The sequence below is a fragment of the Gilliamella sp. CG16 genome (assembly GCF_046635785.1).
Classification (GTDB): domain Bacteria; phylum Pseudomonadota; class Gammaproteobacteria; order Enterobacterales; family Orbaceae; genus Gilliamella; species Gilliamella apicola_I.
Window position 1 is genome coordinate 1 of record NZ_JBIDFL010000010.1, and the last position, 80,857, is coordinate 80,857.

Here is an 80,857-nt window from a genome sequence, read left to right on the forward strand (position 1 = left end):
AGAAGTGAAACGCCGTAGTGCCGATGGTAGTGTGGGTATTACCCATGTGAGAGTAGGGTGCCGCCAGACTTTTAAATAAGTGCGAGAGCCCAGCAGAGATGCTGGGCTTTTTTGCTATCTATGATATAAGAAATTAAAATCAACGTAATAGAAGAGCAGAGAGGGATATAGTCTGGAAATGAGCTCATTAATCGCTTTTAATAAACCATTTAATGTGGTGTCTCAATTTTCAGCACATGAAAAGTATCCAACATTGAAAGATTTTATCTCATTACCCAAATTTTATCCTGCTGGACGATTAGATACTGACAGTGAAGGATTACTTTTATTAACAAACGATGGTAAACTACAAGCTAAAATTAGTTCACCAAAATTTAAGCTACCAAAAACGTATTGGGTTCAAGTTGAAGGATCAATTACTCAACAAGCAATAGATAAATTAAAGCGTGGTGTTCAATTAAAAGAATTTTATACTGCACCTGCACTAGCAACTATTTTAGAAGAACCAACATTCCTATGGCAAAGAGTGCCTCCTATTAGAGAACGTAAAACTATTCCGACATCATGGATAAGTATCACTATTACAGAAGGTAAAAATCGACAAGTTCGAAGGATGTGTGCTGCAGTTGGTTTTCCATGTTTACGATTGATTAGAGTCCAAATAGGTCAATATAATTTATTCAGCCATAATTTACCTTTAGGTGAATGGAAAACAATAAACCTAGATAATCTTTATCTATAAAATAAATAGTAGATAATTAAGTACTATTTTGTAGAGAATTTTTGAATAAACTAGATCAATATATTCATCTATTTGTACTGAATAAATTGGGCTTTATACTAAAATAAGATAAAATGATCTTTATCATGATCATAGGATAACTATTTATGGTAGAACAAAAAAAAGAGGGATTTTTTTCTCGTCTAAAGCAAAGTCTCTTTAAAACAAAACAAAATATAGGATCAGGTTTTTTAAATTTATTTAGAGGAAAAAAAATAGACGATGCTTTATTTGAAGAACTTGAAGAACAATTATTAATTGCAGATGTTGGTTTTGAAACTACGCAAAAAATTATTTCAGCTTTAACTCAACAAGCTTCTCGCAAAGCGTTAAAAGATGCTGATGCTTTACATGAACTATTAAAGCAAGAAATGAAATCTGTGTTAAATGGAGTTGATAAACCGCTGGATATTTCAACTCATAAACCATTTGTGATATTAATGGTTGGTGTTAACGGTGTCGGTAAAACAACAACAATAGGTAAATTAGCTCGTCAATTTCAACAACAAGGTAAATCTGTTATGCTTGCCGCAGGTGATACATTTCGTGCTGCAGCGGTTGAACAATTACAAGTATGGGGAGAACGAAATAATATTCCGGTAATTGCACAGCATATTAATGCGGATTCGGCTTCAGTTATTTATGATGCCATTCAAGCTGCCAAAGCTAAAAATATTGATGTTCTAATAGCTGATACTGCAGGTCGTTTACAAAACAAATCACATTTAATGGATGAACTAAAAAAAATTGTTCGAGTGATAAAAAAACATGATGAAACTGCACCACATGAAATCATGTTAACAATTGATGCAGGCACTGGACAAAACGCAATTAGCCAAACTAAATTATTTAATGAAGCAGTTGGATTAACAGGCATGACCTTAACTAAATTAGATGGTACCGCAAAAGGAGGTATTATCTTTAGTATTGCTGATCAGTTTAATATCCCTATCCGTTATATCGGTGTTGGCGAAAAAATAGAAGATTTAAGACCTTTCAACGCTGATGATTTTATTAACGCACTGTTTGATGAAACAGATGAATAGAGAGAGGCTATGATCCAATTTCAACATGTGAGTAAAGTTTATTCGGGCGGAAGACCTGCATTGCAGAATATAAACTTTACATTATCAACAGGTGAAATGGCATTTTTAACAGGTCATTCGGGTGCTGGCAAAAGCACCTTAATGCGTCTTATTTGTGGTTTGGAAAAAGCGAATGATGGTAAAGTAATGCTTAATAACATTGATGTGTCAACGTTACGAAAGCAGGATATGCCTTTTTTACGGCGAAAAATAGGTATGATCTTTCAAGATCACCAATTACTTATGGATCATACTGTTTATGACAATGTTGCTATTCCTTTAATCATTTTAGGTAAACCAGTTGAAGAAATCCGACGACGGGTTTCTGCATCGCTTGATAAAGTTGGATTAATCAATAAAGCTAAGTTCTATCCCATTCAGTTATCTGGTGGAGAACAGCAAAGGGTAGGGATTGCAAGAGCGATTGTTAATCGTCCCAGTGTGTTATTAGCCGATGAGCCTACAGGTAATCTTGATGATAAACTTTCAAAAGATATCTTAAAATTGTTTGAAGAATTTAATCAAGCTGGCGTAACGGTATTAATGGCAACGCATAATATTGGGCTTATTCGTCGAAAACACCACCGAATACTTCATTTAAATCAAGGGCGTTTAGAGGGCTAATATTAATGATAAACGCTAATGTCAGATCAGCCAAAGCAACTTCTAAAAATAAAAGTCACTTTTTAGGTCGTTGGAAAAGACAAATAAGTTATGCATGGCAAAATGTTTTTAATCATTTCAAACAAAATATTTTAACATCACTACTGACAATTTTCGTTATAGCAATTTCAATAAGTTTACCAACAATCGGCTATTTATTATGGAAAAATGCGAATCAAGCTGCACATCGGTGGTCTCCAACGCCAAATTTAACGGCATATATAAGCAAGACATTTAATGCTGAGCAAACTGACGAATTAATTGAAAAAATCAAATCTCTTTCAGAGGTGGAAAAAGTTAATTATCTTTCACGCGATGATGCTAAAGAAGAATTTATTTCATGGTCTGGATTCAGTAGTGCATTAGATTTATTAGAAGAAAATCCACTGCCGGCGGTAGCAATTATTATTCCTAAACCAGAAGCAAAAAAGACAGAAATACTTCATAAATTACAATCAGAAATTTTCAAAATTGATGGTATCGATGATGTCAAACTAGACGATAGCTGGTTTACTCGTTTGACAGCTTTAACTGATATGGTTAAAGCAATAGTTTGGGCTATTGCAATATTTATGATTATTGCAGTATCACTGGTTATTGGAAATAGTATTCGTTTAAGTATTTTTGCCCGAAAACAAACAATTATTGTTATGCAATTAATAGGCGCTACTGAAGGTTTTATTTTACGCCCTTTTCTGTATAGTGGAATGTTTATTGGATTTATAAGTGCTTTATTTTCTGTCGTTTTATCGGAAATATTTATTTTTCAGATAGAATCTATTATATTAAATGTCTCAAATGAATTCGGAACAGTATTTTCACTAGAAGGGTTATTGTGGGATGAAGTCTTGCTAATTGTATTAATTACAATTGTGATAGGATGGTTATCATCACTTATTACAACAAAAAGATATTTAAAAATTAGTTAATTAAGATAGTTCTTCTTAATAGTATTAAGTAGAAAAGGTGATTAATATTTTTATAAATATTTTTTTATTTTAAACCTAATTGTGAACTAAATTACATTTTAACTGTCTAATATTAAAAGTTTAAAACTGTATAAAGTTTTATATTGTTGTAATCAAAAATAAATACAACAAAAAAAGTTTAAATAAAGGGGGGAATTAAATGAGTACTGATTTAAAAATGCAAGTAGGTGCTTTAATCCCACAAGGCAATATTGAATCTTACCTTCGCTTGATTAATACCTATCCTATGCTAACTGCTGAGGAAGAAAAATCTTTAGGCGAAAGACTTTACTATCATGATGATGTTGATGCAGCAAGACAATTAATTTTATCGCATTTACGTTTTGTTGCGCACATCGCCCGTGGTTATTCTGGTTACGGTTTACCACAAGCAGATTTGATACAAGAAGGTAATATTGGTCTAATGAAAGCAGTACGTCGCTTTAATCCTGAAATGGGCGTTCGTTTAGTGTCATTTGCAGTACATTGGATTAAAGCTGAAATTCATGAGTATGTGTTAAAAAACTGGCGTATTGTTAAAGTTGCAACGACTAAAGCACAAAGAAAATTATTCTTTAATTTAAGAAAAAACAAACAACGTTTGGGTTGGTTTAATAGTGCTGAAGTTGATATGGTTGCTGATGAATTAGGTGTTAGCCGTAAAGATGTGCTTGAAATGGAATCGCGTATGTCTGCACAAGATATGTCCTTTGATGTCGATAGCGATGATGATGATAACGCAGTTGTTGCGCCGGCATTATATTTAGAAGATAGTAATTCAGATTTCTCTAAATCAATTGAAAATGATAATTGGGAAAATGATGCAACCGACAAGTTACATGATGCTTTATCACAATTAGATGAACGTAGCCAAGATATCATTAAAGCTCGATGGTTAGATGCTGATGATAGTAAATCAACGTTGCAAGTTTTAGCTGATAAATATAGTGTTTCGGCTGAACGAATCCGCCAACTTGAAAAAAATGCTATGAAAAAACTACGTGTTGCGATAGAAGCATAAGCTTTTTGTTAACTGCTACTTTTATAAGCCTTGCTGGAAAAGCAGTAAGGCTTTTTTTATGAATAAAATCTTTAAATTACAGTTAATAGGGGTTTAAAATACTGTTATCAAAATTCATCCAAAAAACATATAAATATGTTATAAATAAAAAATCATCTTTATTTATGACTACATTGCATAAATATATTTATGTAAATGACTTACTAATTTAGGAATAAGAAATGTTGAAAAAAATTACTAAAAGTATTTTATTAAGCCTTCTGTTTGCAAATCTTGTTGCTTGTAATGAAAAAAATAAACATGGCCTAGGAACTATCAAAATAGATACTGGTGCAGTTGAATGTGATCGCTATATTGCATTGATTTTGGATTTACAAAATACATCACAACTGCCTGCCGAATCTGAAGAGTCAGTTAAAAAAAGTATTGAGGAGTTTAGACAGATGGTTGAAAAAAATCCAGATGCGATTAAAGGTGAATGTAATGCGGCCTATTCTGCGATGCGAGGCGCTATAGAGGAACGCTAATTTCAATGAAACATTAAACAAGGATTCTTTAGCGTATCCATTCAAAAGAATTTTTATGTGCTTATAATGACTGATTTCAAAGCGCACAATAAAAAGTTAATTAGTTTTTGTTGAAAATGCATATTATTCACATCAGTTAAAATCAAGAATTTTTTCGTAGCGATTTTATATTAAAGGCAATCGGTAAGTATTTAGATTGCCATCTGCTATAGGATTAAAAACAACCTTTATTTATTGCGCTTAATGCTGCTTCTTGAGCATGTAACAGAGCTGTATCAAAAAAAGGGATCTTGTGATCTGCTTGAGAAATTAATAAACCAATCTCCGTACAACCAAGTATCACTCCTTGGGCTCCTTTTATAACTAGCTTATCAATGATATTAAGATAGGTTTGTTTCGATGTAGGGTTAATGATACCATGGCAAAGTTCATCATAAATAATTTGATTGATGATCATTCTACCTTGCTCATCGGGAATCAGCACTTTTAAACCTTTATTAATCAGTTTTGATTTATAAAAGTCTTGTTCCATCGTATATTTTGTTCCAAGCAAAGCAACGGTTTGAATATTTTCTTTAATTAAGTGCTGTGCCGTAACATCAGCAATATGAAGAATGGGAATATCAATGGCTGCTTGAATCTGATCTGCGACTTTGTGCATAGTATTGGTACAAATCACGATAAAATCTGCACCAGCTTGCACTAACCTTTTCGCTGCATCAATTAAAATAAGCGCACTTTTATCCCACTCACCATTGGCTTGGCAATGTTCAATTTCTTGAAAATCGACACTATATAAAAGTGTTTTCGCTGAATGTAATCCTCCTAATGATTGTCCTACCTTTTGATTGATAACTTGATAATAAGTCACGGTACTTTCCCAGCTCATCCCGCCGATTAAACCTATTGTTTTCATTTTATTCATCCTTAACGTACTAAATCATAATATAACTTCTTTAAGATATCTTTTAGTTTATTATTAAAAGTTTATGTATCTCTTCTCTCAAAAAATAGTACTAATGTTATAATTTATCTTATTGGAATTTAAGATAAAAAACAATTAATGTCTAAACCGTTATCAAGTTATCATCCCTTACTTTATTGGTTAAGGGTAAATCAGCGTCGTTTGTTTCGTCATTTGTTCTGGTATTGTTCTTCGCGTCAATATAGCTTAGAACTTAGTCATGATTTACGTTTACCATATCGATATAAAAAACATACATCCAAATTAATACGTCGATTGGGTAACAGCGATATTCAGCTTCAATACAATAAAGTCACAAATCTAAAAATTGCAGTGGATTCGTTAAATGGAATCTTAATTAAACCAGGTGAATATTTTTCGTTTTGCCGATTAGTCGGAAAACCAACTAAAAAGCGAGGATTTTTGAATGGAATGGAACTTTCATTTGGTGTAGCTCGTTCCGGTATTGGCGGTGGTATATGTCAGATTAGTAATCTAATTCATTGGTTAGCTCTCCATTCAGAACTCCAAATAGTCGAATGAGCAAATCATAGCTTTGATCCTTTTCCTGATGATGGTCGAGTGTTGCCTTTTGGTTCGGGTGCCGCTATTTTTTATAATTATATTGATCTTATTATTTATAATCCTACCGATAAAACGTTTCAAATTATGCTTCATGTTGGAGAGCACCAACTAGAAGGTGAGCTATTATGTGATGAAGAAAGACAATACAGCTATCATGTTTATGAAAAGCAGCATGCCTTTATTAAAAGGCAAGGTGTTATCTATAGAAAAAATGAAATCTGGAGAGACACCATGACCAAAAACAATGTCGGTGGCGCCCCGGCATGTATTCGTTCAGAAATGATGTATAAAAATAATGTAATTGTAAAATACGAAGTGAATGGAGAATTGATAACAAATGAAGAAAACGAGTAAATGTCTATTTTTAATGCAAATAATGTGTTTAGTTTTATCTTTTTCATGTTTTGCTGATCCCAAAGTGATTCATGTTGTTGTCGCTTTATGTGATAACAAATATCAGCAAATAGCACCGGTTCCTAAAGCGATTGGTAATGGTCAAGATCCAAAAAATAATCTTTATTGGGGGGCGGCCTATGGTTTTAAAACCTATTTTGGTAAACAAAAAGAGTGGCAAGTAGTACAAATCAATAAACCTGATGATGGTAAAATATTAGAAGAGATTGTGTACAAGCATCGAAACAAAGATGTTTATCTGATAGCTCAGGCATATGATGGCAAATACATAGATGATACTATTGATGATTTTATAGAATATTCAGCAGGTAAAAAACAATCATCATTTACGATAGATAACAAGCAAATAACGGCTGGAGGAAAAGCTGATTTAGTCGTTTATATTGGTCATAATGCTTTAATGGAATGGTCTTGGCGTAAATTTTTGCCTGATAGTTGGCGTTGGGAAACACTTCCAAATGACGCACAAGAACAACAAAAATCGAGATATGCGGCCGTTTTTGCTTGTAAAAGTCAAAAATATTTTTCGAAACCGTTATCTGGTTTGGGGATTTCGCCCTTAATTTTAACTATGCATCTTATGGCTCCGGAAGCATATAGTGTGCACGCTATGATCGATGCTTGGTTAAAAGGCGAAAGCAAAGCTAATATTCGATTGAAAGTGGCTACTGCTTATAGCAAGTATCAGAAATTGAACAAACCCGCGTTGAACATGTTTACTACGGAATATAGTCAGTAGTATTTTAGTTAAATCGGCATAATTTTGAATACTGGAGTCTAAAATATGATCAAAACACCTAAAATTGTTATTTTAACTGGTGCGGGTATATCGGCGGAATCTGGGCTATCGACATTCCGTGCGAAAAATGGATTGTGGGAAGGGTATGATGTTAACGATGTTGCAACCTATGAAGGTTATAGTCGAAATCCCATTGCGGTTCATTCCTTCTATAATATGCTACGAAGAAAATTACAAAGTCCTGATGTAAAACCGAATTTAGCTCATTTTGCTTTAGCTGAAATGGAACACAAATTGGGCAGTGAAAATGTATTAGTGGTCACACAAAATGTAGATAATCTACATGAACAGGCAGGTTCTAAAAATATTATTCATATGCATGGTGAACTATTAAAAGTTCGTAATGAGCAAACAGGGCAGATTATTGATTGTCTGGAAGATGTCGATTATCAACAAAATAAATTTATTCGCCCTCATATAGTATGGTTTGGAGAAATCCCATTACAAATGGATAAAATCTACGATGCACTTTCACAGGCTGACTATTTCATTTCTATTGGGACATCTGGTAATGTTTATCCTGCCGCGGGATTTGTAAAAGTTGCTAATCAATCAGGGGCTAAAACTATTGAGCTTAATTTAGAGCCGAGTTTAAGTGAAAGTTTATTTCAAACCAAAATTTACGGCCCAGCAAGTCAAGTTGTGCCTGAATTTATTAAAAAATTTATTGTTTAATTTATGGTTAAAAAATAAATAAAAAAAGCTTTTTAATCTACAATTTGGTTTAAAGAGCTTAGGTGCAAAAATAGGAATAAGTTGTTATTTGGAAAAAATAGATTTTTTATATTAAATTTATCGGTAATATACTACTTTTGTGACTTAATCATATAATTTAAAGCATTAATCAATTCCGATTATTTTGATCTAAGCTTTCTTTTAAGATAATTAACAGAGTTTATTTCATATTCTCAATATATCTAGAAATTTTTTATTAATACCATTTTAGTTTGATATTATTTATTTGAAAAAGTGCTATAGTTTAAAAATTTATGTGGGAAATGTTTTATTGGTTTCTTAACTATTCTCTTTATCAAACTTAGTAATCAGCTTATTAAACACATAATCGATATCAAATTAGATAATGCTGCTAGTGATCTACTTCTTTTAATTTCTCATTACCATGTTGAGCAAAAAGATATTTTCCTTCACTGGTAATTATGGAAGCAATAATATGAATGAATTTATTTGTGTTTAGTGACTTCTTTTGCTCTTAATTTTGCAATTTTTTTTAATTTAGTAATATCGTTATCATTTTTAACAACATGCATTTTACGGTGGCAGTTGGGACATAATGCAACCGTATTTTCTATTGAATCTTCGCCACCTTCAGATAACCAGATTATATGATGACATTCTAGATAGGGAATATTATCCTTTGTCAAAAAAGGTGCTGGATTGTCACAAAGATCACATTTTCCCTTAGCTTTACGTTTTATAAATTCAGCTAACTCAGCACTTCTTATATATTGAGGCGTAACAATATCTCGTTTACCGGGTTTTTTATTTTGCTTAATTATTTTATTGAGTAACTTATCTAGTTTGTATTTGTGAACTTGTTCTTCTTTTACTTTTTTATAATTAGAAAAAATTCTATTTGGTAACTTATTCTCAGTAAGTTTTAGTGGAAAAACCCAAACTTTACGTAATACTTGATTAGCATCGTATTGCTGAGTTTGATAGGGTGAAGCAGCTTTAATTAAACGTCCAGAATAGGTATATTCTTTTTCCTTAAACACTTCAAAATAATGTACACTTATGCCATTAGAATCAATTTCATTAAGTGTTTTATTTTGCATAAAATATAAACTTTGATCACCTGTTTGCCCCATTCCTGTATAATGAAGTACATCATTATTCCAAACATCGGAATAAACTGACTCTACATGATTCGTAATTAGAACAAGAGTATGAGTAGTATTAGATTTTCGCATTCCACCTTGTGGACTACATTTAAAAATATCACATAATTGTTGATTATTTAAAACTTTACCAGGTATTAATTGATTAATTTGATTGTCGATTTTAGCCATCGTCATTAGTTCCTAAACACTTCTTTCAAATGCCATTCAACAAACCGATCATGTAAATGATCTTCCTTCGATCTAGGTTGCTTAATATCTTTTCCGTCAAAATCCCAAAATAGTCTCTCGACAATTTGATTACCGTTAATACCATTCGATATTTTAATTTTTAAACTACTATCAAGCCCAATTACTCCCATATCAAAAGCCGAATGATGTAATGAACAAAGCGCTAAACCATTATTGATAACACAAGGACCGCCATGCTGTTTCCATTTTACATGGGCTGCTTCAAGACCAATGGATACTGAATCATACCTTAAATCAAAACCACAAATTGCACATTGGTAATTGTAAGCTCGTAAGACTAACTGTCTGAACTTTGGATCTCGTTGGCGATTAAAATTGGTTAAACTAAAATCAAGTCGATTGATTAAATTTTCTTGCACACTTTCAGGAAAATGCTGACTTAAAATCTGTTCTGCTATTTGATCGATAGCTGATGGATTTTTTATAAGACATTGATAGGATGGTTCATCAAATCCCCCATAAACTTGTGATGAGGCTTGCTGTTTGCTGGTTGGCTCTTTACTTGGATTATTGATATTTATGCAATTTTCAATATTGGTTAATTGCCAGAATCCATCATTTTTCAATCGCCAAAAAGGCATATTAGGATAGTAATGTGTACGCTGAGGACCAAAACGCATCAAGAGATCAAGCAATGGTTCCTCAATTTCAGTTTTATAATTAAATAAACGTGTATGACTTTGTTTATATTTTGATAAGACATACAGAAGTAATAAAGGTTTATGTGGTGCTCGTTGTTCGCCTTTTTTCCAAATGGTGATATCAATGATTTTTTTCTGTAATTGTTTGCAATCCATTATTTTTGATAAATTAATGTAAAGATAAAGATTGGACATTATTATAAAAATAAAATTATTTTTGTGATCTAGTTCACAAAAATATGAAACATACTGTAAAAAAATTAGTTTATTACAGAACAAATGAGAATATTTACTTCCAAATCGTATTTGATAAAAAGCCATCAATAGCTAGTTTTATGTTTGGATATTGAATTAGATTACAAAGTTTTTTAATTTCCATCTTATTCTTACACCAAACGCCAAAGTTTCAGGATTAAGCTGATAACGATCTGTATCAATTTCAAAATCAACTAATTCTTTGGTATAACTTTCAAGTGCATTTGGTTGCCAACTATTTGCAATGATTTGATCTGATTTACTAAAACATCAAAGTCATATGTATCATCTATACCGTCTCCTTGTGGTAGGGGTAAAACGACAATAGATTTACTTTCATATGTCATTCAAACTTTGCAAATTGCCATATTGCTATTTTGAGAATGGTGTTGCTGATTGAGCAATATATCAATCCTTTTGTCACAATCTGCGTGATTAACCACTGGTAAGCATAATAGTGTTAATAACAACGAATTTTTTAAATCAATCATTTGATTATACCTTTCAAGCTCATTCTATTAGAATTGAGATTTATATATTATTGACATGGCTGCTTTTTATTCAAATGTGAAGGTTGTTTTAATTCTCAGGCCAATAAAATATTGATATTAATTAATATGTTATATAGTTTTTAATTTGGAATAATTTCAGACACAAAAAAATAACTTTCGCCGGTGTTCTTTTTTGGAATTGGTGCTCGGACGTGGAATTGAAGATACTGCTTAAAGACTCGGAGGGGGGAGAAATTTAAGTTATATAAGCATCTAGGATTGTATCCTTAACTGAATACGTATTTTTAGTTAGCACTAATAATGCTAAAGAAAAACTCACTATAGAAAATCATACATTTATTAAAGAAATTTACAGCCAATTATCGTAGTTCAACGGTAATCCATTCAGCAATGCTTTACGTTCTAGCCAATCAGGAAGTAACTTATCCATATGAGCTTTAAAGCGGTCATTATGATTACGCTCAAGTAGGTGTACTAACTCATGAACCAGAATGTATTCTAAACATTCTAGAGGCTTCTTTGCCAGTTCTAAATTCAACCAAATACGTTTAGCTTGTGTATTGCAACTTCCCCATTTGGTTTTCATTTTTTTTACACCCCAAGCAGCGACATCTACACCTATTTTATTTTCCCAAAGAGGTAATAAGTCTGATATTCGCTTTTTAAGAACATTCCGGTAGTAAGTCGTCAAAACTAACATTTTTTGCTCAGCAGTTACCATAGGGTTTACATATAAATGCAATCGTCCTCGATTCAATTTAGCTTCCTGCTTACCGATATGTGCTACTACATTGAGGCGATAGCATCTTCCCCAAAGGTAATGACATTCACCATTGACCATTTCGCGTTCTGATTGCCGAGGTTGTTTTACAAATTTATTCTGTTGTTTTTTAATCCAAGGGATACGCCGTATCACAGCCATCCGCATAGCCACGTCTGTCATATATTCAGGTACAGATGCACGTACTCGTCCATCCGGTGGTAACACACTAATGTGTAAATTTTTGATTGCCTTACGATTCAACTGTATAGTTATCGAACCAATTTCAATTATCGTCATTATTGATACTCTTTCTGCGCTTTTGCAAGTTCCATTAAAGCCTGAATATCCACTTCATAACCAGCTGTTTCTTCTCGAAGAGCATTGGCAATTTCGCGTTCTTTAAAACGATCACCAACCCAATCCGCCTTTTTCGTGTAACGAATTGTACTATCAATTTTTGTTGCAAGCTTCTCATCTTTTCCAAAGTTATCGTAAAAAGCGCGTTTAGGATTAGTATCCATAGATTTCGGATAGTTAAATGCAGTTTGTTCGGGGCGAACGACCTTACGAGATAATTCTTGAATTTTCTCCAGATAATCTTGATATTCAATCGCTTTTTGCCTGCGAAGTTCAATTAGTTCATTTAATAAAACTGACATTTGTTCGTAATATTTAGGATTAACAGGATTTTCATCAACAATAATTTTTCGTACGTTATTCTCAATAGCTTCAGCCATTGCTCTCGGATTGTTACGTAGATTTTCAGGCAGGGTATCAATCGCACCGGCACCTTTTTCGACGATTAACTCAATTAATCCTATTTCTTCAAAGTCCATAAGCGCTTTACTATCATCGGCACGAATATACATATCTAACAGGTGTCGCATTGCGGGCTCAAAACGCTTCATCTCGACCAAATCACCACTAGCCAGCTTAATTTCATCACGAACTTTTTCATAGTGGCAAACTTCTGACTTGATTAAATCAATATCTTGAGCAGAATAGCCCGCATCAGGCATTTCGTTAGCAATATTAGCAAATGCACGTAATAACTTAACTACGGCCTTGTACAAGGTTATACGAAGCGCTTCTTTATCGGTTAATTCATCTTGATTCAAGCCAGACTCACCACAAAAATAATGAATATAATCTTGAGTCTTTCGTGGGACTTTTACCGGTTCACATAATGCTCGAACCATTTCCAGCGCATTATCCAAATCCAGCTTGGCTTGCTCTAAACGGTTTTTTAGTAAACCGGCTACATCTTCCTTGTCATAATCCTCAAACGCACCTTGAGTATAGTCAGAAATTGCTTTACCTAAAGAACGGAACAAATCTTTGTAGTCGATAATATAACCATATTCTTTATCATCACCATCTAAACGATTGACCCGACAAATTGCCTGAAATAGACTGTGATCTTTCATTTGCTTATCAATATACAAATAGGTGGCTGAAGGTGCATCAAAGCCCGTTAGCAATTTATCGACCACAATCAATAGACGCATCTGCCCAGGCTCATCAATGAAACGCTTTTTAACTTCTGTTTCAAACTGTTCAACCATATTAGCAACTTTGTCTTGAGCTAATTCAAAATAGTCTGCTAGCATTTTGCGGTAACAATCATATTTAAAGAGTTTTTCCGTTAACCCTTCTCCTGTCTCTTCACCTTTAATATTCGCTGCAGTTGGTTGAAAACTGGTCACAATAGCGACCTTTCCAGCTAAGTCTGTTTGGCTGAACATTTCATAAGCTTTACAGGCCTGATAAACATCAGAGCACACTAACATAGCATTACCGTGACCATCCATCAAGCGTGGTTTAGTGTCCATATCCAGCAAGATATCATTCATAATCTGTTGCAAGCGTGATTTGCTGGATAACACTTTTTGCATTGTGCCCCATTTTTGTTTAAGCTGCGTTTTTGCTATTCGAGATAAGCCACGCGTTTTCGCCTCAAACCACTCATCGATTTTCTTTTGGGATGTAATGTGTTGGTCTATGTCTCTTGCTTCATAGCGCAAATCCAATACTACGCCATCGGCGACAGCCTCATCAAATTTATAGGTATGAATGTAAGGGCCAAATACCTCAACGGATTTCTTTTTGTCTTTTTTCATCAGCGGCGTGCCCGTGAAACCAACAAACATTGCCTCAGGCAAAATTGATTTCATGGCATCATGTAACTTGTTAGATTGGGTACGATGGCACTCATCGACAAATACAAACAACTCGCCTTTAGCGCTAAAGTTGGATGGCAGTGACTTTTTCAGCTCTTGAATAAATTCATCGGTTGCAGCATCACGTTCAGACTCAGACAGACAACCAAACTTATGCACCAATGTACAGATTAACCAAGGATTCGGTTGATTTAACGTCGCCACTAAATCGGCACCGCTTTTGGTGCGGTAAATGTCTTCCTCAACTCCTATAAATACTTTTTCAATTTGCTCATCCAGTTCAGTACGGTCAGTCACAATCAGCACACGGGCATCTTTGACATTTTCCCGTATCCATTTAGCTAACCACACCATAGTTAGGCTTTTACCTGAACCTTGAGTGTGCCAAATTATGCCACCCTCACGCTTTGCAATGTAATGCTTAGCAGCCTCAATACCAAAAAACTGATTGTGACGACAGGTTTTCTTTATTCCCGCATCAAAAACAATAAAATCATGGATGATTTGTAAAAAACGGACTTTGTTACATATACGGCTTAGGTGAAAATCAAGTTTATGCGTATAAGTGTTTTCAAGTGTTTCTTTCCACTCAAGATAATATTTTTCGGGAGTTTCAATTGTAGCATACCGTAAACCTTGCGTATCATTGCCAGCCATTACTAATTGCATGGTAGTGAAAAAGTTACGAATAAAATCCTTTTTTTGGTTATCCAGATTTTGACGAATCCCTTCAGATACCGATATACACGAGCGCTTAAGCTCTATTACGCCCAGTGCAATACCGTTTACATACAGCACAATGTCAGGTCGTTTCTTATTTTCGCCCTTGATAGAAACTTCTTCGGCTATGGCAAAATCGTTGGCTTCAGGATTATTCCAATCAATCAACCATACTGTTTCATTCTGATGTCCAGTTCCTTCTTTATCTTTAACACCATAGCGCAACAAACGATAAACATCTTTGTTGGCATAATAGAGCTTTTTACCTTCACCCAGCGCTGCTGCCATATCCAACTGGCGAATAGTACGCTTAATTAACGCCTCACTTACACCACGTTTTTTTAACCAATCACTAAGGATCGCAACTTCAATATTCTTATTATTTTCACGATCCTGCCAATTACCTAAATAACGATAACCTAAGTCAGTTTGAAAAAACTGAACAATGCGATTTTGGGTAGCACGTTCACGCTGGCCGACAATACTCATATTCATTTTCCTTCATCTGTTTTTTTAGCTAAAGGCTCAGGAGATAAGAATTTATAGTATCTTCTCGTCATCCAGATTGCTCTGCCTGATATCCTACTTGCCATCAAATTAGGTAAACTCAGTCCTTTCATACAAATTTAAGCTATTTATAAAAATACGCATAATTGCAGCAGAAAAATGTACCGGCTTACCTATTGCCTTTAGTTAAATTTTATTATTCTTTTATTTAGCAAATTCTCGAGCTCCGATTCAAGAATTTAATTATTTATATAACGTTTTTAATTCATACCAATCTTGTTCTTCCTGTTAGTAACTCCTGCATCATCCCCTGTTTGATTTTACGGGTTTTGCTAAGACGTTGCTCCAAGGCTTGAATATCTTCATCAATATCGGAGAGGATTGTGGCGATAGAAGTTTGCTCATCTTTTATAGTTTGCAAAGGCATTAAAGATTGTTTGAACTCAGCCATTCCAACTAAATTTTTCATCGCTCCTCCTTGAGTACCATCTATAATTCGCTCTTGAAATCCATCCCATTTAAAGTAGTGATAGAAGTATTTTGAATCAATATTGTGATTTAAGGTAATCTTTAATAAAGCCTGGTTTATTACACCTTTGGGGTGCTTCTTAGGTATCTGATAAATACGGCCAATAGTTCCTGAACAGCTAACAATAAAATCATTGTGAGAAACTGAAAATCTCTTTAATTCATCAAATTTTTGCTGATTAATGTAATAGTTACCAATGTTAATCGTTTCGTAAATAGCATTTCTTTGTTCGTACACTTTGTAACCGTTTTTCGTGAAATGCTCTTTTTTTATCGCTCCGCCAAATGGTCCACGAACCAGACCGTTTGGTATTGCCATATTTTGCAACGAAACCAATTCCCAATCCTCCGGTATCTCCCCCAATTCACTCTGTTTGATACCTTTTTTCGAACCATCTTCGCGCAAAGCAAATTGTGGTAGACGAGTACGACCAGTAAGGAGTTGTTGCATGGTGGCAACTTTGATAGCCTGTTTTTTGGTGATCAGCTTTTCCAACTCGGTAATCAGCAGATCGACATCAGATAGTGCATTGGCTATGGCAGTTTGTTCTTTCGGTTCAGGATAAACTACAGGTATTTTTCCCAGAGATCCTCGAGAAATTCGTTTGTGTGTTGTTCCTCCTACCTGTTCTAAAACAAATTTAAACCAATCTGATGAAGAAAAATATTGATTGTAGAATTCACGATTTGCTATTTCATTAGAAGGTCGAAATATTGTGACATCTACAGACGTGATTACTTTATCTTCTCCAATATCAGGAAGAACGCAAGCTCGTCCTGCTGGTTCTGCTAAACGACAAATTAACAAATCACCCTTGTATAACTCCTTACACTTGAGTGTTTCAAAGGATTCTTCAAAAATATATTTTTTGGCATCTTTTTCAACATATCGACCAATTCCTATATTTCCTGTCTGTATTAACCTAATGCCTTTGTTTGTAATATGTTTCGCTTCAATCCAGTCTCCATCATCAAACAGACATTTTTGGAAATTTACCAATTCAAATATGGTCTTTACCTCCCAATCCTCCGGAATCACTCCAACTTCAGTCTGCTTATATCCAATTGGAATAAGATTTGGGCTTGCTTCAGCGACTACATTGCTCATAATGTCCACTCCAGTCCCATCGCTTTTAAATGACCAGCCACTTTATCACTCAGACTTGCTACCGATTGCATAATCATTGGTAGTGGCTCACTGTAACGCTCTTCCAACTCTTTAACTCGATTAGCAAGTTGTTGGGTAATCCGTTCGATTTCAGCAATAAGGTTTGATTCGAGAGTCGCTAACCATTTATCGTCAACTATTAGAGATTTGATTTCATCAATACTAAGCTTCGAGTACTGCTTAAATACCGCCAAATCAAGTGCGTCTTGCGCTTCTTTCAGCGCTTTTTTAGCATCAGCCTCACAATCAAACAGTTTTTTAGCGTGTTTAAGTGCAGTTTTTTCATCAGCGTTAGTGGCAACTTTCAAACGCGTAGTGACTGTAGCTTTGGTGACTTTATCTTTGTCATTGACTGCATCATTGAGCAGACCATCGTCACCGCTGTTTTCCTCAAGATATGTTTCTAGCTCTTGACTTGCGCTATCAAGTTTACTTTGTAATACATCGACCTTGGCTTGTTCATCAGCAAAATAGCGCGCTACAATAAGCGTAGGTGGGATTAATTCCGCTTTATATTTGGCTTTACCAATCACTAAATCAGGCGTCTCTTTAAGTTTTTCACCTTTTTCCGCAACCAATTCACACAGAACTTTACCCAAAGACCAACCATCTTGCACTAGCACATAAACATCATCTTGCATGGTATCGGCCCAGTAGTCCATTAAGATCTGGTAGATATCATATTTACTTAGCAACGGTGTTCGCGAATAACTTTGCAGCAGATCTTCGCTGATCTGATGAATAATCTGTTTTGGCTGCTCACCTTGTTTTATCGCTTTTAGGTTTGCACGTTCAGCCCAATTGATAAAGGGTTTAAGAGTTTGTGTTGCAAAGCTTTTGAACTCTGCATGGTTTAGAATGGTATTTTTCACTTCCGAGGCGTTAACCAAAGCTTCGCTATAACCTTGACGCGCTGGTTTGAATAAGGTAGCGCGAATACTCGGGAATATTTGCCAGTAGGGTTCTAAAGCATCGACGTCACGATTGGGAATTCCCCCTTGCAGGTGGGCACTAAGATCATGCAGATCTTCCGGTTCGCTAGAATCAATATAGCGCGGAATATTCAGGTTGTAATCATTGGCTTCTATTTCGCTTAATGGTACTACACGACTAAAACGTGGCTGTTCCAATTGTTTGGTAAACACCTCAACAATTTTGTAAATATCCTGGCTACGTAAGCGATTTTTATTGCCATCTTTGATAAAACCTTTACTAGCATCGATCATAAAAATACTTTCCCTTATCGATGCGTGTTCTTTATCGATCACAATAATACAGGCTGGGATGCCGGTACCATAGAATAGGTTGGCAGGTAAACCAATAATGCCTTTTATATAACCTTGTTTAATCAGGTTTTCACGAATACGTGCTTCGGCGTTGCCACGAAATAATACGCCATGAGGTAGAATAACTGCGCCTTTGCCAGTGCTTTTTAAACTTTTGATAATATGTAACAAAAAGGCATAGTCACCATTTTTTTCGGGTGGCACCCCCCAGCTGAAGCGATCAAATTGATCCTCTTGAGGATTAATACCGTTAGTCCAGTTTTTATTTGAAAATGGTGGGTTAGCAACCGCAAAATCAAAAGTTTTAAGTTTTCCATTTTCTTCTTTCCATTGTGGATCTGTAATGGTATTACCTTTCCAAATTTTGGCGGTGGCATTGTTGTGCAGAATCATGTTCATACGAGCCAATGCACTGGTGGCGTTATCCATTTCTTGACCAAAAATACTCAAACCACGTGGAGCTTCATCACTGGCTTTTAATAAAAGAGAACCGGAACCACAGGTTGGGTCATAAACGGTGGTGTCCTGCCGAGTATTACTATTAATACCGATCACTTTAGCAAGAATGCGCGACACTTCGGATGGCGTATAAAACTGGCCTTTAGATTTACCCGATTCAGTTGCAAAGTGACGCATCAGATATTCATAAGCATCACCCAATAAATCGTCACCATCGGCACGGTTGGAAGAGAGATCAAGTCCTTCAAATAGACCTATCAGTTTAGATAGGCGATCAACCATCTCTTTACCTTTACCGAGTTTATCTTCATCATTAAAATCGGCTACATCAATAACACCTTTGAGATCATTCTCTTCAGCTAACGCACTGATGATTTTATTTATTTTATCACCAATTTCTTTATTGCCTTTAAGCTTAACCATATCATCAAAGCTAGCGCCTTGTGGCACGACAATCAAACCGTAAGGATTGCCTTTATATTTGTCTGATACATACTTCATAAACAATATTGTCAGAACATAATCTTTATACTGACTGGCATCCATTCCACCGCGCAGTTCATCGCAACTAGCCCAAAGGGATGTATATAGTTCAGTTTTTTTGATGGCCATGGGTATTCCTAATTATTACTTCATTTGCGTAATCGGATGTTGTTTTTCCGACACGTTTTAAATATGAACAGATTAAAGATTGGAGACAGGGTTGTAATCATTTAACAAAACTGCCTCCAATTTTTGTTTACCGATAAAAACAATGTATTAAATTAGGCATCAATCCTACCACAAATTATGAGGAAGTGTGATGCTATATGTAATAATATTTTGACTGGAAAAATAGTAAGATATCTTCTCATTTGCGCTAAAAGATATGGAATTTTAACAAATATCACACTTGCTGTTGGTTTTGCTTTTAATAAATTATTCTAAATTAGAGGTTCTTATATAGTTATTAGGATAAGATCTTACTGTTAACTTTTTCTATTGGAATTTATATATTACTGATATGAATAATTTTTATTCTAATGTGAAGGTTATTTTAAATTTCAGGTCAATGAATATGTTGATTCATTGATATTAATAACGATTTTTTACATTTTTTAATTTGCTGGAATTTCAGACACAAAAAAACCAGCTTTCGCTGGTGTTCTTTTAGAATTGGTGCCCGGACGCGGAATCGAACCACGGACACGGGGATTTTCAATCCCCTGCTCTACCGACTGAGCTATCCGGGCAACAATGGAGGTGTATTAAACACGATCTGTGATAATTCGTCAATTCTTTTTGTGATATATTTTTTAAAAAATAGTTTGTTTGGTTGAAAAATAACTTATTGGCTTTATATTATTATTAATATCTAACAATATCACATTATTTTAAGGGAATTGTTACATGCGATATTTCTTGTGTATTCTTTTTTTCATTTATGCTTATTTCGAAATTAGTTTTTTCATAAAGGTTGCTGATTCAATTGGGGTATTCCTTGCGCTAATTTGTATTATTGCTACTTCCTTCATTGGGTTTTCTTTAGTTAAAACACAAGGTTTAAAGAATTTTAGTATTATGCGACAAAAAATGGCTAATCATCAGAGTTTGAAAAACGAAGTAATTAAAAATGTCGCTTTGCTATTTGCTGGTTTTTTCTTGCTGATTCCGGGATTTTTGACTGATTTATTAGGAGTGATTTTATTAATTCCTTACGTACAAAATTATTTAGTGAAATTAATTGTAGAAAAAATGCCTATTCAATCTAGCGTTGATTCATCAAGATCCTTTCATCAATCTGATGAGATTATTGAAGGAGAATTTATTCGGAAAGATGATGAATAAATAATCAATTGGTCATTTTTTTGAAATTCCTCACTTGAAGAATATAAAAAAGACCCCCATGTAAACTTCACTACATTTTAAAATCATAATTTTATGATTTATTTTTAATTATCATCTATTTAAATATTAGTGCTAGGAGATAACTAATGAAAATTCGTCCATTGCATGATCGTGTGATCATTAAACGTAAAGAAGTGGAATCAAAATCAGCTGGCGGTATTGTTTTAACAGGTTCAGCTGCAGGTAAATCAACACGTGGTGAAGTTTTAGCTGTTGGTAATGGTCGCATTTTAGAAAATGGTCAAGTACAACCGCTAGATGTTAAAGTTGGTGATATCGTAATTTTCAATGAAGGATATGGCGTTAAAACAGAAAAAATCGATAATGAAGAAGTGCTTATCCTGTCTGAAAGCGATATTTTAGCTATTGTACAAGCATAACTGGCAACTAATTTAAATTATATACAGAATTTAGGAGAAATACGAAGATGGCCGCTAAAGATGTAAAATTTGGTAATGACGCTCGCGTTAAAATGCTTCAAGGCGTGAATGTATTAGCTGATGCAGTAAAAGTGACTTTGGGCCCTAAAGGGCGTAACGTCGTTTTAGATAAATCATTTGGTGCTCCAACTATCACTAAAGATGGTGTTTCAGTTGCTCGTGAAATCGAATTAGAAGATAAATTCGAAAATATGGGTGCACAAATGGTTAAAGAAGTGGCATCGAAAGCAAATGATGCTGCTGGTGACGGTACAACAACGGCAACTGTGCTTGCTCAAGCTATTGTTAACGAAGGTTTAAAAGCAGTGGCTGCAGGAATGAATCCAATGGATTTAAAACGTGGTATCGATAAAGCAGTCGTTGCAGCCGTTGAAGAACTTAAAAAATTATCAGCTCCATGTGCAGACTCTAAAGCAATTGCACAAGTTGGTACTATTTCTGCTAACTCAGATGAAACTGTGGGTACTTTAATTGCGCAAGCAATGGAAAAAGTAGGTAAAGAAGGTGTTATCACTGTTGAAGACGGCACGGGTTTACAAGACGAACTTGATGTGGTTGAAGGTATGCAGTTTGATCGTGGTTATTTATCACCTTATTTCATCAATAAACCAGAAACAGCAACGGTTGAATTAGATAGTCCATATATCTTATTAGTTGATAAAAAAATCTCTAATATCCGTGAATTATTACCGGTATTAGAAGCGGTTGCAAAAGCGGGTAAATCACTATTAATTATTGCTGAAGATGTTGAAGGTGAAGCATTAGCAACATTAGTTGTGAATACTATGCGTGGTATTGTTAAAGTTGCAGCCGTAAAAGCACCAGGCTTTGGTGACCGTCGTAAAGCAATGTTACAAGATATCGCTATTTTAACAGCTGGTACTGTCATTTCAGAAGAAATCGGTTTAGAGCTTGAAAAAGCAACGTTAGAAGATTTAGGTCAAGCTAAACGTGTTGTTATCAATAAAGACAATACTACTATCATAGATGGTGTGGGTGAAGAGTCTTTAATTAATGCTCGTGTTGAACAAATTCGTAAACAAATTGAAGAATCAACTTCTGATTACGATAAAGAAAAACTTCAAGAACGTGTGGCTAAATTAGCTGGCGGTGTTGCAGTAATTAAAGTTGGTGCAGCAACTGAAGTTGAAATGAAAGAGAAAAAAGCACGTGTAGAAGATGCATTACATGCAACTCGTGCTGCTGTTGAAGAAGGTGTTGTTGCCGGTGGTGGTGTAGCGTTAGTTCGTGCTGCTTCAGCGATTGCTGAGCTAAAAGGTGCGAATGAAGATCAAAACGTAGGTATCAAAGTTGCACTTCGTGCAATGGAAGCACCATTACGTCAAATCGTCACTAACTGTGGTGAAGAAGCATCTGTTGTTGTTAACGCAGTTAAAGGTGGTAAAGGTAACTATGGTTACAATGCTTCAACTGAAGAGTATGGTGATATGATTGCAATGGGTATTTTAGATCCAACTAAAGTAACTCGTAGTGCATTACAATATGCTGCATCTGTTGCTGGTCTTATGATCACAACTGAATGTATGGTTACTGATTTACCTAAAGATGATAAAGCTGATTTAGGTGCTGCTGGTATGGGCGGCATGGGTGGTATGGGCGGAATGATGTAATTCTTTCCTTACACACAAACTAAATATTTGAAAAAACTATCCGTTTACGCGGGTAGTTTTTTTATATTCACAAATCAATTTTTTCCCTTTATCATTTTTTATCAAAAAAACTTTTTTCTTTGACAAGTTTGAATAAATTAACAAATTAAAATTAAATGTATGTTGGAATATGAAAAAGAGTATTGAATTTTGCGAATTTAATTTGAAAGATGCTGATAAAGTGTTATTACGCCAATCGCAATTAACACCAATCCGCCTAAAATCTCGGCTTGTTTTCCGATAAAACAACCAATTTTTTTTCCTAGTAATAAACCTATAGTCACCATGACACAGGTTGCTAATCCAATCATGCTTGCTGCAATATAAATATTAACACTAGCTAATGCTAAACTAATTCCAACAGCAAATGCATCCAAGCTGGTAGAAATAGCGGTAAAAATTAAGATAAGAAAAGATTTTTTGGAAGAAGCTATTTCTTTTTCTGAAAAATCATCATCGCCATCTTTAAAACTATTATAAATCATGCTAATGCCTAAAAATAACATGACAGCAAATACTACCCAGTGATCCCAACGCTCTATATAGTGCAGTGTCAAAATGCCTATGAGCCAACCTAGCAATGGTGTGATTGCTTCAACGACACCAAATAAAATACCAACTTTTAAGGCGCCAATAAAGGGAGTCGATTTAAATGAAATTCCACGACAAACAGCAACCGCAAAAGCATCTGTAGACATTGCCATTGCTAATAAAAATATCGTCAAAAAACTCATGACATATGCTCTTGTTTATAATTATTTGGATAAACGATTATTTAATATAGGGTTGTACTTTATTGTTCAACAATTGATAATAAATAACTCGCTATTCTTTTATCACCTTTATTTTGATAAAGATCAACTGTTTTTAAAACCGTTTCACGACGTTTTGCATCATATTGGAAAAGTTGTTTAAACATTAAGTCAGCTGTTTTTTTATCATCATTTTGGATTGCACAATATCCATATTGTTCATAGGTATCGGCTTTCCAATTATGGCGATCGTATTCAAGGCTTTTTTCAAACTCCTTTTGTGCTTCCTGATAACGTCCAAGACCACATAAAAAAGATCCATAATGTACATGATATAAGCCATTACCTGGTTGCATAAGGGTAATGCGTTTATAAATCATTTCTGCTTCATTGTATTCGCCAACGTGCTGATCAAACATTGCCATAGCTAGCATAATTTGTGGGTTATTGGGTGAATATTGATTTGCTAATTTGAGATTATAGTGTGCAGCTTTAATGTTATCTTCCGATTCATTTGCTTTGCTTAGATATCCTAACCCTAATTGCATTCTTGCAAAAGCTGCCGCTTCGGGATCGAACTCTTCGTTACCATTTATTTGGCAGCCTGATAGTGTTAATAATGCTAAACAGCTTAGTAATATGAGTATTTTTTTCATCAACTATTCCTTTATTAATTTACCTTGATCGTTATGCTGTTTGTTTAATAAGATTTTGCTTTTTATATAAAGTCCGTTTAGTACGATCAACGACGTCACCGGCCAACTGACCGCAAGCCGCATCAATATCATCGCCACGTGTTTTACGAACAATCACTGTAAATCCATATCCCATTAACGTTTTCATAAAACGATCGATACGTGTGTTTGAGCATTTTGAAAAAGGAGCACCAGGGAATGGGTTCCAAGGTATTAAATTGATTTTACTTGGAACGTTTTTTAAGAATTTAGCAAGTTCATGAGCATGTTCAACACTATCATTGATTTGATTAAGTAATACATATTCAATCGTTACTTTTCCATGATTAGCGTTTGATGTCGACAGATAACGTAAAATTGAGTCGCGTAACATTGCCATATTATATTTTTGATTAATTGGCATAATTTCGCTACGTATATTATCATTTGGCGCATGCAATGAAATAGCTAAGGCGACATCAATCATACCTGCTAATTTATCTAAAGCAGGAACAACACCAGAAGTCGATAGGGTTACTCGTCTTTTTGATAAGCCATAACCAAAATCATCTAACATGATTTCCATTGCTGGTACGACATTCGATAAATTGAGTAAAGGCTCTCCCATACCCATCATGACCACATTAGTAATAGGTCTATCTGCTAATTTACCGGTTACACCAATGACTTTCGATGCTCGCCATACTTGACCTATAATTTCAGATACCGTTAAGTTACGATTAAAGCCTTGTTGTGCGGTTGAACAGAATTTGCACGCTAAAGCACAGCCAACTTGTGATGAAACACAGAGGGTTGCACGATCTCTTTCTGGAATATAAACAGATTCAATCATCTGGTTATCACCAACATCTAACGCCCATTTTATTGTACCATCGGATGAGCGCTGTTCCATTGCAATTACTGGTGCTTTAATTTCAGCGATTAATTTTAGATGTTCACGTAACTTTTTGTTGATATCGGTCATCTGATCAAAATCATCTATCCCAAAATGATAGATCCATTTCATGACTTGATCAGCTCTAAATGGTTTTTCGCCCAATGAAATAAAAAACTCTCTCAATTGTTGACGAGTTAAATCAAGTAAATTTATTTTTTCACTTTTAGGATTAGTTGTATTAAGATTGGATGCATCTGCACAATTAACAGACGTATTTGGTGTAGCAGGTGTTAACATATGGCCTCGTTTTTACACATTATGGCTATTTAAAAATTTAAGGAAAGGATTATACTGTTTTTCCCTTTATATGGCTAATAGAATATTAATAATGAAAACAAATTCAGCAAAATATATCCATATTTTCTGTTTAACATTAACCCTATTTTTATATTCAACGTTTACTATGGCACAACCTATACCTTTTAACAAACTAATTGGACAGTTTGATGAAAAGATTGACAATAATTTTGTCGCATTAGATTCTACCATGTTACCTGTCAATAAAAAGGGCATGTATCTTCAAAAGGAACCCACTCAGCAGCTTATAAAAGCTTATCAAGCTTTTAAAAAAGCACATCCTGATATTCCGTTTATTATCGTAAGTGCTACACGTAATTACACCTATCAAAACTCAATTTGGCAGCGTAAATGGGATAAATTGTCCAATCAGTTTAATGATCCAGAACAAATTGCTGAAGAAATACTAAAATATTCATCAATGCCCGGTACATCTCGTCATCATTGGGGAACGGATATCGATATTACCAGTGTTTCATCAGATTATTTCAAAAATGATAGAAAGGGTAGAATTTTATATCAATGGCTTCAGGACAATTTACCTAAGTATGGCTTTTGCCAAGCGTTTAACGAAGGAAGAAATGGAGGCTATCAGCCAGAAGAGTGGCATTGGTCCTATAAGCCTATCGCTAGCCAATATATAGCACAATATAAAACACTATTAGAAAATGAACCAAGCACCATCACACAAGTCTTGAATTTCATCGGTCACGATAAAATTGATTTAGAAAGATTAGTGAAAGAATTTGTCTTAACGGTTAATACTGATTGCTATTAATCCGTAAATGAATATGCATGGTTGATTAATGCTTTCGCCAATAAGGTAAGCGAATTGTCACCGTAAGTCCACCATGATCACGGTTTGTTGCTTGAATAGTGCCATTATGCATGGTGAACGTCTTTCTGGCTATTGCAAGACCAAGACCGTAACCCTTACCTAATTGAGGCGATTGAATGCGAACAAACGGTTCAAAAATACTCGATAGTTTATTTGGATCGACACCAGGACCACGATCTTTAACTTCAATTTGTAGGTATTTACCGACTTCTTTTAAAGATACATTAACTTCTTGTCCCGGCTTTGAAAAACGAATTGCATTACGAATAATATTTTCAACTGCACGGCGAATTTGTTCCGAGTTACCTTTAACAATAGAATGAATAATCGCTGATGAAATGAAGTGAACATTTATCGATTGGTGATTCGCTTCATAATTTGCATCATTAATGACCACACGCAATAAATCTTTTAGATCAAAATATTCATCTGTGCGATTATTCATTTCAGCACGTGAATAATTTAATATTTCACCAATAAGTTGATCTAATCGTTCAGATTCTAATTCTATTCTTGCTAATGCGGTATCAATATTTTGCTTATTTTGTTGAGCTAATCCGATGGCTAATTGTAAGCGAGCAAGTGGCGTTCTAAGCTCATGTGATACATCATGCAAAAGAGCTTGGCGGTCTGAGATTAAAATATTGAGTTGTTCAACCATCATATCAAAATCTTTGCCTAATTCGCTAAGCTCATCATGGCGTGGTTTAAGTTTATTGAATAATCTAACCGAGAGATCACCTTGAGAAACTCTGAAAAAGCCTTGCCTTAATAGTTTCATTGGTCTGGTTAAGTTCCAAGCCAAAAAGAGACTAAAGACTAATCCCACACAAATTCCCATTAACACAATTGGCATTGGCATATTAAACAGGGCTTTTTTGACTTGATCGTCTTTGTCTTTATCTTCCCTAAATGAAACCGCATAAAGTGTTCCATCAGGCGCAACTGCTGTACGTTGATAAATATAATTTGGCGGTTCTAATTCATCCGTAATGATATTGATTTGATCGTTTTGAGGAGAAATCAATTTTATTGATAATAAAACTCGCTCGCGTTCAGGCAGATGAGCAACAAAATTTAACGTTTCATTTTCACCTGCTACATGTAATAATTGAGCGATCATATCGACTTTTGTCGGCATATGATTGAGAAATCGTTGGTTTTTATTTTCTATATAATAAGAAAATGCAATCCAGGTTAACTGAAAAGTAAGATAGAAAATCACCCAAAATATAATGAGTATTTTCCAAAATAATCGACGATTCATCTCAAGCCTATTATCACATTAACGGATTCGGTAACCAACAGCTCGAATAGTTTCAATAGTTACTACATTTTGAGCAACTTGATGAAGTTTTTGGCGAATATTACTGATATGCACATCGACGCTACGATCATAAAGTTCACGAGCTCGACCAAGACCTATTTCAGATAACTCTTCTTTAGTGACCACGCGCTCACTGTGTTTTACCAATAATACTAATAAATTAAACTCGGTTGATGTCAAATCTATCACTTGGCCATTCCAAGTGCATAAACGTTGCGGTAAATCTAATACTAAGCCATTAAAATGGTATTTTTTATCATCGACCAACTCAACAGAACGTTCATCAAAACGACGTAAAACAGCACGCAGTCTTGCTAATAATTCGCGTGGATAACAAGGTTTTGGAATATAATCATCTGCGCCCAATTCTAACCCTAAAACACGATCAATATTATCGCCTTTAGCGGTTAACATAATAACAGGCATATTACATTGCTGACGAATACTTTTAAGAACATCAATTCCATTAATATCGGGTAACATTACATCCAAGATTGCAGCTCGATATTTGCCTGATAAGGCTTCTTCAATACCATCTTTACCTAAATAAACACTTTTGATATTAAAGCCTTCATTAGTCAGATACTCACTTAGCATCTGTGATAATTCAATATCATCATCAATTAATAAAATATTTATCATAATCGCCATTATTATATAATTATAGGTAGTTATATTATTGCAATAATAAAAAAAATGTCAGGTAATTTTACTAAAATATTACATATTTTGAACGATTGCTGTTTATTTAATTTACTACCTAATTGTTTAAAAAATGTTAGTTTAGCTATAGCTTTAATCAAAATTTAAATGAAATTGAATAACACTTTATTTTGATTAATCTAATTTGCTATAAAATTGCACTATTATATAGAGATTGTGTCATATCATCATTCAAATATAGCTTAAGATATAATAAAATATTGATAAATAAATTGTTAAATTTTCAACTAATAACATTAAGATTGATGAATGGAAGAATCTAAACAGCAAACACAATGGCAAGCATTAATTCAATTAATAAAACATGAAGTTTTACCAGCACTTGGTTGCACTGAACCTATTTCTTTGGCATTTGCTTCAGCGGTTGCTTGTCAATATCTTGACAAAAATAACATAAAAAAAATTGAAGCTTATGTTTCGCCAAATTTAATGAAAAACGGAATGGGTGTCACTGTTCCTGGTACCGGTATGGTTGGCTTACCTATTGCCGCTGCGATTGGTGCAATAGGCGGTGATGCAGATGCTGGGCTTGAAGTGTTAAAAAACATCACTTCAACGCAAATTATACAAGCAAAAGAAATGCTCACTAATGGTAAGGTACGTGTTCAAATTGCAGATAATCATAAAGCAATTTATGCAGAGGCTAATGTTTACACTGAAACAGATCATGTCAAAGTCTGTATTGAAAACACGCATACTCATTTGATATTAATTGAAAAAAATGGTGATCTTCTTTACCAAACCGATTCAGTTAATCAAGCGTTATCTCACGATGATCTTATCATAAAGCAAATGACGGTTAGATTAATCTATGAGTTTGCCAGCTATGCTAATTTTGACGATATAAAATTTATTTTAGAGGCAGCAAAATTAAACGATGCTTTATCTGAAGAAGGATTAAAACAGGCTTATGGTTTAAGTATTGCGACCACTTTACGTGAGTATACTAAAAATGGATTAATGGCAGATGATTTATTATCTAAAGTAATTATTCGTACAACTGCAGCATCTGATGCTCGAATGGGCGGTGCAACATTGCCTGCGATGAGCAATTCAGGTTCAGGCAATCAAGGTATTACAGCGACCATGCCAGTTGTTGTGGTGGCTGAACATTTAAAAGTCACGCAAGAGCAATTAGCCAGAGCGCTTATTCTATCGCATACCATTGCAATTTATATACATAGTAAATATCCGCCGTTATCTGCGCTTTGTGCCGCTTCAACCGCTGCTATGGGGGCAGCGGCAGGAATGGCATGGTTACTAGGCAAAGGTGAGTATGAACCGGTAGATATGGCAATTTGTAGTATGATTGGTGATTTATCTGGTATTATTTGTGATGGTGCATCTAATAGTTGTGCTATGAAAGTTTCGACATCCGTATCCTCTGCCTATAAAGCGGTATTAATGGCTTTGAGTCGTATTCGGGTAACGGGTAAGGAAGGGATTGTGTGTGATAGTGTTGAAACATCAATTAATAATTTAGGGGCAATTGTCAGTAACAGCATGAAAGCTACCGACACACAAATTATTCATATTATGTCTCACAAAGCATAAATTTTTCAAATATTTTAGTGAGTTAAACACTGTTGCGGTTTTTATATAACCAATTGGTCAATTTTTTTAAAAATATACTGGACAATATTATTTTTTATGCGTAATATTTCGTCCTACTTCAGCGGTGGCTATAGCTCAGTTGGTAGAGCCCTGGATTGTGATTCCAGTTGTCGTGGGTTCGAGTCCCATTAGCCACCCCATTTATGCCATGCATAAGTAAATCTAACGGCGAGTAGCGCAGCTTGGTAGCGCAACTGGTTTGGGACCAGTGGGTCGGAGGTTCGAATCCTCTCTCGCCGACCAATTTAGATATAAAAACCGACTTATTTAAGTGGGTTTTTTTATTATCTGCGTTTTAGTAAAATAAGGACTAATATGCGGTTTTCGTCCAATAATAGATTAATTACTCGATTCTGTTTTAAACGGTTTAATCCATAATTTTTTATTTTTGAAATCTATTTTAATTAAATGACTTTGTAGTACATCAATACCTAAAAGCCCATCTGATTGGAATTCAGGTGGAAGAGAATCGAGAATAATCGCTTCCACTTTATCCGATGAAACGTAGCTCACACCAAGTTCAACAAATTGATAATCACTATTTTCATCCTTAATTTTAATTGATTGAGGTGAAAGGGATTGAGCTTTAATCATAGATAAGCTTGCTCCGGTATCTAATATCATTTGGTAATTTTTATAATCATCTGACATTTCAATAACTAAACCTTCATCCATTAAACGGAAAGGTAATTCAACCCATGTGTTATCTAAACTTAAATTTATATCGTCTGAAATAATAATTTCACTTTTAGGAAAATTTAAGGTTAAAACATATTGATCAAATAAACCTAATCCAATAGCAGGGAAATCATCACTTTCTTCTTTTTCATTGTTACTTGATATGGCTAAACCCCATGGTTTATATTCAATAACATTAACTTTTTTAAATATTAGCGAATTGATGACTAAATTATTCGCAATAAAAGATCTTGTTATATTTATATTACCTGATAAATCAATACTTTTTTTGTTTTCAGAAAGTTCAATTTTATCAACGATATTATTAATAAAATCTAATGGTAAATATAATCCTTCTTTACCACCTGTGTCTAAGGTAACCTCAATATCTTTACCATCAATGTTTAAGTTCAGATGAGGAATATTAAGCTTTCCATCAAAATTTATTTTCCAAACAAACTCATCACTTTTGGCTAATGCACTAAATAAACATAGAATTAAGAAAATTATTTTTTTAATCATCCTTTTCCCCTTATTAAAGCAATGATAAAACAGATTATCCTATCGGCATATTTTATAATGTTAAAAAATAGTCATTTCTGCACAAAATTCTTCATCATACTTATGTTTATATAATAAATTCATGAACTTTATAACACAATCATTTCTATTTATTATTTAAAGTATCACCTATCTCATCTTAATTATCCGTAGTTTTTCAATTTTAATGATTCAACATATTCGTTAATGCATATTACGAGTTATTATCTTGATTTTATGTCGATAATAAAAAATATTGTGATCATGACAACACTTTTGGTACTTAAAATTGACGGCATGTATTTTTTTAGATAATTTTTAATCAGTAATTGGTTGTTAAAGATATATCTATTGGATAAAAAAGCCCAAATAGGGAGCGTGATCTTTGGAATACCGTGATATTGCAGTCAAGACAGAAGTCGAAGAACAAATTAAAGCAAATCCTAAAATTATCAGTCAAATAAAGACAGAAAGAGGGCTTGCCGAATATTTTAGGGTAAGTCGAACGACAGTTAGAAGAGCATTAAATGATTTAAGGATGGAAGGTAATGTTTTTCAGGAAGATCACCATTTCCCTAATCATACTGTCTTTGAAATGAATATGCTAAAAATGTCTTCGTTTACTGAAGAGTGCCAAAAAGAAGATGATGTTCATATTAAAATTAAAGTACTCTCCAATGATATCATCCCAATGCCTGCCGAATTAAAGACCTTTTTTAAATCAAATCAGCAATTAATCAGAATAGTAAGACAACGTTTATTGAATGAATCTCCGTTATCTTATGAAATCAGTTATCTTTCTTCCCAAAAATTTAAAGATTTAGCCAAACAAGATTTGAATGATGTTTCCCTTTATGAATATTTAAAAACACATTTTCATGTTATACCCAGTCATGGTCGAGAAGAGATCGCATACGAAGTCGCTCTCGACGATAAAGCCAAATATTTAGCAATTACTGAAGGCACACCTATCTATAAAGTATCAAGTTACAGTTATGATCATGACTTTGAACCGTTTGAACACACCGACCAGTACTTAATTGGTAATCGATTTAAATATCACTTATCTGCAAAAAATATCTTTAATTATCAGGAAGAATATAAATGAAGTTATTTGAAAAATTAGCACTCCAATTAATGGAGCAGATAAGTACAGGACAATATAGTGTGGGTGCAGAGTTACCGCCAGAAGGTCAGCTGCAAAAAGATTATGAAGTCAGTCGAACCACAGTCCGTAAAGCGATTGATCGTTTAGTTGAAAAAAATATGGTGGTCAGAAAGAAAGGGGTTGGATTATTTGTCGCTCCTACACTTTCAACTCAAACGATTTTAGAAATGACAGGCATAATTAAACCTCAAGCTTATTCAAATCATAAAAAGCAGATCAAAGAAGCCTATCTCAGGCAAGCAGGTTGTTATTACAGCCAATTATTAAAAATAAAATCAACGGAACTTATCTACTTTATTGGTTTTTTGGAGATAGCAACAAATAGCGTAACGAAAACCATTTTTTTGCTACCGTTAACTAATTTTCCAGACTTTCAGCTTTCCATTATCAAGGTACTATCAGCACTTGAAATCATTAATTCGGGAAAGAAAAAAGTCGATAAATTAGAGCAAGATTTGCAATTGATGGTAGCCAATGCTGAACTTTCCAAACAATTACGTATCAATATTAACGCCCCATTTTTTAAAATAACTAATCACTATTTTGATATTAATAACGAACCGATTGCGCTTGAGTACAAGTTTGCTAGTAATACTAAATATGTGGTCGATTTCACCTAGGAGGTATATCAATGATTAAATTATTACGTGTAGATCACCGTTTATTACATGGCCAGGTAGTTGTTTCATGGTTCGAAAATGTTGGTGCAAATACTATTTTAGTGGCTAATGATGTCGTGGCTAATGACGAATTACGTAAATCTGCTATTCGTTTAGCTAAACCAGAAAACGCAAAATTAGTGATGAAGTCAATTGATGACAGTATTGAGGCGATCAATTCAGGCGTAACAGATAAATATCAAATGTTAATTGTCGTTGAATCCGTTGCAGATGCTGAAAAACTCATTCGAGCCACGCACGGAAAAGTCTGTAGCCTAAATTTAGGTGGTACAAAACCTCGAGAAGGGACAAAAAATTACTCTAAAACAATTAATTTAACTGATACTGAGGCGGATTTATTAACAGGATTACAACAAGACGGCATTGAGATCTATATTCAACAAGTCCCAAGCGAATCAAAGCAAAAATTTGAAAAATAGTTAAGAGGGACAAAAATATGAGTATCGAATTAACAGCTGTTGTTCTAGCTTTGATTGCGATGTTAGCCAATGGTGAATACTTATTAGGTTCATCAATGTTATCCAGACCACTTGTTACTTGTACTTTAGCTGGTTTAGTCATGGGCGACATCACACAAGGTATTGTTATTGGTGCTACATTAGAACTCGCATTTGTCGGTTCGTTTTCTATTGGCGCTTCTATTCCACCCGAAATTATATCAGGCAGTATATTGGGTACCGCTTTCGCCATTGGGGCTGGTAAAAGCACCGAAATTGCTTTGGCGTTAGGTATTCCTATTGCGTCATTAGTTTTATTGGTTAAAAACTTATGTTTTCTTTTTATTCTTCCTTATTTTGTTCATAAAGCAGATAAATACGCCAGTGAAGGCAATGGTAAAGGTATGGATCGAATGAATTTATTAGGTGGATTCTTTTCAATCAATCTGCCAATCGGTTTAGTCGTAGGACTTTCTTATCTATTTGGCAGTTCTGCGGTGAATGGTCTATTGGAAATGATACCTAAATTTATTATTGATGGATTAGGTATTGCAACTGGCTTACTACCGGCATTTGGATTTGCGATGTTAATGAAAATCATGATTAAAAAGAGCAATGTAACATTCTTTATTTTTGGTTTTGCACTTGCCGTTTATATGAAAGTACCCGTCACCGGTGTGGCTATCTTTGGGGGATGTCTTGCGCTCATTTTGACGGGGTATTCGGCATTTAATGGCAAAAAGATGATAACAGAAGAAAGCGGGCAAAAACTCAGCACCAATACAGGCAATACGGTAGCTGCACAGGAGATAGATTATGAAAATGAAGAGTTCTAAACTAATAACCAATAAGGAGTTATCCAGAACGTTTTGGCGTTCATTTACCGCTGAATGGTCATGGAATTATGAACGACAAATGAACTTAGGCTATTCCTATGCGATGCGACCAGCTTTAGATAAGATTTACAGTCATAATAAAATCGAACTCACTGATGCCTATCAACGACATTTAGAATTTTATAACGTCACACCATGGTTAATCACCTTTCCACTAGGTATTTGTATTGCCATGGAAGAACAAAATGCCACCGATAATGATTTTGATAAAAGTGCCATCAACGATGTCAAAATTGCACTAATGGGACCTTTAAGTGGTCTGGGGGATTCGTTCTTTTGGGGAACATTACGCGTTATTGCAACAGGTATTGGTACCTCTTTAGCACTGGAAGGTAATATTCTAGGTCCACTTCTTTTTTTACTTATCTTTAACGTACCTGCCATTTTAGCCCGTTATTTTGGTTTACTTATAGGCTATAACATTGGCGCATCTTTTATTGAAAAGGTTCAAAAGACAGGTTTAATGGATAAGTTATCCTATGGAGCATCAGTGTTAGGGCTATGTGTGGTTGGCGCCATGGTTGCTACTATGGTGACATTAAATATGCCGTTAAAAATTGGGTCTGGCGATGATTCAGCCTCACTACAAGATATCTTCAATGGAATTGTACCGCAAATTTTGCCTTTGATGTTTACGCTATTCATCTTCATGTTAGTCAAAAAAGGGATTAAAGCGCATTGGATACTTCTACTTATTGCCACAATCGGGATTTTAGGGGCATGGAGTGGATTATTGGGATAATTAGGAAATAAAAATGAAAAGTATCGCAGACTATGTCGCCTTAGAGCCAGAATTTTATCAAAGAATATTAGATCATTATCAATCGTTATTTGCTGATCAGATTGATTTAAATACTGAAAAGTCACTTCAATCGATTGTTATTTTTGCTACAGGATCGAGTGCCAACGCCGCTTATGGTGCCAGACCATTGATGAGTAAAATATTAAAAATCCCTGTTTATATTGAAGATCCTTCCATGGCAGCAAACTACTTACACTATAATGACGCTAATACGCTCTATTTTGCCATATCACAAGGTGGGGAAAGCTATTCCACCATTCATTTGGTTGAACAATTTATTAAAAAAAATCTTACTATTTATACCCTTACTAGCAATTCTAACAGTCCGATATATAACATCAGCAATCATGTTTTATCAATGGGGATGCCAGTTGAAGAAATGCCCTATGTGAGTGCTGGCTATAGTGTCATTATTCTTGATTTAATGTTGATTGCCTTAATTATTGGTCAAAAAACAGGGTGTTTGGATAAGCAACAATTTGAAAGTTATCTTAAACAAATACAGGATGTTACGACATCATTGCCACAAGTTATCCTACAATCACAATCATGGGTAAATCATCATCTCAGAAAATTTAATCACGCTAAACGAGTGATTTTTATTGGCTATGGTGCAACTTATGGTGTCGCTCGTGAAGGAGAAACTAAATTCACCGAAACGGTTCGTAACACGGCGTTCGGAAAAGAATTGGAAGAGTACATGCATGGCCCTTATCTCGGCTTACATCCTGATGATTACATCATATTTATTGAACCAAAAGGGTTATTAGAAGCAAGAGCCGTAGCATTAAAAACCTTTTTGAATCGCTATGTAAAACAGGTAATAACCCTATATGCACAGCACTCGCATTCTATTACTGAGCACGATCTAAACTTTGATATCCATTGTGATGAATTATTAACATCATTATTTATGACTATTCCTATTCATCTACTCAGTTACCAGCTATCCCAGTTAAAGGGTCATAATCTAGAAAAATCAACATATCCAGAATTTGATGAAATTACTAAATCCAAAATTAAGAGGGTCACCGTATGAGAAAATTTGACGAACAAAAAGAGCTTAACAGTATGAATGGCGCATTAAAATTACGTCCGTTTATTAATCAGTTTATTGATCAGATTCATGAACGAGGTTATCGTAATATCTGTTGGTTAGGCATTGGTGGCACTTATGCTTCATCAATGCAAGCCGTCGTTCATATGAAAGAAAAATCTGCACTAGAAACTTTTGTGCAACATGCTGCGGAATATTTGGTAACTGGCAATAAGCGAATAACCAAAGATTCTTTAATAATCATCTCCTCAGTGACTGGCTCAACACAAGAAGTCGTTGAGGCTATCGATAAAATTCAAAAAGAAGTCGGCTCAACGGTATTAGCCTTTTTAGATAATGCTGATTCACCATTAGGTAAAATGGTAGATCACGTTATTTCTTATCCGATGAATGAACAGTTAAAATTCTTTATGACCGCAGACAGATTGATGTATTTAGCCTGTGAATTTCCAGACTATGATGAATTTTATCAACAAATGGATCAACATTTTGCCAAAAATATTGTTGCTGTTGCCAAAAAAGCCGATGCCTTTGGGCAAGAAGTTGCGCAAAAACATCACGATGATGCCATGCATTACTTTGTTGGAGCAGGTAATCAATGGGGAGCAACCTATTCACACGCTATGTGTTATTGGGAAGAACAGCATTGGTTACGTTCAAAATCAATCGAATCTGCTGAATTTTTTCATGGAACATTAGAAATTATAGACAGGGATACGGCTGTTACTGTTTACGTTGGTGAAGATAGTCAGCGCTCACTTAGTGAAAGAGTAGCTAGATTTTTACCACAAATTTGCGCTAATTACACCATAATCGATACTAAAGATTATGAATTGCCGGGTATTTCGGAAAAATATCGGGGGCACTTATCTCCATTTGTTTTTCGTGCTATTAATAACCGAATTGATGCTTATGTTGAACACCTCAATCGTCATCCAATGTCAATCCGTCGTTATTATCGTTGCTTAGATTACTAAAAGGAGTCGTGCATGATTGCAGTATTAGTAAGTACTCACGGCACAATGGCTAACAGTTTAATTGAAGCAGCTGAAATGATATGCGGTAAGCAAACTCAATGTGAAGCTGTTTCCTTTTTAATGGGACAATCACTAGATGATTTTCAACAGCAAATTGAACAAAAGTTAGCAATGTTAACTAAATCGGGATCAGCCATTTTATGCTTAGTTGATTTAAAAGGCGGTACGCCTTTTAATACCCTAATTAAACTGATCCCAAATTACCCGATGATGGAAATTATCACTGGCGTTAATATTCCAATGCTATTAACCACATTTATGCTTAGAACGGATAAAAATGATCTAATTGATTTATTGCCAGAAGTCATCGAATCATCAGTACAAGGTATTGAGCGATATAATTTAATTTCAATTAGTAACAATAATATTCAAGATGAGGAATTTTAATTATATGATTAAAAAATAATAATTGAGGCAAATCTATTTTAGTATGCTAAAAATATATTTGCCTTAACTCATTGCTACCTTTTCAAGTTGGTTATAATTAAAATATCTTTATTCTTCATATAAATGTATTCATCTCAAAACGAGTTTAATATAACACTGTGTTATTATTTTAAAACCTACAAAAATAATTCTTATCTTGCTTGTTTTATGATGATATTTTGCTTTAATAGTAAAAAAGTCTCTTGGTATAACATCTACTTTTGGAAATAAAATATGAAAAATGTTGGTTTTGTTGGATGGCGTGGAATGGTGGGGTCGGTTCTGATGCAACGTATGGTTGAAGAACACGATTTTGATTATATTAATCCTATTTTCTTTTCGACTTCACAAGCAGGGCAAGCTGCACCTAGTTTTGGCGGTAAAACAGGAACATTGCAAAATGCTGATAATATTGAAGCATTAAAGGCGTTAGATATTATCGTGACTTGTCAAGGTGGAGATTATACTTCCGAAATTTATGCAAAATTACGTGCTTCGGGGTGGCAAGGATATTGGATTGATGCCGCATCTACATTGCGTATGGAAGATGACGCCATTATCGTATTAGATCCTGTCAATAAAGCGAATATTCAAACTGCATTGGACAAAGGTATTAAAACGTTTGTCGGCGGGAATTGCACAGTCAGTTTAATGTTAATGTCACTGGGTGGCTTATTTGCTGAAAATTTGATTGATTGGGTGTCGGTATCAACTTATCAAGCGGCTTCTGGTGGTGGTGCTCGCCATATGCGTGAACTTTTAACGCAAATGGGGATGTTAAATGCCGAAGTTGCCAAAGAACTACAAGATCCTCACTCTTCAATTTTAGAGATTGAACGTAAAGTAACCCAAAAAATGCGTGATGGAAGTTTGCCAACCGATAATTTTGGTGTACCACTTGCTGGGAGTTTAATTCCTTGGATCGATAAAGCATTGGATAATGGACAAAGTAAAGAAGAGTGGAAAGGGCAAGCTGAAACCAACAAAATATTAGGTACCAATCAAATTATTCCTGTAGATGGACTATGTATTCGTATTGGTGCTTTGCGCTGTCATAGTCAGGCATTTACCATCAAGCTGAAAAAAGACATTAGCGTGCCGGAAATTGAAAAATTACTTGCTGCACATAATGATTGGGTAAAAGTGATACCCAATGATCGAGAATTATCAATGAGAGAGTTAACCCCAGCAGCCGTTACTGGTACATTAACCACTCCTGTTGGTCGTTTGCGTAAACTAAATATGGGTAAAGACTATTTATCAGCATTTACCGTTGGGGATCAGTTATTGTGGGGGGCCGCAGAACCGTTACGAAGGATGTTACGCATCATAGCATAATGGTTAATCGATGGCATGATAAAACAGCTCGATTTTTTCGGGCTGTTTTTGAACTTAAAAAGTTATTTATGCTACATCATGTTCGAGCAAAATCATCAAAAGTGATCCATTAAATAACGCTTGTTGCACTAAAGCAAATGCACCAATTGCCGAGCGGTCATTGAGTGAAGAGCAGTTGATTGAAAGATTCTTTCTTAAATCTTCTAAACTCAGTGAGTTTAAAGCGCTAGTTACTGTATCTAAAAGTATTTCTGTCGCTTTGGTGAGTTCACCTGCTAATACAATTCGTTGTGGGTTAAAAATATTGACCATAATAGCTACTGCTCGACCTAGATTTTCGCCTGCATCTTTGACTAACTTAATGGCAAGCTCATCCCCTTGATTGGCTAATTGGCAAATGTTGACGATATCACAACAATCTTTTGTTAATTTAGTCGTATAACCTTGATCAATCATCTGTTTTGCTCGTCGTTCAATGGCATCATTAACAACTCGGTTTTCCAAACAACCAAAATTACCACAATGACAGCGTTCACCTAACGCATCGACTTGAATATGTCCCACTTCGCAAGCACTTTGATTATGGTTAGTCAGTAATTGTTGATTGACAATAACACCTGATCCAACACCACGATGAACACGAATCAAGATTGAATCATCGACATCTTGCGTTGAACCAAAATAATTTTCGGCTAATGCTAGACTTTGGATATCATTACCTAAAAAAATAGAAACATTAAATTGTTTCTGCAATATATCGGCTAAAGGCCATGCTTTAACTTGAATATGAGGTGTATATCGAACAATTCCTCTTACAGAATCAATCAATCCAGGTAAAACCACCGATATAGCAATAAGATGCTTAATCTTTTTACTATTTTTTTGAATAAATTGTTCAATTAATGTAATCAAATATTCTTGTGCTTGTTGCTGTATAAAAACGGTAAGAGGATACACTTCAGAAACTAAGCTGTTTGCTCCAAGATCATAGAGTTCAATGGTGACATGCGAACGACTTAATTGAATAGCAATGGCTTGATAATAATCAAACTTGGCTTGAATGGAAACAGCTGGTCTTCCGCCAGTTGATTGCTGGGCATCAACTTCTTTTATAAGTTTATTCTTAAGTAGCTGTCGGGTAATTTTGGTAATGCTGGCTGGGGCTAAATGACTGATTTCGGCTAACTGGATACGAGAAATGGGAGCTTGCTGAACAATTAAACGATAAATCATAGCATAATTTAATTGTTTAATTAGTTCAGCATTTCCAACTAAATTCAGATAATTAAATGTCATATGTTGTCTCAATAATCATTAATTATCTGACATTCTAACGGGTGATTTCTCCATTAACAACCGTTTTAGTTATCGTAAAGTCTCGATTAAAAACAACTAAGTTGGCAATTTTACCTTCACTAATGCTACCAAGTTGTTTATCCACACCGATTGCTTTAGCTGGGTAAAGTGTCGCCATTCTTAAGGCTTCATCTAATGCAATACCCACATATTCAACAGCATTTTTAACTGCATCAATCATGGTTAATGCAGAGCCGCCAAGCGTGCCTTTATCGTCAACGCATAGCCCATCTTTATAATAAATGGTTTTACCTGCAAAAACAGCAGAAGACAAATTAGAACCGGCTAACAACATTGCATCTGTAATTAAAATTAAGTGATCTTTCTTAATTTTATGGCTATTGCGAATGTTTGCCCAACTTACATGATGTCCATCAGCAATAATACCAACATATACTTCTGGTTCATCATATATTGCACCAACTACGCCTGGCTCACGTCCTGAAATATAAGGCATAGCATTAAATAGGTGGGTGCCTAATCGAATTCCATCATTGAAGCCACGACGACAGTCATCGTAATGACCATTGGAATGACCGACAGAAACATGAATTCCTGCATTAACTAATTGTTTAATAAAATGGCTTTCAACTCTTTCTGGCGCAAGAGTAATGATTTTAATTACATCAGCATTTTCACATAGAAAATCAATCATTTTTTGCGAAGGTAAACGAATAATGTTTTCGTCATGAATCCCTTTCTTTTCAGGACTAATATAAGGACCTTCAAGATGTAAGCCTAATGCTTGATTAGGATGTCGAGCTAAGTATTCACGCATTACCGCGACCGCTTTTATCATAAATTCATCTGTTGATGTGATTAAAGTCGGTAAATAGCTCGTACAACCATAAATAAGGTTGGTAGCTTGCATCGCTTCTAATGTTTCAACACTTAATGCGTCGAGTGTCTCATTAAATTGCACACCGCCACATCCATTGACTTGAATATCAATAAATCCAGGCGCAACGATCGCTCCTTGTAGATCTTCAATTTTGATATTGTCGGGTAAATTATCTTTTTTACAAATTTTGTCAATTTTATCACCGTCGATAATAACAGCATGATTTTCAAGAATCTCATAACCGGTATAAATACGACAATTTGTTAATGCATACATTGAGTTATCCTTTATAAAATGGTCACGTTAAGATTGTCAGCTTCCATTTGTTTAAAATATTTTAACGTTTTTACTTTAAGGTCATCGGTACTTGGTTCATCACAAACAATAATAGATGCTGGGTGCATTTGTAATGCGGATACTGTCCATAAATGATTAATTGAACCTTCAACGCCTGCTTGTAATGCTAAACTTTTGTTATGACCACAGACTAATAAAATCACTTCTTGTGCATCCATTAATGTGGCAACACCAATAGTTAGTGCGTGCTTTGGAACTTGATTCACATCATTATCAAAGAAACGTGAATTGGCAATACGTGTATCTTCAGTTAGCGTTTTAATACGCGTGCGTGAACAAAGCGACGAACCCGGTTCATTAAAAGCAATATGTCCATCTTGACCAACACCACCAACAAAAATATTGATTTTGCCATAAGATTTGATTTTTTCTTCATATTGGCGACACTCTTGAGCAATATCAGTTGCATTGCCATTTAATATATGGATATTATTTTTATCGATATCAATATGATTAAAAAAGTTTTCATGCATAAAAGTGTGATAACTTTGTGGATGATCTTCAGGAATACCGACGTATTCATCCATATTAAACGTTACCACATGTTTAAAGCTAACATCACCAGCTTGGTAGTGTTTGATCAGTTGTTGATACATCACTAATGGCGAGCTACCGGTTGGTAAGCCTAACAAAAACGGACGATCCGCTGTCGGTTTAAATTGGTTAATTTTATTCACAATACGTTGTGCAACCCAAGCGCCCACTTCTTGAGCATTTTCTAAAGGAATAAGCCTCATTCGATACCACCTTTTCTGATATAATTAGAACCACTTCTTTTTTTTTGAAGTAAAATATGTTGACTGTATTTTACTATATTAGAGCAATTAATCAAAAAAAAGCGTGATAAAAATCACATATATTGAATAATTAATTTGCGAAGTAAAATAATATAATATGAAATAGAATGGATCGTTTACTGATATCTGAAGATGCATAACAAATCATCATGTTTAGATATAGTTTAAATAAATATAAGAGGTTAAACTTATGGGAATTTTAGCTTATATGCAACGTATTGGGCGCTCATTAATGGTGCCAGTTGCAGTTCTACCTGCTGCAGCAATACTTCTAGGGATAGGATATTGGATCAATAGCGTTGAATGGGGTGCAAATAGTATTGCGGCAACATTTTTAATAAAATCTGGTGGCGCTATCATTGATAACATGCCAATTTTATTTGCTATTGGTGTTGCATATGGTATGTCCAAAGACAAAGACGGTGCAGCTGCACTTTCTGGGTTGGTCGGATTTTTGATTATTACAACATTATTATCGCCAAATTCAATTGCACTTTTTGAAGGTGTTGATACCAGTGTTGATGGTTGGCAAACGCAAATATCTCCTGCATTTGAGAAAATCAATAACCAATTTATTGGTATTTTAGTGGGTATTATCTCAGCTGAACTCTATAACAAATTTAGTACGGTTGAGTTACATAAAGCGTTAGCTTTTTTTAGTGGCAAACGACTTGTTCCGATTATTGTTTCTATCGTGATGCTACTTATCTCTGTCATCTTTTATTTTATCTGGCCAATTATTTTTGAAGCATTAGTAAAATTTGGTGAATCGATTAAGAATTTAGGTGCAGCAGGTGCAGGGGTATATGGCTTCTTTAACCGTATATTAATTCCAGTTGGTTTACATCATGCTCTTAACTCAGTATTTTGGTTTGATGTTGCTAACATTAACGATATTCCAAATTTCTTGGCTGGTCAAAGTGCGATAGATTCTGGTAAAGCTGTTGTAGGTATTACCGGACGTTATCAAGCAGGATTCTTCCCAATTATGATGTTTGGTTTACCAGGTGCTGCTTTAGCCATGTATCACACAGCGAAAAAAGGCAATAAAGATAAAACCGCATCAATTATGTTAGCGGCTTCTTTTGCAGCATTCTTTACGGGAATTACAGAACCGCTTGAATTTGCGTTCATGTTTGTTGCACCAGTACTTTATGTTATTCATGCAATTTTAACGGGCATTTCACTCTTTATTGCTGCAACGATGCAATGGATATGTGGATTTGGTTTCAGTGCCGGTTTAATCGATATGTTACTGCAATCTGGAAATCCTCTTGCAGTGCATTGGTATATGCTCATTCTTCAAGGTTTAGTGTTCTTTGTGGTTTACTATGTTGCGTTCCGCTTTATCATTGTTAAATTTAACCTTAAAACCCCAGGTCGTGAAGATGAAGACAGTGCGGCACAATCATCGACAACTGATACCGCTAAACCAGCGCAAACGACAGCTGATACCACAGCGCTTGCTGAACAATATTTAGCTATTGTTGGCGGTAAAGAAAACCTGACCAATATTGATTCTTGTATCACTCGATTACGTTTGAGTGTGAAAGATTCTGATTTAGTTGATGAAGCAGCCGCTAAAGCATTAGGTGCAATGGCTGTGATTAAACTAGGTAAAACAGGTGTGCAAATTGTTGTAGGTCAACAAGCTGAAAAGATTGCAGATCAAATGAAAAAATTAGTTTAAATGATAACAACTTAAACTATCACTATTAATTAATCCGCCTTATTCGTCATACTTAACGACAAAATAAGGCGGTTTTTTATTTTTCTTGATTACTTATTACCCTTCGATATTCTTATTTCTTTCCGTTGTGTTTGATTTGATAATCAGTTATTGCGTTTTTAAATATGGCTTAGTCTAAAGTTAATCAGACTAGATTAGTCTTAATTGAAAGGATGATGTGGGCGAAACAATTTTTAATAATGAAGCAGATTAAAAATTTAATATTAAATTAGAATGTTAAAATGACATCTTGCTCATCAAGCAATTGATTTAAATCGTAATGGTTAATCACTTTAGTGGTAATATTAAAGGTGAAATCAGAAAGATTATGCGATTTTAATGCTGACTCACTCACATAAACATCTTCAATATCATAAAGTTCAAGCATATTGAATGTGGCGATATAGTCACGCATCAAAATGAGATCGGGTTGCTGATCAGGTAATAAATGAAAAATGCCTTTATCGGTAAAAATGACCGTAATATGATTTAAAGCAGATAATGCTAAAGCCAAATCAAGTGCTTCTCGACCTTTGGCACTACCATGAGGGGAAGAATGAATAATAATGGCAATTTTCTTCATATCATTAACCGTCATATTTAAAATTGAATAACACGATCTGATAAAGTGATTGATTCAGTTAGCTCGCCTAAACCGGTTAATTGAAAATAATCGGCAATATTTTCTTCGGTTATTCCACGTCTTAGCGAAGCTGCAACACAAATTGTTAAGGGTAGATCATATTTTTTTGCTAATTCTTGCCAAGCGCTGACTAAATCAAATTCATCATTGGCAGGGTCGGTATATCGATTACCATTATAAACACCATCAGCGTAAAAAAAGATATTTTTTATGGTGTGAGATGTATTTAACAATAAGGCTTGTGCAAATTGATACGCACAATAAGCAGATTGGATCCCATAAGCAGGACCCAAAACAACGAGTGTATATTTCAATGAAGTAATCAATTTATTTATCTTATTTGCTTGAATGAAGATTGTTGATTGTTTCCATTGTTATCTCCATCAATGCCCAATAGCGAAATTTCAAAAACTAAAGTTGACTCTGGTAAAATCGCTGCTTTGTCTCCTTGAGCTGGATAATATTGACTACCATATGCTAATTCTGGTGGAATGACTAATTTGATTTTACCACCTACTCCAATTAATTGAATTCCTTCAGCCCAACCTTTAATTACTTCATCAAGTTTAAAGCTAACGGTTTCACCACGATCATATGAACTATCAAATTTACGTCCGTCAACGAGTTTACCTTCATAATGAACAATAACGTTACTATCTTTTGTTGGATGATGAGAAGAACCTTGATTAATTATTTGATAAAGTAAGCCCGACTTAGTTTGTTTTACACCACTTTGTTTAGCAAATTCTGAACGGAATTTCGAACCTGCTTCAATATTTTCTGCTTTTTCTTTTTCAAAACGCGCTTTGGCTTTTTCCATCACACGTTGACGAATAGCACTTAAAATAGCATCAGTTTCATCATTTGATAATTGTGATTTACTGTTAAATGTTTCAGTGAGTCCGCTGATAATATAGTCAGGATCGATATCAATTTCGCTTTCTTTTAAAGAAGACGCAAATGAAGAACCTAATGCATAAGAATCTTTTTGTGTTTGAGTAGTTAATGTCACTTTATTCGGATTGGCTGATTGTTCTGCCGACGTGATAGTTTGTTCAGCATGGGTAGTTGTTTGCTTATCCGTCGGATTACTTTGGGTATCACATCCAGTTAAAGCTAACACAATTGCGCTACTGATTAGCGTCATTCTTAAAAATAACTTCATTTTAATTCTCCATATTGAAATTTTTTTATTATTATTAATATTATAACTTATTTGATATTAGATAATACAGTATTTACAAACCATTATTAGTAAAAAATTCGCCTTAACAAATCATTAACATTGTCATTAATCCTTTCTTGATGATTAAATCATTCTTGAGTGCAAGTGGCATCCTCAGTTATAATGTAAAAAGTTTATATTAATATATAAGGATAGCTATTTTGACTACCGAACTTAATACCCTTGATATCGAAGAAATTATTAGTTTATTACCACATCGATATCCTTTTTTAATGGTTGATCGTGTGATTAGTTATGAAAAAGGGAAAACGCTAAAAGCAATCAAAAATGTAACGGTCAATGAGCCTTTTTTTCAGGGACATTTTCCTAATAAACCCATTTTCCCCGGTGTTTTAATTTTAGAAGCGATGGCCCAAGCAACGGGTATTTTAGCTTTTAAAAGTATTGAAGAATTATCACCCGGACAATTGTACTATTTTGCATCTATTGATAAAGCTCGTTTTAAACGACCTGTTGTGCCTGGTGATCAGATTGTACTGGATGTGGAATATATTAAAGAGCGTCGTGGAATTGCATTATTCCATGGTGTAGCAACTGTTGATGGAAAGTTAGTTTGCGAAGCCGAGATGATGTGTGCTCGTAAATAGTATTGATTTGTCTAAATATCCCAAAAACAGTATGAAGGAAATGCTATGGCAACGGAAATACATCCAAGTTCAGTGATAGAAAAAGGCGCCAAAATTGGTAACAATGTTAAAATTGGTCCTTTTTGCTTTATTGGTGAAAATGTTGAAATTGGTGAAGGGACTTTTTTAAAATCACATGTAGTCATCAATGGCCACACTAAAATTGGTAAAGATAACCAGATATTTCAATTTGTATCGATTGGTGAAGTTAACCAAGATTTAAAATATCGAGGCGAACCAACTCGCACTGAAATTGGTGATCGCAATATGATTCGCGAAAGCGCGACTATTCATCGCGGTACTGTTCAAGGTGGCGGAATTACTAAAATTGGCAGTGATAATCTATTAATGATCAATGCGCATGTTGCGCATGATTGTCGAATTGGGAATCATTGTATTTTGGCAAATAATGCAACACTTGGCGGACATGTTCAGTTAGATGATCATGTTATCATTGGTGGTATGACTGCGGTACATCAATTTTGTGTCATTGGATCACATGTTATGGTTGGTGGTTGTTCAGGCGTTGCGCAAGATGTCCCACCTTATGTGATAGCACAAGGAAATCATGCCACACCACATGGCGTGAATTACGAAGGTCTAAAACGTCGTGGATTCAGTAAAGAAGCTTTGCAAGCTATCCGCAATAGTTACAAAATTCTTTATCGAAATGGGCTATCGTTAGACGAAGCGAAAGCAGAAATTGAGGCTATTGCAAATCAATATCCTGAAGTCAAATTATTCAATGATTTTTTTGCACGTTCAACACGTGGCATCATTCGTTAATGACTAGTCAACCAATCACAAGCCAGACAGATACGAATAAATCATTAACCATTGCTTTAGTCGCCGGTGAAACATCTGGCGACATTCTGGGCGCTGGATTGATTCGTTCTCTCAAAAAGTATCATCCTAATATTCGATTTGTTGGTATTGCAGGGCCTTTAATGCAAGCTGAAGGGTGTCAAGCTTGGCATGAAATGGATGAGCTTTCTGTTATGGGGATTGTAGAAGTGTTGGGAAAATTACGTCGTATTTTAGCAATACGTCGTGATATTACTAAGCGTTTAATTGAATTAAAACCCGACATTTTTATAGGAATTGATGCACCTGATTTTAATCTTTCCTTAGAAGGTAAGTTAAAGCGAGCAGGGATTAAAACAATTCATTATGTGAGTCCTTCGGTATGGGCTTGGAAGCAAAAACGTGTTTTCAAAATTAAACGTAATACTAATCTCATATTAGCTTTTTTACCTTTTGAAAAAGCGTTTTATGATAAGTTTAATGTCCCTTGTCGTTTTATTGGTCACAAAATGGCAGATGATGTGCCATTGATGCCTGACCAAGTCGCAATGCGTCAACAATTAGGCATTCCGCTCAATGGTCGGTGTTTAGCAATATTGCCGGGAAGTCGTCATGCGGAAGTCACCTTATTGTCTGCCCCTTTTTTACAAGCAGCTCAGCTTTTACGTGATCGTTACCCTGATTTGCATATAGTCGTACCTTTAGTCAATGAAAAAAGACGACAAGAATTTGAGCAGATTAAAACGCAAATAGCACCAGAGTTGAAAGTTCAACTATTAGATGGTCATGCCCGTGAAGCAATGATTGCCAGTGATGCTGCGATTTTGGCATCCGGAACAGTAGCACTAGAATGCATGCTAGCCAAATGTCCTATGGTGGTGGGTTACAAAATGAAGCCATTCACTTTTTGGTTAGCCAAAAAATTAGTTAAAACCCCTTATGTTTCATTACCCAATATTTTAGCTGGTAAAGAAATTGTACCCGAGTTATTACAGCAAGACTGTACCCCTGAAAATATCGCTAATCATATTATTCCTTTTTTAGAAGGGGATAATCGTGAACTTAAAAAAACATTTTTATCATTACATCAGCAAATTCGTTGTCACGCTGATGAACAAGCAGCTCAAGCTGTACTTGATGTATTAGAGGATTCACCTTGTTGTTAGAATTTAGTTATCCTGATGCCACCTTAATTGCTGGAGTTGATGAAGTTGGGCGGGGACCACTTTGTGGTGATGTTGTGACGGCAGCTGTTATTTTAGATCCTAATAAACCAATCAAAGGATTAACGGATTCTAAAAAACTTTCTGAAAAAAAACGAGATCAATTATTTGACGTTATTAAAGAAAATGCACTAGCTTGGTGTATTGCAAGAGCTTCGGTTGAGGAAATTGATAAATTAAATATTTTGCATGCTACCATGTTAGCTATGCAACGAGCGGTAACAGGACTTGCGATCCAACCAGATTTTGTTTTAGTTGACGGTAATCGTTGTCCGGAATTTGGTATTCAAACACAAGCCGTTGTCAAAGGCGATTTGCTGGTGGCAGAGATTAGTGCTGCGTCGATTTTAGCGAAAGTAACGCGTGATCGTGAAATGGTAGAATTAGACAAATTGTATCCCCAATATGGACTGGCAAAACATAAAGGATATCCCACCAAAGATCATTTAATGGCAATTGAGCTGTATGGTATCAATCATTTATATCGTAAAAGTTTTGCTCCAGTTAAAAAGTTATTACTTGTTTAATGCGACCATTTTTTGTCTACTGTTATTAATAACGGTGAATTAAACATAGCGACAGGCGAAATAACGGTTTCTTGAAAGGGGATTTTATCGCCATAACGCGCTTTTAATTTTTGTTTTACGAGTGCTGATGAAAGATTGAAATCTTTGATGTTCTGTAATTGACCAATTTCTAATTTAAGTGCTCTATTATAAATTTTCCAAACTAATTCAGAACAATAGATATAATTGTCATTCCAACCAAACCAGATATCATAAGGTTTATTTTCAAAAGTTTTTGCAACTAGCTTTAATTTATTGGTTTCCTTAACAGATAAATTATGATCTTTGAGACGTTTGATTACATAATATCTATTTTTTCCTCTTTCAATAAAGCTTGTTAAAGGTGTATAAGCGACTTTACTCCCAGCTTCAAATACATAAGGTTTACCATTTTTTATGAAAATGATTCCCATATGGCTATAGGGCGAATTTGTTGCTTGTTCAACGGCTTTACTTTGACTGGATTGAGACGATTGAAAAATAATATCGCCATCTTTTGGCTGATAATTTGCTTCACAGATAAAACAGGAAAATAACAATATAAAAATTAAAATAAATCGCATATTTTTCTATTATTCCTATGATTACATTTTGAGTTGAAAAGTATTGTCTAAATACCTTATATAAAAAAACAGCTACTGAAGATTATTTATTATCAAGTAGCTGTTGTTTATTTTTCGGTTAATAATTAATCTTGCTGACTAAAAATAGACGCAAATTTACTTTTATATTTAGCTTTGCAATCACGAGCAAAACGGATAGTTTTAAAGATACCCAATAAACTAGCTTGATGCATACGATATAGCAAACGATGGATCATTAACGCAAACCAACCTTTCACACTCATTTCTTTATTGCCAATCATCTTAACCACGCCTTGGGCGGTATCATGTAAAGAAATAATGGTTCCTTTATCGGTATAGACAAATGACTTCATGGCTTGATTGTTAATCAGACTAACGATATTTCGAGCGCAAATTTTTGCCATTTGATTAGCTGCTTGTGCTGTGGGTGGAGAGGCTCGTCCGCTATCTTGCATCGCATAAGCACTATCACCAATAACAAAGATATTATCGTCTCGTGTAGTTTGTAATGTCGGTTTAACGACTAATTGATTTGAACGACTTGATTCTAAACCAGCTATGTCTTTCAGATAATCAGGTGCTTTAACGCCAGCAGTCCAAATCATAATATCGGCTTTAATGGTTTCCCCTTCTTTAGGATAGAATCCATCACTTTCGGCTTTTGTAATCATGGTATTCGTTAAGACATGAATACCGCGTTTTTCAAGGGTTTTAGTAATGCTTAATGCCGTTTTTTCGGGTAATGCTGGTAAGATACGATTGGTTGCTTCAATAACGGATACATCTAAGAAATCAGCACACATTTTGTTTTTTCGACATACGCCAAACGTTTCAACCATATGAGGTAGTTCAGAGGCTAACTCGACACCTGTTGCGCCACCACCAACAATAGCAATGCGAAGTTTTTCCCCTTTAGTGTCAGCGTCTTTATCGAGCGTTGAACAGAAATTTGTGAATTTTGATAGCAGTATTTCACGTAGGCGAATAGCGGCATTTTGATCATCTAAAAATATACAATGTTCTTTAACACCAGGCGTACCAAAATCATTCGAAGTACTGCCTACTGCTATAACCAAAATATCATACGATAGGGAAATATGATTATCATTTGTATCATTGATCAGAACTTGCTTATTCTCACGATCAATATTGGTAAAAGTACCTTGAGTAAACTCAAAATGATGTTGCTTTGCTTGTTCAGAAAAGAAGATGTTATCAACTTGTTCATACATAGCACCTGTTGCAACTTCATGCAGTAGTGGTTTCCAAATGTGGTAACTATTTTTATCGATCAGCGTTATTTTAGCTTGTTTATTTTTACCTAGCTTATCACCAAGATTAGTTGCCAACTCTAATCCACCTGCACCACCACCAACAATAATTATTTTTTTCATATTTAATACCTTACAATCCTAATTTAAAATATCATACTAAATAAGTAGGTTTTTATCTATATTCTTTTGACTAATATCAATTATAAATAAAATCTATTAATATATTGATTTACAATGATTGAAAATAATTTATTTTATTAAAAATAAAATGTTTAATATTTATTAAATAGAAGACAATTAATGCCTTTATTTGGAATAAAGTGAAGGTGAACTTGTACGAATAAAGCACTTTTCGTATAATGAGTAAATAAGTTTTTACGTATGTTATCCTATTAATATTTATCTAAACATCTTGATATCTTATCCATTTAACATCACACTTTAAAAAAAATTATATGAATAAAAAAATATTTATTAGTATTGCGTTAATCGTTATTTTAATTTCAATGACGATTCTAATACGCTCACACAATAGCCAGTTAATTCTTCAAGGTGAGGTTGATGCGCCGAATGTCAGTGTGGCTTCAAAAGCCAAAGGGCGTGTTCAGCTTATTCACGTTAATCGGGGTGATGATGTAAAGCCTAATGATATTCTAATTACGCTTGATAGTCCTGAATTATTAGCGCAAGTGAAAGCGGCTGAAGCCGCACGAGATCAAGCTAAAGCTCAGGTGGCACTTTCCGAACATGGTACGCGTGAAGAAAGCATACGTTATTACGAAGCATTACTTGAACAAGCAAAAGTCGCTTATGATAATGCATCAAAAGAATATGACCGTAATAAAGCAATATCTGCAAAAGGGTTTGTATCACAGTCAATATTGGATAATGCATTAAAAACACGTGATGCTGCTTTTCAACAGGTACAATCTGCACAGGCTAATTTAGATCAAGCTAAAAATGGTGATCGCATAGAACAGCGTGAAATTTATGCAGCCAAATTAAAAGAAGCAGAAGAGCAACTCAAGCAATTACAAATTCAATATGATGATCTTCAAGTTAAAGCCCCTGTTGGTGGTGAAATTGGTTCAATACCAGCTGAGGTAGGGGAATTATTTAATGCGAATAGTCCGTTATTAACAGTGATTCGATTACCGGATGCCTACTTTGTGTTTAATCTTCGAGAAAATATTATGCCGAACGTTCACAAAGGGGATCGTATTAAGTTAGAAGTGCCGGCACTAGGAAATAAAGAAATCGAAGCAGAAGTTCGTTACATTGCCCCAATGGGAGACTATGCAACCAAGCGTGCAACTCGTGCAACGGGCGATTTTGATTTGAAAACGTTTGAAGTCAGATTATATCCAATTCATCATGTAGAAAGTTTACGTGCGGGTATGAGTACTTTATGGAAATTGGACAATTAATGTTGGACTTTTGGACACGTTTTAAAGATGCATTTAATGATGAAGTGCCGCAAATATTCAAGCGGTTCACTTTTCATTGGTTAATGTGGATCTTACCACTGATTATTTTTGTCTTAATCAGTAGTATCTTTTATCGCGGTGTTTTGTTCGATTTACCCGTTGGCTATATCGATCAGGATAAAAGTGTTTTATCACGTGAAATTGTGCGTAATCTTAATGCGGGTGCGCATGCCAACCTGATTAATTACGATAGCCAACTTTCCGAGGCTGAACGGGATTTACAAGAAGCAAAAATTTATGCCATATTGTATATTCCACCCAATTTTGAAGCGGATGTTTTATCTGGTCGTCAACCCACCCCAATGCTTTATTATAATGCGTTATATTACAGTGCAGGGTTATACTCCATTATGGATTATTCGGGGTTAATTGCGGCGTTAAATACTGAATATCGAACAACGTTAGCGACCAGTGTCGGGTTACCAGTTCCCCCACTTGCCAAAGTGAATTTCAATTATGATGGGCTATTTAATGCTAGCGGTAACTCAATGTACTTCCAACAGTTTTCTGCGGTTGTACATTTATTACAATTATTTGTTGTTACTACAACAATCTATATCCTGTCGCAATTACCTAAGCGAACCCGCCCTAATTATCCCTTTGTGCTTGGAAAATTAGCGCCGTATACCATTTGGTATACCATGTTACTCATTTTCGAAATTGCGATGTTAGTTTTGTTTTCACATGCCAGGGTATCAGGATCCCCGTTTGCGATGATGACGGTGGTGTTTTTTTATGTCATAGCGGCACAAAGTATTGGTATTTTACTGTATACCTTTACGAAAACGGCTATTGATGCATATACCTATATCGGTGTGCTAGTCGGATTGGCATTAACCTATTCAGGTATTGTTGTACCCGAACTTTCAATGCCGTGGATAGCCAGATTTATCTCATCCCTTGAGCCACTAACTTATGCGCTAAATAAGTTATTTGACCTTTTTTTACGGCATTCAAGTTATCTTTCAGTATTAAAAACCTGCGGTATTTTAATGATCTATCCAATAATTATTACCGTGTTAGTCAGAAAACGTTTAGTGAAACGTTTGCATTCACAGTAAGAGGATAAGTAAGATGATTAAAATATTTTGGTCTTCGTTTATAAAAATATTCTTTTACATGTTAATGCGACCGATGTGGTTATTATTACTTTTATCGGTTTCTTTGATGAGTTTAGTTTATATTAATGGCACTATTACAAATTTGCCGGTAGCAATTGTTGATCAAGATCATACGGCGACTAGTCGAAGCCTAATACGTTCTTTAAACACCAGTTCAAAGATTGAAGCCATTACTTATGAAAATTCATTACAAGCGTATGATGATATCAATAATCGTAAACTGTTTGCGGTATTTACTATTCCAAGAAATTTTGAAAAAAAGATCTTAAATGGTGAAGAAGTCACAATACCAGCCTATGGTGATGCTTCAAGTCGTTTAGCTAATGGTTTGATACAGGTGGATATTCGAGGAATCTATCAGCAAATATTAACTCAATATAATACACGGATTATGCGAAATGCTGGATTTGCCGATAAACAGATCGACATCATACTATCGCCAATTAAAGGTCAAACAGAACCGCTATACAATGCTGGCATAAGCTTTGCAGCCATCACTTTTCCTGGCTTATTAGTGATGTTATTGCAGCACTCATTTTTAATCGCTGCAACACGCACTAACATTACGTTAAACTCCTTGCCACAAGGAAAACCGCCAAAAATTGTAATTTTTGGTAGCTTATTTGGTTTATTACCAATCTGGCTTTTTTTATCCATCGTGCTTTTTGGATTATGGCCTTGGGTGCTTGGTTATCGTCAGTTAGCTAGCCTTACTGAAATACTAATCATGACATTTCCACTATTACTCGGTGCTTTGGGTTTAAGTAAATTGTTGACTGAGTGTTTACGCAAAACTGAAATGATATATTTGACATTGGCATTTTTGACGACGCCTGTGTTTTATCTATCCGGTACCATTTGGCCAATTGATGCTATGCCTCATTGGTTTCAATTTGTCTCATATTTATTGCCGTCAACATGGGCGACTAACATGATTGCAGGTGTGAATCAAATGGGACTTGGGCTAGCAGATAATTGGCACAATATATTGATGATACTCTTATTAGGTGCGATATACAGCATAATGGGCATTCTTATTGCTGCATTAAGAGAAGGTCGAATACGTAAATTTTTCAGAAAGAGAAAAGCGAAAATACAATCTAAACGGCAGTTGATTTAATCTTATTGAACTTTTTATTCATCAAACTGCTTCCAATAATTCGTTAATTGTCTTAGTAGTTATGATGACAATTAACGAATGTTAAGTTACGTAATGTATTACTAAAAAAGATTTTCATTATCAACGTCGAATTATTCGTTTTTCCTGTTATGATATTTTGCTAATGTTTTAGATAGATATCTTGTGTTGTAGTGAATGAAATATTATCCATGGATTATTAGCCTACGCTTAAAAACGTTACCCCTTTCTTTATGTGCGATATTAGTCGGTAATGCGCTGGCTTATTGGCAACAACAATTTGATTATCGGATCATGTTATTATCTATTAGTACTGCCTCGTTGTTACAAATTCTGTCAAATTTAGCTAACGATTACGGTGATGCAGTTAAAGGAAGTGATAAATGTAATATAACCGCTCATACTCGTGGTATTCAATTGGGGTTAATCACATTAAAACAGTTAAAAATAGCGTTAATCATCAATATAATTTGTTGTATTTTATCCGGGCTATGTCTATTACACGTTGCTTGCAACAACCGATATGAATTATTCAGTTTTATATTATTAGGCTTGCTATCTATTATTGCTGCTATTACCTATACTATTGGCAACAAGCCTTATGGCTATAGTGGCTTTGGCGATTTATCCGTTTTAATATTTTTTGGGCTAGTTGGTGTAATAGGAAGTTACTACCTGCAAACAAAATCATTATCAAATTTAATTATTCTACCTGCTTTAGGTTGTGGATTGTTGTCAGTGGCCGTACTCAATATTAACAATTTACGTGATATTGATAGCGATCGAAATTGCCATAAGCGTACGTTAGTGGTGTTAATGGGACAAACCAAAGCTCGCTTTTATCATCTATTTCTAATTGTGACTGCATTTATTTTATTGGCACTTTTTGCTAGTCATCAGTTACATACCATTTGGCGGTGGTTATTTTTGATAACGCTACCGCTATTTATTTACCATATTTATGCTGTTTTTCGATTTAAGGTAGCTAAGGATGCTATCCCTTTATTATTACAGATGGTCAAACTTGCATTATTCACTAATTTACTTTATTGTTTGGGAATTATTTTGAACTAGCTCACGTTTATTTAAATTCGGTATCTTGTAACGCTATGTAAGCGTTATACTAGATAAACTAAAATATAAAGGCTAAAGGAGGCTTGGCAATGGAGTTTGATACTTCAATTCTTTGTGATTATTATCCGGAAGATGTTAACGTAGTAGAACCAATTTTCACTAATTTTGGTGGGGTTGCATCATTTTCAGGTCAAGCCGTAACAGTTAAATGTTTTGAAGATAACGGATTATTATACGAAATCTTGCAATCTAATGGTGCAGGTAAAATTCTAGTTATTGATGGCGGAGGATCGGTTCGTCGAGCATTGATTGATGCAGAACTGATTGATATTGCTGTTCAAAATCAGTGGGAAGGCATCATTGTTTATGGCGCGGTTCGACAAGTAGATTATCTGGCAGAAGCAGATATTGGTATTCAAGCGTTAGCGGCGATACCCGTAGGTGCAGAAGATCAAGGTATTGGCGAAGTAGACATTAGAGTCAATTTTGGGGGGGTGACCTTCTTTTCTGGTGATTTTGTTTATGCCGATAACACCGGAATTATTTTGTCGGAAATTGCCTTAGAAATCGACGAAGAATAGCTTATAACTTGTGTTCATCCGCTGATCTTAATTGGCGGATGTTTGATGCTAAAAATAGTATGGCTGTAAAATATAACTAAATTAAACCGTAACGTTACGAATATACCCACCTGTTACCGTCTTAATTAAACCGGCAAGCTCCATATCTAACAATTTAATTGTCAAATCAGGAATCGATAAATTTAACTGTTGAGCAATAATATCAACCGGAATAGGTTGATGACGAATTAAAGCAAAAATTTCAGGATATAACATAGTTTCAACGAATTTTACAGATTGCGACGTTAATGGCTTGATAGTTGATAGATAATGAGAATAATGCTCTAAGATATCAGTTGGTTTTGTGACTAAATAGGCTCCTTGCTGAATTAAAGCATGCGTACCACGACTGTTTTCGTTATTAATTTCACCGGGTAAAGCAAATACATCACGGTTTTGCTCAAGTGCATAACGGGCGGTAATCAATGAACCACTTTTTTCTGAGGCTTCAACCACAAAAGTACCCAGACTTAATCCGCTTATTATCCGGTTTCGTCTTGGAAAATATTCTGATCTTGCTGCTTCAAAGGGCAAAAATTCAGAAACTAAAGCGCCATTTTGTGCCAAAATATCATGGGCAAGTTTTAAGTTTGATCGCGGTGCTATTTTAGCAAGCCCACTTCCTAAAACGGCTATAGTATCGCCCGATACCTCTAATGCGCCTCGATGACAAATTGCATCTAGTCCCAACGCTAAACCACTAGTTACTGTTAAACCATTTATTGCCAATTCCCCCGCAAAATAGCGTCCCCATTGTGCACCATATTCACTAAATTGACGGCTACCGACCATGGCAATTTGAGGTGTTTGCAGTAACTGTTTATTCCCCATAACAAAAAGTAATAAAGGCGATGCGCTAATTTGTTTGAGTAGTGGTGGATAATCTGGATCACAATAGGTAATAAGCGTTTTAGACAAACCATCACTATTGAGCCAATCAAGCACAGGTTCAAAATGAAGGTATGAAGTAGTGAAAAAGCGTTCTTGTTGCATTTCATTCAATCCAAGCTTTTCGAGAAAAAATGCAACATTATTGATTGTATTTGGCAATCCATTTTTAAAAAACTGACTCATTTTTTTAAAAATGGCACGTTTTTCTTGTCCCAGCATTGAAATTCGTAATAAGAACTCATATTTACTCATCATTGTTTTATCATTTTATAAAAGTGTGGTTTCGTGAATTGGTGAGATATATTTTATCAATAGCTAACAAATGCTATTCACCAGCATCATAAATGTTTACAATGTATTTAAATCTGAAAAACCTGACAATTGAGGAGTAGATCGAAGAAATTATGGCTATTTTACCGGTATTACGTTTTCCTGATGAGCGATTACGCAAAGTTGCAAAACCAGTGACAGCATTTACATCCGAACTACAAACCATTATAGATAATATGATTGAGACCATGTATGAGCATAATGGTATTGGACTTGCCGCCACTCAAGTTAATGTGCATGAACAAATTATTGTCATTGATGTAACAGAAGATCGTAGCAATGTTTATGTAATCATTAACCCAGAAGTGATTAGCCAAGAGGGGGAGACAGGCATAGAAGAAGGTTGTTTATCCATTCCAGATTGTCGAGGATTTGTACCAAGAGCTGAAAAAATTAAGATTAAAGCGCTCGATCGCAATGGAAACCCTTACCAAATTGATGCCGATGAACTTCTTGCGATATGCATTCAACATGAAATGGATCATTTAAAAGGTAAGCTATTTGTTGACTATCTTTCTCCTTTAAAACGTCAACGAATCGAACAAAAAATGAAAAAAATGGCTCGAGAAGAGCTTAAAAGTAGATAAAAATAATGATAATTTATGTGGTAATTTAACTGAAGATACCGATTCAATTTGTTAAACTACCGCATAAATATTTTTTATTTAACCAACCGTCAAAAGGTTTCTCTCCGAGAGTTTTATTACTTAGAACGATCTTTCATCTATATAAATTACAATATGCAATAACTGTTTTATCGCCCCTTTTAGGATACTTTGCTTAAATTATTTAACCGGCTAATGCTATTAGCATTGTTGATATATATTCAAATATCTGTTCAAACACAAATTCGGCAAAAGCGGGTAACATCGACATTAAATATGTGAGCATGATTAACCCTAATAATAAGGTTAGGGGATAACCAATAACAAAAATGGATAGTTGAGGAGTCATTCTATTTAATAGCCCTAACGCCATATTGATAATTAACAACAAAGCCATTAAGGGTAATGCTAACATTATCCCATTAATAAATAGTAATCGGCTGATATCAATCAAAGTAAGGACGCCATTTGCTTTTAACGGCAAAGTTGTTATTGGAATGATGTCAAAACTATTGGCTAGTCCATACAATAACCATAAATGACAATCTAAACTAAGAAAAATTAACAAAGCGATGATATTGGTGAAACGTGATAATACCGATGTAGATGGCCCACCAATAGGATCAAAAAAAGTAGCCATGCCAAGCCCCATTTGCATACCAATTAATTCACCAGCTACTCTCATGGTCATAAAGGCAAGTTGCATAGCAAGACCCATTAATACACCGATGATAACTTGCTGCGCAATCATCCAAATACCCATTAATGAATAGAGTGTTACAGGCTTATCGGTCGGGGGTAATGGTAATAAAAGTGCAATGAGTAAAGCTAAACCAATTTTGACGCGGTTAGGTACTTCTTTTTCGCCAGTAATGGGAGCGACCATTATTAGTGCTAAAATACGTACAAACGGTAAAAACGAGTTTTTGACCCAAGAAAAAAAATCAATATCAAATAGATAATTAATATCAAATTCCATTAAATTTAGCTGGTTAGATTTGGAATATTGGTAATAACAATTTTAATATAGTCAGTCATTGTTGATAGCATTGACGGCCCTAAAACAATTAAGACGACAATTACCGCTAAAATTTTAGGAATGAAAGATAAGGTCATTTCGTTAATTTGTGTTGCAGCTTGTAATAAACTAATAATCAAGCCGGTCACCAATGCAGCTAAAAGTAAAGGGCCAGCAAGTGAGGCTGCGACTTTGACAGCTTGAATAGCAAGCGTACTAATCGAATCAGGTGACATAATTTTCCTTAATTTAAGAATCTTGAATTTATGTTTTTCAACTAAAAAAGCTCTGTGCCAGTGAACCTAGTAACAAATGCCAACCATCCGCTAAAACAAACAACATTAATTTGAATGGTAGAGATACGGTTGCAGGTGGTACCATCATCATGCCTAATGCCATTAACGTACTTGCAACAACTAAATCAATGACTAAAAAGGGGATAAAAATCGTAAAACCAATTTGAAACGCTGTTTTTAATTCACTGACGACAAAGGCAGGTACTAGTACATTCAATGGCACTTGTTCTCGTGTTTCAACTTCGTTGACATGAGACATATTCATAAATAAGGCGAGATCATTTTCCCGTGTTTGGCTTAGCATAAATTCGCGTAATGGTTTTGCAGCTGTTGTTAAGCCTTCTTGCATCGTGATTTGATTTTGTGAATAAGGAATATAAGCATCTTGATAAATTTTATCGATCACCGGTGACATAATAAAAAATGTCATAAATAGTGCAATGCCCAAAATAACTTGGTTGGGTGGGGCTGATTGCGTGCCAAGCGCATTGCGTAATAATCCCAATACAATGATGATTCGGGTAAAACTGGTCATCAAAAGTAAAATAGCAGGTATAAACGTGAGTAACGTTAAAAATACCAATGTTTCAACAGGTAATGACCAACTATGTTCACCATTTTGTATTGTTTCAGTCATAAACGGGAGTGATGAAGGATCGGCAAAACAAAATCGGCTAAAAAACAATAAGCTTAATAATGTCGTTAGCAATATAAAAATTTTTAACCGCACAAGGCATCACTCCTTTTTCGTTTTTAACGCTGATTGCAAGATTTGCTTGAACACATTGTTATCAGCTGATTTAGCAACGGGTGTTGATTGTGATAATAATTTTTCGGCACGGTGTTCATCAATGGTATGTAGCAACGTCATATGATGCGAAGTGATACCGACAACCAATAATTGCTTATCCACCTCAACTAACATGATTCGTTCTTTTGGACTAATGCAATGCGTTGCTTTAACATCAATAAATGCATTACGTTTCTTATTATGACCCAGACGTTTAACTATCCAACCTAACAATAGAATCATAAAAATGACACCAATTAGCGCCGTGCCAATTGATGTGCCCATTTGACTGTAAAGATTTAATTCAGATGATGACGATACAGTATTGCTCGTGATAGTGTGGATACTTGAGGTTGAGATCTTAGTCATATTTTTTAGGTTTATCGCCATTAACGGCTCAGTCTGCGCACACGCTCGGAAGGAGTTATAATATCGGTAATACGGACACCGTAATTATCACCAACAACGACAATTTCGCCTTGAGCAATCAAATAACCATTGATCAAAATATCTAAAGGTTCGCCAGCAAGTCCGTCGAGCGCAATCACTGATCCTTGAGTAAGATTGAGTAAATCTTTGATTGTCATTTTAGTTCGACCAAGTTCGACACTTAAATGAACAGGAATATCTAAAATAAGATTGATATCTTGTTTTTTATCTTCTGTATGATTAGGTGAAAGTGTTTCAAAAATGGCTTCTTTGGCAATGAGTTCATCATTAATCGTATCATTCGCTTGGTTTTCGTCATTATTTTGTTTGTTATCAGTCATTGAATTCCCCTTCATTCAATTGTTCTAATACAGGATTAATTACTTGTTCTACTTGAATAGCATATTGTTTATGGGTTTTTCCATAGTGACCTTTTAATATAGGTACACCCCCGACAGTAACATCAAGAAGAGTTGGTTTTTCGATTACTAAAATATTATCTACTTTGAGCGCAAGTAGTTTGTCTACTGTTGTTTGAATTGTCGTAAAGTTAGCAACTAACTCGACGGTAGATTGTTTGATGCCACTGGTTAAAGAACTCATCCAAATGTTATCATCTTGATGCGTTTGTTGCTCAATCGGTGGTTTTATCAGTAACTCTTTAATGGGTTCAACCATTGAATAAGGAATACAGATACTGAATGTTGTTTTAGAATTACCAATTTCAACTTTAAAGTTTGATGTTAAAACGACATCATCCGGTGAACTTGTGATATTGGTGAATTTGCTCTGTATTTCTGAACGAATGTATTCAGTTTCAATTGAATATATATCTGTCCAGGCATTTTGATAAAACGTTAACGCTAGTTCGAGTACGCGTTTAATAATTTGCTGTTCGGTATGGGTAAATTCACGTTCTTCTGTATCGAGTTGCGAAGCATGGCCATCACCACCAAATAAAGTATCAACCACGGTATAAACAATCTCAGGCGAAAACGCAAATAAGCTTGAACCTCGCAATGGATTGAGGTGCACAAGATTTAAATGGTTAGCCGCTGAAATCTGTGAAAACTCTTTAAAAGTTTGAGGTTCAATCGGTGAGGCAATGACATCCGTATTTCGTCTTAATAAGTTAAATAAACCTATTCTAAATTGACGAGCAAAGCGCTCATTCACAATTTCTAACGCAGTTAAACGTTCAGGAATAAAACTATGTTTGACAGATAAATCATAAGGTTTAACTTCAATTTTTTTTGATGATATATGATTGTCAGGATCTTTCTTATTTGTTGTCATTGGTTTGTCTTCGGACGGTGGTAAGCTATCAGAAGACTCATTCATATTACGCGTAGGCGCTTGCTTATCCGACATGATAATCACCGTATGATAAAATCGGTAAACAATACTTCATCCACCTTCACTGAATGTTTAGGATCGTATTGTCTGGATAGAGCGACTTTGATTTGCTCTTGTAAATCAAGTTTACCTGTTTCAAGCTTTAAATTATTGACATATTGTTTAGACGTTAACAGTAATACATCGCTTCTGACTTCTGGTAAATATTCTAATAGCACAGATTTTTGTTCTTCGTCAGCAACACGTAATACCATACCAACATAGAGAACTTTGTTAATTTCTGTACTATCTTCTGAAGTTGGTAATGAAATTGTAAACGGTTTTAGTGTTAAAAATACCGGTGATAAAACAGGTGGCTCTTCTTTAGCTTTAATTGTATTTTTAGACTGATTTTGGAACCATAAATAGGCAGTTGTTGCTAATGCTAACATTGTAATGATAATAAGTATTAGGTTTAAAATACTCACTTTTTTCTTGGAAGTTGGCATGTTTATTCTTATCTCAGTTAAAATTTGGAAAAATAATAACCAATTGAATGGTTAAAAATACAAGAATAATAGATCAAGCTGACAGAATTGATTTGAAGAATAGGCGATAAAAATATCACCTATTCAGCCTTTTTATTCTCTCATCATTTAAAAAAATAAATGCAATGCCTTACTCAGCTTTACGCAAATATACTCAACCCCGATTTTGCTAAATGATTACTAACCTGATTAGGTTGATGAATTTCCTCAATGACGTTTGAATGTTCAATTATTGGTGTTTGACGATTCTTTGTTTGTTGATATTGCGCCGACTGATCAGCATCATTCATCATTGAAAAGTCACTAATATCGGCTTGCTCTAGTGTGATACCTTGCTCTTCAAGCGAACTTTTCAAATAGGGTAAGGCAGATTCTAAAACGCTTTTGACTACGGCATGAGCAGTCATCATATGCAAGTTCATTTTATCTTCCAACATATCCAATTTTATATGTAATGAACCTAGCTCTTGAGGATTAAGTTTAATATTCGCCGTTTGAATCCCTTGCCGGTTAAACATGATGATCTGCTCAGTCAGTGATGACGTCCATTGTTGATTTGTGACTGCGACAGGCAAGTTTATCGACGTGGTGATTTTTGCAGGCGTCAACATTACTCCTGTTGGATCTTGTCCATGCGACGATGTGGTTATTGCTGTCTCTTGATGGATAGTCATATCGCTTGTGAACTGCTGTATCGAAACATGACGTTGTTGGTTTTGTAATTCTGCTCTAGCATTATTCAACGGAAAACAATTATTTGCGACGGCTGATAATTGACGATTTGAACTCTTTTTCAAAGTGGCTATTTCAGTGTTATTTAAGTTCGCACTAAAATGATGTGGGTTACTTCCCTTTATTGCCATATTGTTTTGCAATGAAAGTTCATCGATTATTGCTTCACGCTCATCAAGGCTATTAACGGGTAATCGTTGCTCGTCATCAGTGATGTCTGATGCGAAAGAATTTAATCTATTGATTGCATCATTTAAGGGGTTAGTGATTGCACTATTAAGATGATATGAAAGATGACTTGCCGGTAATTTGTCACGCATTTCTGATTGAATCATACTGGTATCATAAGGGAAAACAGGGAAGATTAATCCATCAAGACTATTGTTTTGATCATCAAATTCACATCCCTCATAGTCAATTTGATTTAGGTTGTTTGGCTGTTCTGGATGCGATAACGGCTTTTCATTGTCAGCCAATAACTGCTGAAAAAGATTCGCATCATTCACATTAGCTTCCTCATCAAGTTGTTTTGATAGATTCGTTGATATTAATTGCATATCACTATTTAAATTAATATTCATGTAATACTCTCCTTGATAACTGTTGCTGGGCAAATTCATCCGTCATTTTTTGCTGTATTCGATTTTGAAGTTGTAATTGCTTTTTGTGCTGTTTTTCTAATAACGTGGTATAGGTATTCAAACTTTTATTGGATTGATTAAGTTCGTTGGTTATCTGTTGTTGTTTAATCGCTAATGTGAGTAGCAATTTTTTTTGTTGTTCGATACCTTGCTCAATATTGGCTATAAATGCGGTAAAATTAGTTAATTCGCATCCTTTAATACCATTCGATAAAGCGCTATTTAATTGCTGTTGATATTCAGCGTAATAATCATTAAGTACCTTAAGTTGTGATTGTGCTTGTTGATGACTTTCGTTTGCTTTTTTTAATCGAATTAAACTATCATCAATCGATTTTTGTGCTAACTGTTTTAAGGTTAAAAAAGCATGTTGTGTCGAATTTTTATTGTTCATGATACTTCCTTACGATCCCATGGCGTTAGGATCAACAATTGCAACTAGCTGTTGATAGGCTTCTTGATAACTACAATGTTCATTAATCCCTTGCTGTAAAAAGGTTTGCATAGCCGGAAATAGCGTAATTGCTTTATCTAATAAAGGATCAGTACCGGCGACATAAGCACCAACATTGATTAAATCACGATTACGTTGAAAGCTCGAAAACAGTTGTTTGAACAGACGTGATTTTTTCTCATCTTCAGGCGCGGTGAGATCCGTCATAACACGGCTAATGGAGGCTTCTATATCAATAGCTGGATAATGACCCGATTCAGCAAGTGAGCGTGAAAGTACGATGTGCCCGTCTAAAATAGCCCGGGCTGAATCAGCAATCGGATCTTGTTGATCATCTCCTTCGGTTAAAACGGTATAAAATGCGGTAATTGCGCCTTTACCATGATTATCATTACCGGCTCTTTCAACCAGAGCGGGTAATTTAGCAAATACCGAAGGGGGATAACCTTTCGTCGCTGGTGGCTCACCGATAGCTAAGGCAATTTCACGCTGCGCCATTGCATAGCGAGTGAGCGAATCCATAATTAAAAGGACATTTAACCCTTGTTCACGAAAAGATTCCGCAATTTTGGTGGCGTAAGTCGCCCCTTGTAAACGTAATAATGGTGATACATCCGCAGGCGCTGCTACCACGACAGCGCGTGACAGTCCTTCTTCGCCTAAAATATTTTCGATAAAGTCTTTAACTTCTCGTCCCCGTTCGCCGATTAAACCAACGACAATAACATCTGCTTGGGTGTAGCGTGCCATCATACCGAGTAACACACTTTTACCGACGCCCGAACCGGCAAATAACCCCATTCGCTGTCCTTGCCCAACGGTGAGTAGAGCATTGATTGCTCTAACCCCTACATCGAGCACTTGATGAATGGGCGTACGTTGTAATGGATTGAGTGTTTTACTCGATAAGCCTTGATACTCGACATTTTCCGGTAAGGGTTTTCCGTCTAGCGGTTTTCCCATTGCGTCAACAACTCGCCCCAATAACGTCATACCAACCGGTAATAATTTGTGACTAAAATGGGCTAAATCGTATTGTGCGGTGTACACTCTTGCGCCCAGTAAAATACCGTCAGTGGATTCGAATGGCATTAGGTAAAGTGTATGTGCATTAAACCCTACCACTTCGCATTCAACGGCATCGATATGACCTTGGCACTGTCTTTCAATATAACAGTTGGAGCCTAATGGTAATTTTAATCCCACTGCTTCAAGGACTAGCCCAGACGCTTTTACTAATCGACCATAATGACGAATCAATGATAAATCTTTAAGCTGCTTTGTTGCTTGAAGGAGTTTGGTTGACCATTGACTTGAGTATCGCACGTTAATGGTTCTCGCCTTGTAAGTGATCAGACATCATTTGCCAATGTTGATTAATATTGCTATTCACTTCGTTGGTATCTGTCAATAATTTACATCCGCCTTCTTCAACATTTGCATCAGCAACAAATTGCCATTGGTGTAGATTAATATCATCATTTAACATCGGTTCTAACCAGCGTAAATCAGCAGGGTTAAGGTGTAATACGATTGGATCAGATAACATAGAACATTGTTCAACTAATTGATTAATCGTGTGCATTAATTGCTTTTGTTTAACTTTAGATAGGCTACCAACCGTTTTTTGTGCTGCAACTAATGCTAAATCAAATAATTGAGGCACAATTAATTCGTCAATCTCTTTAATGGATTGCTCAAAATTGTTGATTAAGTGTGTGATAGCTTGAACAGCTTGTTTTTTTTCATCATCAAGTTGTTGTTCAATCTGTTCACGACCTTGCTGTTGACCAACTAAATATCCTTGGTCATACCCAGATTGTTTGCCATTCTCAAAGCCCTCTTTATGACCTTGTTCGAATCCTTCTTGATAGGCTTGTGATTTTGCTTCTTGCTTTAACAGTTCTAACTCTTCTTCACTGATAGAGGGAGCCGGTACAACATCTATGTGTTCTGGCTCAGGCTCACTTTCTACTTCGTCAACCTGAGTAGACATAGATTGTTGTGTTAATGGTGAAAAGTCTGATGACGATAAATCCTGAAAACAGAGCGGTTCCCAGCTTAATTTATCTGAACTATTACACATATTCGTCATCACCGCTACTTAAGATAACTTCACCGGTTTCAGCTAAGCGACGCGCAATAACCAAGATTTTCTTCTGCTCCGTTTCCACTTGTGATAAGCGCACCGGCGGTCTGTTTTCAAGATCTTCACGTAAAATAGAGGCTGCGCGTTGTGACATGTTGCTAAGTAATTTGTCACGTAATGCAATTGAAGCACCTTTTAATGCAATAATGAGCGTCTCGTTATCGACATCTTTAAGTAGACGTTGGATGCTTCTATCATCCACTTCAACCAGATTTTCAAACAAGAACATTTCATCAATAATTTTCTGTGCAAGTTCATTGTCGTAATCGCGTAATGCGTTGATAACCAGCTCTTCTTGTTGGCTCTTCATTAAGTTAATGATTTCGGCTGCGGTTCTGATTCCGCCTAAGTTATTAAGTTTAATATTTTGTCCGTGTAATAATGTTGATAATGACGTAGATAATAATCGGAGTGCTGACGGTTCAACACCACCAAAAGTGGCAATACGTAACATCACATCATTACGTAAATCGTCATCGAATAGATTAAGAATTTCCGCCGCTAAATCTCGGTGTAAATGGACTAAAATAGTGGCAATAATTTGTGGATGTTCTTTTTTAACCAAATCAACAGCTCGAGCAGCATCAACAAAATTAAGCATTTCAAGACCGTCGGTGGCTTCTTCAATATCTTTTCCTAACAGCTCATCGAGTAAACGACCAGCTTTTTCACTACCAATAGATTTTTCTAATACTGAACGTAAGTAGCCATTGGTATCTGTATTAAGTACCGCACACTCTTCTAGTGTTTTTTGGCATTCATTAAGAATACCTTTTAACTGTTCTTGTGAAAGCTGTGGCAAAGACATCATCGCACTACTGATTTGTTGCACCTCTTTAGGATTGAGATATTGCATCACTTGTGCAGCGATTTCTTCACCTAACACCATTAAAACTGTTGCGGCTTTTTGTGATTCATTTAAATTCATTCGTTGCTGTCCTCTTTACTGATCCAGCTGCGAATAATTAACGCCATAACACGTGGATCCTTCTCAACAATTTTACGGATGTACTGCTGTTGTTGCATATTATCTTCAAATATCTTCTGCTGTTGTTTACTGTGCGCTTTGTAATCTAATTTTTCATCAATACTTGTTTGGGTATCTGATGTATTATCTGGCGTACTGAAGTATTGTCGTTGTAACTTCATCCAAACATTACGTAATACTTTGCGCCAAATTATCCACGCAATGAAAATATAGATCAGATATTTAATGCCTGTTTTAGTGTTTTCATAAAATTGGTGAGTTTCCCAAAATGCCAATCCGTCATTTTCATCATCAAGTTGATCACTAAATTTTAAATTAGCTACAGTTAAGGTATCGCCGCGTAAATCTGAATATCCCATTGCTTGACGAGCTAACGCTTCAATATTTTTTAGCTCTTCATTATCCAGTTTGACCCATTGTGGCGTATTGTTGTTGGCTTCATTTGTTTTTTCGTCTGTTTCAGATGTTGCAGACACATTATTCACATCGGAATCTGAATGATTAGCATCTGGATCGACATATTTATAATTGACTAACACGGCAACCGATAAACGTTTGATTCTGCCCTCGGGTATCTTACTGTGAACAACTTGCCGGTTAACTTCGTAATTTAAAGTATTATTTGACTGTAAATTATAGATTTTTTGTTTCTCATCTTGTTCTTTTGATTCAGGTTGTTCATCAATTGATGCACTTGCGGTTGGCGCAGGTTGATTAGATAGTGCACCGGGGACGCCGCCTATGCCCGCATTATTACCCACTTGACGATTTTCGATTCGCTGTTTGCTGCGAATAGTTTGGTTAGCGATATCACTATTTGGATCAAAGGTTTCCGATGTCGTTTCTTGTCGACTAAAGTCAATATCAGCATTGACTTGTACCATGACATTTTTTTTACCTAAAATCGGAATAATAATTTTTTCCACACGCTCACGAACGCTATTTTCAATGCGTTCATTAAATTCTAAATGAGCAATATTAAATGTTTTATCTCGATAATTTTCACCGGTGAGTAAATTACCTTTCTGATCGATAATGGTAACTTTATCGGCTTGTAATTCAGGTACACTACTTGAAATAAGGTGAATAATGGCATCAATTTGACGTTGTGATAGACTACGACCAGGTAATAAGGTTAATGCGACAGAAGCTGAAGGAAATTTTCGTTCTCTGACAAATAATGAGGGTTTAGGCATAGCTAAATGCACTCTGGCATCATCAATACTACTAATGATTGAAATTGTTCGGGATAGTTCACCTTCTAAAGCACGTTGATAATTGATCTGCTCGTTAAATTGGCTCATCCCAAAACTTTCTTTATCAAGCAATTCAAAGCCAACGGCGCCCCCTTTTGGTAATCCAAGTTGAGCAATGCGTAAACGCGTATCGTAAACTTTTTCTTCAGGAATTAAGATGGTTGAACCAGATGATGTGAATTTATAAGGAATATTCATCTTATCCAATTGACTAATGATTTCACCGCCATCTTTGTCGCTTACATTACTAAACAAAACCCCATAATCGTCATTTTTCATCCATAAGTAAGTCATACTTAAGATGGCTAATATCACCACGCCGGCAATAAGTAGCAGCATTTTTGGATTTTGTTTTAATTGATTGATAAAAGGTAACTTATTTAATATTGATTCGCCTTTTTTACCGACAGTTTGGCTAGTCATAAATATCCTAATTCTAAACTAATTAGATGAATTCTAGAGTTTATTATCTGTGTATTTAGAAAAATCAATAGCTAAAAAAGAAAAGGATTTTCCCCTTACTTGTGGCATTTAAATTTTTTGTTGTATGGTAAATTGAGGATTAGTTGAGCAATTTAAATAAGATTAAAATTTTAACCACATGAATACTTTAAATAATTTTGACAATAGCGTTCTCTCATCGATAAAATCCCCCAATCTGCTTGAAAAAAAACAATCAATTTCCAATCAATCCGGTTTTGCCACTGAACTAAAAATGGCGTTGGATTCTATTAGCCAAACGCAAATACAGGCTCAAAATCAAGCAAAAGCGTTTGAACTGGGTGAACCCAATATTGCCTTAAATGAAGTTATGGTGAATATGCAAAAATCGACGGTTTCACTTCAATTTGGTATTCAAGTTCGTAACAAACTTGTTGCGGCTTATCAAGAAATCATGAATATGAATGTTTAATATGCATTAAACATTGATATAAGTGCAAGATCGTTAATGTCTAGTCAATATTTTCAATCTTGCACTTAGCAAATATTTAATAAAATTTATCTGTTAAATTAAGTTAGCGACGTGTTGGTAATTTTCAATTTTACTCTGTTGACGGACTTTTTCTCCGATTAATTCCCCTAATTCAGCATGCCGTGTGGTAACTAATTGGCTGATTTGCTGTTGATAACTTAAGATATTTTGAATATACATTCGTACTCTATCTTTACATTGCGTGGGGACGTGTTCGGTAGTTAAGGTACCGTCAAGTTCTATAATATTTTCAGATAATTGTGAGTATTGATTTTGCCAACTCAGTAACGTATTCCAATCTTCCTTATGTGCGCTGATTAACATTTGTTCTGTCACATAATCAAGTTGTTCATAGTGTTTTAATAATGTTGTTCCTTTCATAACCATCTCTTTTTTTATTTTGCAATTTCACGCCAAGATTCAGCAATATTGTTGAGTAGGTCAAAACAGTTTTGTAGCTTATCTTGATCGTTATATAAATTAGCCAGTACTAATTGTTGGCTGATATAGTGATACAAGCGCTCTAAATTTTCGGCAATTTCGCCTCCTTTTTCTAAATCTAAACAGCTTTTTAGTCCGTTATCAATGATATTGATTGCTTTTGATATCGCCATTCCTTTACCTGCTATGTTTCCTTTCTGAATGTATAATTTGGCAAGTTTGATCGCATTTAGTGCGCCATCATAGAGCAATACGATCAATTGATGTGGTGAGGCTTGGCTCACACATGTTTCTAAATTAACTTGCTCATAAGCTTGAGATCCTAATTTATACATTATTGTTAATCCTTATTTTTTCATGTTTGCCATCATTTCGAATTGGGTTGTTAAATAATTACTCATACTGTCTAATGAACTAATTAAAACATCTAATTTAGTAAATTGGACTCGATAGCGTTCGACGGTTTGCTCAATTGAATTGTTCACTTGTTCATATCGTTTATCTAACGATTTCAATGTTGAATTTAATCCTGTGGTGGCTGAATCAATCATGCCTTCACTATCTATAAATCCACTGACTTTATTAAATACTTCATTAGCAATACCGGTGGTCTCACCGTCACCGGTAAATAACGTAGCAACAGCATCACTATTTTCACTTAGCGCTTTTTTTAATTGATTTTCATTGATAGTAAGTGAACCTTTGTTATCCATGTTAACGCCAATTTGGGCAAGAACAGAAAATTCACCTGATTGACCCTTAGCAAAGATTGAACGAATACTTTGATCGATATTACGTAGCGTAGAATCACCAATTAGTGGACCATTATTGTTGCTTAACTCGTCAGAATTGGTCTCTTTAGCGGTAAATTGAGTCAGGCTTGAAATGGTTGATTGTAATTGATTAAATGCCTCAACCCATTCTTTTATTGCCGTTTCTGCTTTTTCATTATCAGCAGTAATAGCTAAATTTTGACTGGTCGTGGTGGTTGCTTTTAAGGTGATATCAACACCTTCAATCACTTCTTTAATGGTATTTGAAGCACTTGTTATAGCAACACCATTAAATGTTAATTTAGCATCTTGCGCTTTAGCAACTTCTACCATATTACTTGTGTCGGGTTGCTGATGATTAAATCCAATAATTTTATTGAGTTTTTCATCGTCGGAAGAAATTGACGTAATGGCTTGTTGTTCACCAGTTTCTTTCGATGTGATAACTAATTGATAACTATCTGAACCACTGCGAACAATCGCTGCACTCATGGTTGAATGACTACTTGTCCCATCTTCATTAACCACTTTGGCATTATTAATGGCGTTGGCAATGGATTCTAATGATGTTTCGTCCTTAGACAGGTTAACTTCAAGTTTTTGACCATTAGCTTGTTCAATGGTAATGGTTCTTGTTTCATTGTCATTACCTAAATTTGTGTTCTTATCATTAATGGCTGATGTTGCAATACTGTGTGAAGTCGCCAACTGATCAACAGTCACCGCATAATTACCTAATGCCGCTTTATTATTGACTGTTGTGGTAAAATAATTGTCATTACCTGCTGATGCTCGACTATAAAAAAGTTCTTTTTTCTGTAGTTTTTCTGTAGCAGAATTAAACGAGCTCAACGCATTTTTTAACTTACCGAAGCCACTGATTTTGGCATTAATCGCTTTTTGTTGAGCGGTGATCGGGGTTAAACGTGTTTTTTCAACGGATTCTAACTGACTTAATACTTCATTAAGATCGATACCAGAACCAATCCCTAAAATGCTCATTGCCATAATTTTTTGCCCTTATTTAATCACTATTTATCAACCATAACTTATCTAGCTGTTATATCGGCTTTTGGCATAAAAAGTTTAGAAGAAATTTGTGATTGATTGCTGGTTTTAAAAAAATTAAAAAATAAAATATCTTTCTTATTGATTTAATAAACTGAATTATAAAAAGATATTTTAACTATGGGGTTTACTTTTAGTTTGATAACACAACAAAAAATAAAAATTATTAAAGTTTCCTATTTTGCTACCGATAAGTTAATTATCAGCAAATATATTGGACATCTTGCTTCAATATGCCGTTGATTTGACTAATCATATTAAGGAGATAAAAAAATGGCACAAGTAATTAATACTAATACTATGTCTTTAATGGCAAAAAATAACCTGAATAATTCACAAAGCGTTCTAGGTACAGCAATTGAACGTTTATCATCTGGTATGCGTATTAACAGCGCAAAAGATGATGCGGCAGGTCAAGCTATTGCTAACCGTTTTTCATCAAATATTCGTGGTTTAACTCAAGCTGCTCGTAATGCTAATGATGGTATTTCACTTGCACAAACTACTGAAGGTGCATTAAACGAAATCAATAACAACGTACAACGTATTCGTGAGTTAACTGTTCAAGCTGCAAATGGTACTAACTCTCAAAGCGATTTAGTATCAATCCAAAACGAAATCGATCAACGTTTACAAGAGATCGACCGTGTTTCTAAACAAACTGATTTCAATGGTTCAAAAGTATTATCAGAAGATAAAACCCTTAAAATTCAAGTAGGTGCAAACGATGGTGAAACCATTGAAATCAATTTGAAAAAAATCGACAGTACTGAGCTTGGTTTAGCGGGTTTCAATGTTTCTGATAAACCAACTGCCGATCCATTAAAAACCCTTGATGCAGCGCTATCTAACATTGATGCATTACGAGGTCAATTAGGTGCGGTGCAAAACCGTTTTGAATCAACTGTAACTAACATCAACAACACAGTAAACAATTTAAGTTCTGCACGTAGCCGAATTGAAGATGCGGATTATGCAACTGAAGTTTCAAACATGACTCGTGGTCAAATCTTACAACAAGCAGGTACTTCAGTTTTAGCACAAGCAAATCAGGTGCCACAATCTGTACTTTCTTTATTACAGTAAGAGTTAAATCTATCTGATATTCTACTCAATTGAATTGTACAACATAGTAATAACGGTATTTTTGATATCGTTATTACTAATAATCATAATTACCTCTTTTTTATATCTTTATTCATCACATTAAATCCATTTGTTAAGGACATAATAGTATTAAGCATATTTTTAACCTTGGCTCCTAAAAATGGATGATAGCTTATATAACTCGCAAGGCATAATTAATCAAGTCGACTGGCAACAGTATATCCATTTAGTTCGTAATGAAGCATTAAAATTAGCCGTTCGTCTGCCTACCACAATTGAACTCGATGATTTACTGCAAGTTGGTTACATCGGCCTGTTAGATACGATAAAGCGTTATGATGTATCTCAAGGCTATACGTTTGCCACTTTTGCAATACCGAGAATAAAAGGGGCAATGTTAGATGAACTCCGTAGTCGGGATTGGCTACCAAGACAAACTCGGAAAAAGATTAAAGATATTACTCAAGCCATTAATCAACTGGAACAGAAACTCGGTACCACGCCCAATGATCACCAAATTGCAGAATATTTGCAATTATCGATTTCTGAATATCGTAAAGCGTTGTTGGATTCAAATTGTAGTCAAATCTGTTCTTATGACGAAATGCAGAAAAAATTAGGGGATAACATCGATGCTATTGTCGATCATGGTGAAGATAGTGATCCTTTTTCGACTATTATCAATGACGAAATTCGTGACCAAATCGCTCGACAAATTGATAAGTTACCCGAAAAAGAAAAAATGATTTTAGCCCTGTATTACCAAGAGGAACTGAATTTAAAAGAGATTGGAAAAGTCATGGATATTAGTGAGTCACGAGTCAGTCAACTACATAGTCAAGCGATAAAAAGAATACAAAGTAAAGTGAAACCATAGAAAAATAAAAATAAACTGCGTAAAACAAAGCGTAATTAAACGAAAATAAATTGAAATGATTTTTTTATTGACCTTTCTCGTTTAAAAATGTAATTTTATGTGTAAAAAAACAGTTAATAATAAATTTTGATTGTTTTTTGTTTTTTTACTGCGAAATAAAATAAATAGGATTGGTGATTAAATTGGGTAATATACTAGAAGACGATATTCTTAAATGTATACATCATTTAAATCTTTCAACATTATTGTTATGCCAACGAATGCTTGAAAAAGACAAAGCGATGGCGATGTTTAGATTAGGTATTGATGAAGAAACTGCTGACGCAATAAGTAATTTAACTACATCACAAATGTTAGTGTTATCTGAAACAAATCAATTAACATTTCAATTACGATTTGAAAATTCAGAAATGATTAAAAAACTAACTGAAGATTCTCGGATTAGCGATATTAAACAGATGCATACAGGGATTCTTTTATCTAGTTTACTGTTAGATTCAATCAATAAGTAGGTAGGTAATTAAGATGAGATGTACAAGTATCGTTCAATCATATAAAGAAGTCCAACTCGCTATTCGTTTAATTTCACTCGGCGCCAGAATTCAAATGCTTGAAAGTGAAACAAATCTTAGTCGTGGTAAGTTGATAAAACTGTATAAAGAAATTCAAGGTTGCCCGCCACCGAAAGGATTGTTACCGTTTTCAACAACATGGTTTATGACATGGGAACCGAATATCCACTCAAGTATTTTTTATAATGCTTATCATTTTTTAGTGAAACATGGCACCAAACCCGGAATACAATCGATTTTAAAAGCTTATCAGCTTTATCTTGAACAATGTCCGGCTTACAACGAAGAACCAGTATTAGGATTAACTCGAGCTTGGATATTAGTTAAATTTGTTGAAAGTAAAGTGATGCAACAATCATGCTGTAAAGAGTGTAAGGGGCGTTTTATCACGCATGCATACCAACCACACAACAGTTTTGTTTGTAGCTTATGTCAACCACCATCACGGGCAGAAAAAAATCATAAGACACATCAAGAAAATCAGGCTAAATGTTTGCAAGTGCTATCTGTCGCTCATGGTTTTAATTCAGAGGTTGCAAAGCAGTTAGCAAGTTAAATAAATATTAGGAATATCAGTCCTATTTACTGTTATTTTATGGAGAAAGAAGAAAGCCAATGCTAATCATTATAGGATATATTGTTGTTATTGCCTCTGCTTTATTAGGTTATGTACTTAGTGGTGGTTATTTAGCAGTACTTTTTCAGCCATTAGAATTTTTGATTATTGGTGGTACGGCTATCGGCGCTTTTATTGTCAGTAATGAAAAAAAAGTGATCAAAAAAACGCTCAAAGCATTAGGGCAGTTATTTAAATCATCCAAATACAATAAAGCATTATATTTAACGCTAATTAATTTAATGTACACCATTTTAACTAAAATCCGTCAAAGTGGCGCACTATCGATAGAAGGAGATATTGATAATCCACATGAAAGTGAATTGTTTAAGCAATATCCGCTTATTTTAGCCAATCCTCGAATTTTAGATTTTATCACTGATTACTTGCGTCTGATGATTAGTGGCAATATGGATGTTTATGAAATCGAAGCCCTAATGAGTGAAGAAATTGAAACTTATGAACATGAACTTGAAAAACCGGTTAGTGCGATTTCAAGTATTGGTGATGGTTTACCTGCTTTTGGTATTGTTGCTGCCGTTATGGGGGTCATTAACACTCTAGCTCAAGCCGATAGACCAGCAAGCGAACTGGGTGAACTGATAGCACATGCGATGGTAGGAACGTTTTTAGGTATTTTATTGGCTTATGGTTTTGTTTCGCCTTTAGCTGCATTGTTAAAGCAACGAAATTCAGACACGGTCAAAACTCTTGAATGTACCAAAGTGATATTGATCGCCAGTATGCATGATTATGCGCCACAAATTTGCATTGAATTTGGTCGCAAAATGATATTTTCTGATGAACGACCATCTTTCTTTGAATTGGAAAAATATATTCAAGACGTGAAAGATAAAAATGCCAACTCAACCGAAAATAATTAACAATGAAAGATAACTCAATAAGAATTATTACTCGCAAAAAGTCAGGGCATGGAGAAGGGCATCATGGTGGTTCGTGGAAAATCGCTTATGCTGACTTTATGACCGCCATGATGGCGCTGTTTTTAGTTATGTGGTTAATCGCAAAATCAACGCCGCAGGAACTACAAGGAATTGCTGAATATTTTAGAACACCGTTACTTATGGGGCAAAATGGCGGTCAAAATATCAGTGATAGTGAAAGCCCGATACCTGGCGGTGGTGATGATGTTACTCAGCAACTGGGTGAAGAAAAAAACGATATTGCCAATCAACAGCAACAAAGCGAATTTGAAAAAAAACAACTTGAAAAAATTCAGTTGATTGAAACAGCACGCAAAATTTTTGAAATGTTTGAACTCGATCCTCGTCTAAAAAAATTAGCACCTAATTTAATTATTGAACTCACTGAAATGGGGTTACGTATTCAAATTCTGGCATCAGATGATAAACCGATGTTCAATGTAGGCAGTGCGGTTATACATCCTGATATGCAAAGCATTTTGCATGCCTTAGCACCTATTTTAAATTCATTACCTAATAAAATAACCTTATCGGGTCATACCGATGAACGTCAATATGTCACTGGTGATAGAGGTTATAGTAATTGGGAGTTATCAGCTGACCGAGCCAATTCATCAAGACGAGAACTTATTGCAGGTGGATTAGATAAAAATAAAATTATTCGTATTGTTGCGCTTGCTGATACCGTGGGATTAAACAATCCACATTATAGTAAAGATGCCAATCGACGAATCAGTATTTTAATTTTAAATAAATCGGCACAACAATATATTGAGGATGAAAACAATATGACTGGCATTGATTTTTTAAAACAGGCTAAGCCAGTTAAACAAAATTAATCCTATCGTTATATTATGAAAGGCATGAATCAAAAAAAATCTACTGAATTGAAAATAAAAAAATAAAAATTCAAAAAAAATAGCAAAAATGATTAAAGCTTTAATGAATTGTGCCGATATAAAAATTAAGTTTACAAATAATCATGATGTTATTAACTAAGTTATATTAAGGAGTTTTTTAATGGCAAATTCATTGATGAATACTGGAATTAGTGGATTAAATGCAGCGCAAAATATGCTTAATGTAATTAGCAATAATATCAGTAATGCCCACACCGCAGGCTATAATCGCCAACAACAGATATTAACGCAGGCAAATGGTACTCATCATCATTTTGGTTTTGTCGGTAATGGGGTTTCAGTGACAGCGGTAAATCGTGCATTTAACCAATTTGTTGTTGGGCAATTGCGACAATCGCAATCACAAAATGGATCGATTAAATCATATTATAATGAATTATCAAAAGTTGATAATCTTTTAGCTGAAAATGAAAACAGCATTTCATCGCAAATTAATAATCTTTTTTCTAGCTTAAATAAGCTTACGTCAAATGCGGGTGATGCCTCGACAAAACAATCGGTTATCAGTAATTTGACGTCGTTGGTTGGACAATTTAATAAAACCGAAAATAATCTTAAAAATCAAATTGCCAATATCAATACTGAATTAACGAATAATGTCGCTCAGGTTAATACTTATTTAGAGCAAATTGCCGAATTAAATCAAAAAATTTCAAAATTACAGGCCGTGAGTGGTGGTAATGAACCTAATGCCTTGCTTGATCAGCGTGATCAGCTGGTCAATGAATTGAGCGAAATTATAGGAATTACCGTGACGGAGCAAAATGGACAATATAATCTGTCGTTAGCTAACGGTTTAAGTTTAGTGCAGGGATCGTCGGTGAACTTACTATCTGTTCAACCGTCACAACAAGATCCTGCAATAAATACAATTGTTTACACGCATAATTCTGGTGCGACTCAAGAACTGACAAGTCAAAATATCGCATCAGGCCGATTAAATGGATTATTAACTTTTCGTGATGGACCACTCTCTCAAGCTCGCAACCAATTGGGCTTAATTGCACTTAATTTAGCTGAGCGTTTCAATGAAGTACATATGTCTGGCGTGGATATCAATGGTCATGCCGGTGAAAAAATGTTTGATTACCGTCAACCAAGTAGTATCACCAATGCTAAAAATCAAGGTAATGCTACCGCTAAAATCAATTTTGATTCAGTCACCGAAGTTAAAGCCTCGGATTATAAAATTGAATTTAATGGTACTGATTGGGTTGTGACAAGACTGTCTGATCATCAAACTATTACCCCTCAAATTGAAGATGGCAAACTAATGTTTGATGGTTTATCAATTGAAATAACGGGTAATGCGGTGAAAGGGGATTCGTTTTTAATTAAACCTGTTGCTGATATCGCATCGTCATTAGCGTTGTTAGTGACAGATGTGAACAAATTGGCAACCGGAATTAATGATGAAGAAAACGGTGCGGGTGATAACCGCAATGTGAGCAAATTATTAGACATACAAAATGAAAAATTAATTAACGGTACAACGACCTTAAGCAGCGCTTATAGCACGTTAGTTAACTATATTGGTAGTGAAACTCAAACCGCTAAAATTTCGGCACAATCAAGCCAAAATATAACGCAGCAGATTGACGAACAAAATCAATCAATATCGGGCGTAAATATTGAAGAAGAGTATATCTCTATGCAAGTTTATATGCAGTATTATCAAGCAAATGCAAAAGTTATTGATGCTGCAACAACGCTATTTGACACTATTTTAGGTTTAGCGAAGTGATAAAAGGATAAAAAATGCGTGTAAGTACCAATTCAATGTATCAAAAAAATTTAAATAGTATTTTAAACACCAACAATAAATGGCAAAAATCGGGATTACATTTAGCAACGGGTAAAAAGATTTTATCGCCTTCTGATGATCCTATGGGCGCATCACAATCATTAATATTAAAACAAGCGCAATCTCGAAACGACCAATTTCAAGCCGCGCGTGAAAGTACCGATAAGTCACTTAGTCGTCAAGATACTATCTTAAAAGAAGTTAATACCGTCATACAAAGTATTCAAGAAACATTGGTTTATGCCGGTAATGAAACATTAAATGATGAAAATCGACGTGATTTGGCAAATAAATTACAAGGTTTAAAAGATCAGCTTGTCGCTTTAGCCAATTCAAAAGACACTAACGGCAATTATCTGTTTGCCGGTAATAAAAATGATACGCCCCCTTTTGTGGTTAGTGAATCTGGCGAAGTGAGTTATGTCGGTGGTACCACCACAATTAATATTTTTATTGATGATTCACGCGAAGTCCCACTCAGTTTTACCGGTCTTGAAGCCTTTATGACAGGCTCTACCGTTAAGTTGCCAGACGGTTCGCCAGCAGAAAGTAATCTATTTGCGAGTATCGATTATGCGCTTGACGCGTTAAAGCTCGATTTAGATGACAACAATGAAGATACCATTAAGCAATATCGTGAAGGCTTATCTAAAGCAAGTTGTGGTGTTGATAACTCATTTGATAATGTTTCGACCCTTAGAGCAAAAGGCGGAACAGTATTACAAGAAGTCGAAAGATTAACAACACTGGGTAAAACGCTAGATATTGAGTTTGAAACGCAAATTAGCCAACTTGAAGATGTAGATTGGTACGATGCCATTTCAGAATACGTTATGCTTCAAGCTAACTTACAAGCAGCACAGTATACTTTTATGAGTATGCAAAGCATGTCACTGTTTCAAATGAAATAGTCGAGTGAAAACAGATAATAGTATTCATTTCTACTCATTATAACTAGAATATATATCCAACAAGTTTAGGAGGCTTAAGCCTCCTTTTTTATGTCTCTGTTCTATAAGTCAATAATAACCCGTGGAATTAAATAGTTAGTTGCTAACTGACAAGGTTTAAACAGGGTGTTAGCAAAAATCCTGCCCCCTGTAAGGGGGGACATAAGGGCAATACTTAACATGGCTATTTTTCCGCCCCGACTTCGCAACGAATTTTATCCCACCCTTGGTAAGGTTCGGGTTGGATATGTTTCATTGACTCAACCCGATTTTTATATTCTTGATTATCTAGAAGCCTATCATAGGCACCAAAATTAGAGCCGTCTCTAATCCGTTCATCAGAAAAAGCTGCGGAAGGATAATATATTGGGTATTCTTTTAACCCAAGTCCGTAATCAATTTTGTTATAACGATAAGATGCGCCAAATATTACCTCGCCATTTTTTAACACAAAATAGCCGGTATTGCCTGAGATAGTAAGCGGTATATCACCTTTTATTGGATCAAAAAAAATGTCCTCAATGGGCGAATCATCAACACCAATAAAGAAATCGACTTCATCACCGGGTACCGCTGCCATGGGTGATACTCTGGCTGTAATAAAATGCTGTCCGCCATCAACGGACATGGCAAAGTCGGTTAAATTTTGGGTAGGAATGGCAATATACTGCTTGCCGGGGTTGTAATA

Annotated in this window: 80 protein-coding genes, 3 tRNA genes and 2 pseudogenes; 45 read left to right on the plus strand and 40 right to left on the minus strand. The window is 35.1% G+C overall.

Annotated features, from left to right (window positions below):
* Positions 1-178: 178 nt before the first annotated feature.
* From ACGH47_RS09105 to ACGH47_RS09130, 6 genes and pseudogenes are all read left to right on the plus strand, one after another.
* Positions 179-742, plus strand: a complete 564-nt coding sequence (locus ACGH47_RS09105; protein ID WP_411623266.1) for a pseudouridine synthase — start codon at positions 179-181, stop codon at positions 740-742.
* A gap of 161 nt (positions 743-903) precedes the next feature.
* Positions 904-1,827 (plus strand): annotated as a pseudogene (gene ftsY / locus ACGH47_RS09110) (signal recognition particle-docking protein FtsY); the annotation flags it as partial.
* Between the two features lie 9 nt (positions 1,828-1,836).
* A complete protein-coding gene (ftsE, locus tag ACGH47_RS09115) occupies positions 1,837-2,490 on the plus strand; it encodes a cell division ATP-binding protein FtsE (RefSeq protein ID WP_267360522.1) in 654 nt (217 codons plus the stop codon).
* 5 nt (positions 2,491-2,495) lie between these two features.
* Positions 2,496-3,458 carry a permease-like cell division protein FtsX gene (gene ftsX / locus ACGH47_RS09120; protein ID WP_411623267.1) on the plus strand — a complete coding sequence of 321 codons (963 nt, stop codon included), beginning with the start codon at positions 2,496-2,498 and terminating at the stop codon, positions 3,456-3,458.
* A 199-nt stretch (positions 3,459-3,657) separates the two neighbouring features.
* Positions 3,658-4,518, plus strand: coding sequence for an RNA polymerase sigma factor RpoH (gene rpoH, locus ACGH47_RS09125; RefSeq protein WP_267360520.1), 861 nt, complete (start codon positions 3,658-3,660; stop codon positions 4,516-4,518).
* A gap of 221 nt (positions 4,519-4,739) precedes the next feature.
* Complete coding sequence (locus ACGH47_RS09130) at positions 4,740-5,045, plus strand: hypothetical protein (RefSeq protein WP_411623268.1); 306 nt, start codon at positions 4,740-4,742, stop codon at positions 5,043-5,045.
* Between the two features lie 214 nt (positions 5,046-5,259).
* On the opposite strand, the gene ACGH47_RS09135 is transcribed toward ACGH47_RS09130, so the two are convergent.
* Positions 5,260-5,961 (minus strand): aspartate/glutamate racemase family protein, encoded by a 702-nt coding sequence (locus tag ACGH47_RS09135; protein WP_267380039.1) that lies wholly within the window; start codon positions 5,959-5,961, stop codon positions 5,260-5,262.
* A gap of 147 nt (positions 5,962-6,108) precedes the next feature.
* Here ACGH47_RS09135 and ACGH47_RS09140 point away from each other — a divergent pair.
* The 3 genes and pseudogenes from ACGH47_RS09140 (at position 6,109) to cobB (ending at position 8,482) form a co-directional block, all read left to right on the plus strand.
* A pseudogene (locus tag ACGH47_RS09140) lies at positions 6,109-6,948 on the plus strand (VanW family protein).
* The gene (locus ACGH47_RS09145; protein WP_411623269.1) at positions 6,932-7,747 is read left to right on the plus strand and encodes a hypothetical protein; all 816 of its coding nucleotides are present in this window, start codon (positions 6,932-6,934) and stop codon (positions 7,745-7,747) included. The pseudogene ACGH47_RS09140 and the gene ACGH47_RS09145 overlap by 17 nt, the downstream one beginning before the upstream one ends.
* 45 nt (positions 7,748-7,792) lie before the next feature.
* Complete coding sequence (gene cobB, locus ACGH47_RS09150; RefSeq protein ID WP_411623270.1) at positions 7,793-8,482, plus strand: Sir2 family NAD+-dependent deacetylase; 690 nt, start codon at positions 7,793-7,795, stop codon at positions 8,480-8,482.
* A gap of 506 nt (positions 8,483-8,988) precedes the next feature.
* Here the strand turns inward: cobB and ACGH47_RS09155 are convergent.
* The 7 genes from ACGH47_RS09155 to ACGH47_RS09185 all read right to left on the minus strand — a co-directional run bounded on the left by ACGH47_RS09155 (position 8,989) and on the right by ACGH47_RS09185 (position 20,169).
* Positions 8,989-9,837, minus strand: a complete 849-nt coding sequence (locus ACGH47_RS09155) for an HNH endonuclease (protein WP_411623271.1) — start codon at positions 9,835-9,837, stop codon at positions 8,989-8,991.
* Positions 9,838-9,842: 5 nt separating this feature from the next.
* Entirely contained in the window at positions 9,843-10,715 is an 873-nt protein-coding gene (locus ACGH47_RS09160) for a phosphorothioated DNA-binding restriction endonuclease (RefSeq protein ID WP_411623272.1), read from the minus strand.
* Positions 10,716-11,675: 960 nt separating this feature from the next.
* Positions 11,676-12,386, minus strand: a complete 711-nt coding sequence (locus ACGH47_RS09165; RefSeq protein ID WP_411623273.1) for a M48 family metallopeptidase — start codon at positions 12,384-12,386, stop codon at positions 11,676-11,678.
* Entirely contained in the window at positions 12,386-15,478 is a 3,093-nt protein-coding gene (locus tag ACGH47_RS09170) for a type I restriction endonuclease subunit R (RefSeq protein WP_411623274.1), read from the minus strand. Before ACGH47_RS09170 ends, ACGH47_RS09165 begins: the two co-directional genes overlap by 1 nt.
* A 283-nt stretch (positions 15,479-15,761) precedes the next feature.
* Positions 15,762-17,132 carry a restriction endonuclease subunit S gene (locus ACGH47_RS09175; protein ID WP_411623275.1) on the minus strand — a complete coding sequence of 457 codons (1,371 nt, stop codon included), beginning with the start codon at positions 17,130-17,132 and terminating at the stop codon, positions 15,762-15,764.
* Positions 17,129-19,549, minus strand: coding sequence for a type I restriction-modification system subunit M (locus ACGH47_RS09180; protein ID WP_411623276.1), 2,421 nt, complete (start codon positions 19,547-19,549; stop codon positions 17,129-17,131). Before ACGH47_RS09180 ends, ACGH47_RS09175 begins: the two co-directional genes overlap by 4 nt.
* 544 nt (positions 19,550-20,093) lie before the next feature.
* Positions 20,094-20,169 (minus strand) — tRNA-Phe (locus ACGH47_RS09185).
* Positions 20,170-20,326: 157 nt separating this feature from the next.
* Here ACGH47_RS09185 and ACGH47_RS09190 point away from each other — a divergent pair.
* The 3 genes from ACGH47_RS09190 (at position 20,327) to groL (ending at position 22,895) form a co-directional block, all read left to right on the plus strand.
* On the plus strand, positions 20,327-20,764 hold the full coding sequence (locus tag ACGH47_RS09190) for an FxsA family protein (RefSeq protein ID WP_411623277.1): 438 nt from the start codon (positions 20,327-20,329) through the stop codon (positions 20,762-20,764).
* Positions 20,765-20,910: 146 nt separating this feature from the next.
* A complete protein-coding gene (locus ACGH47_RS09195; RefSeq protein ID WP_034915350.1) occupies positions 20,911-21,204 on the plus strand; it encodes a co-chaperone GroES in 294 nt (97 codons plus the stop codon).
* Between the two features lie 47 nt (positions 21,205-21,251).
* Positions 21,252-22,895, plus strand: a complete 1,644-nt coding sequence (gene groL / locus ACGH47_RS09200; RefSeq protein ID WP_065558075.1) for a chaperonin GroEL — start codon at positions 21,252-21,254, stop codon at positions 22,893-22,895.
* Between the two features lie 197 nt (positions 22,896-23,092).
* On the opposite strand, the gene ACGH47_RS09205 is transcribed toward groL, so the two are convergent.
* Genes ACGH47_RS09205 through ACGH47_RS09215 form a run of 3 tightly spaced genes read right to left on the minus strand, consistent with a single transcriptional unit; the run spans position 23,093 to position 25,555 of the window.
* A complete protein-coding gene (locus ACGH47_RS09205) occupies positions 23,093-23,668 on the minus strand; it encodes a manganese efflux pump MntP family protein (RefSeq protein ID WP_267360503.1) in 576 nt (191 codons plus the stop codon).
* Between the two features lie 59 nt (positions 23,669-23,727).
* Positions 23,728-24,342 (minus strand): hypothetical protein, encoded by a 615-nt coding sequence (locus ACGH47_RS09210; RefSeq protein WP_411623278.1) that lies wholly within the window; start codon positions 24,340-24,342, stop codon positions 23,728-23,730.
* Positions 24,343-24,373: 31 nt separating this feature from the next.
* A complete protein-coding gene (locus ACGH47_RS09215) occupies positions 24,374-25,555 on the minus strand; it encodes a bifunctional tRNA (adenosine(37)-C2)-methyltransferase TrmG/ribosomal RNA large subunit methyltransferase RlmN (protein ID WP_267350024.1) in 1,182 nt (393 codons plus the stop codon).
* Between the two features lie 91 nt (positions 25,556-25,646).
* On the opposite strand from ACGH47_RS09215, the gene ACGH47_RS09220 reads away from it, so the two are divergent.
* The gene (locus ACGH47_RS09220; RefSeq protein WP_411623279.1) at positions 25,647-26,393 is read left to right on the plus strand and encodes a M15 family metallopeptidase; all 747 of its coding nucleotides are present in this window, start codon (positions 25,647-25,649) and stop codon (positions 26,391-26,393) included.
* 25 nt (positions 26,394-26,418) lie between these two features.
* Here the strand turns inward: ACGH47_RS09220 and ACGH47_RS09225 are convergent, their stop codons facing one another.
* The gene (locus tag ACGH47_RS09225) at positions 26,419-27,720 is read right to left on the minus strand and encodes an ATP-binding protein (RefSeq protein ID WP_267350021.1); all 1,302 of its coding nucleotides are present in this window, start codon (positions 27,718-27,720) and stop codon (positions 26,419-26,421) included.
* Positions 27,721-27,738: 18 nt separating this feature from the next.
* On the minus strand, positions 27,739-28,419 hold the full coding sequence (locus tag ACGH47_RS09230) for a response regulator transcription factor (protein ID WP_065558131.1): 681 nt from the start codon (positions 28,417-28,419) through the stop codon (positions 27,739-27,741).
* 333 nt (positions 28,420-28,752) lie between these two features.
* Between ACGH47_RS09230 and ACGH47_RS09235 the strand changes: the two genes are divergently transcribed.
* The 3 genes from ACGH47_RS09235 (at position 28,753) to ACGH47_RS09245 (ending at position 30,360) form a co-directional block, all read left to right on the plus strand.
* The gene (locus ACGH47_RS09235) at positions 28,753-30,057 is read left to right on the plus strand and encodes a serine dehydratase subunit alpha family protein (protein WP_411623280.1); all 1,305 of its coding nucleotides are present in this window, start codon (positions 28,753-28,755) and stop codon (positions 30,055-30,057) included.
* A 124-nt stretch (positions 30,058-30,181) separates the two neighbouring features.
* Positions 30,182-30,257 (plus strand) — tRNA-His (locus ACGH47_RS09240).
* A 26-nt stretch (positions 30,258-30,283) separates the two neighbouring features.
* A tRNA-Pro gene (locus tag ACGH47_RS09245) sits at positions 30,284-30,360 on the plus strand.
* A gap of 96 nt (positions 30,361-30,456) precedes the next feature.
* Here the strand turns inward: ACGH47_RS09245 and ACGH47_RS09250 are convergent.
* Positions 30,457-31,317: a hypothetical protein gene (locus tag ACGH47_RS09250; protein WP_267380009.1), complete on the minus strand. Its 861-nt coding sequence runs from the start codon at positions 31,315-31,317 to the stop codon at positions 30,457-30,459.
* 403 nt (positions 31,318-31,720) lie between these two features.
* Here ACGH47_RS09250 and ACGH47_RS09255 point away from each other — a divergent pair, with 403 nt between their 5' ends.
* The 9 genes from ACGH47_RS09255 (at position 31,721) to asd (ending at position 39,176) form a co-directional block, all read left to right on the plus strand.
* Positions 31,721-32,443 carry a GntR family transcriptional regulator gene (locus ACGH47_RS09255; RefSeq protein WP_267380012.1) on the plus strand — a complete coding sequence of 241 codons (723 nt, stop codon included), beginning with the start codon at positions 31,721-31,723 and terminating at the stop codon, positions 32,441-32,443.
* A complete protein-coding gene (locus tag ACGH47_RS09260) occupies positions 32,440-33,123 on the plus strand; it encodes a GntR family transcriptional regulator (RefSeq protein WP_267350013.1) in 684 nt (227 codons plus the stop codon). The genes ACGH47_RS09255 and ACGH47_RS09260 overlap by 4 nt, the downstream gene beginning before the upstream one ends.
* Positions 33,124-33,134: 11 nt before the next feature.
* The gene (locus tag ACGH47_RS09265; RefSeq protein WP_267380015.1) at positions 33,135-33,602 is read left to right on the plus strand and encodes a PTS sugar transporter subunit IIB; all 468 of its coding nucleotides are present in this window, start codon (positions 33,135-33,137) and stop codon (positions 33,600-33,602) included.
* Positions 33,603-33,619: 17 nt separating this feature from the next.
* The gene (locus tag ACGH47_RS09270; protein WP_267350010.1) at positions 33,620-34,456 is read left to right on the plus strand and encodes a PTS mannose/fructose/sorbose/N-acetylgalactosamine transporter subunit IIC; all 837 of its coding nucleotides are present in this window, start codon (positions 33,620-33,622) and stop codon (positions 34,454-34,456) included.
* Positions 34,437-35,258 (plus strand): PTS system mannose/fructose/sorbose family transporter subunit IID, encoded by an 822-nt coding sequence (locus ACGH47_RS09275; protein WP_267380018.1) that lies wholly within the window; start codon positions 34,437-34,439, stop codon positions 35,256-35,258. Before ACGH47_RS09270 ends, ACGH47_RS09275 begins: the two co-directional genes overlap by 20 nt.
* A gap of 13 nt (positions 35,259-35,271) precedes the next feature.
* Positions 35,272-36,357, plus strand: a complete 1,086-nt coding sequence (locus ACGH47_RS09280; protein WP_411623281.1) for an SIS domain-containing protein — start codon at positions 35,272-35,274, stop codon at positions 36,355-36,357.
* Positions 36,354-37,352, plus strand: a complete 999-nt coding sequence (locus ACGH47_RS09285) for an SIS domain-containing protein (protein WP_411623282.1) — start codon at positions 36,354-36,356, stop codon at positions 37,350-37,352. The genes ACGH47_RS09280 and ACGH47_RS09285 overlap by 4 nt, the downstream gene beginning before the upstream one ends.
* A 12-nt stretch (positions 37,353-37,364) precedes the next feature.
* The gene (locus ACGH47_RS09290) at positions 37,365-37,799 is read left to right on the plus strand and encodes a PTS sugar transporter subunit IIA (protein ID WP_411623283.1); all 435 of its coding nucleotides are present in this window, start codon (positions 37,365-37,367) and stop codon (positions 37,797-37,799) included.
* A 273-nt stretch (positions 37,800-38,072) separates the two neighbouring features.
* The gene (gene asd, locus ACGH47_RS09295; protein ID WP_411623284.1) at positions 38,073-39,176 is read left to right on the plus strand and encodes an aspartate-semialdehyde dehydrogenase; all 1,104 of its coding nucleotides are present in this window, start codon (positions 38,073-38,075) and stop codon (positions 39,174-39,176) included.
* A gap of 66 nt (positions 39,177-39,242) precedes the next feature.
* Here asd and ACGH47_RS09300 read toward each other — a convergent pair whose 3' ends face one another.
* The 3 genes from ACGH47_RS09300 to nagB are packed head-to-tail and all read right to left on the minus strand — an operon-like array spanning position 39,243 to position 42,467.
* A complete protein-coding gene (locus ACGH47_RS09300; RefSeq protein WP_267360953.1) occupies positions 39,243-40,472 on the minus strand; it encodes an ROK family protein in 1,230 nt (409 codons plus the stop codon).
* A gap of 34 nt (positions 40,473-40,506) precedes the next feature.
* On the minus strand, positions 40,507-41,649 hold the full coding sequence (gene nagA, locus ACGH47_RS09305; RefSeq protein WP_411599413.1) for an N-acetylglucosamine-6-phosphate deacetylase: 1,143 nt from the start codon (positions 41,647-41,649) through the stop codon (positions 40,507-40,509).
* An 11-nt stretch (positions 41,650-41,660) separates the two neighbouring features.
* Complete coding sequence (nagB, locus tag ACGH47_RS09310) at positions 41,661-42,467, minus strand: glucosamine-6-phosphate deaminase (RefSeq protein WP_267349995.1); 807 nt, start codon at positions 42,465-42,467, stop codon at positions 41,661-41,663.
* A 250-nt stretch (positions 42,468-42,717) separates the two neighbouring features.
* Here nagB and nagE point away from each other — a divergent pair, with 250 nt between their 5' ends.
* Positions 42,718-44,217 (plus strand): N-acetylglucosamine-specific PTS transporter subunit IIBC, encoded by a 1,500-nt coding sequence (gene nagE / locus ACGH47_RS09315; RefSeq protein WP_411623285.1) that lies wholly within the window; start codon positions 42,718-42,720, stop codon positions 44,215-44,217.
* Between the two features lie 268 nt (positions 44,218-44,485).
* On the opposite strand, the gene tusC is transcribed toward nagE, so the two are convergent.
* From tusC to fkpA, 3 genes are read right to left on the minus strand one after another with little or no spacing between them, the layout of a single operon-like run.
* The gene (gene tusC, locus ACGH47_RS09320; protein WP_267360958.1) at positions 44,486-44,839 is read right to left on the minus strand and encodes a sulfurtransferase complex subunit TusC; all 354 of its coding nucleotides are present in this window, start codon (positions 44,837-44,839) and stop codon (positions 44,486-44,488) included.
* A gap of 17 nt (positions 44,840-44,856) precedes the next feature.
* Positions 44,857-45,222 (minus strand): sulfurtransferase complex subunit TusD, encoded by a 366-nt coding sequence (tusD, locus tag ACGH47_RS09325; RefSeq protein WP_411623301.1) that lies wholly within the window; start codon positions 45,220-45,222, stop codon positions 44,857-44,859.
* Between the two features lie 8 nt (positions 45,223-45,230).
* Positions 45,231-46,064: an FKBP-type peptidyl-prolyl cis-trans isomerase gene (fkpA, locus tag ACGH47_RS09330; RefSeq protein ID WP_267349990.1), complete on the minus strand. Its 834-nt coding sequence runs from the start codon at positions 46,062-46,064 to the stop codon at positions 45,231-45,233.
* A gap of 221 nt (positions 46,065-46,285) precedes the next feature.
* Between fkpA and fabZ the strand changes: the two genes are divergently transcribed.
* From fabZ to rnhB, 4 genes are read left to right on the plus strand one after another with little or no spacing between them, the layout of a single operon-like run.
* Positions 46,286-46,732 carry a 3-hydroxyacyl-ACP dehydratase FabZ gene (fabZ, locus tag ACGH47_RS09335; RefSeq protein WP_065558097.1) on the plus strand — a complete coding sequence of 149 codons (447 nt, stop codon included), beginning with the start codon at positions 46,286-46,288 and terminating at the stop codon, positions 46,730-46,732.
* A gap of 45 nt (positions 46,733-46,777) precedes the next feature.
* Positions 46,778-47,557 carry an acyl-ACP--UDP-N-acetylglucosamine O-acyltransferase gene (lpxA, locus tag ACGH47_RS09340; protein WP_267349987.1) on the plus strand — a complete coding sequence of 260 codons (780 nt, stop codon included), beginning with the start codon at positions 46,778-46,780 and terminating at the stop codon, positions 47,555-47,557.
* Positions 47,557-48,741, plus strand: a complete 1,185-nt coding sequence (gene lpxB / locus ACGH47_RS09345; protein WP_411623286.1) for a lipid-A-disaccharide synthase — start codon at positions 47,557-47,559, stop codon at positions 48,739-48,741. Before lpxA ends, lpxB begins: the two co-directional genes overlap by 1 nt.
* Complete coding sequence (rnhB, locus tag ACGH47_RS09350; RefSeq protein ID WP_411623302.1) at positions 48,735-49,325, plus strand: ribonuclease HII; 591 nt, start codon at positions 48,735-48,737, stop codon at positions 49,323-49,325. Before lpxB ends, rnhB begins: the two co-directional genes overlap by 7 nt.
* Here the strand turns inward: rnhB and ACGH47_RS09355 are convergent.
* Both ACGH47_RS09355 and ACGH47_RS09360 read right to left on the minus strand, forming a co-directional pair.
* Positions 49,322-49,927 carry a YiiX family permuted papain-like enzyme gene (locus ACGH47_RS09355; protein WP_411623287.1) on the minus strand — a complete coding sequence of 202 codons (606 nt, stop codon included), beginning with the start codon at positions 49,925-49,927 and terminating at the stop codon, positions 49,322-49,324. The genes rnhB and ACGH47_RS09355 overlap by 4 nt on opposite strands.
* A gap of 125 nt (positions 49,928-50,052) precedes the next feature.
* Positions 50,053-51,342 carry an NAD(P)/FAD-dependent oxidoreductase gene (locus ACGH47_RS09360; protein ID WP_411623288.1) on the minus strand — a complete coding sequence of 430 codons (1,290 nt, stop codon included), beginning with the start codon at positions 51,340-51,342 and terminating at the stop codon, positions 50,053-50,055.
* Between the two features lie 335 nt (positions 51,343-51,677).
* Here ACGH47_RS09360 and ACGH47_RS09365 point away from each other — a divergent pair, with 335 nt between their 5' ends.
* The 5 genes from ACGH47_RS09365 (at position 51,678) to rraA (ending at position 56,623) form a co-directional block, all read left to right on the plus strand.
* Positions 51,678-52,649, plus strand: coding sequence for an HlyD family secretion protein (locus tag ACGH47_RS09365; RefSeq protein WP_411623289.1), 972 nt, complete (start codon positions 51,678-51,680; stop codon positions 52,647-52,649).
* Positions 52,631-53,770: an ABC transporter permease gene (locus tag ACGH47_RS09370; protein ID WP_065558102.1), complete on the plus strand. Its 1,140-nt coding sequence runs from the start codon at positions 52,631-52,633 to the stop codon at positions 53,768-53,770. The genes ACGH47_RS09365 and ACGH47_RS09370 overlap by 19 nt, the downstream gene beginning before the upstream one ends.
* 16 nt (positions 53,771-53,786) lie before the next feature.
* Positions 53,787-54,950: an ABC transporter permease gene (locus ACGH47_RS09375; protein WP_411623303.1), complete on the plus strand. Its 1,164-nt coding sequence runs from the start codon at positions 53,787-53,789 to the stop codon at positions 54,948-54,950.
* Positions 54,951-55,145: 195 nt separating this feature from the next.
* Positions 55,146-56,042 (plus strand): 1,4-dihydroxy-2-naphthoate polyprenyltransferase, encoded by an 897-nt coding sequence (locus tag ACGH47_RS09380; protein ID WP_267349975.1) that lies wholly within the window; start codon positions 55,146-55,148, stop codon positions 56,040-56,042.
* Positions 56,043-56,131: 89 nt separating this feature from the next.
* On the plus strand, positions 56,132-56,623 hold the full coding sequence (rraA, locus tag ACGH47_RS09385; RefSeq protein ID WP_065558104.1) for a ribonuclease E activity regulator RraA: 492 nt from the start codon (positions 56,132-56,134) through the stop codon (positions 56,621-56,623).
* A gap of 81 nt (positions 56,624-56,704) precedes the next feature.
* On the opposite strand, the gene dprA is transcribed toward rraA, so the two are convergent.
* Positions 56,705-57,808, minus strand: coding sequence for a DNA-processing protein DprA (dprA, locus tag ACGH47_RS09390; RefSeq protein WP_411623290.1), 1,104 nt, complete (start codon positions 57,806-57,808; stop codon positions 56,705-56,707).
* 149 nt (positions 57,809-57,957) lie between these two features.
* Here dprA and def point away from each other — a divergent pair, with 149 nt between their 5' ends.
* Positions 57,958-58,470, plus strand: a complete 513-nt coding sequence (gene def, locus ACGH47_RS09395) for a peptide deformylase (RefSeq protein ID WP_411623291.1) — start codon at positions 57,958-57,960, stop codon at positions 58,468-58,470.
* A gap of 202 nt (positions 58,471-58,672) precedes the next feature.
* Here def and fliR read toward each other — a convergent pair whose 3' ends face one another.
* The 13 genes from fliR to fliF all read right to left on the minus strand — a co-directional run bounded on the left by fliR (position 58,673) and on the right by fliF (position 69,547).
* The gene (fliR, locus tag ACGH47_RS09400; RefSeq protein ID WP_411623292.1) at positions 58,673-59,467 is read right to left on the minus strand and encodes a flagellar biosynthetic protein FliR; all 795 of its coding nucleotides are present in this window, start codon (positions 59,465-59,467) and stop codon (positions 58,673-58,675) included.
* Between the two features lie 5 nt (positions 59,468-59,472).
* On the minus strand, positions 59,473-59,742 hold the full coding sequence (gene fliQ, locus ACGH47_RS09405; protein WP_065558107.1) for a flagellar biosynthesis protein FliQ: 270 nt from the start codon (positions 59,740-59,742) through the stop codon (positions 59,473-59,475).
* A 37-nt stretch (positions 59,743-59,779) separates the two neighbouring features.
* Entirely contained in the window at positions 59,780-60,532 is a 753-nt protein-coding gene (gene fliP, locus ACGH47_RS09410) for a flagellar type III secretion system pore protein FliP (protein ID WP_324101200.1), read from the minus strand.
* Positions 60,533-60,538: 6 nt separating this feature from the next.
* The gene (fliO, locus tag ACGH47_RS09415) at positions 60,539-60,982 is read right to left on the minus strand and encodes a flagellar biosynthetic protein FliO (protein WP_411623293.1); all 444 of its coding nucleotides are present in this window, start codon (positions 60,980-60,982) and stop codon (positions 60,539-60,541) included.
* Positions 60,982-61,362 (minus strand): flagellar motor switch protein FliN, encoded by a 381-nt coding sequence (fliN, locus tag ACGH47_RS09420; protein WP_267349965.1) that lies wholly within the window; start codon positions 61,360-61,362, stop codon positions 60,982-60,984. Before fliN ends, fliO begins: the two co-directional genes overlap by 1 nt.
* Positions 61,355-62,392, minus strand: coding sequence for a flagellar motor switch protein FliM (gene fliM / locus ACGH47_RS09425; RefSeq protein ID WP_411623294.1), 1,038 nt, complete (start codon positions 62,390-62,392; stop codon positions 61,355-61,357). The genes fliN and fliM overlap by 8 nt, the downstream gene beginning before the upstream one ends.
* Before the next feature lie 5 nt (positions 62,393-62,397).
* Positions 62,398-62,865, minus strand: coding sequence for a flagellar basal body-associated FliL family protein (locus ACGH47_RS09430; RefSeq protein WP_267349961.1), 468 nt, complete (start codon positions 62,863-62,865; stop codon positions 62,398-62,400).
* A 179-nt stretch (positions 62,866-63,044) separates the two neighbouring features.
* Positions 63,045-64,217, minus strand: a complete 1,173-nt coding sequence (locus ACGH47_RS09435; RefSeq protein ID WP_411623295.1) for a flagellar hook-length control protein FliK — start codon at positions 64,215-64,217, stop codon at positions 63,045-63,047.
* Positions 64,207-64,671, minus strand: a complete 465-nt coding sequence (gene fliJ, locus ACGH47_RS09440) for a flagellar export protein FliJ (protein WP_267349957.1) — start codon at positions 64,669-64,671, stop codon at positions 64,207-64,209. The genes ACGH47_RS09435 and fliJ overlap by 11 nt, the downstream gene beginning before the upstream one ends.
* 9 nt (positions 64,672-64,680) lie before the next feature.
* Positions 64,681-66,063, minus strand: a complete 1,383-nt coding sequence (gene fliI, locus ACGH47_RS09445) for a flagellar protein export ATPase FliI (RefSeq protein ID WP_370632185.1) — start codon at positions 66,061-66,063, stop codon at positions 64,681-64,683.
* Positions 66,059-66,826: a flagellar assembly protein FliH gene (locus tag ACGH47_RS09450; protein WP_411623296.1), complete on the minus strand. Its 768-nt coding sequence runs from the start codon at positions 66,824-66,826 to the stop codon at positions 66,059-66,061. Before ACGH47_RS09450 ends, fliI begins: the two co-directional genes overlap by 5 nt.
* On the minus strand, positions 66,810-67,808 hold the full coding sequence (gene fliG / locus ACGH47_RS09455) for a flagellar motor switch protein FliG (RefSeq protein WP_220216119.1): 999 nt from the start codon (positions 67,806-67,808) through the stop codon (positions 66,810-66,812). Before fliG ends, ACGH47_RS09450 begins: the two co-directional genes overlap by 17 nt.
* Positions 67,805-69,547: a flagellar basal-body MS-ring/collar protein FliF gene (gene fliF / locus ACGH47_RS09460; protein WP_267378488.1), complete on the minus strand. Its 1,743-nt coding sequence runs from the start codon at positions 69,545-69,547 to the stop codon at positions 67,805-67,807. Before fliF ends, fliG begins: the two co-directional genes overlap by 4 nt.
* 178 nt (positions 69,548-69,725) lie before the next feature.
* Between fliF and fliE the strand changes: the two genes are divergently transcribed.
* On the plus strand, positions 69,726-70,037 hold the full coding sequence (gene fliE, locus ACGH47_RS09465) for a flagellar hook-basal body complex protein FliE (protein WP_267378490.1): 312 nt from the start codon (positions 69,726-69,728) through the stop codon (positions 70,035-70,037).
* 93 nt (positions 70,038-70,130) lie between these two features.
* On the opposite strand, the gene fliT is transcribed toward fliE, so the two are convergent.
* Genes fliT through fliD form a run of 3 tightly spaced genes read right to left on the minus strand, consistent with a single transcriptional unit; the run spans position 70,131 to position 72,319 of the window.
* A complete protein-coding gene (gene fliT / locus ACGH47_RS09470) occupies positions 70,131-70,478 on the minus strand; it encodes a flagellar protein FliT (protein ID WP_267349948.1) in 348 nt (115 codons plus the stop codon).
* 14 nt (positions 70,479-70,492) lie between these two features.
* On the minus strand, positions 70,493-70,873 hold the full coding sequence (fliS, locus tag ACGH47_RS09475; RefSeq protein ID WP_411623297.1) for a flagellar export chaperone FliS: 381 nt from the start codon (positions 70,871-70,873) through the stop codon (positions 70,493-70,495).
* A 12-nt stretch (positions 70,874-70,885) separates the two neighbouring features.
* Entirely contained in the window at positions 70,886-72,319 is a 1,434-nt protein-coding gene (gene fliD, locus ACGH47_RS09480) for a flagellar filament capping protein FliD (protein ID WP_411623298.1), read from the minus strand.
* A 333-nt stretch (positions 72,320-72,652) separates the two neighbouring features.
* Here fliD and ACGH47_RS09485 point away from each other — a divergent pair, with 333 nt between their 5' ends.
* The 8 genes from ACGH47_RS09485 (at position 72,653) to flgL (ending at position 80,130) form a co-directional block, all read left to right on the plus strand.
* Entirely contained in the window at positions 72,653-73,465 is an 813-nt protein-coding gene (locus tag ACGH47_RS09485; protein ID WP_267349944.1) for a flagellin, read from the plus strand.
* 181 nt (positions 73,466-73,646) lie between these two features.
* Positions 73,647-74,363 carry an RNA polymerase sigma factor FliA gene (locus tag ACGH47_RS09490; protein WP_267349942.1) on the plus strand — a complete coding sequence of 239 codons (717 nt, stop codon included), beginning with the start codon at positions 73,647-73,649 and terminating at the stop codon, positions 74,361-74,363.
* A gap of 191 nt (positions 74,364-74,554) precedes the next feature.
* Positions 74,555-74,875: a flagellar transcriptional regulator FlhD gene (gene flhD / locus ACGH47_RS09495; protein WP_411590504.1), complete on the plus strand. Its 321-nt coding sequence runs from the start codon at positions 74,555-74,557 to the stop codon at positions 74,873-74,875.
* A 13-nt stretch (positions 74,876-74,888) separates the two neighbouring features.
* A complete protein-coding gene (gene flhC, locus ACGH47_RS09500) occupies positions 74,889-75,491 on the plus strand; it encodes a flagellar transcriptional regulator FlhC (protein WP_065558124.1) in 603 nt (200 codons plus the stop codon).
* 59 nt (positions 75,492-75,550) lie between these two features.
* The gene (motA, locus tag ACGH47_RS09505; protein ID WP_065558125.1) at positions 75,551-76,435 is read left to right on the plus strand and encodes a flagellar motor stator protein MotA; all 885 of its coding nucleotides are present in this window, start codon (positions 75,551-75,553) and stop codon (positions 76,433-76,435) included.
* Between the two features lie 2 nt (positions 76,436-76,437).
* Positions 76,438-77,334 (plus strand): flagellar motor protein MotB, encoded by an 897-nt coding sequence (motB, locus tag ACGH47_RS09510; RefSeq protein WP_267360993.1) that lies wholly within the window; start codon positions 76,438-76,440, stop codon positions 77,332-77,334.
* Positions 77,335-77,515: 181 nt separating this feature from the next.
* A complete protein-coding gene (gene flgK, locus ACGH47_RS09515; RefSeq protein ID WP_411623299.1) occupies positions 77,516-79,159 on the plus strand; it encodes a flagellar hook-associated protein FlgK in 1,644 nt (547 codons plus the stop codon).
* Positions 79,160-79,173: 14 nt separating this feature from the next.
* A complete protein-coding gene (gene flgL, locus ACGH47_RS09520) occupies positions 79,174-80,130 on the plus strand; it encodes a flagellar hook-associated protein FlgL (protein ID WP_267349934.1) in 957 nt (318 codons plus the stop codon).
* Positions 80,131-80,353: 223 nt separating this feature from the next.
* Here the strand turns inward: flgL and ACGH47_RS09525 are convergent.
* A partial coding sequence (locus tag ACGH47_RS09525) for a hypothetical protein (RefSeq protein WP_411623300.1) occupies positions 80,354-80,857 on the minus strand: 504 nt, incomplete at its 5' end.

What these genes read in the sequence shown, in the direction of transcription:
- ACGH47_RS09285 (WP_411623282.1), top strand. Translation starts at nt 36,354, where the DNA reads ATGAGAAAATTTGACGAACAAAAAGAGCTTAACAGTATGAATGGCGCA.
- ACGH47_RS09225 (WP_267350021.1), bottom strand. Translation starts at nt 27,720, where the DNA reads ATGAATCGTCGATTATTTTGGAAAATACTCATTATATTTTGGGTGATT.
- motA (WP_065558125.1), top strand. Translation starts at nt 75,551, where the DNA reads ATGCTAATCATTATAGGATATATTGTTGTTATTGCCTCTGCTTTATTA.
- ACGH47_RS09365 (WP_411623289.1), top strand. Translation starts at nt 51,678, where the DNA reads ATGAATAAAAAAATATTTATTAGTATTGCGTTAATCGTTATTTTAATT.
- def (WP_411623291.1), top strand. Translation starts at nt 57,958, where the DNA reads ATGGCTATTTTACCGGTATTACGTTTTCCTGATGAGCGATTACGCAAA.
- ACGH47_RS09165 (WP_411623273.1), bottom strand. Translation starts at nt 12,386, where the DNA reads ATGACGATAATTGAAATTGGTTCGATAACTATACAGTTGAATCGTAAG.
- rraA (WP_065558104.1), top strand. Translation starts at nt 56,132, where the DNA reads ATGGAGTTTGATACTTCAATTCTTTGTGATTATTATCCGGAAGATGTT.
- groL (WP_065558075.1), top strand. Translation starts at nt 21,252, where the DNA reads ATGGCCGCTAAAGATGTAAAATTTGGTAATGACGCTCGCGTTAAAATG.
- ACGH47_RS09300 (WP_267360953.1), bottom strand. Translation starts at nt 40,472, where the DNA reads ATGACATTTAATTATCTGAATTTAGTTGGAAATGCTGAACTAATTAAA.
- ACGH47_RS09290 (WP_411623283.1), top strand. Translation starts at nt 37,365, where the DNA reads ATGATTGCAGTATTAGTAAGTACTCACGGCACAATGGCTAACAGTTTA.
- ftsX (WP_411623267.1), top strand. Translation starts at nt 2,496, where the DNA reads ATGATAAACGCTAATGTCAGATCAGCCAAAGCAACTTCTAAAAATAAA.
- ACGH47_RS09190 (WP_411623277.1), top strand. Translation starts at nt 20,327, where the DNA reads ATGCGATATTTCTTGTGTATTCTTTTTTTCATTTATGCTTATTTCGAA.
- fliJ (WP_267349957.1), bottom strand. Translation starts at nt 64,671, where the DNA reads ATGAACAATAAAAATTCGACACAACATGCTTTTTTAACCTTAAAACAG.
- ACGH47_RS09235 (WP_411623280.1), top strand. Translation starts at nt 28,753, where the DNA reads ATGGAAGAATCTAAACAGCAAACACAATGGCAAGCATTAATTCAATTA.
- nagA (WP_411599413.1), bottom strand. Translation starts at nt 41,649, where the DNA reads ATGTATGCATTAACAAATTGTCGTATTTATACCGGTTATGAGATTCTT.
- ACGH47_RS09430 (WP_267349961.1), bottom strand. Translation starts at nt 62,865, where the DNA reads ATGCCAACTTCCAAGAAAAAAGTGAGTATTTTAAACCTAATACTTATT.
- ACGH47_RS09180 (WP_411623276.1), bottom strand. Translation starts at nt 19,549, where the DNA reads ATGGCCATCAAAAAAACTGAACTATATACATCCCTTTGGGCTAGTTGC.
- fliF (WP_267378488.1), bottom strand. Translation starts at nt 69,547, where the DNA reads ATGACTAGCCAAACTGTCGGTAAAAAAGGCGAATCAATATTAAATAAG.
- ACGH47_RS09485 (WP_267349944.1), top strand. Translation starts at nt 72,653, where the DNA reads ATGGCACAAGTAATTAATACTAATACTATGTCTTTAATGGCAAAAAAT.
- fliR (WP_411623292.1), bottom strand. Translation starts at nt 59,467, where the DNA reads ATGGAATTTGATATTAATTATCTATTTGATATTGATTTTTTTTCTTGG.
- ACGH47_RS09490 (WP_267349942.1), top strand. Translation starts at nt 73,647, where the DNA reads ATGGATGATAGCTTATATAACTCGCAAGGCATAATTAATCAAGTCGAC.
- ACGH47_RS09380 (WP_267349975.1), top strand. Translation starts at nt 55,146, where the DNA reads ATGAAATATTATCCATGGATTATTAGCCTACGCTTAAAAACGTTACCC.
- lpxA (WP_267349987.1), top strand. Translation starts at nt 46,778, where the DNA reads ATGGCAACGGAAATACATCCAAGTTCAGTGATAGAAAAAGGCGCCAAA.
- ACGH47_RS09175 (WP_411623275.1), bottom strand. Translation starts at nt 17,132, where the DNA reads ATGAGCAATGTAGTCGCTGAAGCAAGCCCAAATCTTATTCCAATTGGA.
- ACGH47_RS09220 (WP_411623279.1), top strand. Translation starts at nt 25,647, where the DNA reads ATGAAAACAAATTCAGCAAAATATATCCATATTTTCTGTTTAACATTA.
- ACGH47_RS09355 (WP_411623287.1), bottom strand. Translation starts at nt 49,927, where the DNA reads ATGCGATTTATTTTAATTTTTATATTGTTATTTTCCTGTTTTATCTGT.
- flhC (WP_065558124.1), top strand. Translation starts at nt 74,889, where the DNA reads ATGAGATGTACAAGTATCGTTCAATCATATAAAGAAGTCCAACTCGCT.
- tusC (WP_267360958.1), bottom strand. Translation starts at nt 44,839, where the DNA reads ATGAAGAAAATTGCCATTATTATTCATTCTTCCCCTCATGGTAGTGCC.
- fliM (WP_411623294.1), bottom strand. Translation starts at nt 62,392, where the DNA reads ATGTCGGATAAGCAAGCGCCTACGCGTAATATGAATGAGTCTTCTGAT.
- fliT (WP_267349948.1), bottom strand. Translation starts at nt 70,478, where the DNA reads ATGAAAGGAACAACATTATTAAAACACTATGAACAACTTGATTATGTG.
- dprA (WP_411623290.1), bottom strand. Translation starts at nt 57,808, where the DNA reads ATGATGAGTAAATATGAGTTCTTATTACGAATTTCAATGCTGGGACAA.
- fliS (WP_411623297.1), bottom strand. Translation starts at nt 70,873, where the DNA reads ATGTATAAATTAGGATCTCAAGCTTATGAGCAAGTTAATTTAGAAACA.
- ACGH47_RS09130 (WP_411623268.1), top strand. Translation starts at nt 4,740, where the DNA reads ATGTTGAAAAAAATTACTAAAAGTATTTTATTAAGCCTTCTGTTTGCA.
- ACGH47_RS09250 (WP_267380009.1), bottom strand. Translation starts at nt 31,317, where the DNA reads ATGATTAAAAAAATAATTTTCTTAATTCTATGTTTATTTAGTGCATTA.
- fkpA (WP_267349990.1), bottom strand. Translation starts at nt 46,064, where the DNA reads ATGAAGTTATTTTTAAGAATGACGCTAATCAGTAGCGCAATTGTGTTA.
- ACGH47_RS09135 (WP_267380039.1), bottom strand. Translation starts at nt 5,961, where the DNA reads ATGAAAACAATAGGTTTAATCGGCGGGATGAGCTGGGAAAGTACCGTG.
- ACGH47_RS09105 (WP_411623266.1), top strand. Translation starts at nt 179, where the DNA reads ATGAGCTCATTAATCGCTTTTAATAAACCATTTAATGTGGTGTCTCAA.
- fliE (WP_267378490.1), top strand. Translation starts at nt 69,726, where the DNA reads ATGAATACTTTAAATAATTTTGACAATAGCGTTCTCTCATCGATAAAA.
- ACGH47_RS09155 (WP_411623271.1), bottom strand. Translation starts at nt 9,837, where the DNA reads ATGGCTAAAATCGACAATCAAATTAATCAATTAATACCTGGTAAAGTT.
- fliD (WP_411623298.1), bottom strand. Translation starts at nt 72,319, where the DNA reads ATGGCAATGAGCATTTTAGGGATTGGTTCTGGTATCGATCTTAATGAA.
- asd (WP_411623284.1), top strand. Translation starts at nt 38,073, where the DNA reads ATGAAAAATGTTGGTTTTGTTGGATGGCGTGGAATGGTGGGGTCGGTT.
- ACGH47_RS09270 (WP_267350010.1), top strand. Translation starts at nt 33,620, where the DNA reads ATGAGTATCGAATTAACAGCTGTTGTTCTAGCTTTGATTGCGATGTTA.
- ACGH47_RS09370 (WP_065558102.1), top strand. Translation starts at nt 52,631, where the DNA reads ATGGAAATTGGACAATTAATGTTGGACTTTTGGACACGTTTTAAAGAT.
- lpxB (WP_411623286.1), top strand. Translation starts at nt 47,557, where the DNA reads ATGACTAGTCAACCAATCACAAGCCAGACAGATACGAATAAATCATTA.
- ACGH47_RS09275 (WP_267380018.1), top strand. Translation starts at nt 34,437, where the DNA reads ATGAAAATGAAGAGTTCTAAACTAATAACCAATAAGGAGTTATCCAGA.
- nagB (WP_267349995.1), bottom strand. Translation starts at nt 42,467, where the DNA reads ATGAGGCTTATTCCTTTAGAAAATGCTCAAGAAGTGGGCGCTTGGGTT.
- ACGH47_RS09265 (WP_267380015.1), top strand. Translation starts at nt 33,135, where the DNA reads ATGATTAAATTATTACGTGTAGATCACCGTTTATTACATGGCCAGGTA.
- flgK (WP_411623299.1), top strand. Translation starts at nt 77,516, where the DNA reads ATGGCAAATTCATTGATGAATACTGGAATTAGTGGATTAAATGCAGCG.
- ACGH47_RS09215 (WP_267350024.1), bottom strand. Translation starts at nt 25,555, where the DNA reads ATGTTAACACCTGCTACACCAAATACGTCTGTTAATTGTGCAGATGCA.
- ACGH47_RS09205 (WP_267360503.1), bottom strand. Translation starts at nt 23,668, where the DNA reads ATGAGTTTTTTGACGATATTTTTATTAGCAATGGCAATGTCTACAGAT.
- ACGH47_RS09145 (WP_411623269.1), top strand. Translation starts at nt 6,932, where the DNA reads ATGAAGAAAACGAGTAAATGTCTATTTTTAATGCAAATAATGTGTTTA.
- ACGH47_RS09170 (WP_411623274.1), bottom strand. Translation starts at nt 15,478, where the DNA reads ATGAGTATTGTCGGCCAGCGTGAACGTGCTACCCAAAATCGCATTGTT.
- fliQ (WP_065558107.1), bottom strand. Translation starts at nt 59,742, where the DNA reads ATGTCACCTGATTCGATTAGTACGCTTGCTATTCAAGCTGTCAAAGTC.
- fliO (WP_411623293.1), bottom strand. Translation starts at nt 60,982, where the DNA reads ATGGCGATAAACCTAAAAAATATGACTAAGATCTCAACCTCAAGTATC.
- ACGH47_RS09195 (WP_034915350.1), top strand. Translation starts at nt 20,911, where the DNA reads ATGAAAATTCGTCCATTGCATGATCGTGTGATCATTAAACGTAAAGAA.
- ACGH47_RS09260 (WP_267350013.1), top strand. Translation starts at nt 32,440, where the DNA reads ATGAAGTTATTTGAAAAATTAGCACTCCAATTAATGGAGCAGATAAGT.
- ACGH47_RS09450 (WP_411623296.1), bottom strand. Translation starts at nt 66,826, where the DNA reads ATGACGAATATGTGTAATAGTTCAGATAAATTAAGCTGGGAACCGCTC.
- fliG (WP_220216119.1), bottom strand. Translation starts at nt 67,808, where the DNA reads ATGAATTTAAATGAATCACAAAAAGCCGCAACAGTTTTAATGGTGTTA.
- ACGH47_RS09280 (WP_411623281.1), top strand. Translation starts at nt 35,272, where the DNA reads ATGAAAAGTATCGCAGACTATGTCGCCTTAGAGCCAGAATTTTATCAA.
- ACGH47_RS09210 (WP_411623278.1), bottom strand. Translation starts at nt 24,342, where the DNA reads ATGAAAAAAATACTCATATTACTAAGCTGTTTAGCATTATTAACACTA.
- ACGH47_RS09360 (WP_411623288.1), bottom strand. Translation starts at nt 51,342, where the DNA reads ATGAAAAAAATAATTATTGTTGGTGGTGGTGCAGGTGGATTAGAGTTG.
- motB (WP_267360993.1), top strand. Translation starts at nt 76,438, where the DNA reads ATGAAAGATAACTCAATAAGAATTATTACTCGCAAAAAGTCAGGGCAT.
- rpoH (WP_267360520.1), top strand. Translation starts at nt 3,658, where the DNA reads ATGAGTACTGATTTAAAAATGCAAGTAGGTGCTTTAATCCCACAAGGC.
- ftsE (WP_267360522.1), top strand. Translation starts at nt 1,837, where the DNA reads ATGATCCAATTTCAACATGTGAGTAAAGTTTATTCGGGCGGAAGACCT.
- cobB (WP_411623270.1), top strand. Translation starts at nt 7,793, where the DNA reads ATGATCAAAACACCTAAAATTGTTATTTTAACTGGTGCGGGTATATCG.
- flgL (WP_267349934.1), top strand. Translation starts at nt 79,174, where the DNA reads ATGCGTGTAAGTACCAATTCAATGTATCAAAAAAATTTAAATAGTATT.
- nagE (WP_411623285.1), top strand. Translation starts at nt 42,718, where the DNA reads ATGGGAATTTTAGCTTATATGCAACGTATTGGGCGCTCATTAATGGTG.
- ACGH47_RS09435 (WP_411623295.1), bottom strand. Translation starts at nt 64,217, where the DNA reads ATGAATATTAATTTAAATAGTGATATGCAATTAATATCAACGAATCTA.
- ACGH47_RS09160 (WP_411623272.1), bottom strand. Translation starts at nt 10,715, where the DNA reads ATGGATTGCAAACAATTACAGAAAAAAATCATTGATATCACCATTTGG.
- fliN (WP_267349965.1), bottom strand. Translation starts at nt 61,362, where the DNA reads ATGACTGATAACAAACAAAATAATGACGAAAACCAAGCGAATGATACG.